This is a genomic window from Halomonas alkalisoli, assembly GCF_021412585.1.
Lineage (GTDB): Bacteria > Pseudomonadota > Gammaproteobacteria > Pseudomonadales > Halomonadaceae > Halomonas > Halomonas alkalisoli.
The window spans coordinates 172,009-286,516 of sequence record NZ_JAKCMI010000044.1; the positions used below are offsets into that span (position 1 = coordinate 172,009).

Consider the following 114,508-nt stretch of genomic DNA (forward strand, 5'->3'; position numbering starts at 1 on the left):
CCCGCGAGCCCAGCCGCATGGCGCTGCCGGCGCCGAAGGGCGAGATGGTGCTGGAAGGTGTGGCCGCGGCCCCGCCCGGCCTGCGTACGCCGACCCTGAGAGGGATCCAGTTCGCGGTGCCGGCGGGCGTCCACGTTGGCATCATCGGCCCCAGTGCGGCGGGCAAGTCGACTCTGGCCCGCGTGGTGCTCGGTGTCTGGCCGACCCTAGCCGGAACCGTGCGGCTAGATGGTGCGGACATTGAACACTGGAGCCGCGAGGCGCTGGGTCCCCACGTGGGCTACCTGCCCCAGGACATCGAGCTGTTCGACGGCAGCCTGGCCGAGAACATCGCTCGCTTCGGCGCGGTGGACCCAGAGCTGGTGGTGGCCGCAGCCCGCAAGGCCGGCGTTCACGAGATGGTCCTGGCGCTGCCCGAGGGCTACGACACCGTGATTTCGGTCGGTGGGGGAGCACTCTCCGGCGGCCAGCGCCAGCGCATCGCCCTGGCTCGGGCGCTCTACGGCAACCCGGTGATGGTGGTTCTCGATGAACCTAATGCAAGCCTCGACGACTTGGGCGAGCGGGCCCTGGCAGCTGCAATTCAGCGCCTGAAGGTCGAGGGGGTAACGCTGTTTGTGATCAGCCATCGCGTCAGCCTGCTGCGCGGCATGGACCGCCTGCTGGTGCTGCGCGAGGGGCAGATCCACCTCTATGGGCCCACCGAGCAGGTGATGGAGCGCATGCAGGGCAAGCCGGCGCCCCAGGCGCGGGTCGCGCGTGCCGGACGAGCGGCGGTGGTCGGGGCGGCCGGTGGCCGGGGCGGGAACGAGAGGGGCGGCACCGATTCGCCCGGGGAAGAAGCCTCATGAGCGAGCAGGACAAGCGCAGCGTCCCTGCCGAACACCGCGGCGGCGTGCTGGGGCGCGCAGAGATCGACGTCACTCCCGCTACCCTGGAGGGCGAGTACAGCGAGAAGGTGCCGGTCAGCGACAGTGGCTACCGCCGCCTGGGCATGCTGGTGCTGGGGCTCGGCCTGGGCGGCTTCCTCCTCTGGGCCATGACGGCCTCCCTGGCGGTAGCGGTGGTAGCCCCGGGGCACGTGGCGGTGGAGTCCTTTCGGCGCACCGTCCAACACCTGGAGGGTGGCATCGTGCGCGAGATCCTGGTGGCCGATGGCGACCGGATCGAGGCGGGCCAGCCGCTGGTGGTGATCGACGACATCCAGGCCCGCGGCGAGCTTCAGATCGTGCGTGCCCAGTACCTGGTCGGCCGCGCTACCGAGCTGCGCCTGCTGGCGGAACAGCACGGCGCCGAGCGGCTGGAACTGCCCGAGGAGCTCACCGCCAGCGACCTGCCGCGTGTGCAGGAGGTGCTGGCAGTGCAGCAGGCGTTGTTCGCCGCCCGGGGTCACTCCCACCGCGCGACCCTGGAGGCGCTGGACGAGCAGGCCGAGCAGCTGCGTCGACAGATCGAGGGGCTGCAGGAGGTGGTGCGGATCAATGAGCTCCATGCGGCTTCGCTACGCGCCGAGGAGCGCGACCTGCGCGGGCTCTTCGAGAAGGGCATGGTCAACAACCAGCGCCTGCGAGAGGTGGAGCGTGACCGGCTGGAACTCGAGAGCAGTATCGCCAGCCGCCGGTCGGATATCGCGAGGCTCGCCTCCCAAGTGAGCGAGAACCGCATGCAGCGCGAGATTCGTGATCAGGAGTTCCACAAGGAGGTGGGCGAGAAGCTCCGGGAAGCCCAGGCCCGGGTGACCGAGGCCGAGGAGCGCATTACGACCCTGCTGGATAAGGTGAGCCGCAGTACCGTTATCGCGCCAGTAGCCGGCACCGTGGTGGAGCGACGCGTACACTCCATCGGGGACGTAGTGCGCTCTGGTGACCCGCTGCTCGACATCGTGCCGGGAAACGACCGTTTCGTGGTGGAGGCCCGGGTGCCGGACCGCGACGTCAACCAGCTCTACCCGGGCCAACCAGCCGAGATCCGTTTCTCTGCCTTCAACCAGCGTCTGACCAGCGTGATCCCCGCTGAGGTGATCTTCGTCAACGCCGACAGCCAAGTGGATGAGGTCACCGGTGCCCGTTTCTACCGGGTCCGGCTGCGGGTCACCGAGGCGGGCGTTGAGCAGATGGGCGAGTCGATGCAACTGCTCTCCGGCATGCCTGCCGAAGTGATGATCCGCACCGGCGAGCGCACCTTTGCCAGCTATATCGCCAAGCCCATCACCGACATGCTGGCCCGGGCCATCCGCGAGGAGTGACTCGGGCCAGCGTGTCGGTGGCCACCCTCAGGCAATCAGCCAGTCGTCGGTGAGCTGGAAGTCGTTGTACCAGATCTCGCGGGCTTCCTGGTTCCGCGCGAAGACGAAGAACATGCCGTCGGTCGCCTCCCCCACGGAATGCGTCGGCATCTGCGGGTCGCTCATGTTCTCTCCGTCACGGGTGCTGGTGATGAACAGGGTGCCCGGGTCGCCGGGGTCGAAGGAGAGCGCGTCCGCGCTGGAGGCCTTGAAGTAGATGTCTCCATAGGGGCGGTTGGTATTTTCCTGGTAGAAGACAAACAGCGTCTGGTTGTCCTCGTCATAGGCCAGGGTCGGGCGGCTCCCGCTGTGGGTCGCGGCATGCACCAGCACGGGCTCCTCCCAATTGCCCGGCATCCCCTTGATCGCCCAGAGAGCGTCCTTGTCGTCCTTCATGGTCATGATGATAGAGCTCCCATCCCATAGCGCTGCGAGATGGTTGTCCAGCACCACCGCGTCGGTGATCGTATCGATCGTCCAGCCGCTGCCGTAGCCGGCGGGCGATGAGGGCGTTGGCTGGTAGGCGAATTTCCAGAGCCCTGTCGCGTCATCGCCATAGACCAGGCCGACGTGGTCGATGCCTTCCAACTGAAATGCCACGAAGTCGACCTTGTTGTCCCCGTTACTGCCTGCGGTGGTCGAGGGACCAGCGTCGACGAGGGTCGTGGCCCAGTTTTCGAGGCTGCTGGAGGTGGGGTAGGCCAGCTTGAGTCCTTTATCGCCGCCAGCGGCCGAAGGACCGATCATGGCGACTACCGGATTACCGTTCTGGTCCAGGCCCAGCGACATCTCGGTGTTGCGCTGCCATTCGGCGCCGGTCAGCTTGCCGCCGGATCCGGCCAGTCGCACCTCGATCTCGATCTCGAACGTGCCGGTCTGGGCGCTGTAGCCGAGCTGGTAAAGCCGCGGACTCGTTTCCGAGGGCCCGAAGTTGAGCACGTAGAGGGTGTCGGTGGCATCGTCCCAGGCGATGTCTGCCCGCCGCCCGCTTGTCAGCATGGTCGGGCTCGACTTGACCCAACCCCCCATGGTGCCGGGGTCCGGTAGAGAGCCATCGAAGCGGTAGACATGCCAGCCGGTCTGTTCCGGTAGCACGGCCCACCATTCGCCGTTGTGGAAGAAGCTCTTGGTGGCGTTGGTGTGCTCGAAGTTGCGCCGGTCGCTGGTGTTGAAGGCTGTTGCGATGTAAGAGGTCTCAAGCGGCAGTGGCGGCGGGCCGTCGCCCTCCGTAACGGCGATGCTTACCGTCGCTGGGTCGCTCAGCAGCAGGCCGTCGTAGGCTCGATAGGTGAAGCTGTCGTTGCCGATAAAGCCGACATCGGGCGTGTAGGTGATGGTGCCGTCGGCGTTGATCGAGACGCTGCCGTTACTCGGCAAGGTAACGGCGCCCACCGTCAGTGGGTCGTCGTCCGGGTCGCTATCGTTGTCGAGTACCGCGATCTGTACCGCCAGTCCCTGGGTGGTCGAAGCGCTGTCGTCATTGGCCACCGGCGCGTTGTTCACGGGACCGCCATCCGCGGTGGTGTACTCGACGATCAGGGTCGGCGGAGTCGAGCCCTCCGCCGAATGGAAGTCCCATCCGTCGGGGCCGAGGGGCAGGAATGCCCAGCCGTGATTTGCCTGGCCGTCGGCCCAGGCCTGCAGGCTGGTCGTGACGTCGAGCTGGGTGGTGCCGGCCGGGATGAAGCCGGTGTTGAGGTCGCTTGGTATCATCGCCTCGATTCCATCGGCTTGAATGCCGTTCTCGAGACTGTTCCAGGTGGCACTGTCGCTCCAGGGCATCAGCATGCGGTGGAGGGTGGCGCCGTCCCCCTTGCTGGTAGTCTGAACGACCAGGGTGGCGGACAGGATGGTGGCGCCCAATGGGATCTGTCCGCTGGTGCTGCCGAAGATATCGTCGAAGCGCAGCAGCGCCTGCACCTCGCCCCCCTTGTCGACGCTATCGACCACCAACCTGGTCGACGATGCTCGACTGGTGCCTGGCTGCGCTTGGTGCAGGTAGGTGTCCACTACGCCGAGATAGCCGGCGCTGCCGTGCTGGAACTGAATAGTCGTGCTGGCTGGCGGCGGCTCTTCTGCTTGATTCACGGTGATCAGGACCGTGGCGGGGTCACTCAGCAGGTCGCCGTCCGAGGCTCGATAGGTGAAGCTGTCGCTGCCGAAGAAGCCCGCGTCGGGGGTGTAGGTGATGGTGCCATCGGTGTTGATCGAGACGCTGCCATTCGACGGCTGAGTGACGGTGCCCACCGTCAGCGGGTCGCCGTCCGGGTCGCTGTCGTTGGCCAGCACCGCGATCTGCACGGCTTGACCCTGAGTAGTCGAGGCGGTGTCGTCATTGGCCACCGGCGGGCTGTTGGTCGGCTCCGCCTGGTTGACGGTAACCAGGACCGTGGCAGGGGCGCTCAGCAAGTCGCCGTCCGAGGCCTGATAGGTGAAGCTGTCGCTGCCGAAGAAGCCCTCGTCGGGAGTGTAGGTGATGGTGCCGTCGGCATTGATTGAGACGCTGCCGTTTGACGGCTGGGTGACGGCGCCCACCGTCAGAGGGTCGCCGTCCGGGTCGCTGTCGTTGTCTAGCACCGCGATCTGTACGGCCTTCCCCTCCAAGGTCGAGACGGTATCGTCGTTGGCGACCGGCGGGTTGTTGATCGGGGCCACCGGTGTATGGCTGTACTCGACTATCAGCCTGGGAGGCGTGTTGCCTTCGGCCGAGTCGAAACTCCAGCCATCGGGGCCGAGCGGCAGGAAGGCCCAGCCGAGGTTGGCCTGGCCATCGGCCCAGGCCTGCAGGCTAGTGGTCACGTCGAGCCGGGTGGTGCCGGTGGTGACGAAGCCTGTCTCGAGGTCTGGCTGCGCCAGGGCTTCGACGCCATCGGCCTGGATGCCGTTCTGCAGGCTGTCCCAGGTATCGCCGTCGCTCCAGGGCCGGAGCATGCGATGCAGGGTGGCACCGTCTCCCGAGGTGGTCGTCCGCAGTTCCAGGGTTGCGGATAGGATGGTGGCGCCCTGCGGGATCTGCCCGGTGGCGTCACCGAAGATGTCGTCGAATCGGACGAGGACCTGCATCTCGCCCCGGCGCTCCTCGCTGTCCACGGTCAGCGTCTTCTGGCTGCTCCGGTTGGCACGGGGTTGTCCCTCGTAGAGGAAGGTGTCCACGACGCCCGCATAGCCGTTCTGGCCCTGCTGGAACTGGCTCGTCGCGGTGATCGGCTCCTCCCCGGCCGCCGTGCTGGAACTCATGGCCAGGAATATCGATGAGTCCTCGGCATCCTCCTCCAGGGCCTGGAAGCTGACGATCTCGCCATCGTCGAGCAGTGCCTGGTCCTGCGTCTGCTCCGGAGAGGCTGTGGTCTCTTCCGCCTTTGCTTCAGGTTCGGTCGTCGAATCCGTGGCCGTCTCTTCCTCCGGCAGTGCCGTCGCCGTCACCTCCGGGGTGTCGTCGAGATGGGCGTCGTCAATGTCTGTGTCAGGGGCACCGTCAGGCTGGCGCTCTTCGTCGCTCTCGCGGGTCTCTTCCATGGGCTCATCGGTCTGAGTGTCCGCCGGAATGTTCGGAGGCGTCTCGTCCTCCGGGGCGACCTCGGCCTCCGCTGCTGTCGGTGTCTGGTCGGTGCTGCCCGTTGGCGTTATCTCGTCGGCCTCTGGCACCCCTTCATTATCAGGATCTGGCGGCGCCTGGGCCTGGCCGCGCCTTTCCTCGTTGTCGCCCGCCCGCCCGCGGGGAAGCGGGCGGCTGGACTCGAAGCGGGTCTCGAGCAGGTCGGTATCGAGATCGTCCGACTGGGGTGAGGTGGACATGGCAGCCCCCTGTAACGGTGCGGTTGAGTTGCTTCCTTACTGGCAGGCGTTAGCCGGGACGCTGTCCCGCGTTGCTTTATGTAATGTTAGGTCTCGGGTCGGGGGGCACCATCCCAAGATTTGATGGATCTCCAGCTCAAAATTTCCATGCGCTTCCGCTCAGGGAATGCCCTGAGGGAACGAGTGTCGTGGATGGAAAAGTTACTGCGAGCGGGGTGAGGAGTGACTAAGTATCAGGGACTGGTTGACGCTTCAAGAGGGGACAAACAAGACAGGGCTGCCATTCGACAGCCCTTCCTTCCGTGCCTGAGTTCAAGCAGCTTGGCTACTAGGCAATATCCAGATGGTCCGTGACTTGTGTGTCATCACTGGTAAATGGTACGTGATGGATTTCAATGGCGGTGTAGCCCAAGGTCTCATTTGCATAGGCAAAGATGTCAGATGCGGAAGCAAGCTTCATGTCCTCGTATTTTCCGCCCAGCAAGGTGGCGGACCACGAGTCATCTTTCAGTCGAATGACGAGATCGTCTTTCCCGTCATCGTTGACGTCGATGAATTCGAAGACAAAGAATTCCTTTAGATGGTTTTCCGATAGCTCTTCCATCTCGTTCTGATAGGTGATGACAAATTTTAGTTTGTCGCCTTCGTCTAGTGTTATTGAGGGGCTGCTGGGGCTTCCGGTGCTTTTTTCGTCATAGGTAAAGTCCATGATGGTGTCATGGCCATCGTTGCTAGAAAGAGATATCACCGTTTCTGCGGAGCCTTCCTGCTCGAAGTGCTCGGTATTGAGATCGGAGTAGTAGCGTTCCTGGGTCTTCTTGCCGGTCGAGACGTCGATCCCGGTGGAGGCCAGGAAGACGGACTCGATCAGGGCATCCATCGCATCCTGGTAGGACTCGAGGCCTTCGCCCAGGGTGACGGCAGGGTAGCTGCCCTCGGCATTCTGCTTGAAGCTGACGTCGAAGCTGTAATCGCCTGAGGTGTCGAAATCTTCACCAAGCAGGGCGGGAATCAGCCAGCCCTCGACCACGTACTCTACCCAGGCCTTGTAGTATTGAACGAACTCGTTCTGGGATAGTGCGCCGTCGAGCTGGCTGGCATTATCGATCAGGTCCTCTGATGCCAGCCAGGCAGCGAAGGGGTCCGGTCCCATAGGAACTGTGTCGCCGGGAACAACATCTTCGGAGAGAGTGAAGTTGAAGACAAAGGTGTCGTCTCCTTTTCCGCCGGTCAGTATGTCGTCTCCACCTCCCCCAATGATGATGTCGTCCTTATTTCCACCTGTGAGAGAGTTGTCTAAATCATTGCCAACTATGGTATATGATTGGCCCTGGCTCTGCGCAGTGTAATCCTGTTCGTTTTCACCAAGAATCTTAGTGTTTTGAGTGCTCATAATATTACCCTCGCTTGCCTGCTGTTTCCTTGGAGAAACGGGCAGCACCTGTCGGTGCGCGGTTACCCGTTCGCCGCCTTGTATGTTCTTCTCTTTCTCAAGGCGCCTTCCTCAGGCAACCCGGCTGTCTCGGTACGAGGGCGAGACCCGTGGCTTTCCGTCCCTGCATCGCTACAGGTTTGGCGGTACTGATGGCGCTAAGCGCAGCGTCTGTGAGAAGTAAGCTCCCTGCGGGCGACCGGCTTAACTGCATTCTTGGTGAAAAGTAATTTTTTGCAACATGTTTGTTAGTTTTGTTGCGCTACGAAGCGCCATGAGCATGAGGTGTGTCGAAAAATCTCATTATTTTCATAGAGATTTCGATACCATTTAGTAATCAGCGTGCCGACCTTATTGAAACGGCGCGTAACCTAGATGGGCTTCTTCGATGCGCCTGGGCGCCTATCTAGCTGGCAGTGCTGTTTCTCCTCGGCCCCTAGCTGGAGCTATTCACCATGACGGTCGGCGTGTTGCTGCTCCGGACGCTCCAGAATGGGGATTTGTGTGCACTATTATTGTGCATGCAGCACCGCTTCGGTGGCGATTCGACACTGCCAGCACGCCTGCCATCGGGCAGGGGCGGGCCGCGCTGGCCTCCAGGCTGGATTGGCACGGCTCATGCAAAGGATTTTCCATGCACAGGGTTTTCCAATCCCGATCGCGCTGGAGCCACCATGACGATGAAGCCGCTTCTTCTGGACCCCGCCCTGCAGCCGCGCCTGGTCTTCACCGACCTCGACGGCTCCTTGCTCGACCATGACAGCTATCAGTGGCAGCAGGCCAAGCCCTGGCTGAAGCGGCTCAAGACCCTGGGGGTGCCGGTCATACCGGTTAGCTGTCGTACCCGCGCAGAGCTGCTGCCACTGCGCGAACGGATGGGGCTCGGCGATACGCCCTTCATTGCCGAGAATGGCAGTGTGGTCGGCTTGCCCCCGGCCTGGCGGCATGCCCATCTGGAGCGTGATGCCTGTGAATCGGAGGGTGTCGCCATGCGCAACCTGGGGCTGGATATCGCCTTCATTCGCAAGCGTCTCAGCGTGTGGCGGGAACGGCTTGGCGTCGCATTCAAGACCATGGGCGAGATGACCCTCGAGGAGGTCATGGCGCTGACCGGGCTGGAGGCGGACGAGGCGCGGTTGGCTCGGATGCGCCAGGGTAGCGAACCCCTGGTATGGCAGAGTGATGCCTCGTCGCTGGCCTCCTTTCGCGAGGCGCTGCGGGGCGATGGCCTGAACCTGGTCCAGGGGCGACGCTTCTGGCACGTTACCGGCGGCCTCGACAAGGGTGGGGCCGTGACCTGGCTGGTGGATCGCTTCAAGTCACTGCGGGGGTGTGAGCCGCTGACCCTGGGGCTTGGCGATGGCCCCAACGACCAGTCGTTGCTGGAAGCGGTGGATCAGGCGGTAGTGATTCGAGGCGGCGGGGTATCGACCTTGGCCCCGCGTCAGTCGACGCTTTATCGCAGCCAGGCGGCAGGAACCCAGGGCTGGGTCGAAGGTATCGCCTACTGGTGGGGAGGGCAGGACCCCCGCATGATGCCCAAGGGGGCAGTGAGCTCCTGAGGGACCCTGAATCTCTGGGGCATGGGTTTCTGATCCAACCGCTCGATTCTGCCTGCGCTTGTCCGGCGTGAACCACGCCAGGGGCACCGCCTTCCGGTATGCTGAGGGCAGAAGTCCCTAGACGCGCAAGGATCGAGATGCCATGTCGACATTGACCTTTCTGGGAGCAGTCGGGGAAGTCACCGGCTCTCGCTACCTTCTCGAAGTGGATGGTGACCCGCGTTCTCATAAGCTGTTGTTGGAGTGTGGCCTCCACCAGGGCGGGCCAGATGCCGATGAGGTCAATGCCAGGCCGTTCGGGAAACTGGCGCGGGAACTCGAAGGGGTGGTGATCTCCCATGGCCACCTGGATCATGCGGGTCTGCTGCCCAAGCTGGTGCGCGAAGGCTATAGCGGGCCCATTCACTGCACCCGTGGCACCCGTGACCTGCTGGAGATCATGCTGCAGGACGCCGCTTTCGTCATGGCCAAGGACCTGGAGTGGGAGAACAAGTGGCGAAAGCGCCAAGAGAAACCACTGGTCGAACCGCTTTACGACCTGGACGACGTGGAGCGCACCCTGGCGCTTTGCGAAACATACCGCTACGGTCAGCCGGTCAAATTGCCCGGCGGCACCACCCTGGTATTCCGTGATGCCGGCCATATCCTCGGTTCGGCGATCGTCGAGCTGACCATCCCTTCCGGCGGACAGCAGAAGCGGCTGGTGTTCTCGGGCGATCTGGGTAACCCCAGCTCGGTGCTGATGCGCGACCCCGACAAGGTCTATGAGGCCGATGTGGTGCTGATGGAGAGCACCTACGGTGACCGTGACCACCGCCCTCTGGACGAGACCCTGGAGGAGTTTGCCCAGGTGCTGGAGAAGGCCCACGAGGCGCGAGGCAACGTGCTGATTCCCGCCTTCGCCGTGGGGCGTACCCAGGAGATCCTCTACCATCTCAGCGTGCTCTACCACGAGGGGCGGCTGCGCCAGCAGATGGTGTTCCTCGACAGTCCCATGGCGATCAAGGTCACCGAGCTCTACCACCGGGCACGCAAGAGCCTGGATGCAGAGGACCTCAAGGTACTCAATATCGCCGCCAGCGGTGTCACCAGCCAGTACCTGCCGATTTTGCGCATGACCCGTACCGTGGAGGAATCCATGGCGATCAATCGCATTCATGGCGGTGCGATCATCATCGCCGGTGCCGGCATGTGCACCGGCGGGCGCATCATCCACCACTTCCGCTATAACCTGGAGAAGAGCAACACACGGCTGGTGATTGTCGGTTTCCAGGCCGCCGGTACCCTGGGTCGCCAGATCGTCGACGGGGCCGAGCGGGTGCGGGTGCTGGGCCAGGACCTGGCGGTCAAGGCGAAGGTGCACACCATCGGCGGCTTCTCGGCCCACGCCGGCCAGACCGACATGATCGGCTGGGCCGGCGCCTTCCGAAACGCTCCCCGCTTCTATCTGGTCCACGGCGAGCCCGGCACCCAGGCGGTCTTCAAGACCGCCTTGGCCGAGAGCGGCATCGAGGCCGAAATTCCCGCCTACGGCGACAAGATAGAGCTCTAGGAGCCTGTCGGTTTCCTCAACAGGGTCGCCCAGTAGCGGCCCTTTTCTATTTTGCGCATGGCTCGCTTCCTTCCTGCCCCCTCCGTTCGTCGCTATGCGATGAGGCACCAAGCCGCTTGGCGCCGCGAACTCAGCAGTCATCGACATGAATATCTTGATGAAGATCAATATGCGACCGGATGTCACGTGTCAGGTCTCTGGTTTTACGCTAGGCTTTGTCCGGTACTACAAGTTATTAGCTTAGTTCTATATGTTATTTAAGTTGTTGGAACCACGCGAAGAGGTGAGTGAATGAGCATCAAGACGACCCTGATCCTGGCTGCCGCGGCCACCGCCATCGGCCTTTCCGGTACCGCCCTGGCCGACAGCCACGGTGCTGACGACCATGCGCAACAGGACGATAAGGCCCTGGTGATTGTGACCAGCGGTTCGCTGCAGACCCAGGGCATGGCGATGATCCTCGCCAACGCCATGCAGCAGCAGGGAACTGCGCTTCAGATTCTGCTCTGCGACGCCGCCGGCGACCTGGGTTTGGAGGGTTATAACAGCGAGGGCATCAACACGCCGCCGGGCCATCCCATGGAGCAGGTCACACCGGAAGCTATTATGCAGATGATGATGCGCGAGGGTGCCAGGGTGGACGTCTGCGCCATCTACCTGCCCAACAGCGACCATGGCGAAGACGACTTGCGCGAAGGCGTCGGCGTCGCCGCTCCCGGCCCCATGGCCGAGATGATGCGCGATCCGAACATTCCCGTTTACAGTTTCTGAAGGCCTGTGCCAGCGCTGCCGAGCCGCTGATGGCCTGGAAGGCAGCGCAAGCCCATGAAGGAGAGTCACCATGGATATGAAAAGCAACATCGGCAGCGCCGACAAGATCGCGCGCATCGTCATCGGTGCGCTGCTGATTGGCCTGGCGCTCACCGGGATCATCGGTGCCTGGGGTTGGATCGGCGTGCTACCGCTGGCCACCGGGCTGTTCAACTTCTGTCCGGCCTACCGGCTCTTGGGTATCAATACCTGCAAGCTGAGGAAGTAAGCCCAGGATTTCAGAGTCATAGGCCCATCGCCACGGCGATGGGCCTCGCTCGTAGGAGGCGCTATCGATGTTGGCAGCTGAGATGCAGGTTGTAAATATCTAAAGATTATATCATTAGAACAAAAAGTGCATTACACTCTTCCTATCCTGAAGGCAACGACACTCATTGGAGGTAGTACCCCATGTCCACGCCGATCGTGACCCACTTTTTCGACGAGCCCACCAACACCTTCAGCTACGTGGTGCAGGATCCCGACAGCAAGTCCTGTGCGATCCTCGACTCGGTGCTCGATTTCGATTACGCCGCGGGGCGCACCGATGTTCGCTCCGCCGACCAGATCATCGCCTTCGTGCGCGACAACGGTCTCGAGGTCGAGTGGATCCTCGAGACCCACGTCCACGCCGATCATCTCTCCGCCGCGCCCTACCTGCACGAGAAACTCGGTGGTGAGACCGGTATCGGCGCCAAGATCACCGTGGTACAGGATGTCTTCGGCAAGGCGTTCAACGCCGGCACCGAGTTTGCCCGTGATGGCAGCCAGTTCGATCACCTCTTCGAGGAGGGCGACACCTTCTCTATCGGCAGCCTGGAAGGGCGCGTACTACACACGCCGGGCCATACACCGGCCTGCCTGACCTACGTGATCGGCGATGCCGCCTTCGTCGGCGACACCCTGTTCATGCCCGACTATGGTACCGCTCGCTGTGACTTCCCCGGCGGCGATGCCCGCACCCTCTACCGTTCCATCCAGAAAGTGCTGGCTTTGCCGGGGGAGACCCGCCTCTTCCTGTGCCACGACTACAAGGCGCCGGAACGCGAGGAGTACCAGCATGAAACCAGCGTGGCCGAGCAGCGCGCACGCAACGTGCATGTCCACGAAGGCATCAGCGAAGAGGAGTTCGTCAGGATGCGTACCGAGCGTGACGCCACCCTCGACATGCCGAAGCTGATCATTCCCTCGGTGCAGATCAACATGCGTGCCGGTCATATGCCGCCGCCCGAGGAGAATGGCCAGGTCTATCTCAAGGTGCCGGTCAACAGGTTCTGAGGCCTGCCACGTGAACCCCAAGCGCTACCTTCCGATCCTGCAGTGGCTGCCTGGCTATGGCCGCGCCACCCTGGGTAGCGACCTGCTGGCGGCGGTGATCGTCACCGTCATGCTGATACCGCAGTCGCTGGCCTATGCCATGTTGGCCGGGCTACCGCCGGAGGTGGGGCTTTACGCCAGCATCGCGCCGTTGGTGGTCTATGCCATCTTCGGCACCAGCCGCACGCTGGCAGTTGGGCCGGTAGCGGTAGTGTCACTGATGACAGCAGCAGCGGTGGGGCAGGTCGCTCCCCAGGGAACGCCGGAATATCTCGGTGCAGCCCTGGTACTGGCGCTGATGTCGGGGCTGATCCTTACCCTGATGGGCCTAGCGAGGCTCGGCTTTCTGGCCAACTTTCTCAGCCACCCGGTGATTTCGGGGTTCATCACCGCCTCCGGATTGATCATTGCCGCCAGTCAGCTCAAGCATGTGCTGGGCGTTGAGGCGAACGGACATAACCTGCTCGATCTGCTGAGCAGCCTGGTCGTCAGCCTGGACGGTGTGAATGCGCCGACCCTGGTAATTGGGCTTTCCGTGCTGCTCTTCCTGTATGCCGCCAGGCGCTGGCTCAAGCCAGCCCTGTGGCGGGTGGGCGTACCTGCACGGCCAGCGGACATGCTGACCAAGGCCGCCCCGATCCTTGCCGTGGCTGTGACGACCCTCGCCACCTGGGGGCTGGGGCTGAATGCCCTGGGAGTCGCCGTGGTGGGAGAGGTGCCGGCTGGCTTGCCGCCGCTGACACTGCCGGGCTTTGACAGCAGCCTGTGGAGCCAGCTGTTCGTGGCCGCCCTGCTGATCAGCGTCATCGGTTTCGTGGAATCGGTGTCGGTGGGCCAGACACTTGCCGCCAAGCGGCGGCAGCGTATCGACCCGAACCAGGAATTGGTAGGCCTCGGTACATCGAATATCGCCGCTTCCTTTACCGGTGGCATGCCGGTCACCGGCGGCTTCGCCCGCTCGGTAGTGAACTTCGATGCCGGCGCTCAGACGCCTGCAGCAGGCGCCTTTACGGCATTGGGCATAGCCGGGGCAGCGCTGTTGCTGACGCCGCTGATCGCCTACCTGCCCATTGCCACCCTGGCGGCCACCATCATCGTGGCGGTGTTGTCGCTGGTGGATCTTTCCGCCATCAGAAGTACCTGGGCGTACTCCCGCTGCGATGCCATGGCCATGTTCGTCACCATCGGCGTGACGCTTGGCGTTGGTGTGGAGTCCGGCATTCTGGCCGGCGTGGGGTTCTCGCTGGCCCTGCATCTCTATTATACCAGCCGCCCACATAGCGCCGTAGTAGGCCGTGTTCCAGGCACCGAGCATTTTCGCAATGTGGAGCGGCATCAAGTGGAAACTGACCCGCAGTTGGCCATCCTGAGGGTCGATGAGAGTCTCTATTTCGCCAATTCGCGCTACCTCGAGGATACGGTCATGGAGCTCGCGGCGCGCCAGCCGGGGCTGCGCCACATCGTGCTCGCCTGCCAAGCGGTGAATGTCATCGACGCCTCGGCCCTGGAAAGCCTGGAGGTGATCAATGCTCGCTTGCGCGATGCCCAGGTCAAACTGCACCTGGCGGAGGTCAAGGGGCCGGTCATGGACCGGCTGGAACATACCCAGTTCTGTCGCGAGATGACCGGTCAGGTATTCCTCAGCACCTTTGATGCCTGGCGCTCGTTATGTGGTGAAACACATGCCCTTGGGCGCCCTTGCGGTGTTGCCGATCCGGTGCCCGTGGGCACAACAGCTGTTGAAGATCGACCGACATAGTAGGAGGAAAACATGGACTGGATTGCGAGCCTGCAAGGGCTGGTAGGTGGAGTAATGATTGGCCTCTCGGCCGTATGGCTGATGGCAACGCTTGGCCGCATCGCCGGCATCAGCGGCATCGTCGGCGGCCTGGTGACGATACTGCCCAGGGGAGACAGCGCCTGGCGCCTGGCCTTCGTATTGGGCCTGGTCAGCGGTCCGCTGCTGCTCATGCTGCTGGGCGGTGGCCTGGGCAACGTGGCCGGCGCACCTGGCGAAGTGGTCGGCCAGCCCGCCGGTGGGGTGGGGCTGATGCTGGTCGCAGGGCTCCTGGTCGGCGTGGGCACCGGTCTGGGCAGCGGCTGCACCAGCGGGCACGGCGTGTGCGGGCTGGCGCGTCTGTCGCCGCGTTCGCTGGTGGCCACGCTGACCTTCCTGGCATGTGCCATCGTTACCGTCTATATCGTGCGACACGTGATCGGAGGTGGCGCATGAAGACGCTCATGGGCTATATCGCCGGGCTGTTGTTCGGCCTGGGCCTGGCGCTCGCCGGCATGACCGACCCGGCGCGCGTGCTCGGTTTCCTCGACCTATTCGGCGCCTGGGACCCGACGCTGATGTTCGTGCTCGGCGGCGCCGTGGTGACCACCTTCATTGGCTACCGGATCGTTTTCCGCCAAGAGACGCCGTTGATTGGCGAGACCTTCCAGCTGCCCACCCGCCAGGACCTCGATGCCCGGCTGATTGGGGGTGCCGCCCTGTTCGGTATCGGCTGGGGGCTTTCCGGATACTGTCCCGGGCCCGCCATCGCCTCCATTGCCGGGCTGACGGCGCCGCTGTTTGCCATGCTTGTCGCCATGGTGGCGGGCTGGTTCCTGGCCAGGGCGATACCAGCTCGCAGCTGACGGGTGATGCCGACCACTACGGCGCTTCGCCGCCCATCATCTCGATCAGGCGCGCTTCCTCGGGCATGCCGTCCACGCGCTGCAGGCGACCGTCATGCCGGTAGACCGTGGACGGTGTGGCGTAGAGCCCCAGCTCGTCGAAAAGCTGGTTGTTGCGATAGACCTGGTCCTCGATATCGCGGGGCTGGGCTGAGGGTGTAATGTCGCCGCCGTCGCTATGGTCATGCAGGGCGGCTTCGGGATCCTCGGCGCCCAACAGGGCGGCCGCCTTGGCCGGGCTGTCCTGGCGCAGGATGCCCACCATGATATGGCGCAGCTGGACCTCTCCGGCATCGACCCAGGGGCGTGCCTGCTCCCAGAACTGGCGGCAGTAGGGACAGTTGGGGTCGGTAAAGGTATAGAGCACCCGGGGAGCGTCGACGTTGCCGTCCTGGATCCAATGGCTCTCCTCCAACTGCTGCCATACCTCGCCCTCCTGGGGCGCTCGCACCAGTTCGTCCAGGGGCGCCTCGGAGAGGTCGTTGCCCTCGGCATCGATCATGGTGCCCACGATGGCATGGTTGCCATCGGCGGTCAGAAAGACGGTCATCTCACGGCCCTGGTGACTGGCCGCATAGCCGGTGAGGCCGGCCGGGGCTTCGAATTCGCCATGAATCTCGAGCCCTTGCTCTGTCAGGGCCTGCAGTGGAGCCGGTAGGGCACCGGCCATGGCGGTGGGTATCGCTATCAGTGCCGCCAGGCTGACGGAGAACAGGGCATTGGGGAGTCGCATTTCAGGGTTCTCACTGACAGGTATGGGTGTCGTATTGACGCAGTCTGGCGCCGTGGCAGGATGCGTCATAGTATGCTGCTCTGCTGATTTTTACCGCCTGGCGCCACATTACTACAAGGAGTCTCGCCATGATTCTACTTCGTTCTCTGCTGGCCGCTGTCGGCTTGGCACTGGTCACGTCGCCGGCGCTTGCCGACGCGGTGAGCATTGACCAGGCCCAGGTGCGGGCCGTGCCGCCGGGCTCGGAAACATCGGCAGCTTTCATGACGCTGCACAACTCCGGCGATGAGGATATCGCCCTGGTCGGCGCCAGCTCGCCGGCTGCCGAGGTGGTGGAGCTGCACGACCATACGGACGTCGATGGGGTAATGCAGATGCGCCAGGTCGACCATGTCCCCGTGCCGGCCGGAGGCAGTGCAGCCCTGGCCCCCGGCGGTCTGCACATGATGTTGATCAAGCTTACCTCACCCCTTGTCGAAGGGGAGCCGGTCGAGCTGACGCTTACCTTTGACAACGGCGAGAGCCAGGTGGTCGAGGCGCCGGTCAGCCGCATCAACCTGGACGCCGAGGATCATGGGCATGATCACGGCCACGGCCACAAGCATTGATCGGGCGTGCTCGCTCTTCCGCTTCCCCGCATTTGGTGTCGAAGCTGGGCGGCCAGCGGGCCAGAGGTTACAATGCCGCACTCATGAACCATGAGCGGCCTGCCATTGGCCGCCCCGCTTCGCGTTCGGATCGATACCATGCATTGCCCTTTTTGTGGCGCCAATGATACCCGTGTAACCGACTCCCGCCTGGTAGCCGAGGGCGACCAGGTGCGCCGTCGCCGCCAGTGCACTGCCTGCGGCGAGCGCTTTACCACCTACGAAACCGCCGAGCTGGTGATGCCCAGGGTGGTCAAGGCCGATGGTTCACGCGAAACCTTCGACGAGCAGAAGCTGCGTGCGGGCATGCTGCGGGCACTGGAGAAGCGTCCGGTCAGCGCCGAGTCCATCGAGGCCGCCGTGGAGCGAATTCGACAGCGGCTGCGCGCCAGTGGCGAACGCGAGATCCAGGCCCGGGATATCGGCGAGGCGGTGATGCAGGCGCTCAAGCGTCTCGATCAGGTTGCCTTTATTCGCTTTGCTTCCGTCTATCGTCGCTTTCAGGATGTCGACGAGTTTCGTGCCGAGATCGACCGCCTGTCGCGAGAACCCGGCTTCCCGCCGGGAACCGCCGACGACAGCGAGCGCTGAAATTCACTTTCCCCCTTCTTCCAGGGAGTGATATGGCCAAGCCGACCGCCGCCGCCTGGATGGCTCGGGCGCTTCAACTGGCCCGCCGCGGCCTCTACACCACCGACCCCAACCCCCGCGTGGGCTGTGTCCTGGTCAAGGGTAGTCGCCTGGTGGGGGAGGGCTGGCACGAGCGCGCCGGTGAGCCCCACGCGGAAGTCCATGCCCTGGACATGGCCGGGGATTCTGCGCGAGGCTCGACCGCCTATGTGACTCTTGAGCCCTGTTCCCACCAGGGGCGTACCGGCCCCTGTGCCGTGGCATTGATCGAGGCCGGGGTGAAGCGGGTGGTGGTGGCCATGGGCGACCCCAATCCGGAGGTGGCCGGCCGCGGCATTGCCATGCTGCGCGAAGCGGGAGTCGAGGTAGAGGTCGGGCTGCTGGAGGAGGAGGCCAGGGCGCTCAACCCCGGCTTCCTGTCGCGCATGACACGAAACCGGCCCTTCGTGCGACTTAAGATGGCCATGAGCCTGGATGGGCGCACGGCGATGGAATCGGGTGAATCGCAGTGGATTACCGGCCCCCATGCCCGTACTGAAGTCCAGCGGCTGCGCGCTCGCTCCAGCGCGGTGCTGACCGGCGTCGATTCGGTCATCTTCGACAATTCACGCCTGACCGTGCGAGCGAGCCAGCTGGGCCTGGACGATGGCGATGCCATTGCCCGGCGCCAGCCACTGCGGGTCGTGGTCGATACCCAGTTGCGCCTGCCCCAGGCCGCGGCCTGCCTGCGCGAGCCCGGCCGCACCCTGGTGGCGACGGTGATGGGCCACGACGCCGAGCGTCGCGCCCGATTGGAGGCCGCCGGCGCCGAGATACTGGTGCTGCCGGCGGATCAGAATGGCCGGGTCGATCTTGTCGCCCTGCTGCGTTACCTGGCCGAGCAGGAGCTGGTCAACGAGGCGCTGCTGGAAACCGGCGCCACCCTGGCCGGTGCGATGCTCGATGCCGGCCTGGTCGACGAAATGCAGCTGTTCGTGGCACCGACCCTGCTGGGTGGCGAGGCGCGGCCGCTGTTCGCCTTGCCGGGACTGACCCGCATGGCCCAGCAGCGCCCGCTGGATATCCTCGATATCCGCGCCATCGGTCGCGACTGGCGTATCACCGCGCGACCCAGGCGGCTTCAGGACTGAGTTCATCAGGGCGCCGGGAACAACTCGGGGAGGAGGTCTTTTTCCAGGGATGGAAAAAGTAGCGTCCAGGGAAGGATTCACAGCGCCTCCTCACCGAGTTTTGTTCCCGGGACAGCCCGCTCGCTACAGGAATTAGCGCCGAACCAAGGGTGCTCACTACTGGCGCCCGACGCCGAGCCAAGGTACCCTGACGCCCATTCGAGGCGGGGCATAGAACTTTAGTAACGCGCATTAGTCACGTACTTTGGCAACGTCCCAGGTGCAGTGCTGCAACGCCTTTTAGCTGAATCAATCGGAGATTCCATGGTGCAATCTTCCCGCGGGGGCCTCGCTTCCATCGAAGACCTGATCGAGGACATTCGTCAGGGCAAGATGGTGATCCTCATGGATGATGAGGATCGTGAGAACGAGGGCGACATCATCATGGCCGCCGAGAAGGTCGGGGCCGAGCACATCAATTTCATGGCACGCCATGCTCGGGGCCTGATCTGCATGCCGATGACGCGCGAGCGTTGCGAGCGGCTCAAGCTGCCGCTGATGGTGAGCGACAACGGTTCCGGCTTTGGCACCAAGTTCACCCTATCCATCGAGGCTGCCGAGGGGGTGACAACGGGTATTTCGGCCGCCGACCGGGCGCGCACCGTGCAGGCGGCAGCGGCACGGAATGCCCGGGCCGAGGACATCGTTCAGCCCGGCCACATCTTTCCGCTGATGGCCGAGCCCGGCGGCGTGCTGCGGCGTGCCGGACATACCGAGGCGGCCTGCGATCTGGCGGCCCTGGCCGGTTGCGACCCCAGCGGTGTGATCTGCGAAGTCATGAATGATGATGGCAGTATGGCCCGTCGTCCGGAGCTCGAGCGGTTCGCCGCCGAGCACGGTTTGAAGATGGGCACCATCGCCGATCTGATCCACTATCGCATTCATAATGAGCAGACGGTGGAGCCGGTGGAGTCGACGCCGGTCAATACGGCCGTGGGCGAGCTGACGCTGCATGTCTTTCGCGATCGTATTCAGGGCGCGCATCATGTGGCGCTGGTCAAGGGCACCCCCACCCCCGAGACCCTGACCACGGTGCGGGTACACCTGGCCGATACCATGCGGGATCTGCTGGGCCTGCAGAAGGGCGAAGGCAAGAACTGGACCACGCACAGTGCGCTAGAGGAAGTGGCCCGCGTCGACCAGGGTGTCTTCGTTCTTCTGGACGATGGCCGCCCGCACCAGGACTTCCGTGACCAGTTCGAGGTGTTCCTGGAGCGTCGCCGCCTGCCTCGCACCAGCGACTCGGACGGCGCCGGCAACTACCTTACCATTGGCACGGGCTCTCAGATCCTGCGCCATCTCGGGGTGGGGCGGATGCGGCTACTCAGTTCGCCGTGGAAGTTCTCTGCTCTGTCCGGCTTCGATCTCGAAGTGGTCGAACTGATTGCGCCGGGCGACAGCGAGGCCGCCGCCGAGACCTGAGGAGGCCGCCGCCTGGCCCCATGATGAAAGCCGGCGCACCCCGGGGTGTGCCCAGCCGATTCAGCAGGATCCAAACCGATTTCAGCAGGACTATTTTCAGGAATTAGCGATGCATACCTTGTCTCAGTTGGAAGGCAACTTCGTCGATGTCGACGGCCGCTACGTGATCGTGGTGGGGCGTTTCAATCATCATGTGGTCGACAGCCTGGTGGAAGGTGCCGTGGATATCCTGATGCGCCATGGCGTGGATGCCGATCATATCGATATCGTCCATGTGCCCGGTGCCTGGGAGCTGCCGCTGGCGGTCAAGCGGGCCCTGCAGGTAGCCAAGCCGGATGCAGTGATCGCGCTGGGTGCGGTGATTCGTGGCGGCACACCGCACTTCGAATATGTGGCAGGGGGCTGCAATTCGGCACTCGGCAGCCTGCAGCTCGAGTTCGACACCCCCATTTCCAACGGTGTACTGACCGTCAACTCCATTGAGCAGGCCATCGAGCGCTCCGGTACCAAGGCGGGCAACAAGGGTGCCGAGGCGGCCATGGCGGCCATGGAGATGGTGTCCCTGCTGCGCGGCTTCGGTGATGTCGGAGAGAGTCATGAGTGAGCCACGTTCCAAGCGCCCCCCTTCGTCGGGCCAGCAGGCGAGGCGTGCTGCCCGCGAGCTGGCCATCCAGGGGCTCTATCAGTGGCACATGACCGGCAAGTCCATCTCGGCGGTGGAGTCGGAATTTCGTAGCCAGCTGCCCGACGAGGACATGGAGGACCATGAAAACTGGGCCAAGGTCATGGAAATCGCCGACCTGGCACTCTTTCATGACCTGCTGCACAACGTGGCTCGCTATCGCGGCGACCTGGATGCCGCCATCGGGCCGCTGCTCGACCGGCGTATCGAGGAGCTGGACCCCATCGAATTGACCATCCTGCGGCTTGGTGCCTACGAGCTGTCGCATCGGCTGGATGTCCCCTACCGGGCGGTGATCAACGAGGGGGTCGAACTGGCCAAGTCCTTCGGCGCCACCGACGGCCACAAGTACGTCAACGGCATCCTCGACAAGCTGGCCTCGCGGTTGCGTAGCGCCGAGGTCAGCGCGCGTCGCCGCTGAAGGTACCAAGGTGACCAGTGAATTCGAGCTGATCGCCCGTCACTTCACGCCTGCCGTCCCGGGCTCACGGGCCGGTGTGGCGCTTGGCGTGGGGGATGACTGTGCGCTGCTGATACCGCACCCTGGTTCGCGGCTGGCTGTCAGTGTCGATACGTCCGTCGCGGCGGTGCATTTTCCCGCTGCTGCCCCGGCCGAGGCGATCGGCCACCGGGCGCTGGCGGTCAGCCTCAGTGACCTGGCGGCCATGGGTGCCGAGTCTCGCTGGTGTCTGATGGCATTGGCCATGGCCGACGTCGATGACGCCTGGCTGGCCGACTTCGCCCGTGGATTTCTTGGCCTTTGTGCTTCGACCGGTACCACCCTGGTTGGCGGTGACGTGACCCGGGGGGAGCTGTCGATCGGGGTGACGGTCATGGGCGAGGTGCCCGAAGGGCAGGCCCTGACACGTGGCGGCTCAAGGCCCGGCGACCTTCTTGCCGTGACCGGTGCGCTGGGGGGAGGCGCCGGTGGCCTGGCGCTATGGCAGCAAGGTGAGCGGGATCCGGAGCACCCCCTGCTGGTGCGCTATCTTCGTCCCCAGCCTCGCCTCGACGCGGGCCAGGCGCTGCGTGGCCTGGCCAGTGCGTCGATCGATATTTCCGATGGACTGCTGGCCGACCTGGGCCATGTGCTGGCCGCTTCCGGAGTGGGCGCGAGGATCGATGTCGATGCGCTGCCCCTGGCCGAAGGGCTGCTCGAGGCCCTGGGCCCTGACCGAGCCCGGCAGGCCGCCCTGGGTGGTGGCGATGACTATGAGCTGTTGGTCAGCCTGCCTGCCGATGCCATGGAGGAGGCTGCAAGGCGCCTGGCCGGACTGGGGCTGGCGCTGACCCCGATCGGGGCGGTCACGGCTGAGCCAGGCCTGACCGGGGTGGCCGAAACGGCCCTGCATGGCTGGCAGCACTTCGGGGCGGATGCCAAGGGAGGGGCATCATGAATCGCGCCCCCTCGAGCGTCTGGCGGCGCCCCGTCCATTTCTTTGCCTTCGGTCTCGGCAGCGGTGCCGTGCCCTGGGCGCCGGGTACCTTCGGTACCCTGGCGGCCATCCCGTTCTACTGGCTGATGTCCGAGTTGCCGCTGAACTGGTACCTGATTCTGGTGGCGGTTTCCTTCGTGGCGGGCGTCTGGCTATGCGACAGGACCTCGCGCGATCTCGGCGTTCACGACCACTCCGGCATCGTCTGGGACGAGTTCGTCGGCTACTGGATCACCATGGCAGCGGTACCCTTCTCATGGGAGGCGGCGCTGTGGGGGTTCATCCTGTTTCGCATCTTCGACGTCTTCAAGCCATGGCCGATTCGCTGGGCGGACCGGCGTGTCGCAGGAGGGTTCGGCATCATGATCGATGATGTGCTGGCCGGAATCTACGCCTGGAGTACGATGCACCTCTGGCTCTGGTTACACTGAGTTACCAGAGGTGCGATAGTTGATGTGATAGTTGGTGCGATCGTCAAGGAAACGACAAGGAGGCGGGGCTATGCGCAAGGAACGTCTCATCGTTCCGCTGCTGGTACTGTTGCTGCTGGCCTGGCTGGCCGGGCAGGGCCTTTCCAGCCACTTCTTCGAACGGGAATTGGCACGAACGCTCACTGATCTCGAGGCGCGAGGTGAGCTGGTCGTGGAGCGCTCGGAGGTGGAGCAGGGCGTATGGTCCTCGACCGGGCGCATTTACCTGTCGCCGTTGCTTGGGGATGTATGGCAGCTGGAGCTGACGTATCGAGCTCGGCATGGGGTGCTCAATACGCACCTGAACGGCGAGGCGATGCTGCGCCATGGCCCGGAGCACGCACAGCTGTTCGGTGACCTGCTGGCCTCGTCGCCTCCGCTCTGGCAGGCCAGCTATCACACCCTGACCGGTACCCTGGAAGGAGGGCTTCGGCTCTCGCCCCTGCGGGTCACCCAGCAGGATCGCGAACTGGTGTTCGATGGCGGCCGGCTTCATTTCAGCGGCCAGCAGGGCGACTGGCGCCTTCGCGCGCATCTCGACCCCTGGCGGTTGACCGATGGAATCGCCAGCCTGTCCGTCGGTTCCTCCACGCTCAACAGCCACTATGCCTATACCGAGGATGCCCATGCCTTTACCCAGGAGGATCGGCTGCAGGTCGAGTCGATGGCCTGGCGCCAGCCGCAGCTGAGCCTGGATGCCAGCAATCTTCGGGTCACCAATCGAATGGCCCTGGATGAGCGAGAGCTGAGGATGCAGCTCGATATCGACCTGGGCGAAGTGCAGACGGCGGACCAGGTGCTGCTCACCGGGGAGCTGGCAGTCGAGCTGTCGCGCCTGAATGCCGACGCCCTTCGAGCCAGCATGTTCCGGCTTCGTGAGCTGGCGGCCAGCGGGCACCATGAACTCGATCGCCATGAGCTGCTGGCACAGCTCGAGCCACACATGATTCAGGTGCTCCAGGATTCGCCGCGCCTCGACCTGATCAACCTCCAGTTGGATAGCCCCATGATGGGGCTGTCGGCCCGGGTCGATGGCTCGCTGTTCTTCGACGGCCGCCGTCTCGACGAGCTGAGGCTGGTCGACATCGACGACCCCGCCATGCAGGGGCGTTGGCGCCGTCGTCTCGACGGCGATTTCACCTGGTACGACCTGCCTACCGTGGCGGCCCTGTGGCTCGGCCTGCCATTGGACACCCGTACCCTGGAAGTCGACGTGGGGCGGGGACAGGTGCGCGTCAACAGCCGCCCCTTGCCTCAGCTGTGGCGCTGAACCAGTTCGGCCCATTGCGCCTACCCGCTTCGCGGCCCTGTCTATCTTTGCTCCCGACGCGATTTCACGCCACCTTGAACACGACACCTTGACCCCCGTCACCTGGAAATAGTGGGTAGATGACTTGAAGTTGCCCGATTGCGCCCGCATTCCTCAGGTCAGACTCCGGCTCCCAGCTTCAGGATGAGGTTTCGATGAGCGATTACGATCAGGATGAGCAGAATTGGCAGCAATCGATGCGCGATAACGCGGAAGACGAGTGGACGGGCTCCGACGGTGAAGCGGAGGACTCCCTGAACAATGCCGTGGTGCCAGCAAGCGAATACCTGCCCGAACGTATCTACCTGCTGCCGATTCACAACCGGCCCTTCTTCCCCGCTCAGGTGCAGCCGCTGGTGATCAACCGCGAGCGCTGGGAGGATACGATGCGCCGGGTCGGCAATACGCCCCACCATACCCTGGGGGTTGCCTTCGTCGGCGATACTGGCATCGACGACCTGAGCCATGAGTCGTTTCCCGAATATGGCACGGCGGTCAAGGTTCACAAGTTGCAGGGAGAGGACCAGCAGCTCCAGTTCATCGCCCAGGGCCTCCGGCGCTTTCATATCCAGCGCTGGCTATCGAAGAAACCGCCCTACCTGGTCGAGGTGAGCTACCCGCGGGAGCCGGTCGACTCCGACGAGGACGAGACCCGCGCCTATGCCATGGCGATCATCAACGGCATCAAGGAGCTGCTGCCGATCAACCCGCTCTATGGCGAGGAGCTCAAGCACTACCTCAACCGCTTCAGTCCCCACGAGCCGGGTCCGCTGACCGATTTCGCCGCGGCGATCACCTCGGCACGGGGAAGCGAGCTACAGAAGGTGCTTGAAACCCTGCCGGTACAGGCGCGCATGGAGAAGGTGCTGCCGCTGCTGCGCAAGGAGATCGACGTTGCCCAGCTGCAGACGGAGATCAGCGAGCAGGTCAACGCCCAGATGCAGGAGCGGCAGCGGGAGTTCTTCCTGCGCGAACAGCTCAAGGTCATCCAGCGTGAGCTGGGCATCTCCAAGGACGATCGCGAGAACGACGTCGATACCTTCCGCGACCGCCTCGAGAGCCTGGTGGTGCCGCCCAAGGTACTGACCCGCATCGAGGAGGAACTCGACAAGCTCTCGGTGCTGGAGACCGGCTCGCCGGAATACGGCACCACGCGCAACTATCTCGACTGGCTGACATCGATGCCCTGGGGGGTGCGCAGCGCCGACCAGATGGACCTCGCTCACGCCCGCGGGGTACTGGATCGCGATCATGACGGCCTCAAGGACGTCAAGGAACGCATCATCGAGTTTCTCGCCGAGGGTACCTTCAAGGGCGATGTGGGCGGCTCGATCCTGCTGTTGGTGGGCCCCCCGGGGGTTGGCAAGACCTCGGTCGGGCGTTCCATCGCCGAGGCCCTGGGGCGCCAGTTCTACCGCTTCTCGGTGGGCGGCATGCGCGACGAAGCCGAGATCAAGGGCCACCGGCGCACCTACATCGGCGCCATGCCGGGCAAGCTGGTGCAGGCGCTCAAGGAGGTGGAGGTCGAAAACCCGGTGATCATGCTCGACGAGATCGACAAGATGGGGCAGTCCTTCCAGGGCGACCCGGCGTCGGCGCTGCTCGAGGTGCTCGATCCCGAACAGAACATCGATTTCCTGGACCACTACCTGGACGTCCGGCTCGATCTCTCCAAGGTGCTCTTCGTCTGTACCGCCAATACCCTGGATTCGATTCCGGCGCCGCTGCTCGACCGCATGGAACAGATTCGTCTGTCGGGCTACATCGCCGAGGAGAAGGTGGCCATCGCCAGGAACCACCTCTGGCCCAAGCTGCTCAAACGCGACCGGATTCCGAAGAAACGTATTAACTTGACGGATGCGGCGCTGAAGCAGGTGATCGAGGGATATGCCAGGGAGGCCGGGGTGCGCCAGCTGGAGAAACAGCTGCACAGCATCGTGCGCAAAGCCGCGGTCAGGCTGCTGGAGGGCGACCAGCCGTCAGTGAAGGTGTCGGTCAAGAACCTGGAGGAGTATCTTGGCGCGCCGCTGTTCCGCCAGGAACAGGTGCTCAAGGGGGAGGGCGTGGTCACCGGCCTGGCCTGGACCTCCATGGGCGGGGCGACCCTGCCGATCGAGGCTGGCAAGGTGCACTCCCTGACCCGGGGCTTCAAGCTCACCGGCAAGCTGGGTGAAGTGATGCAGGAGTCGGCCAATATCGCCTACAGCTATGCCCTGGGACACCTGGCCGAATATGGGGCCGATGCGGACTTCTTCGACTCCGCCTTCGTCCACCTGCACGTACCCGAGGGCGCCACGCCCAAGGATGGCCCCTCCGCGGGGGTGACCATGACCACGGCGCTGCTCTCGCTCGCCCGGCATCAGTCCATCGACCGGCCGCTGGCGATGACCGGCGAGCTGACTCTGACCGGACAGGTACTGCCGGTGGGCGGCATTCGCGAGAAAATCATTGCGGCGCGTCGCAGCAAGATCTTCGAGATCATCCTGCCCGAGGCCAACCGCCGCGACTATGTCGAACTGCCCGACTACCTCAAGGAGGGGGTGACGGTGCACTTCGCCAGGCGCTACCAGGATGTGGCCAAGGTGGCTTTCGGCTAGCCTCTCGTTGGCGAACCCAGGGAAACGCTGGCGCCGCCATCGACGATCAGGGTGTCGCCGGTGATGAAGGTGTTGGCCGGCGAGGCGAGGAAGGCAGCGACGTTCGCGACTTCCTCGGCCTCGGCAACGCGGCCGAGCGGGGTGCTGGCCTGCCACAGGCGGCGGGATTCCGAGTCGGCGCTCTGCATGCCGGTGGCGACGGGGCCCGGCGCCACCGCGTTGACCAGTATGCCGTGGGGGCCCAGTTCCACCGCCAGTGCCCGGGTCAGCGCCAGGATCGCACCCTTGCTCATGGCATAGGCGGAGCGCTCGGCGGTGGTGCGCAGGCCATGGGCAGAGGCGACGTTGACGATGCGTCCACCCCCGCTGGCAATCATCAGCCGGGTGGCCGCCTGGAGTGCCCGGAAGGCACCGGTGACGTTGACCGCCATCATCGTGTCCAGGTCCTCGCGCGAGACCTCGACGAAGCGGCCGCGGCGAATCACGCCTGCCGCGTTGATGCAGGCGTCGAGCCCCTGGCCATGCCGCTCGATCCCCGCAAAGGCCTGGGCGATACTGTCGGGGTCGGCCAGGTCGCAGGCCACGAATGATGCGCTGTCGCCCCAGGCTGCCAGGGTGCTCGCGACTCTCTCCCGGCGCTCATCCAGATCGAGCAGGAAGACATGCTCCCCGGCCTCGAGCATTGCCTCACAGATGGCAGCGCCGATTCCTCCGGCCGCACCGATAACCGCCACAATACGCATAGTCTTTCCTTCGATGGCCATATTCGGGTGGTCAAGGCTGAAAAAATCGGCATTATAGACCTTTGCTGGACGTTCTTTGATAACAACCGACATCGCGCAGCGATGCTGGACACTTCTTAGGGAGATACGCATGCGCCAGTTTATGCCTACTTTCACTCGCAGCCTGCTGGCCTCGGCGACCGCCGTCATGATGGGCGCCGCAGCCTTCTCCGCTCAGGCGGAAACCCGAGTGACCTATAAATCCGCGTCAGCCGGCACCGCCTACTACCAGATGGGCGTGGAGCTCTCGGAGGCGATCCGCAAGGGTACCGACGGCGATATCCAGCTCACGCTGGAAGAGAGCCAGGGCTCGGTTCAGAACGTGATGGAAGTGATGGCCCGCCAGGGCAACTACGTCTTCACCACGCCGCCCGGCCTGGTGGAAAGCGCCATGGCCGGTGAAGGGCCCTTCGCCGAGCGACAGAGCCCCCGTTTCCAGGAGATTCGCGGCCTGTTCCCGATTCCGGCGATCACCATGCACTTCGTTGCGGCCGGTGGCGAGGGCGTCATCGGGCTCGAGGACCTGGAAGACAAGCATATCCTGATCGGTCGCGGCACCTTCGGCGCCCGGGAGGCCGAGCGCTATCTCGAGCTGTTCGACATGATGAACAAGGTGCGCGTGGCCAGCGCCGAGATCGGCAGCGGCCCCGATGCACTGAAGAACGGCCAGATTGATGCCTTCGTGACGGCGAGCTCCTTTCCCACTCCCAACGTGATCGAGACCGCCGCGAGCATGCCGATCAGCCTGGTCAGTCTGACCGACGAGCAGATCGAGCAGACCGGCGCGGCACGCCAGACCATTCCGGCCGGCACCTATTCCGGCGTGGATCAGGACGTCGAGACCACCTCGCTGCCCGTCATTGCCTATACCACCACCGGCATGGACGACGACACCGCCTACACCCTGACCAAGACCTTCTGGGAGCGTCGGGATGCCATGGCGGAAGAGACGGCCTGGTGGGGCAGTATCACCCACGACATGGTCGGTAACATCGCCGGGTCGCTTCACCCGGGCGCGGTGCGCTACTACGATGAAGTTGGTATCGAGGTTCCCGACGAACTGCGCTAGGCTCTGTCCGAAAACTGGCTGCACTTGGCCATACGGCGTTAAAAATCGGCTCAAAGTACTCATTTACACCCCGTAAACTCCGTCTTTTCGCCGATTTTTGCCTTGTCTGGCCTTCGTTCGCCGACTTTTCAGACAATGCCTAACTCCCTGTTGGGGCCAGTGCTCCTGGCCTGGCCCTGATCGAAAGGCACCCTCTCTATGTCGACATTCTCCTCTTCTCCGGCGGCCGGCAAGGCCGTCGGGAGTATAGGGTCGCGGGTTCACCCGGCCTGGGTATTGCTGGGCGGTATCACGGTGGTCTTTCACCTGGGCCTGATCTTCTACGGTCTCACCCCGGCACTCGTCAGCCGGCCGATGCACATGGCGCTGGCGCTGCCGTGGGTCCTCATCTTCGCCGCTCGCACGCCGTTCGAGCGCTGGAGCGGCTGGGTGCTAACCCTGCTGGGTATCGCCGCCTGCGGCTATATCGCCTTCAACGAGGAGGCGCTGTCGCAGCAGTACGGCTTTATCGATACCCACCTGCAGATGGTCATCGGCGTCTTTCTCATCGGGCTGGCGCTGGAGGCCGCCCGCCGCGCAATCGGCTGGCCGCTGCCCCTGGTGGCGGTGGCGGCGCTGCTCTATGCGATATTCGGTACCCATATTCCCGGCCAGTTCGGCCATCCGGGGCTGCCGATGCAGAGCTTGATTGGCACCCTGACCATCGCCGAGGGCGGGCTCTGGGGTTCGCTTACCGGGGTCAGCGTCGGGGTGGTGGCGGTCTTCGTCATCTTCGGTGCGGTGCTCAATGCCGGTGAGGCGGGGCAGGGCTTCATGAACATGGCCAGCGCCTTCGCCGGTCGGCTGACCGGCGGAGCGGCCAAGGTGTCGGTGATCTCCTCTGCCCTGATGGGCTCGATCTCCGGCTCCGCCTCGGCCAACGTCGCCTCCACCGGGGCGATCACCATTCCCACCATGGTGCGCCTGGGGTATCCGCGCGCCCTGGCCGGTGGCGTGGAGGCGGTGGCCTCGTCGGGGGGGCAGATCATGCCACCACTGATGGGGGCCGGAGCCTTCGTCATGGTCGAACTCACCGGCACGCCCTATACCCAGATCATGGCCGCGGCGATGCTGCCGGCGATTCTCTATTTCGCCACCGTCTGGGTGGGCATCAACGCCTACGCCACGCGCCATGACCTGCGCCCCATGGCCGAAAGCGACAGGCCCAGCGGCAAGGAGGTGCTGATCACCTCGCTGTTCTTCGCCGTGCCCTTCGTCATCCTGCTCGAACGCATCTTTCTCGGCGGCTATACGCCTCAGTATGCGGCGAGCCTGGCCATCTTCGCCGGCATGCTGCTGCTGTTCTTCGACGTGACGCTCAGCTTCTCGCTGCGTGGCTTCGCCTCGCGGATGGCCGATGCCATGGTCACCGCGGGGCGTCAGGTCGCGATTATCGGCTCGATCATCATCTGTGCCTCGCTGGTCATCGGGGTGCTCTCCATGACCGGGCTGGGGGTGAAGATCACCTCCGGCATTCTCTCCCTTTCCAACGAGATGCTGTGGCCGGCGCTGCTGCTCACCGCGCTCGCCTGCCTGGTGCTGGGGATGGAGGTGCCGACCACGGCCGCCTACGTGATCTGCGTTTCGGTGGCCGGGCCGGCGCTGACCGCCCTGGGGCTCGAGCCGCTGCTGGCGCACCTGTTCGTATTCTGGTTCGCGCTGCTCTCGACCATCACGCCGCCGGTCTGCGGCGGGGTCTTCATCGCCGCCGGCATGGTGGGGGAGAACTGGCTAAAGGTAGCAATGAAGGCCATGGCGCTGGGCATCGGGCTCTATATCATCCCCCTGGCCATGGTCGCCAACCCGGACATCATCCGCCTCGCCTTCGACCCCGTCGCGGCGGTATTCGACGCGGTGAAGATCGCCATCGGCCTGGGTGGGATCTCCTACGGCGTCATTGCCCGCCGCGCCCTCTGGCTGCGGGTGCTGCTGGTCGTGGTGGGGGCGCTGGTGATCTTTGCGGTGTAGGTAACACCCCGGCATGGCAGGAAAAGTCAGCTGTTGGAGCGCTCGGTTCGGCGCTCCGAGTTTCCATTGCGACTGGCGCCGAAAGGCGCCCTGGCGGTTCGCGCCGGTGAAAAAAACTGCTGTTGGAGCGCTGCTCTGCATCGTGACTGGCGCCGACAGGCGCCTTGGCGGAGGCGGCAAGGCCAGTGGTTATCGCCAGCATTGGCAACACCGCGGTCGCGAGCTAAAGCTACCTCCTACAGGGCGGTAGTCGCCGACCTTGTAGGAGCGCTGGTCCCCATCGCGACTGGCGCCGATAGGCGCCTCGGCGGAGGCCGCAACGTCAGTAGGTATTGCCGGCATTGGCGACACCGCCGGGAGGCCTTCGGCCTCCAGCCGTGAGCTAAAGCTACTCCTACAATGAGTGGCACCGTTGGTGAAGAAGATCGCTGTTGGAGCGCTGGTCCCCATCGCGACTGGCGCCGATAGGCGCCCTGGCGGAGGCTACTAACGCCAGTGGTTATCGAAGAGGACGGAGGAGAAGAGAGATGATCTTTGCCACGCTGGGCCCTGAGGGCAATAACCACGTACTGGTACTGCGCCGCTATCTCGAGGCGCGTGGTCCCGCCGATGCCGAGGTGAGGCTGTTCGATGATTTTCCGGCGGCGTTCGCCGCTCTGGCGGCGGGGGAGGTGGACCGGGTGTTGCAGTGCACGGCGCACTTCAGCCACGCCGATTGCGTCGGCCGCTACATGCATCGCGTCTTTCCGGTGGACGTCTTCGTCGCCGGCAGTCATCCCCTGGCGCTGCTGGCACGGCGCGATATTGCCGAGCCTCGCCGGGTGGCACGCCAGCCGGCCACCCGCTACTACACCGACCTCTCGTCCTTTGATGAAGAGATCGATGCGCCCACCACCGTGGCGGTGGCCGAGGGGCTGGTGGAAGGGCGTTTCGAGGCGGGCATCTGTGCCCGGCAGGCACTGGAAGAACATCCGGACCAGTTGCGCTTGATCGAGGAGTTGGGCCCGGCGCTGGACGTCTGGGTACTCTATGGCACCCAGCCGCTTCCCGAGGGCAGCTCGCTGTCAGTCTAGCCGCCACGCCCCGTGCATGACAGAATCTGGGCTGACCTGAACACCGAGACCGTCAACCGCCGCCATGGCGACCCGAGACGGCACGAACGATATGGCGCACCTAGCGCTTAAAGAGGACACCATGCCCGAATACCGCTCCCGTACCACCACCGCCGGTCGCAACATGGCCGGCGCCCGCGCCCTGTGGCGTGCCACCGGCATGAAGGACGAGGATTTCCACAAGCCGATCATCGCCGTGGCCAACTCCTTCACCCAGTTCGTGCCGGGGCACGTGCATCTGAAGGACATGGGCCAGCTGGTGGCCCGGGAGATCGAGAAGGCAGGTGGCGTCGCCAAGGAGTTCAATACCATCGCGGTGGACGACGGCATCGCCATGGGCCACGACGGCATGCTCTATTCGCTGCCGAGCCGCGACATCATCGCCGACAGCGTCGAGTACATGGTCAACGCCCACTGCGCCGACGCCCTGGTGTGCATCTCCAACTGCGACAAGATCACTCCCGGCATGCTGATGGCCGCCATGCGCCTCAATATTCCGGTGATCTTCGTTTCCGGCGGCCCCATGGAGGCGGGCAAGACCAAGCTGCTCGACCACGGCATCGACCTGATCGATGCGATGATCTATGCCGCCGACGACAGCTACAGCGACGAGGATATCGCCGAGATCGAGCGTAGCGCCTGTCCCACCTGCGGCAGCTGCTCCGGCATGTTCACCGCCAACTCCATGAACTGCCTGATGGAAGCGCTGGGCCTGGCGCTGCCTGGCAACGGTACGGTGCTGGCGACCCACAGCGATCGGCGTCGCCTGTTCGAGGAGGCGGGGCACCGCATCGTCGACCTGGCCAAGCGCTACTACGAGGGCAACGAGGCGCACCTGTTGCCCCGGGCCATCGGCTCCAAGGCGGCCTTCAGGAATGCCATGACCCTGGATATCGCCATGGGCGGTTCTACCAACACCATCCTGCACCTGCTGGCCGCTGCCCAGGAGGGCGAGATCGATTTCACCATGGCCGACATCGACCGGCTGTCGCGGGAGGTGCCGCAGCTGTGCAAGCTGGCACCCAACACCCAGCAGTACCATATCGAGGACTGCCATCGCGCCGGTGGCATCATGGCGATCCTCGGTGAGCTGGAGCGTGCCGGGGTGCTCGACACCCGGGTGCCCACCGTCTACGGCGATACCCTCAGGGACGCCTTGGATGAGTGGGACATCATGCGCTCGCCGAGCCCCGAGGTGGTCGAATTCTACAAGGCAGGCCCCGGTGGCATCCCCACCCAGACGGCCTTCTCCCAGAGCGCCCGTTGGCCGAGCCTGGATGGCGATCGCGCCACCGGCTGTATCCGCGACCTTGAGCACGCCTTTTCCCGGGAGGGCGGCCTGGCCGTGCTGTTCGGCAATATCGCCGTGGATGGCTGCGTGGTGAAGACCGCCGGCGTCGACGACTCCATTCTGGTGTTCGAGGGGCCGGCCCATGTGGTCGAGTCCCAGGACCAGGCGGTGGAGCATGTCCTCGAGGGCAAGGTGAAAGCGGGCGAGGTGGTGGTGATTCGCTACGAAGGGCCCAAAGGCGGTCCCGGTATGCAGGAGATGCTCTATCCGACCTCCTACCTGAAGTCCAAGGGGCTGGGCAAGGCGTGTGCGTTGCTCACCGACGGCCGCTTCTCCGGCGGTACCTCGGGGCTCTCCATCGGCCATGCCTCTCCCGAAGCCGCGGCGGGCGGTGCCATCGGCCTGGTGCGTTCCGGCGACATCATTCGCATCGATATTCCCAATCGCTCGATCGACGTCAAGCTTAGCGACACCGAACTCGCAGCGCGGCGTGAAGCGGAAGAGGCGCGCGGCAAGGATGCCTGGAAGCCGAGCATCCAGCGCACCCGCAAGGTCTCGGCGGCGCTCAAGGCGTACGCGCTGCTGGCCACGTCTGCCGATAAGGGTGCGGTGCGCGACCTCGCCAAGCTCGATTGATCCTCGACCGTTCCGTACGCCGGGTCCTTTCCCGGCGTACCGATGCCCTCAAGCGAGATGTTCATGATGAAGCAGACCTACGGTGTTGGCCTGGTCGGTTTCGGCACCGCCGGCCGTGTCTTTCATGCACCGCTGATACAAGCCGCCCCCGGGCTGGAGCTGTTGGCTGTGGTCAGCAGTGCGCCGGAGCGGGTGCGTGAAACCCTGCCCGAGGTGGATGTACTGCCCAAGGCGGCGGCGCTCTTTGCACGGAGCGATATCGACATAGTGGTGATTGCCACCCCCAACGATACCCACTACCCGCTGGGTAAGGCGGCGCTGGTGGCCGGCAAGCATCTGGTCATCGACAAGCCCTTCACCGTATCGGTGCCGGAGGCGCGGCTGCTGAAGGTCGAGGCCGAGAAGCAAGAGCGGATGATCAGCGTCTTCCACAATCGCCGCTGGGATAGCGACTTCCTCACCCTCCAGGCGCTGCTGGCGTCGGGCCGCCTGGGTCGTCCGGTGTCCCTGGAGCTACGTTTCGACCGCTACCGGCCTCTGGTCGCCCATCGCTGGCGCGAGCAGCAGAAGCCCGGCAGCGGTATCTGGTTCGATCTCGGCGCTCATCTGCTCGATCAGGCCAACGTGCTGTTCGGCATGCCGCGAGCCATTCTGCTGGACCTGAAGGCTGCAAGGGATGGAGCCGAGGTGGACGACGACTTCCTGGCCCTGCTCGACTACGGCGACCTGCGGGTGACGCTGAAGGCCAGCTCGCTGGTGGCCGAGTCGACGCCGCAGCTGGCGCTGCATGGCACTCAGGGTAGCTTCGTCAAGTATGGCCGCGACCCACAGGAGAACTGGCTGCGTGCGGGTCAGGCGCCGACGCCCTTCTGGGGTATCGACGAGCGCCCCGGCCGCCTGACCCTGAACGAGGGGGAGGGTGACGCGGTTTCGCTGGTGGGCCAGGAGCATCCCGGAATGCCCGGCAACTACCCGGCCTACTATGCCGCCGTTGCCGATGCCCTCGCCGAGCGGCTGCCGCCGCCGGTAACGGTGGATCAGGCGCTGGACGTCATGTACCTGTTGGAGGCGGGGATGGATAGCCACCGCCAGGAGCGCTGGATACGCCTCAAGGAGGGCAACGGTATCCCGCGCTATCTGAACGGATAAACCGAAGGGATAAGGCGAATAATGGATAGGTTGGATGAATTGGGTGAATCGATAGCGCGAACGGATAAGGCGCCGGCCACCAGCGCAGCGTCACCAGGAGAGTGAGGTGTCTTCCCGGCGGCGCTGGCGCAGGGTGTCGCGGGCGATGAAAAGCGCCGCGATGGCCCGCGCCTCATGGAAATCCTCGCGCAACAGCAGGGCCGGAAGCTCCTCCAGGGCATGGGTCTCGACCACCAGCTGTTCCGGTTCGTCACCGGGCAGTCGTTTCGGGTAGAGGTCGGTGGCCAGCATCACCTGCATGCGGTGGCGCATATAGTTGGGGGCCAGCGACAGTTCAACCAGCGGCTCGATGCGTTGGGCGCCGAAACCGCACTCCTCCATCAGCTCGCGGTTGGCGGCGGTGACGAGATCCTCTCCCGGATCGACGAGTCCCTTGGGCAGGGTGAGCACATAGTCCTCGAAGCCCGCCGCATACTCGCGGATCAACAGCACATGCTCCGGGTCGGGCATGGCGATGATCATGACCGCGCCGTGATCGCTGCCGGTCAGCCGTTCGAAGGTGCGCTCGGCGCCGTTGGCAAAACGAAGTTCCAGCGACTCGATGTGAAACAGACGACTTCTGGCCACCGATTGGCGTGACAGGACCTGGGGTTTCTGCAGATAGTATGTCTCGGACATGAGAGCTCCGTTGCGAACAGGCGAGCCGACGGCGATCTGAACTTGCTGGCCAGGCATGCGCCGAAGGGGTCGATTGAGTACAATATCACGCCTTTCACCGTACTGACGCCACCGGGAGTCGCCATGATCGACTGGCGCGCCATCGATACCGTTCTGCTGGATATGGACGGCACCTTGCTCGACCTCCATTTCGACAGCCATTTCTGGCTGGAGCATCTGCCCAGGCGCTATGTGGAGCTGCACCGGCTGGATGACGCGACCCAGGAAGTCCTGCGGGCGCGAATCATTCGTGAAAAGGGCACGCTCAACTGGTATAGCCTGGCCTACTGGAGTCGCGAGCTGGGGGTGGACATCGTCGCGCTCAAGCGCGAGATCCAGCACCTCATCGGCCTGCGCAGCGATGCCCTGGATTTCCTCGAGTGGCTCAAGCAGGCCCACCCCCGCGTCGTGTTGGCGACCAATGCCGACCGCGAGAGCCTGGAACTGAAGCTGCCGATCACCGGTCTCGAGAACTACCTGGACGCCATCGTCTCCTCGGCGGACCTGGGCGTGCCCAAGGAAGCCCAGGCATTCTGGTCCGCGCTGCAGGAGGTCGAGCCCTTCGATCCCGCCCGCACCCTGTTCATCGACGACAATCCGGAGGTGCTGGAGAGCGCACGGGAGTATGGCATTCGCCACCTGCTGGGGATCAAGCAGCCCGACAGCACCCGGCCGGAAAAGGAGCTGGAGGAGTTTATCGCCCTGGATCGCTTCGCCGCCATCCTGCCGGAGACGCTGCCGCCGGAAGTCCGTGCTGACAAGTCGCAGGGAGGAGAGAATGGATAGGGAGGAGAAAAATGGATAGTGTCCGCCTCGACAAATGGCTCTGGGCCGCGCGCTTCTTCAAGACCCGTGCCCTGGCCAAGAAGGCCATCGAAGGTGGCAAGGTCCACTACAACGGTGCCCGGGCCAAGACCAGCAAGAGCGTCGAGGTCGGGGCGCTGGTTCGCGTGCCCCAGGGGTGGGACTACTGGGAAGTGGAGGTCGTGGCGCTTTCCGACCAGCGACGTGGCGCCCCCGAGGCGCGTGAGCTCTACCGCGAGACGCCCGAGAGTGAAGCACGACGCCTGCGCGAAGCCGAGGGCCGGCGCCTCACCAACCAGGCCATGCAGCATCCTCTGCGTCGACCCGACAAGAAGCAGCGCCGGGACATCCATCGCTTTCAGCGTCAGCATGACGAATAAACGAGCCCCTTTACGAGACCGTACGCCATGAGCGACCAGATTCAGCGTTTTCTCTTCGAGCGCACCAATGTGCGTGGCGAGATCGTCACCCTTGAGCGCGCCTATGGCGATGTGCTCGACCGCCACGGCTACCCGCCTGCGATCAATCGGCTGCTGGGGGAGCTGCTCTCGGCCGTTGCCCTGCTCACCGATACCGTCAAGCTCGACGGTATCCTCAGTATCGAGGTGCGTGGCCAGGGAGCGCTGTCGCTGCTGATGGCCGAGTCCAACCCCGGCGGCGAGCTGCGCGCCATTGCGCGCCTGGCCGAGGGCACCGACCTGCCCGATGACAGCCAGGGCTTTCGCGACCTGGTTGGCGACGGCCATATCGTGATCACCCTGGACCCGAAGGATGGCAATCGTTACCAGGGTATCGTGGCATTGGAGTACGACAGTCTGGCCGAGTGCCTGGAAGCCTATTTCTCCCAGTCCGAACAGCTGCCCACCTTCCTGCGGCTGACGTCGGACGGAACGCGTACCGGCGGGTTGCTGCTGCAGCGTCTGCCCGACGACTCGATGAACCAGGATGACGATGCCTGGGAGCGAAGCGTGCATCTGGCCAGGACCCTGCGCAGCGACGAGCTTCTGGAGCTCGACCAGCGTGAGGTGCTGTATCGCCTCTACCATGAAGAGACGGTGCGCGTCTTCGAACCCAAGCCGTTGCGCTTCGGCTGTACCTGCTCCCGCGCGCGTATTGGCGAGGCGCTGCTGAGTCTCGGGGATAAGGAGCTGCGCGAGGTATTGGCCGAGCAGGGCGAGATCGAGACTCAGTGTCACTTCTGCCATACCCACTACCGCTTCGGCGAAGCTGAGGTGGAAGCGCTGTTGGCTGCGTCGGATGGGGATGCGCGCACGCTGCACTGAAGCCCTTCACAGAAGCTCTTCACAGAAAGGCTGCACAGAAGACTGCACCGAGATGTCCGTTGTCGTGTCTTCTGTCTGCCTGCAGTCGACTACAAGAAAGCCTTGTGGCCATGCTGCATAGCACAAATGCGATGTGGTTCAACCTGCTGCGATATGGCATTGATGTAGTAGTAAAACTACAAGAACTTCGGTCAACGGCAGCGTTTCCCGGCGGCTTCATTTTTGCCATAATAGCGCCCGCCTTAAGGTCGATCGGCTCGATACAAGACGGGATACATCCGCACGGACGATCGGAAACCTCATTGCAGAGGGCGTTATGGACGCCTGGCCCACGAGAGAGAACCGGCCGCAAGGCCCAGGAAATGACATGACCACATCCCAAGCCGCTCCTCAAGCACACGTCAATCTCAGCAGCGCCGAACTCATCGAACGGTCAGTGGCGCGTGGTGAAGGCCGACTGGCTGCCAACGGTGCCCTGGTGGTGAACACCGGCGAGCGCACCGGCCGCTCCCCCAAGGACCGCTTCATCGTCGATGAGCCTTCGACCAACTCCCAGATCGACTGGGGCAGCGTCAACCGCCCCTTCCCGGTCGAGCAGTTCGATGCTCTCTGGGAGCGCGTCGAGGCGTACCTGAGCAGTGGCGAGCGCTTCGTGTCCGAGTTGCATGTGGGCAGTGATCCGACCCATTACCTGCCGGTGCGCGTGACCACCGAAACGGCCTGGCACAATCTCTTCGGTCGCACCATGTTCGTGCGTTCGGAGGTCTACAACCCGTCCATCAAGGACGAGTGGACCATCCTCAACGCGCCATATTTCGAGTGCGACCCGAGCCGTGACGGCACCAACTCCGATGGCTGCGTGATTCTCAACTTCGCCCAGAAGAAGGTGCTGATCGCCGGCATGCGCTATGCCGGAGAGATGAAGAAGGCGATGTTCTCGGTTCAGAACTTCCTGCTGCCGGCCTCCGATGTACTGCCCATGCACTGCTCGGCCAACGTCGGCGAGGATGGCGAGACCACCCTGTTCTTCGGCCTTTCGGGTACCGGCAAGACCACGCTCTCGGCGGACCCGGCACGCTACCTGATCGGCGACGACGAGCATGGCTGGGGCCCGGGCACGGTGTTCAACATCGAGGGCGGCTGCTACGCCAAGTGCATCGACCTCTCCGAGAAGAACGAGCCGGTCATCTGGGATGCCATCAAGTTCGGCACCGTGCTGGAGAACGTCGTGCTCGACGATCGGCGCGAGCCCGACTACACCGACGACAGCCTGACCCAGAACTCCCGCGCCGCCTATCCGCTGGAGCATGTGGACAAGCGCGTACCGGAAAATCGCGCGGGCGAGCCTAACGCCATCATCTTCCTGACCTGCGACATGTCAGGCGTTCTGCCCCCGGTGTCGGTGCTCTCCAAGGAAGCCGCGGCCTATCACTTCCTCTCCGGCTATACCGCCAAGGTTGGCTCCACCGAGATGGGCTCCTCCGCCGGTCTCGAGGCTACCTTCTCCACCTGCTTCGGCGCCCCCTTCTTCCCGCGCCCGGCGCGTGTATACGCCGACCTGCTGATCAAGCGCGTCGAGGCCAAGGATGCCCAGGTCTATCTGGTCAACACCGGCTGGACCGGCGGTGCCTATGGCGAAGGCGGTTCGCGTTTCTCCATTCCCACCACCCGTGCCATCATCAGTGCGATCCAGTCCGGCGTGCTGCGCGAGATCGAGACCAAGCGCATCGAAGGGCTCAACCTGGACGTGCCGGTAGCGGTGCCGGGCGTCGACTCGCGTCTGCTCGATCCGCGCGAGACCTGGGAAGACTCGTCCGCCTATGATCGTAACCTGCGCGACCTGGCAGCCAAGTTCGTCGACAACTTCAAGAAGTTCGACGGCGTCAGCGAAGCCATCGTCAAGGCCGGACCCAGCCTGACCTGAGGCGAACCCGCCGAGGTTCCAGCGGTCTGAACGGGGAAGGACAATCGTCCTTCCCCGTTTCGTTGTGCGTCCCGCCTGATGGTCAGGGTCATGCAGCCAGGGCCTGCAGGAACGAGCGACATCAACGAGGAGTGCTGTCATGAAACGACGTCATTTTCTGGGTCTGGTCGGTGCCACCGGTGCGGTGGGGCTGCTGCCGGGAGCCGCCTGGGGCTTTCCCCGCCTGAATCTCGAGCCCGCGCCGGGGCTCGAGCGGCTCGAGCTCTCCGACGAGGAGTGGCGCGAGCGGCTCACTGCGGAGCAGTACGACATCCTGCGCGACCACGGCACCGAGCCACCCTGGTCGAGCCCGCTGGACGACGAATGGCGCGAGGGAGAGTATCACTGCGCCGGCTGTGATCTGCTGCTGTTCACCAGCGCCATGAAATACGACTCCGGCACCGGCTGGCCGAGCTTCTTCGAGCATGTCGAGGGCCACCTGCTGACCCAGCTCGACTTCAGCATGATCTGGCCGCGGACCGAATATCACTGCGCCCGCTGCCACGGTCACCAGGGCCATGTCTTCAGCGACGGACCCGAGCCCACCGGCCTGCGCTGGTGCAACAACGGCCTGGCGTTGACGTTTATCCCCGCTACAGCCTGAACCCCTCGATGATGTACTGGGCAAGGCCCTCCACCACCGGTGAGGCGGTATCCGGTGCTCGCAGCAGCACGATGGAGGCGTCGGGCAGGGGAGGAAAGCCGTCCGCCTCGTCGAGGATGCGCAAGTTCGGCGTAACCAGGCTCTTCATCCACGCCGACACGGCAAGACCCGCCCCGACGACCGCCTGAAGCGTGGCCAGGCTGGGGCTGCTGTAGGCGATGCGATAGGAGAGGCCGGCCCGGGTCAGGGCATTGCAGGCGTGACGTCGGCAGAAGCAGGGCTCTTCGAACAGCGCCAGTGGCAGGGGTGACTGCCGGTGCGTCGCATGCGACTCGGCCACCACCCACACCGTTTCATCCTGCAGCAGGATCTCGCCGATCTCGTGCCCCACCTCGCGGGTCACGATACTCAGGTCGAGCTGGCCCTTCTGGCGATTGATCAGCTCGGAGGAAGGGGCGCACTGCACTTCGACATCCACCAGTGGCCAGGTATGGGAGAAGGACTTCAGGATACCCGGCAGGAAGCGCATCACGTAGTCGTCGGGCACGCCGAGCCTCACCTTCCCGACCATATCCGGCTGGCGCAGCATGGTGAGCGCTTCGCCATGCAGGTCGAGAATGCGTCGCGCATAGCCGAGCAGGGTGGCTCCCTCGCTGGTCAGCAGCATCTGGCGGCCCTGCCGTTCGAACAGCTGGCGCTGGATCACGTCCTCCTCCAGCCGCTTGATCTGCATGCTCACGGCGGATTGCGTTCGGTTTACCGCCTGGGCGGCGCGGGTGAAGCCACCGTGGTCGACGATGGCGACAAAGGTGCGCAGCAATTCATGATCGATGGTCTGGAGCATACGGATTACTCATCGGTGGCTGATCGCGGTTAACGCTATCATCGCTTTCTTATCAATATGGTTGATGCTATGCATAAGAAGTATTCGTTGGATTGATTTTAGCCGCTCCTCGACACTTCCTCCACACCCGGGCTTCACATACCAGGAGGAAGTCGTCATGACCAAGGAGTCGACCTGCCCTGCGCCTCTCCCAGGCAGCGCCTGCGACCACCGTCCGGTCGAGCATGCCCTCGCCACGACGCGGCAACGGCTGCGGTTTATCGTACGGCTGTGGCACTGGGCGCGCCGCATGGACCGGCTCGCCCAGCTTCGTCGTGAGCGCATACAGCTGCTCGAGCTCAGCGATCATCAACTTCGCGACATCGGCCTGACCCGAGATCAGGCTCTGCGTGAAGGACGCCGTCGCTATTGGGACGATATCGGCTGGTGGCGCTGACGTTGGCTGCGGCGAGCGCGTGGCGTTTATGGTAACTTGGCGCGATCTTTTGCTGTTGCTACATCAAGGATGTCATGGACGCCACGACCCGAATCATTTCACGCCTCGCCGAAGAGCTCGCCGTTCGACCGCAGCAGGTATCGGCCACGGTTGAGCTGCTCGACGGCGGAGCCACCGTGCCCTTCATCTCGCGCTATCGCAAGGAGGTCACCGGTGGCCTCGATGACACCCAACTGCGCCAGCTCGACGAGCGCCTGCGTTATCTGCGCGAACTCGAGGAGCGCCGCGACACCGTGCTCGCCGCCATCGAGGAACAGGGCAAGCTGACCGATGGCCTGGCGGCGCAGATCCAGGCGGCCGACACCAAGCAGCGCCTGGAAGACCTCTACCTGCCATACAAGAAGAAGCGCCGGACCAAGGCGCAGATCGCCCGTGAGGCCGGGCTCGAGCCGCTGGCCGATGCCCTGTTCGCCGATCCGACCCTGGATCCGGAGACCGAAGCCGGCCGCTATCTGCGTCCTGCCGAGGGCGATATTCCCGCCGTGGAGGATGCCAAGGCGGCACTGGATGGGGCCAGGCAGATCCTGATGGAGCGCTTCGCCGAGGACCCCGAACTTGTCGGGCTACTGCGCGAGCGCCTGTGGAACGAGGGCGAGCTCAGCGCCAGGGTACTGGACGGCAAGGAGCGCGAGGGCGCGAAGTTTTCCGACTACTTCGAACATGACGAGAAGCTGGCCAAGGTGCCGTCGCATCGGGCGCTGGCGATGTTCCGCGGCCGTAACGAAGGGGTGCTGACCCTGGCGATTCGCCTGCCCGGTGAAGACGAGGCGCCGATTCACCCGGCCCAGGTCGCTATCGCCCGCCACTTCAAGATCCGCGACGAGGGCCGTGCCGCCGACAAGTGGCTCGCCGACGTGGTTCGCTGGACCTGGCGGGTCAAGCTCTATACCCACCTGGAGACCGAACTGATGGGGCGGCTGCGCGAGAGCGCCGAGCTCGCCGCCATCGGTGTCTTTGCCGCCAACCTCAAGGACCTGCTGCTGGCCGCGCCGGCCGGGCAGAAGGCGACGCTTGCCATCGACCCCGGCCTGCGCACCGGCTGCAAGGTGGCCGTGGTGGACGCCACGGGCCAGTTCCTCGAGCACGCCACCATCTATCCCCATGCCCCCCGCAACGCCTGGGACGCCTCCCTGGCCGAGCTGGCCAGGCTGGTGGAACGCCACGATGTGGCGCTGATCGCGGTGGGCAACGGCACCGCCAGTCGCGAGACCGACCGGCTCGCCGCCGACCTGCTCAAGCTGTGTGCGTCACGCCAAGGACCGGGCAAGCGTACGCTGGCCAAGGTGATGGTCAGCGAGGCCGGTGCCTCGGTCTACTCCGCCTCGGAGTACGCGTCCCGGGAGCTGCCCGACCTCGACGTCACCATCCGCGGCGCGGTCTCCATCGCCCGGCGCCTGCAGGACCCCCTGGCCGAGCTGGTCAAGATCGAGCCCAAGGCGATCGGCGTGGGGCAATACCAGCACGATGTCTCCCAGCTTCAGCTCTCCCGCAGCCTGGAAACCGTGATCGAGGACTGCGTGAATGCCGTCGGGGTGGATCTCAACACGGCATCGAGTGCGCTGCTGTCCCGCGTGGCCGGCCTCAACCCGGCCCTGGCCGAGAATATCGTCGCCCGACGCAACGCCGAGGGCGCCTTCGTCAGCCGCAGGCAGCTCCTCGACGTGAGCCGCCTGGGCCCCAAGACCTTCGAGCAGTGCGCGGGCTTCCTGCGCATCATGAACGGCGACAATCCGCTCGATGCCAGTGCGGTCCACCCCGAGGCCTACCCGCTGGTGGAGCGCATCGCCAAGCGCAGCGGTCGGGAGCTGTCCAGCCTGATCGGCGACAGCGCCACCCTCAAGGCGGTCAAGCCCGCCGAATTCGCCGACGAGCGTTTCGGCGTGCCTACCATCAGCGATATCCTCAAGGAGCTCGACAAGCCGGGCCGTGATCCGCGGCCGGAGTTCAAGGCCGCCGAGTTCCGCGAAGGGGTGGAAACGCTCAAGGACCTGGAGCCGAGCATGATCCTGGAGGGTACCGTGACCAACGTGACCCACTTCGGCGCCTTCGTCGATATCGGCGTGCATCAGGACGGGCTGGTGCACATCTCGGCCCTGTCGGACAAGTTCGTCGATGACCCGCGCACCGTGGTCAAGGCCGGGGATATCGTCAAGGTCAAGGTGATGAGCGTGGACCTCGAGCGTGCCCGCATCGCCCTTACCATGCGCCTGGACGACCAGCCGGGCGAGGAGGCCGGCGGCAAGCCGCGGCGCGGCGGTGGTGACGAACGCCGGGGCCAGGGCAAGCCGGCGCGCAGGAATGGCGGCGCCGGGCAGCAGAGCCAGCCGGCCAGCCCGGTGGGCGCCCTGGGTGCTGCGCTGCTCAAGGCAAAGAAGGGCAAGTCTTGAACCCTGCACCCCTGACGCCATACTCTCATCTACAGCTGTCAGCCCATTGTCGGCCGCTCTCGGCGGCCGGTACGCTTCGACCGGGGAACCTGCATCAGGCTTCCGAGACATGGGGTCAATGCCTTGTCTGATTCATATACTGCCACCGTTTCACACCTTTCCGCTCTCGCCGCACAGGGGCGCTTCGGCCGCCTGCTGCGGGGCATCGAGAAGGAGGGGCTGCGTGTCGATGCCCAGGGGCGAATCGCCGACACACCGCACCCCCGGGCGCTGGGCTCCAAGTTGACCCACCCCTATATCACCACCGACTACTCCGAAGCGCTGCTGGAGTACATTACCCCGGTGTACTGCCGCCCGGGCGATGCCATGGCCTTCCTGGCCGACCTGCATCGCTTCAGCTATCGCCGCCTGGGCGATGAGCTGATCTGGCCGGCCAGCATGCCGTCGCGCCTCGATGGCAACGACAGCGTGACCATCGCCGATTACGGCAGCTCCAATGTGGGCACCATGAAGCACGTCTACCGCAAGGGGCTGGACGTGCGCTATGGCCGGATCATGCAGGCTATCGCCGGCATTCATTACAATGTGTCGTTGCCCAACGAGCTGTGGGAGGTGCTGCGGGAGCGGGATGGCGCAGCCGACATCCCCATGAACGACTATCGTTCCAGCCGCTATTTCGGCCTGATTCGCAATTTCCGTCGTCACAGCTGGCTGCTGCTCTACCTGTTCGGTGCCTCGCCGGCACTGGATCGCAGCTTCCTCCCCGACGGCAGGATTCCCGACAAGCTGCAGGCACATGGTCGCGACACCCTGATCTCGCCCCATGCCACCAGCCTGCGCATGTCGGACCTGGGCTACCAGAACAAGGTGCAGGCGCAGCTGAAGATCTGCTTCAACTCGCTGTCCAACTATGTCGGCACCCTGCGCCACGCCATTTCCACGCCCTGGCCCGCCTATGCGGCCATGGGCGTAGAGGAAAACGGCAACTGGCAACAGCTCAATGCCAATATCCTGCAGATCGAGAACGAGTACTACAGCGACATCCGCCCCAAGCGGGTGACCCGCCAGAACGAGACCCCCAGCCAGGCCCTGGAGGCTCGCGGCGTGGAGTACATCGAGGTGCGCTGTCTCGATCTCGACCCTTCGCTTGCCCTGGGCATCGACGAGCCCCGCCTGCGTTTCCTCGACACCTTCCTGATGTGGTGCCTGCTCTCCGAGAGTCCCTGGATTCCCGACGAGGAGTGCGACCGTCTCGACGACAACCGCCAGCGTGTGGTGGAGCGTGGGCGCGACCCCGAGCTGCGCCTGGAGCACGGTGGCCAGCTTCGCTCGGTGGCCGACTGGGGCGGGGAGATCTGCGCGGAGATGGAGCAGGTGGCCGAGCTGCTCGACCAGCTCGAGGAGGGCTCGCCGCACCGCGACGCCCTGGCAGCACAGCTGCCGAGCCTCTCCGACCCCTCGCTGACGCCCTCCGGCAAGCTGTTGAGCCGGCTCGAGGAGAGCGGCGAGGAGTTCATCGATCATGTTCTCGCCATGGCCCAGGAGCAGGCCGCACAGCTACGGGCCGAGCCCATGGACCCGGCCCGCGAGGCGCTGTTCGATCAGCTGGTGGAGACTTCCCATCAACAGCAGGGCGAGATCGAAGCCGCCGATGTCGATGACTTCGATGCGTTTCTCAGCCGCTACTTCGATAGTGCCCGTGAGCCGCGCGCCGCCGTGGCGGAAAGCCGGGGAGAAACCTCATGACCGCGACGCTGCAACGCCTGAGCGTGCGCCACTGGAGCCTGGCCGGCCTGGCCTTCTGCACCCTGATGATGCTGGTGGCGCTGGGGCTCGAGCATATCGCCGGCCTGGAGCCCTGTCCGCTCTGTATCTTCCAGCGTGTGGCGGTGCTGGCGGCGGCGGCGGTATTCCTCGTTGCTGCCATTCACAACCCGCGTGGGCGGGTGGGCGCCGTCGTCTATAGCGGGCTGTCGCTGGCCGCGGTGATCGGCGGCATCGCGGTGGCCTGGCGCCATCTCTGGCTGCAGTCGCTGCCGCCGGACCAGGTGCCGAGTTGCGGCCCCGGACTCGACTACATGATGGATGTCCTGCCGCTGCGCGATGTGATGGCGATGGTGTTCTCGGGCTCCGGCGAATGCGCCGAGATCGACTTCCTGCTCATGGGTATCTCGCTGCCCGGCTGGACCCTGATCGGTTTCCTGGTGCTGGCGCTGGCCCCATTGGGCATGGTGCTGTCGGCCTTCCGGGAGCGGCACGCCGCCCTGGCATGAAGCAGATCCACCAATAACAATGATGATCACAGGAGCCGTACATGCTCTATCGGGAGTTTTCCACCCAGGAGGAGATCGACCGCGAGTATGACCCCTCGCGGGGCCGTGACCCGCTGGCGATGCCGACGCTGCTGGAAGCGTGGCGCGAGAGAAGCGAGGCCTCCCGTGCGCGCTACCGAGTGACACAGGACGTGGCCTTCGGCCCGACCCTTGCCGAGTGCATGGATATCTTCCATGCCCATGGCAATTTTCAGGCGGACAGCCCCCCACCGGTGCACCTCTTCATTCACGGTGGCTACTGGCGCTCGCTGAGCCACAAGGAGTTCGGCTTTATCGTCGACGGCCTGGTGGAGGCCGGCATCACCGTGGCGGTGGTCAACTATGCGCTCTGTCCCGCCGTGCCGTTCAGCGAACTGGTGCGCCAGAGCCGGGCGGCGGTGGCCTGGATGTATCGTCACGGCGAATCGCTGGGCGTCGACCCCCACCGGCTGAGCGTTTCCGGCCACTCCGCCGGCGGTCATCTCTGCGCCATGCTGCTGGCCACCGACTGGGAGGGTGACTACGGCCTGCCCAACGACCTGATCCGTGGCGTGCTGGCGATCAGCGGTCTCTATGACCTGCGCCCCTTCCCCTGGTCATGGCTGCAGCCCAAGCTCCAGCTCACCGGACGCGACGTCGCCGACTATAGCCCGCTGTTCCAGCCCTGCCGGGTGCCGGCCAGGGTCTCCCTGGTGGCTGGTGGCAAGGAGTCCGGCGAGTTCGAGCGGCAGATGCTGGCCCATGCCGAGCATCTGCGTGGCCAGGGCATCGAAGTGAGTGCCGATGCTCTGGGAGCCGACGACCACTTCTCCATTCTCGATCACTACCGCCCCGGTGGGCGCTTCGTCGAGTGGATCCGCGGCTGTCATCACTGATTTTCGGGCAGCACCGCGGTCGCTTCGATCTCGACCCTGGCGCGGTCCTCGATCAGGTCGGCGACCTGAACCATGGTCATGGCGGGGAAGTGCTTGCCCATGACTTCACGGTAGGCCGCACCCACCTCCTTGAGCCTGGCCAGGTACTCCCGCTTGTCGGTAACGTACCAGGTGAGACGTACCACATGCTGCGGGCCGGCTCCCGCCTCCTGCAGTACGCTGACGATATTGGCCAATGCCTGGTGGATCTGGTCAACGAAGTCGTCGCTCTCGAAGACCTGGTCGCCGTTCCATCCGATCTGGCCACCGACGAAGATGGTGCGGCCGGTCGCCACGATGCCGTTGGCATAGCCCACGGCGGCCTTCCAGTTCGTCGGGTGTAGCTGCTGGTGTACGGGGGCATCATTCATCGGATAATCCTTCTGGGCAGTCGATGACAAAGTGGCGACGCATGGCGTCTGGCCAGGGCAGGGGGCGGCCACTGTCCAGGTCGACGAGGACCAGGGTGGAGTCGCAGGTGAGTCGTGGCTGGTCGCCGCAGCGGGCCGTCATGCGCAGTGCCAGGCTGGTGCGGCCGACACGGCGCACGGTCAGCTCGAAGCGGAGGGTCTCGCCCAGCCGGCTGGGGGCGTGGAAGTCCGTGGCGAGGCTGGCGGTGGGCACGCCGGTACGGGATGTGACGTGGAGTTCGTTGAAGTCGTGTCCGACCACCTCGGCGAACCAGTCCTCGACCACGGAATTGAGCAATTCGAAATAGCGCGGGTAGAAGACGATACCCGCCGGATCGCAGTGCTGGAAACGCACCTTGCGCAGGGTGGTGAATGGCATCGGCTCGTCTCCTCAGACACCCAGGTAGCGGTCGCGGGTAGCATCATCCAGGGCATCTGGCTGGCCGCTCCAGGCGGTGCGGCCCTTCTCGAGGATGACGCATTGGTCGGCCAGCGGCAGCAGCTCGGAGAGCGACTTGTCGACGATCACCGTCGACTGTCCCTCCTGCTTCAGCCGTCGTATGGCCGACCAGATCTCCTTGCGTATCACCGGGGCGAGCCCCTCGGTGGCTTCGTCCAGCACCAGCAGTCGCGGGTTGGTCATCAGGGCCCGGCCAATGGCCAGCATCTGCTGCTCGCCGCCCGAGAGAGTGTTGGCCATCTGATAGCGCCGCTCGGAAAGCCGGGGAAAGAGTGCTTCGACACGCTCGAGGCTCCAGTGGCCCGAACGCGCCGTTACCACCAGGTTCTCGCGTACCGAGAGGTTGGGGAAGCAGCGTCTCCCCTCGGGTACCAGGCCCAGCCCGGCCTGGGCGATGCGGTAGGCAGGCAGTCGGCGCAGATCCCGGGACTCGAACTCGATGCTGCCGCTGCGGGCCGGGGTCAGGCCGAAGATGGAACGGATGGTGGTGGTCTTGCCCATGCCATTGCGGCCCATCAGGGCGACCAGTTCGCCGGCCTTGACGGCGAAATTGACGCCGAACAGGGCCTGGGAGGGGCCGTAGTAGGTGTGGATATCGGTGACGGTAAGCATCTCAGTCTCCCAGGTAGGCTTCGCGCACGTCGGGGTTGCGGCGGATCTCGGCGCTGTTGCCCTGGGCGATCACGCTGCCGGCGACCAGTACCGAAATACGGTCGGCGAGCCGGAACACCGCGTCCATGTCGTGCTCGATCAGCAGGATCGGTACCTCCTGCTTGAGCGCCTCCAGGAGGTTTGTCAGATGCGCGGTGCCTTCCGGCCCCAGGCCGGCCATGGGCTCGTCGAGCAGCAGGGCGCGGGGCTTGAGCGCCAGGGCACAGGCGACTTCCACCTGGCGGCGCTCGCCGTGGGAGAGTTCGGAGACCGGCGTGTCGGCGCGATGGCCGAGCTGCATGCGCTCCAGGGCCTCCCGTGCCGGTGCCAGCAGGCTTTCGTCCCGGTGCACCGGTTTCCAGAAGCGGAAGCTGTGGCCCTGCAGCGCCTGGACCGCGATCATCACGTTGCGCAGCACCGACAGAGGTTCGGCCAGGGACGAGACCTGGAAGCTGCGGCCCAGGCCCAGGCGAGCCCGCTGGGCGACGCTCAGCGCGGTGATCTCCTGGCCCGCCAGATGGACGCTGCCGGCATCGGGTTTCAGGTTGCCGGCAATCTGGCCGATCAGGGTCGACTTGCCGGCGCCGTTGGGGCCGATCAGCGCGTGGATCTCGCCCCGGTTCAGCTCCAGGGAGACGTCCCGGGTGGCCTGCAGTGCCCCGAAGCGCTTCTGCAGATGGTTGAGTGTCAGCACCACGTCAGACATGTCGCTCCCTCCCGGCCAGCCAGCCCATCACGCCGTGCTTGGCAAACAGCACGACCAGCAGCAGGACCAGGCCGAGGAACAGCTTCCAGTACTCGGTCATGCCGCCCAGCAGGGTCTCCATCATCACGAACAGGATGGCGCCGGCCAGCGGACCATAGAGTCGGCCCACGCCGCCGAGTATCACGATCACCATCAGTTCGCCGGACATGTGCCAGCTCAACATGGTCGGGCTGATGAAGCCGTTGAGATCGGCATAGAGCGCGCCGGCAAGGCCGGTGATCATCGCCGATATGACGAAGGCCACCAGGCGAATGGGGTAGGGAGAGATGCCCGCGGTGGCCAGGCGGGTGTCGTTGAGGCGCGCCATGGTCAGGGCGGCACCGAAGCGCGACTTCATCATCCGCGAGGTGATCGCCATGGCCAGCAGCAGGCCGGAGAAGGCGATCAGGAAGAAGGTCCACGGCTGGCCGGTATCGACCAGGGGCAGGGTATTGCGGACATAGATCGGCAGGCCGTCCTCGCCGCCGTAGGTGGGCCAGGAGTTGGCGAAGTAGTACATCATCTGGGCGAAGGCGAGGGTGATCATGATGAAGTAGACCCCCGTGGTGCGCAACGAGATCGCCCCGATGGCCAGTGCCAGCAGGCCACACAGCAGGGCCGCGGCCAGCCAGATCACCAGCATGCTGTCGCTGCCCGGGATCGCCATGGGCCAGCTCATCACCGGGCTGAAGTCGAAGGCGTGGTAGGCGCTGATGCCGGCGATGTAGCCCCCCAGGCCGAAGTAGGCGGCGTGGCCGAAGCTCACCATGCCACCGTAGCCGATGGCCAGGTTCAGCCCCACGGCGGCCATGGCGATCAAGGTGATCCGCGAGGCCAGGTTGACGTAGTAGATGTGGCCCAGCAGGTGGGCCGCCAGCGGTGCCAGGAACAGCAGGGCCAGCAGCCCTATCTGTACCAGCCCCTTGCGGTCGAACCACTCGCTCGACAGTGCCGGCAGGCCGGGCAGGGCAGTGGTTTCACTCTTGAGTTTATCCATGGGCGGCAAACAACCCCTTCGGCTTGAACGCGAGAATGAGGGCCATGAGGATGTAGACCAGCATGGCGGCCACGGCGGAGCCTACCCCAGCGGCTTCGGCCGGGCTCATGAAGTTGCGGAAGAAGCCCGGCAGGAAGACGCGCCCCATGGTATCCACCACCCCGACCAGGATGGCGCCGAACAGGGCGCCCTTGATCGAGCCGATGCCACCGATGACGATCACCACGAAGGCCAGTATCAGCACCGGCTCGCCCATCCCCACCTGGACCGACTGCAAGGCGCCGACCATGGCGCCGGCCAGGCCGGCCAGCGCCGCACCCATGGCGAAGATCAGGGTGTAGAGCCGCGCGATATTGACGCCCAGCGCGCCGATCATCTCGCGGTCGCTCTCGCCGGCGCGGATACGCATCCCCAGGCGAGTGCGTGAAATCAACAGGTAGAGCCCGATGGCCACCAGTACCCCCACGGCGATGATCACCAGCCGGTAGAGCGGGTAGCGGGCGCCCCCTGGCAGGGTGACGAAGCCGGTCAGCATCTCCGGCGGGCTGAGCCACAGCGGCGATGAGCCGAACAGCCAGCGGGTGCCCTCGGAGAAGACCAGGATCAGCGCGAAGGTGGCCAATACCTGGTCGAGGTGGGGGCGGTGATAGAGGCGGCGAATGACCAGCAGCTCCACGAGCGCGCCGACGGCGGCGGCGGCCACTATCCCGGCACTGAGTCCCACCAGGAAGGAGCCGGTGGCAGCGGTGACCGATGCCGTGGCATAGGCACCGACCATGTAGAAGGAGCCGTGGGCCAGGTTGATCAGGCCCATGACGCCGAACACCAGGGTCAGGCCGCTGGCCATGAGAAACAGCATGGTACCCAGCTGAAGGCCGTTGAGCAGCTGCTCGAGAAACAGGGTGGCGGTCACGTCATGCATCCCGTGTCAGAAGGTGACGGAAAGCCGGGCCGCGTGGGCCCGGCGCCTGTGGCTTACATCTGGCAGTCGACGGCGTAGACGTCCTGGATATCTTCGATGGCCAGGCCGACGAGGCGGTTGGTGGGCTGGCCATTCTCGCCCTCGACCACTTCGCGCACGTAGATGTCCTGGATCGGGTGGTGGTTGTCGCCGAAGCGGAACTTGCCGCGCACCGAGTCGAAGTCTGCTTCACGCAGGGCCTCGCGGAAGGCATCCTGGTCGCTCGGGTGCGCCTTCTCGAGTGCGCTGAGGATCAGGTTGGCGCTGTCGAAGCCCTGGGAGGCGTAGAGCGTCGGGGTGCGCTCATAGGCTTCGCGGAAGCTGTCGACGAAGGCGCGGTTGGCATCGTTGTCCAGGTCATAGGCCCACTGCGACGTGTTCATGGTGCCGATGGCGGCGCTGCCCACGGCCTGGATGATGATCTCGTCGAAAGAGAAGGCGGCACCGAACAGCGGCAGCTCGACGCCGGAGTTCTCGTACTGCTTCATGAACGAGATACCCATCCCGCCGGGCAGGAAGAAGAACAGGCTGTCGGCGTCGCTGGCGCGGATCTGGGCGATTTCGGCGGCGTAGTCGTTCTGGCCCATCTGGGTGTAGATCTCGTCGACCACCTCGCCCTCGTAGCGGTGCTTGAAGCCGGCCAGGGCATCGGTGCCGGCGGGGTAGTTGGGCGCCAGCAGGATCGGCCGCTCGAAGCCCTCTTCCCTCATGTAGGCGCCCATGGCCTCGTGCAGGTTGTCGTTCTGCCAGGCGACGTTGAAGTAGTTCTCGTGGCACTGGCGCCCGGCCAGGGCCGAGGGGCCCGCATTGGGCGAGATGTAGAAGGTGCCCTGGCGCACGGCGGCGGGTACCACCGCCATGGCCAGGTTGGACCAGATGATGCCGGTCAGGATGTCGACGTTGTCGCGCTGCATGAACTCGTCGGAGAGGCTTCTGGCCAGGTCGGGGCGGTTGGCATCGTCCTGGATCAGGACCTCGATGTCATCGCGACCCGACTGCTCGATGGCGAGCATGAAGCCGTCACGGACATCGACGCCCAGGTGGGAGCCGCCGCCGGACAGGGTGGTGATCATGCCGATCTTGACGTCATCGGCCTGGGCCGCCGTCAGGGCGGAGGTCATCAGCAGGCCGAGGCCGAGGCTGGCAATTGTCTTCATGGGGATCATTCCTCTATGCGTCATTGCTTGTTGTTGGTTCACTGCGCTCTGATTCGCTGCGTCCTTCGTTGCTCATTGTCGTCGAGGCGCGGGCTAGCCGTCACTCGGGTAGTGCTCCTGGCGTAGTCGGAAGCGCTGTATCTTGCCGGTGGCCGTCTTGGGCAGTTCCTCGACGAAACGGATCGAACGGGGGTACTTGTAGGGTGCAATGGTCTGCTTGACGAAATCCTGCAGGCGTTGCACGCAAGTCTCGTCCGGCTCGATCTCGGGAGACAGTACCACGAAGGCCTCGACGATCTGCCCACGCTCCCCATTCGGTGCGCCGATCACGGCACACTCCTGCACGCTGTCGTGGGCCAGCAGCGCCGCCTCGACTTCGGGGCCGGCGATGTTGTAGCCGGCGGAGACGATCATGTCGTCGTTACGGGCCGCGAAGTGGAAATAACCCGCCTCGTCCTGATAGAAGGCATCGCCGGTGATGTTCCAGCCGTCCCGGACATAGCCTTGCTGACGGCTATCGGCCAGGTAGCGGCAGCCGGTGGGGCCGCGTACCGCCAGCCGGCCCACCTCGCCCCGGGGCACTTCGTTCATGTCGATATCCACCACACGGGCTTCGTAACCCGTCACCGGCTTGCCGGTGCAGCCGGGGCGGTGATCGTCCAGGCGATTGGAAATGAAGATATGCAGCAGTTCCGTGGCGCCGATGCCGTCGAGGATCGGCGTGCCGGTCTTGTCGATCCAGTCGTGGTAGATCGGCGGTGGCAGGGTCTCGCCGGCCGACACCGCCATCCGCAGGCTCGCCAGTTCACGTCCGCTCTCCGGCGAGGCGAGCATGGTGCGGTAGGCGGTGGGCGCGGTGAACACCACCGTGGCGCGATGCTCGCGGATGATATCGAGCATGTTGGGTGGCGAGGCGCGTTCCAGCAGTACCGCCGTGGCGCCGAAGCGCAGCGGAAAGATCGCCAGGCCGCCCAGGCCGAAGGTGAAGGCCAGCGGTGGCGAGCCGACGAAGACGTCGTCCGGCGTCACCTGCAGCACTTCCCTGGCGTAGCCGTCGGCGATGATCAGCAGGTCGCGATGAAAGTGCATGGTGGCCTTGGGCTTGCCGGTGGTGCCGGAGGTGAAGCCGAGCAGCGCCACGTCGTCGGCGGCGGTGGCCACCGCCCGGAAGTCGGTGGGCTTGTCCAGCGCCAGGTGGTCGAGTTCGGCGTCGTGATTGGCGGTGCCGTCGAAGGCGACGACACGCTGGAGAAAGGCGCTGTCCGCCGCACACTGTTCCAGTTCGTCCAGCAGGCGACTGTCGCACAGGGCCAGCGACACCTGGGCCTTGTCGACGATCTGGCTCAGCTCGCCGGCACGCAGCATCGGCATGGTATTGACCACCACGGCGCCGGCCTTGGTGGCGGCCAGCCAGCAGGCCACCATGGCCGGGTTGTTGGCCGAGCGGATCAGCACCCGGTTGCCCGGGCGCAGGCCGAGCTCCTCCACCAGGGCATGGGCCAGGCGATTGGTCCACTCGGCCAGCTCGCGGTAGGTGCGCTGTCGGCCGTTGCCGATCAGGGCGACACGGTCGCCGTGCCCCTGCGCGACCAGTCGATCACAGAGCTCCACCCCCGCATTGAGGCGGTCGGGGTAGTCGAAGCCGTCGAGCAACAGTGCCGGATACTGTTCCGCCGGCGGAAGATTGTCCCGGGCGAAGGTATCGGCGTGGGCCGATGGTGTCAGCATGACCATTCTCCGTACATCGTGTTGTTATTGTTCGGCGCCGGCCAATGGCGTCGACAGGGGATACGGTATCTGGCAATTCGTCGTCGTTGTTATCGTGTTTTCCGGGTGCCCTCGGCGGCGGAATGATCGGCTAGGGCACAGCGCGCGATGATGACCTTCTGGACGTCCGAGGCGCCCTCGTAGATGCGCAGGGCGCGTATCTCGCGGTAGAGGCTCTCGACGATATGCCCCTTGCGCACACCGTCGCCGCCATGCAGCTGGACCGCCTTGTCGATCACTGCCTGGGCGCGGTCGGTGGCGTAGAGCTTGGCCATGGCGGCCTCGCGGGTGACCCGCTCGGCGCCCATGTCCTTGGTCCAGGCGGCGCGATAGACCAGCAGTGCCGCCGCATCCACGTCCAGCGCCATCTCGGCCAGGTGCCCCTGCACCATCTGCAGGTCGGCCAGGCTGGCGCCGAACAGTTCGCGGTTTCCGGCGCGGTCGAGCGACTCATCCAGCGCGCGGCGGGCGAAGCCCAGGGCGGCGGCGCCCACCGTGGAGCGGAACACGTCGAGTACCGCCATGGCGATGCGAAAGCCCTGGCCGGGCTGGCCGATCATGGCGCTCGCCGGCAGTTTCATATCATTGAAGCCGAGCCGTGCCAGCGGGTGTGGCGAGATCGTCTCCAGCCGCTCGCGAACCTCGAGGCCCGGCGTGTCTGCCGGCACCAGGAAGCAGGAGAGCCCCTTGGCGCCCGGGCCTTCGCCGGTGCGGGCGAACAGGGTGTAGAGATCGGCGATGCCGCCGTTGGAGATCCAGGTCTTCTCGCCGTTGATGCGGTAGCCGTCGCCGTCACGCTCGGCGGTGGTGTCGAGCTGGGCCACGTCGGAGCCGGAGCGCGGTTCGGTCAGGGCGAAGGCGGCCAGCGCCTCGCCGCGGCGGGTTCTCTGCAGCCACTCCTTCTGCTCTGCGCTGCCGAACAGGCTGATCGACCCGGTGCCGAGCCCCTGCATGGCGAAGGCGAAGTCGGCCAGGCCGTCGTGGCGGGCCAGGGTCTCGCGAATCAGGCAGAGGCTGCGCACGTCGATGGCGTCGCCGGCGGTGCCCTCGAGAAAGCCGGCCTGGCCGAGGTCGCGCACCAGTTGGATGCAGGTAGCGTCGACGTGGGCGTGGTCCCGGGGCAGCTCGCGGCTGCACCAGGCTTCCAGGCGCTCGGCCAGGTCGCGGTGGCGCGGTTCGAAGAAGGGCCAGTGAAGAAAGCTCGTGTCGCTCATCAATCCCCCTCGAAGACCGGCTTCTGTTTGGCGGCGAAGGCGCGATAGGCCCGCTCGAAGTCGCGGGTCTGCATGCAGATCGCCTGGGCCTGGGCCTCGGATTCGATGGCCTGGTCGAGGCTCATCGACCACTCCTGGTTGAGCTGGGTCTTGGTGATGCCGTGGGCGAAGGTCGGCCCCTGGGCCAGGCGGGTGGCGTAGGCGATGGCTTCGGCCTCCAGTGCCTCAGGCTCCACCAGGCGATTGTAGAAGCCCCATTGATGGCCCTCCTCGGCGCTCATGCTGCGCCCGCTGTAGAGCAGGTCGGCGGCGCGCCCCTGGCCGATGATGCGCGGCAGCATGGCGCAGGCGCCCATGTCGCAGCCGGCCAGGCCCACCCGGGTGAAGAGAAAGGCGGTACTGGCCCGGGGCGTGGCGAAGCGGATGTCCGAGGCCATGGCAATGATCGCCCCGGCACCGACGCAGATGCCATCGACGGCGGCGATGACCGGCTTGGTACAGTGGATCATCGCCTTGACCAGGTCACCGGTCATGCGGGTGAAGGCCAGCAGCTCCTTCATGTCGCTATCGACCAGCGGGGCGATGATCTCGTGCACATCGCCGCCGGAGCAGAAATTGTCGCCGTTGGCGGCGAATACCACCGCCTTGACGTCCTCGGCATAGACCAGGTCGCGGAAGGTGTCGCGCAGCTCGGCGTAGCTGTCGAAGGTGAGCGGATTCTTGCGCTCGGGGCGGTTCAGGCGAATGACGGCGACCTCGCCCTCCATGCGCCAGAGGAAGTGTTGCGGCGTCAGGTCCGCCAGTTTCATTGTCTTTCTCCCGTATCGGCCGGCAAGCCGTGCAGCAGCTCGCCGATATGGTGGGCGTCGTCTTCGGTGACGCCGTCGAGCAGGGCGTTGACCCAGCCTTCATGGGCCCTGGCCATCTCGGTGAAGGTGGCGCGTCCGGCCGCGGTGAGCCGCACCAGGGTGGCGCGGCGGTCGCCCTCGATGGCGATGCGCTCGACGGCGCCGTCGTCGACGAGACGCTCGACGATGCCGGTGACGTTGCCGTTGGAGACCCGCAGCCGCTTCGACAGCTCGTTCATCTTCAGCCCGTCCGAGTCGCGGAAGAGCGCTGCCATGACGTCGAAACGGGGCAGGGTGGAGTCGAACTCAACGCGCAGCTTTTCACGCAGCTCCGCCTCGATCTGGCGGGTCACCCGCAGCATGCGTAGCCATAGCCGCAGGCGCTCCTTGCTCAGGGACTCCTTGTTCAGGGACTCCTTGCCAAGGGAGTCTCCGGCAGGCGTTGCCGGCTCGAGTGGCTGGCATTCGGTGCTCATGCCTCACCTCCCGAGATCGAGATCGCCTGACCGGTAATGGCGCCGCTATGGGGGCCACACAGCCATAGCGCCGTGGCCGTGACCTCGGCAGGCTGGATCAGCCGCCCCGTGGGATTGGTCGATTGAAAGTGGACGCGGGCCTGCTCGGGGCTCTGGCCGGTCTTGTCGACCACGTTGGCAATGCTGGCTTCCAGTAGCGGGGTATCGGTGAAGCCGGGGCACAGCGCATTGACGGTGATGTCTCGGCTCGCGGTTTCCCGGGCCAGGGCGCGTACCAGGCCCACCACGCCGTGCTTGGCGGCGCAGTAGGGCGCCACATAGGCGTAGCCCTTGAGCCCGGCGGTGGAGGCCACGGCGATCAGGCGCCCACCATCGTTGAGGTGGCGCAGTCCCTCGCGCAGGGTCAGGAAGACCCCGGTGAGATTGACCTCGAGCATGTGCTGCCACTGCGCCAGCGAGGTGCGCGAAAGCGGCGCGCTGTCGGCGGCGCCGGCGTTGGCGATGACGATATCGACCTCGCCCAGTCGCTCGAAGAGCGCGATCATGTCGGCTTCGCTGGTCACGTCGGCCACGGCAGTGGAGATGTTCGGGTGCCCTTCGGCCACGGCCTCCAGGGCAGGGCCCCGCCGTCCGGTGATGGTCACCGCGGCGCCGGCCTCGGCGAAGGCCAGCGCCATGTCGGCGCCGATGCCGCTGCCGCCGCCGGTGACGACCACGCGCTTGCCCTGCATTTCGCTCTCGTTCATGTCATCGCTCATGTCCAGCCCTCGCCGCGCTCGGCCAGGCGTTGCAGCTGATCGCGGCCGGGGCCATAGGGTTGCGGCCAGTCGCACTGGCTGTCGCCAAGGCCCGCCGCGGCGTGCAGGGTCCAGTAGGGGTCGGCCAGGTGTGGCCGGGCCAGGCAGACCAGGTCGGCGCGGCCCGCCATCAGGATCGAGTTGACGTGGTCGGCCTGGTAGATATTGCCCACCGCCATGGTGGCGATGCCGGTCTCGTTGCGGATGCGATCCGAGAAGGGCGTCTGGAACATGCGGCCGTAGACCGGCCGGGCCCGGGTCGAGGTCTGGCCGGCGGAGACGTCGACGATGTCCACCTCGGCGGCTTGCAGCAGGCGGGCGATCGCCACCGCCTCGTCAGGGGTCACACCCTCGTCGCCGACCCAGTCGTTGGCCGAGATGCGCACCGACAGCGGCTTGTGGGCCGGCCACGCCTGGCGCACCGCGCGGATCACCTCCAGCGGGTAGCGCATGCGGTTTTCCAGCGGGCCGCCGTATGCGTCCTCGCGACGGTTGGTCAGCGGCGTGATGAACGACGACAGCAGGTAGCCGTGGGCGGCGTGCACCTCGAGCATGTCGAAGCCGGCGCGCTCGGCCATCTTCGCTGCGGCGACGAACTCGTCGCGTACGCGGTCCATGTCGGCGCGGTCCATGGCCTTGGGTACCTGGTTGCGATCCGACCAGGGCACGGCGGAGGCCGCCAGGATCGGCCAGTTGCCCTCGGGCAGCGGCGCGTCCATCTCCTGCCAGCCGAGCTGGGTGGAACCCTTGGGGCCGGAGTGGCCGATCTGGGCGCACAGCTTCGCCGGCGTCTCGGTATGGACGAAGTCGCACAGCCGCTTCCAGGCGACCTCGTGCTCGGGGGCGTAGAAGCCGGTACAGCCCGGGGTGATGCGCCCCTCGGGCGAGACGCAGGTCATCTCGGTGTAGACCAGGCCGGCGCCGCCCTTGGCACGCTCGGCGTAGTGCACGAAGTGCCAGTCGGTGGGCCGTCCCTCCACCGCCTTGTACTGGGCCATGGGGGAGACCACGATGCGGTTGGCGAGGCGCATGTCGCGCAGCGTGAAGGGGGCGAACATGGGCGCGCGGTCGCTTTCCGGGTTGCCCGCCTGCGCCTGGAACCAGCGCTCGGCGCTCTCGAGCCAGGCCGGGTCGCGCAGGCGCAGGTTCTCGTGGCTGATGCGCTGGGAGCGGGTCAGCAACGAGTAGTTGAACTGCACCGGATCCAGGTCCAGGTAGCGCTCCACCTGCTCGAACCACTCGGTGGAGTTGCGCGCCGCCGACTGCAGGCGCAGCACCTCGGTGCGCCGCTCCGCCTCGTAGCGGGCGAAGGCGGCGGCCATGTCGGGTTCGCTGTGCAGGTACTCCGCCAGGGCGATGGCACTCTCCAGCGCCAGCTTGGTGCCGGAACCGATGGAGAAATGCGCGGTGGCCGCGGCATCGCCCATCAGCACCACGTTGTCGACGCTCCAGCGCTCGCAGAGCACCCGGGGGAAGTTGATCCAGGCCGAGCCGCGAATGTGGTGGGCGTTGGTCATCAGTGCGTGGCCGCCCAGATGGCGGGCGAAGATCCGCTCGCAGACGGCGATGGACTCCTGCTGGCTCATCTCGCCGAAGCCGAAGGCCTGCCAGGTGGCTTCGCTGCACTCGACGATGAAGGTCGCGGTATCGGCGTCGAACTGGTAAGCATGGGCCCACACCCAGCCGTGCTCGGTCTTCTCGAAGATGAAGGTGAAGGCGTCATTGAAGGTCTGGTGGGTGCCCAGCCAGACGAACTTGCAGGCGCGCACGTCGATGTCGGGCTTGAAGTGTTCGGCGTAGCGCTGGCGGGTGCGCGAATTGAGACCGTCGGCGGCCAGCACCAGGTCGAACTCGCGGCTCAGCTCATCGATGCGCTCCTCGGGAATGTCGCTTTCGAAGCGCAGCTCCACGCCAAGCTCCCGGGCGCGCTGCTGCAGCAATACCAGCAGCTTGTGACGGCCGATGCCACAGAAGCCGTGGCCGGTGGAGACCGTCTTGACGCCGTCGTGGATCACGGCGATGTCATCCCAGTAGGCGAAATGACCGCGGATCCGTTCGGCGCTCACGGTATCGTTGCGCGCCAGGTTGTCCAGGGTCTCGTCGGAGAGCACGACGCCCCAGCCGAAGGTGTCGTCGGGGCGGTTTCGCTCGATCACCACGATCTCGTGAGAGGCGTCGTGCAGTTTCATGCTGATGGCGAAGTAGAGGCCGGCGGGGCCCCCGCCGAGACAGGCGATTCTCATGGGGTGTGGTCTTCCGCTGGTTGTCGTTGTTTGTCTTGAGGCTAGGACGTCCAGGGAAATAGTTCAAGTATGAAATTTCAAGTTTGAAGCATCGTGCTTGAATCATGTCTTGCCGGATTCTGGCCGACCCAGGATTGACAGCGAGCGTGGCACGGGTGAGTCTGTCCTTTCGGGTCGAAATGGCCTCGGCTTCACAAGGGAAGGAGGCGGACATGCTGGAAGATTGCAAGAGTGCTCGGGAGCGCTGGGGTGGCGTACACCAGCTGATCGATCGCTGGCTCGACGAGCGGCGCGAGCTTCTGGTGAGCTTCATCGAGCTCAAGGAGGCCTGCGATACCGAGCTCGAGGCCGTGAGCAAGGCACAGATCGATCGCTTCAGCGAGCTGCTGATGGACTACATCAGTGCCGGCCACTTCGAGATCTATCCGCAGCTGCGCGAGGAAGCGCTGGCCTTCGAGGATCAGGATGCATTGGGGATCGCCGCACAGCTGCTCGAACGGCTGGAAATGTCCACCGAGCTAGTCCTCGCCTTCGATGCCGACTACTCCACGCCGGTGCGCTGCCAGCATTTCCTGCCCAGGCTGCCCGCCTGGCTCGATCGCTTGGCCAAGGGGTTGACCGAACGCTTCGCCCTGGAAGACCAGCTGATTGCACGCTTGCATGCCGCCCATACGCCGCAGGCCGCCTCACAGGCCGAATAGCGCTGAGAATAAGGCCCTGAAAGAGGCGGCACCGAAAGATAGGCAGAATACCTGCAGAAACGCCCTGGGCCGGTTGGCCGCCCAGGGCGTTTTTTATGGTTGGCCGCCATGGGGGCGGGATCAGTCGACTTGAGTGGCGGGCGTTTTCCTGACGCGTTTGCCCTGGCCGAGTACCAGCATGCAGGGGGTGAGCAGCAGCGTCAGCCCGGTGGCGAATATCAGGCCGCCGGCGATGGCGCTGGAGAGCTGGGTCCACCACTGGGTCGAAGGTGCGCCGAATCCCAGGCTGGGGGCGAACAGGTTGACATTGATTCCCAGCACCATGGGCATCAGCCCGAGTACCGTGGTGATGGCGGTGAGCAACACCGGTCGCAGGCGCAGGCCACCCGCTTCCAGGGCCGCTTCGACGGGGCCAAGGCCCTCCCGGCGCAGCTGATTGTAGGTGTCGATCAGCACGATATTGTTGTTCACCACGATGCCCGCCAGGGCGATGATCCCCATTCCCACCATGACGATGCCGAAGGGCTGGCCGTTGATCAGCAGGCCCATCAGCACACCGGCCGTCGAGAACACGATGGCCGACAGGACCAGCACAGCCTGGTAGAGGCTGTTGAACTGGGTCACGAGAATCAGTGCCATCAGGCCGATCGCCACCAGGAAGGCGGTGATCAGGAAGCGGCTGGCCTCCTCCTGCTCCTCCTGCTCGCCGGCCACGTTGACCTGGACGCCGTCGGGGAGCGCGGAGGGGTCTACCGACTCCATCAGTGCCCGCAGCCGCTCGTCGGGCTGATAGCCGTCCGCCACGTCCGCTTCCAGGGTAACCGCCCTGCGTCCATCGATGCGGTGCAGGGTGCCCACCTTGGGGGCGGGCTCCAGGCTGGCGAAGTGCGAGACGGGTATCTGGCCGCGCAGGGTATTCAGCGTCAGTCGGTCGAGCTGGTCCAGGGTGCGTGATGCCTGTGGCAGGCGAACGCGAATATCGACTTCATCGGGGGCATGGGCCGGCCGGTAGCTGGCGACCTGCAGGCCGGTGGTGATGAGCTGGACGGCGCTGCCGATGGCCGCCACGTCGGTGCCCAGCCGTGCGGCGGCCTCGCGGTCGACGTTCAGGCGCCACTCGATGCCGGGCAGGCTGCGATTGTCCTCGACGTCGCGAAAGCCACCCAGGCGTTCCATGGCATTGCGGATGTGGGCCACGGCGGCATCGCTGTCGGCGGGCTCCTCGGCGCTGATCTCGAGCACGATGGGCTTGCCGGCGCCGGGGCCCTCCTGCTGCTGGCGAAACTCCAGGACTATGCCGGGCAGGTCCCCGGTGCGCTCGGCCATTTCGTCCATGATCAAGCGGGCGGGCCGGCGCTGCTGCCAGTCGATCAGTTGGAACTGCACCACGCCGATCACGTCGTTGCCGATCTGCTCGTCGGGGACGCCGTAGGAGCGGGCATAGAGCGCCTGCACCTCGCTCATGCCGGCCAGGCGAGCCTCCACGCGACGCACGATGGCATCCTTCTCGATGGTGGAAAAATCGCCCCGGGAGCGCACGACCACCTGGGCGCTGTCGGGTTCGACGGCAGGGAAGAATTCCACGCCGTGATTGAAGCGGCCGTAGCCGGTGAAGATCAGCGCCATCAGCAGCAGTGCGACGACCAGAGTCAGGCCGGGCCAGGCCAGCAGGCGGGCCAGCACGGCACGGTAGAGGCGCCCGCCGGCGGTGATCAGTTCGTCGCCATGGATGGGCCGGGCCGTGCGGGCGCTCAACAGGCCCCCCAGGGTCGGCAGGAAGATGAGCGCCATGGCGAGAGAGGCGAGCAGGCAGAGGATCACCGTGGCCGGCAGGTACTTCATGAACTCACCCACCACGCCGGGCCAGAACAGCAGCGGTATGAAGACGGCAAGGGTGGTGGCGGTGGCGGCAATTACCGGCCAGCTCATGCGCGAGGCGGCGTTGACCCAGGCGTCGTGGGGAAGCTGACCCTCGCGCAGGTTGCGGTCGGCCAGCTCGCTGACCACGATGGCGCCGTCTACCAGCATGCCGGCGACCAGGATCAGGGCGAACAGCACCACGATGTTGAGGGTGTAGCCGATCGCCCAGATCAGCAGGATGCCGGTGAGGAAGGCGCCGGGAATGGTCAGCCCCACCATCAGCGCCGAGCGCAGCCCCATGGCGGCCAGTATCACGACCAGCACCAGGACCACGGCGGTCAAGACGTTGTTGAGCAGCTCCGAAAGCATCTGCTCGACGGTATCGGACTGGTCCATGATGGTGGTGATGCTGAGCTCATCGGGCAGCAGCGGTGCGGCGTCAGCCAGTACCTGGCGGACGCTGGCGATGGTGGCGATCAGGTTGGCCCCGGCGCGCTTGGAGATTTCCAGCACCAGGGCGGGCTCGTCGTCGATACGGGCGAACCCGTCGGGATCCTTGAAGGAGGGATGGATCCAGGCGACATCGGCGAAGGTCACGACCCGGTCGCCGTCGACCTTGACCGGCATCCCCATGACGTCCTCCAGCGATGCGATCACCCCCGGCACCTTGATCGGGGCGCGACCGGCGCCGGTGTCCAGGCTGCCTGCGGCCACCAGGCGGTTGTTGCGGCTGATCAGGCTGAAGAGGTCATCGAAGTCGACGCCGTAGCTATCGAGCACCAGGGGGTCGAGCACGATCTCCAGCATCTCCTCGCGCTCGCCGCCGATATCCACCTCGAGAACCTCGGGGATGCCCTCCATGGCATCCTGCAGGCGACGGGCGATGGCGAGGCGCTGGGCTTCTTCCAGGGGGCCGGACATGCCCAGGGTCAGTACCGGGAAGAGCCCCACGTTGACCTCGAAGACCCGGGGTTCATCGGCCTCCTCGGGGAGTTCGGCGCTGGCGATATCGACCTTCTCGCGGACGTCGGCCAGCGCCTGGCGTGGGTCGAAGCCGGCATCGAACTCCAGGGTCACGGCGGCGTGGCCTTCGCTGGACTGGGCGGTCATCTTGCTGACCCCCTCGATGGTGCGCAGCTCCTGCTCCATGGGACGAACCAGCAGCCGCTCACCGTCCTCCGGGCTGACGCCCTCAAGCGAGAGCGAGACGTAGATGATGGGAATCGCGATGTCCGGATTGGCTTCCTTGGGCACTACCTGCCAGGCGGCGAAACCGGCCAGCAGCAGCGAGGCCAGTATCAGCAGGGTGGTGCGCGACCGCTCCAGCGCGGCTTCGATCAGGGTACGCATGGTCAGGGCGTCTCCCGTGCCGCCTCGTCCTGCTCGAGAGCCACCGCCGTGACACCTTCACCCTCCGCGACGAATCCGCCCCCGAGGGTGATCAGGCGCACCGTCTCGGGCAGGCCGGTGACGCGCACCTCCCGGGTGTCGGTCTCCACCAGGCTGACACGGGAGATCACGACCCTGTCGTCATCATCCAGGTGCTTTACGCGCAGCCGACCCTCCTCGTCCAGCTCCAGCAGAGCGGGGGAGAAGCGGTGCACGTCGCGCTCTGGGAGGGTGATGGTCAGGCTGGCGCTGGCGCCGGCGACCCGACGGCGCTCCGGATTGTCGAGGGTTGCCTCGATGTAGTAGGAACGGGTGGCATCGTCGGCTCGGCTGGCCACATGGGCCAGTTCGCCGGGGAGCGTGGTGCCATCCAGCAGCCGCACCTCCACGGGCAGGCCGGGTTCGAGGGTCAGGGCGTCCCGCTGGGAGACCCAGGCGCTGGCGGTGAGCCGGCGGTCGTCGATCAGCCGGCCGTAGGCCTCGCCGACCTGCAGTACGTCGCCAAGCTCCACGTCCAGGCGGTCGAGAATGCCATCAAAGGGGGCGACGGGGCGCGTTTCATCCAGGGTATGGCGCAGTTCGGCGACATCGGCGGCGGCCATGCTGACGCTGCTCTGCAGGCGCAGGTACTCGGGCCGGGAGATCAGTTCGCGCCGACGCAGGTCCTCGGCACCGCTCAATTCGGCACGGGCAAGGGTGAGCTGGTCTTCGGCCCTGGCCAGCTGTGCCTCCAGGGCATCGGTCGACAGGACCAGCAGGGGCTCGCCCGCTTCCACCCTGCTTCCCAGGGAGATCGGCAGTTCCGAGACCCGCCCGGCCTGGCGGCTGCGGAGTTCCACCTCCCGGGCGGCTACCAGCTGGCCCTGGGCGACCAGGCGCGGTGCATGGGGTGCGGCCTGGCTGAGCCGGTACTCGACGCGGGTCGGTGCCGCTTCCCGAGCCGGATCGGCCGGTGGCGCCGACGTCTGGAAGCGCTGCATGTCGCCGAATGCCAACCATAGCAAGAGCACCAGCAGCAGGGCGGCGGCCAGCAGGTAGGAAAGCGGAGGACGTCTGGGCATGCGACCTTCCATGGTTTGACGTGACCGGCGAGCGCGGGCCGGTGCGGCCAGGTACAGGGGGCGATGAATCGCTCAATCTACTGCAAGAACCGGGCTTTGGGCCAATTTCATTCAATCTGTTTCGTTATAGAGTCGGGAGATATCCCTTAAGGTGCCTATTTTTCGCAATCATTCATCGAAATGAAAGCCTTCCGCAGCGAAACGGTTGGCTATCATGTACGAGACGGCCAGCCGATCGCCTAGCCGGAGGTCGGATTGAGTTTTGTGCACTGCAGGCATAACATTCACCGCGTTCCGAATCCGAGCCAGGGTGGCTGTCATGTCGCCCGGCTCATCCTCACGGCGACCAATCCGAAGGAGCAATGATGAAAGATCCCGTACGTATTGCCATTACCGGCGGTGCTGGCCAGATCAGCTACTCCCTTATCTTCCGTATCGCGGCTGGCGACATGCTGGGCCCGGATCAGCCCGTCATTCTCCAGTTGCTCGAGATCACGCCGGCCATGGATGCCCTGAACGGCGTGGTCATGGAAGTGAACGATTGTGCCTTCCCGCTGGTGCAGGACATCGTCGCCACCGACGATCCCAATGTCGCATTCAAGGATGCCGACTTCGCTCTGCTGGTCGGTGCTCGCCCGCGCGGCCCCGGCATGGAGCGCAAGGATCTGCTCGAAGCCAACGCCGCTATCTTCTCCGTGCAGGGCAAGGCGCTGAACGACAACGCCAGCCGCGACGTCCGCGTCCTGGTGGTGGGCAACCCCGCCAACACCAACGCCCTGATCGCCTCCTGCAACGCGCCGGACCTCAGCCCGCGTCAGTTTACCGCCATGACGCGCCTGGACCACAACCGGGCCCTGACCCAGCTGGCCCAGAAGACCGGCAAGCGCGTCACCGATGTCGAGAACATGATCATCTGGGGCAACCACAGCGCAACCCAGTACCCGGACCTGGCCCACTGCAAGGTGGACGGCAAGGCCGCTTTCGACCTGGTCGAGCGCGACTGGTACGAGAACACCTTTATCCCCGACGTGCAGCAGCGCGGCGCGGCGATCATCAAGGCGCGCGGTGCCTCTTCCGCCGCTTCTGCCGCCTCCTCCGCCATCGACCACATGCGCGACTGGGCGCTGGGCACCGATGGCGTGGTGAGCATGGCGATTCCTTCCGATGGCAGCTACGGCATCGAGAAGGGCATCATCTACTCCTACCCGGTGCGCTGCCAGAACGGCGACTACGAGATCGTCCAGGGTCTCGAGGTCGACGACTTCAGCCGGGGCCGCATGAAGGCCACCGAAGACGAGCTGCGTGAAGAGCGCGCCGCCGTCGAGCACCTGCTGGGCTGATCGCTTAGATCGCCGCACGACAACGCCCCGACGAGACGCCTCGTCGGGGCGTTTTTTATTGGTGTCGTGACAGGAAAAACAGCTGTTGGAGCGCTCGGTTCGGCGCTCCGACTCCGCATCGCGACTGGTGCCGGCAGGCGCCTCGGCGGAGGCCGCAACGTCAGTGGCTATCGCCGGCGCAGGGTGGCACCGCCGGGAGGCCTTCGGCCTCCAGTCGTGAGCTGAAGCTTCCTCCAACAGCGGTGTAGCACCGTCGGTGGAAAGAGTCGCTGTTGGAGCGCTGGTCCCCATCGCGACTGGCGCCGGTAGGCGCCCCGGTGAAGGCCACCGTCAATGCGAGCGAACGTCAATCCCGCAGGCTGATGATCCGCCAGCCTTTCTGCTCGGCCACTTCACGCAGGGTGTCGTCCGGGTCGACGGCAACCGGGTGGTCGACAAGCTCCAGTAGCGGCAGGTCGTTGTGAGAGTCGCTGTAGAACCAGGAGCCGTCCAGGGTCAGGTCCTTGTCGGCCAGCCACTCCTCCAGTCGTTTCACCTTGCCTTCTCTATAGCTGGGCGTGCCGCTCACCTTGCCGGTATAACGGCCGTCGACCACTTCCGGTTCCACGGCGATCAGATGGTCGATGCCCAGGCGTTCGGCAATAGGGCCGGTGATGAAGCGGTTGGTGGCGGTGACGATCAGCAGGGTGTCGCCCCGGGTGCGATGCCGGGCGACCAGCTCCTCGCCCTTGGCCAGGATGTGGGGTTCGATCTTGCTGGCCATGAACTGCTGGTGCCAGGCGGCCAGCTGTTCGGGGGTATTGTCGACCAGGGGTTGCAGTGCCACGGCGAGAAACGCATGGATATCCAGCGTGCCGGCATCGTAGTCGGCCATGAAGCGGTCATTGGCTTCCCGGTAGGCCTGTGGGTCCACGGCGCCCTGTTCCAGCAGGAACTCGCCCCAGGCGTGGTCGCTGTCGATGGACAGCAGGGTGTTGTCCAGGTCGAAGATGGCCAGACTCACGGCTTACCTCTTTCGATTGTTGAATGCATGGCTGAATGAAACGCAGCGTCAGATAACGGCTGCATTTTGTAAAAGTCCGGGATTATGTCAGACATCGGACGCCGGTGCTAAGCCACGGGCGGCGCTGCTTTCCTCTTCCTGTGTGCCGGTCGCGGCAGGGGCTGCCACTTTGTTGTATTGATGCACTTCACGGCATTGTGGAAGAATGGCTGTCAATGATGAATTCACAAGGTGACGTCCGTGATCGACGCTGACGGCTTTCGCCCCAACGTTGGCATCATCATCGCCAACGGCCAAGGGCAGCTGCTTTGGGCGCGTCGGGTGGGACAGAATGCGTGGCAGTTTCCCCAGGGAGGCATCAAGTCAACCGAAACACCGCAACAGGCCCTCTATCGCGAGCTGGAAGAGGAAATCGGCCTGACTGCCGATGACGTCGAATTGCTTGCCTGTACCCGGGGATGGTTGCGCTATCGCCTGCCGCGACGCATGGTTCGCATGCATTCCAGGCCGGTCTGTATCGGCCAGAAGCAGAAATGGTTCCTGCTGCGGATACGCTGCCAGGAAAATCGTATTTGCATGGATCGCTCGGAGAAGCCCGAATTCGATGGCTGGCGCTGGGTCAGTTACTGGTATCCGCTGGGCCAGGTAGTACCCTTCAAGCGTGAGGTCTACCGTCGCGCCTTGAGAGAGTTGTCGCCTCGGGCTCAGCGGTTGGCGCTGGAGGGGCGCTGATGCACAGACGGCGGCATGGCCGGGATGGGCCAGATCGCTTCGATGGTGTCGATGGCACTTTTTCGCATCGATTTCCTCAGCTAGGCGGGAGATGAGAACAATGGAAAGCAAGACGCCGATGCTCGAGGTTCTGCGACGGGTCATCCAGGAGGTGAACGGGGCGCGCAATCTGGATGCAGCCCTGGCCACCATGGTGCGTCGTATCCGCAAGGCCATGCACACCGATGTGTGCTCCTTCTACCTCTTCGACCCCGAGATCGAGGAGCTGGTGTTGATGGAGACCATCGGTCTCCACAGCCGCGCCGTGGGGCGGGTCAGTCTGCGTGTCGGGGAAGGCCTGGTAGGGCTGGTGGCGGAGCGGGAGGAGCCGCTCAATCTCGAGGATGCGCCGGCTCACCCCCGCTTCCGCTACTTCGAAGCGACCGGCGAGGAGCGCTATTCGAGTTTCCTCGGGGTGCCGATCATCCATCAGCGCCGCATGCTGGGCGTACTGGTGGTACAGCAGAGCGAAAAGCGCCGCTATGACGAGGAAGACGAAGCCTTCCTCATTACCATGGGGGCGCAGCTGGCCGGCGTGCTGGCCCATGCCCTGGCCACCGGCAGCCTGACCCGGCCGAGCCTGCCGGGCGGGCAGGCGCTGTTCACCGGGGTTGCCGCATCGCCAGGCATGGCTATCGGCGAGATCGTGGTCATCGCCCCGCCGGCGGACCTGAACAGCGTGCCGGATCTGGTGCCGACCGACGTCGAGCACGAGATAAGCCGCCTTCGCGTGGCCATCGGCCGCGTCCGCGAAGAGATCAAGGCCGCCGGGGAGCGCCTGGCCAACCGGATTTCCGCCCAGGAGCTGGCGCTGTTCGAGGTCTATCAGCAGATGCTCAGCGAGGCGGCGCTCTCCCAGGAGGTCGAGAAGCGCATCCGCGAGGGGCAGTGGGCACCGGGGGCGTTGGCCGATGTGGTGCGCCGCCATGTGCAGTATCTCGAGCGGGTCGACGACGACTATCTCAGGGAGCGCGCCGCCGATGTGCGCGACCTGGGGCGCCGTGTGCTGGCCCACCTCCAGGAAGAGACTCCTCAGGTCCCCGATGTCTTTCCCGAAAGCACCATCCTGGTGGGCGACGAAATCAGCGTCGCCACCCTGGGCGAGGTGCCGCGGGAACGTCTCGCCGGGCTGGTTTCCGTGCGCGGCTCCAGTACCTCCCACGTGGCCATCATCGCCCGGGCCATGGGCATTCCCACCGTGCTCGGCATGGTCGACCTGCCCTTGCCGCGGCTCTCCGGCGCCAGGGTAGTGCTGGACGGTCACCGGGGGCGGCTCTTCGTGCGCCCGTCGGAAGAACTGGAGGGTCGCTACCGCAGCCTGATCGCCGAGGAAGAGGCGCTGACCGAGGTGCTGGAGCATGAGCAGGACCTGCCCAGCGAAACCCCCGACGGCCATGTCATGCCGCTGATGGTCAATACCGGGCTGGCCATCGATATGGCCGTATCGCTGAAGAAGCGGATCAGCGGTGTCGGCCTGTATCGCACCGAAGTGCCGTTCATGATTGCCGAGCGCTTTCCCGGCGAGCAGGAGCAGGCTCGGCTCTACCGCGACCAGTTGGAAAGCTTCTCGCCTCTGCCGGTGGTCATGCGCACCCTGGACATCGGCGGCGACAAGGACCTGCCCTACTTCCCCATCGAGGAGGCCAACCCCTTCCTCGGCTGGCGCGGCATTCGGGTCACGCTGGATCACCCGGAAGTCCTGATGGTGCAGCTGCGTGCGATGCTGCGTGCCTCCTGCGGCCTGGATAACCTGCAGGTACTGCTGCCGATGGTGACCAATGTCGACGAGGTCGACGACGCCCTGAAGCTGCTGGACCGGGCCATTCGCGAGCTGGGCGAGGAGGGTGTGGTGGCGAAGCGTCCGCTGGTCGGCGTCATGCTGGAAGTGCCGGCGACGCTCTACCAGCTCGATGCCCTGGCCGAGCGAGCCGATTTCTTCTCGGTGGGAAGCAACGACCTGACCCAATACCTGCTGGCAGTGGATCGCAACAACCCCAGGGTTGCCGATCTCTACGATGCCTGCCATCCGGCGGTGCTCTCGGCCATGTCCCGGCTGGCGGAGGAGTCGGCCAGGCTGAAAAAGCCAATTTCGGTGTGCGGCGAGCTGGCCGGTGATCCGGCGGGTGCACTGCTGTTGATGGGGATGGGGTTCGATGCGCTGTCCATGAATGCGCCAAGCCTGCCCCGCGTACGCGCCGCCATTCGCCGGGTTTCACTGACAGCGGCACAGGCCCTGGTGCAGGAGACCCTGGCCCTGAACACGCCCGGAGCGGTGCGTAGCCATCTCTTTTCTCGGCTCAGCGAATGGCAGCTGGCTCACCTGCTGCCGCCACGGGACTGAAAGCGCCACATGTGCCTGATTGCCTTTGACTATCGTCCGGACAGCCGCTTTCCGCTGCGGCTGGTTGCCAACCGCGACGAGTTCCATCAGCGTCCTTCGGCCCCCCTGGGGCCCTGGCAGGAGACCCCCGATATCATCGGCGGTCGCGACCTGGAGGCTGGCGGGAGCTGGCTGGCGGTTCATCGACGCGGTCGCTTCGCCGCCGTCACCAACGTGCGTGATCCCGAGCTCAAGGTTACCGCCGACGCCCCCAGCCGTGGCCAGCTGGTCCGCGAGGCGCTGGAGTGCGCCGATCTTGCCGACTGGCTGAGGAAACTCGCCGACGGCGATGGCTGGCGCTATGCCGGCTTCAATCTGTTGGCCGGCGAGGTGGGCCGGCTCTGGCACCTGCACCGGGGGCGTGATCGCCTTGTGCTCGACGTCGTCACACCCGGCGTCCATGGGCTCTCCAACGCAGGGTTGAACACCGCCTGGCCGAAGCTGATCAAGGCACGCCAAGGGGTGGTCGAGGCGCTACGCCGCGGTCACTGGCCCGACGACGCCCTGGCAGCTCTGGCCGATGCGGGTCGGGCCGAGGACGACCAGCTGCCCGATACCGGCATCAGCCTGGAGCTCGAGCGTATGCTCTCGGCCCCCTTCATCATTGGTGAGCAGTACGGTACCCGTGCCATGAGCTGGCTGGAGTGGGATGCCGAGCGCGCCGCCATTCGTATGGGAGAGCGCCGCTTCGGTCCCGGCGGCATCCTTCAGGGAGAGAGCGAGGAGAACGTGGTGCTTGCCCGCTAGTGGCCTGGTTGTTCTGTGAGAACGGTCGTTCTGTGCCGTCATGACAGCTGTACCCGAGGGGCGTACACTTTAGTAATCGACGTGTTATCACAGGGATAAGAATGCCCCCCGCTATTCACAAGGATCGCCTCTGGTCGCATCTTGTCTGGCCGCTGCTCTGGCCACTGCTGCTGGCTCAGTTGCTGTTGGTGCTGCTCTGCCTGGCGGTTGGACTCTTTCTCTGGCTGGCCACGCCCGACCCCACCTCCTGGGCGGCATCCGGCTGGCTGCTGTTGACCCTGTTGGTCGGCACCACGCTGACCACGGCGGCCTTCCTGCTGCAGCTGCGTCACCGGCTGCGGGAGTGTGACGCGCAGATGGAAGACGGGCTGAAACGTGTAGAGCGGCTGCTGCTCGAGGCCGATCAGATATTGCCCAGCTGGCTTGCCCCCCCGGTGTTGTCCGTGTCCGAGCAGGACTCTCCTGCCACGCGCCTGGAAAAGCTTCAGGCAAGCGTGGCCCAGCTGCATGCTCGTCTGTGCCAGGCGCCTGATCTGGCTGGCCTGCTGCTCTCCGTGCCGCGTCCGGCACTGCTGCTCTATCAAGGGCGTATCGTTGGCGCCAACCTGGCCATGGAGCGGCTGCTGGGGGAGCGCGCCGAGGCGCTTGAGGGGCAGGGCTCCGAAACCCGGTTGCGCAGAATGCCGGAGCGTGACGGCAAAGCCGCTGAAATGCAGGTGCTCGATGCGCAGCAGAGTTGGCGTCAGCTGGAGGTGGAGCACTTCGAAGCCCAGGATTACCAGCTGCTGCTGTTCGATGACCCCCACGACAGGCTGCCCCAGTTGGGGGGGCTGGTTGCCGCTCGTGAGCGTGCCCGGGAGGAATCCCGGCTCAAGTCGCGCTACCTGACGCTGTTGCAGCGTGAACTGGAGCCGCTGCTGACCGACCTGGCAGAGGGAATGAAAAGCGCAGACGGTCACCTTGCGCCAGGCCATCTCGACGAACTGCGCGAGCGCATGGCCGAAGTCACGCTGCTGGTGAGGAGCCTTGCCGGTGAGGGCGTGGACGAGGAAGCCCCCGATGGCTTGCTCGTCTCTGGCCCGGCTTTGCCGCTGCGTGTCCTGATCGTCGACGACGGGCCGGTCAACCGCATGCTGGCGAGCCAGGTACTGGAAGGGCAGGGCTTTGAGGTCGACTGCGTGGCCAGCGGCCAGGAAGCGTTGAAGCACCAAGATGGCCAGGCCTACGATCTGGTGCTGATGGATATCTTCATGCCGGACATGGATGGCCTGGAGGCGGCTCGGCGCTGGCGTGAGCTGGAGGCCGGTGACCCCGAGGGCTCCCGCAGTGTGCTGGTCGCCCTTACCGCCAATGCCAGCGAAGAGGACCGCCGCCGCTTCCGCGAGGCGGGCATGGACGACTATCTGGCCAAGCCCTATGGGCCCCGGGCCCTGATCGACCTGCTGCGCTATTGGCGTCCCGATGCCTTCGGGGAGGCCGCTAACCCCTGATGCTTCCGGTCAGGCTGCGGAGATATGACTTGGCTGCGTTCCATCGCCCTGCTGAAAGAGACAGGGCTTCTTCTTTGAGGTAACGGTTGTGAACTACCCCGATATCGATCCGGTCGCTATTTCGCTGGGTCCCTTTCAGGTCCACTGGTATGGCCTGATGTATGTGATCGGCTTCGTCGGTGCCTGGTGGCTGGGCCGCCTGCGCGCCGAGCGCGTCGGGCTGACCCGCGACGACGTGGGCGACCTGCTGTTCTACGCTGCCATCGGCGTGGTCGCCGGTGGCCGCCTGGGCTATGCGCTCTTCTACGGCATGGGCCAATGGCTGGCCGATCCGCTCTGGGTGTTTCGGATCTGGGACGGGGGCATGAGCTTTCACGGTGGCCTGATCGGGGTGCTGCTGGCGGCACTCTGGTTCGCCAGGAAGAAGCGGATGGCATTCTTCACCCTCACCGACTTCTTTGCCCCCATGGTGCCCATTGGCCTGGGGGCAGGGCGGATCGGCAACTTCATCAACCGAGAGCTGCCGGGGCGGGTCACCGAGCTGCCCTGGGGCATGCCGTTTCCCGGCATGGGGCCGGAGCCGCGACACCCCACGGCGCTCTACGAGGCCTTCCTCGAGGGCCTGGTCCTCTTCGTGGTGCTATGGTGGGTGTCGGCGCGTCCCCGCCGTCGCGGCCTGGTTTCCGGTCTCTTCCTGCTGCTCTACGGCATCTTCCGTTTCCTGGTTGAGTTCTTCCGCCTGCCGGATGCCCATATCGGCTATCTCGCCTTCGACTGGTTCACCCTGGGCATGCTGCTGACGCTGCCGATGATCGCCTTCGGCATCGTGCTGATCGCCTGGTCGCGCCGCCAGCCGGTGGACGAGGTGTCACGAAGTGATACTCGGCCGGAATAGGACGCGAGCCGGAGAGAAAGGTAGACTCTCGGCCTATCGACTATTCCATGCAAAAACCCCATGCAGAGTTCGCCAACGATGCCTGACGACATGACCCAGCCTGCGTTCGAGCAGACTCCACACGAGCAGCCCCCGCTCGAGCAACCCTATCTGGACCTAATGCGGCTGGTGCTTGAACAGGGCGTGGAGCGGGACGACCGCACCGGCGTGGGTACCCGCTCGGTCTTCGGCCACCAGATGCGCTTCGACCTGTCGCGGGGCTTTCCCCTGGTGACCACCAAGAAGCTGCATCTGCGCTCCATCATCCACGAGCTGCTGTGGTTCCTGCGCGGCGACACTAACATCGCCTACCTGCGGCAGAACGGGGTGCGTATCTGGGACGAGTGGGCCGACGAGAACGGCGATCTGGGGCCGGTCTATGGCTATCAATGGCGCAGCTGGCCCGACCCGCGAGGCGGCCATGTGGACCAGATCGTCACGCTGCTCGACCAGATTCGCACCAACCCGGGGTCCCGGCGGCTGATCGTGTCGGCCTGGAACCCGGCACTGGTCGACGAGATGGCGCTGCCGCCGTGCCACTGCCTGTTCCAGTTCCATGTGGCCAACGGGCGCCTCTCCTGCCAGCTCTATCAGCGCAGTGCGGATATCTTCCTGGGGGTGCCCTTCAATATTGCCAGCTACGCGCTGCTGACACAGATGATCGCCCGGGTCACGGGCCTGGAGCCTGGTGACTTCGTCCACACCCTGGGCGACGCCCATCTCTATCGCAATCATCTGGAACAGGCCGAACTGCAGCTCTCGCGCACACCGCGCCCGGCTCCGCGGCTGGTGCTGGCGCCGGGCGTCGACGAGCTGTTCAACTTCCGTTTCGAGCACATCGCCATCGAAGGCTACGACCCCCATCCCCATATCAAGGCCGAGGTGGCGGTATGAACGACGAGACACTGGTGCCGGTGGCGATGATCGCCGCGCTTTCCCGTAACCGGGTGATCGGCGTGGAGAATCAGCTGCCCTGGTATCTGCCGGAGGACCTCAGGTTCTTCAAGCGCATGACCCAGGCCAAGCCTCTGGTCATGGGGCGCAAGACCTTCGAGTCGATCGGGCGACCCCTGCCGGGGCGGCTCAATATCGTGGTGACCCGCGACAGCACCTTCCAGCACGATGGGGTGCGTGTCTGCCATGACCTGGCGTCGGCTCTGGCGCTGGCCGACCAGCAGGCGACCATCGATGGCTGCGAGGAGATCATGGTGATGGGTGGCGGCGAGATCTACGCCCAGGCGCTGCCCTTTGCCAGCCGGCTCTATCTCACAGAGGTGGATGTCGAGGTCGAGGGCGACGCCCGTTTTCCCGAACTGGACAGCCAGCAGTGGGAGGAGGTGCAGCGGGTGCCCGGTCAGCCGGCCGATGGCCAGCCCGACTACAGTTTCGTGGAGTACCGCCGCCGCTGACGAGGGTCGCCAGCCGGCGACATTTGTCAGCGCCCGGCTTCTGGCACAAACTTGCTGGAGGCCTTGCCATTAGCCTCTGCTGTCTACCAGAGACATTCTCTAGAGAGTTGCCCGTAGCCTGTGGCTTGTAGAGAGTTCCCTGTAGATTGCCTGTCAGAGCTTGCCTGGAGGATACCGGTTTGATCGATGAGCGTTCACTCCGCCTGCTGAATGACCTGGAAGTCTGCGCCGACACCGTCCTCGGCGAGCTGCACGGCTCTCGCGAGCGAATCCGCGAGCTGCAGGACCGGGTGGCCGAGCTCGAGGCGGCACGCCGGGAGCTGGAAGCGGCTCGCCTGGAACTTGAAGAGGAGAATCGAGAGCTCGACGAGCAGAATCGCGAGCTGGAGGAGGACAACGCCCGGCTGCGCGAACGGCTGCGCAAGGGTGAGCCTGCTCCCACGTTTCCGGGAGCGTCGCGTCGCGCCCAGGGGCTCGCCGCGCTGATCGGGCACCGGCCACGCGACGCCAACCCAGCCGAGCAGGGCGGCCCGGTGTCTCAGGGTGAGACTGAGGCACCGGGCGAGCCGGCTGTGCCGCAGGGCGGTGACCGGCAATGGCAAGGCGGGCCAGGGCTGGGGGAGCAAGAAAAGCGAGCAGAACAGAAAGAAGCACAGAAAGAAGCACAGAAAGAAGCAGAGAGAGCGGTAGAGCAGGGCGTGCGGGACGAGGAGAAGCCGCGCAAGAACGTATCGGCCGAGCGCCAGGCCCAGCTGCCCATCGAACAGGCGCCCTCCGCCGAGGCGCTGCTGGCCGAGTGGTACCGCCGCTACCCCGATACCTTCTTCAAGGGCCACACCCGACCGTTGAAAGTGGGCATCCACCAGGATCTGGCCGCCCGGGAGCCCTGGCCCGAGAAGCTGGTGCGTCGCGCCCTGGCCGGCTACGTCAATCTGCCGCGTTATCTGAAGGCGGTGCGCGAAGGCGCACAGCGTATCGACCTGGCCGGCCAGCCGGATGGCAGCGTCGATGCCCAGGCCGCCGAACACGCCCATCGCAAACTCGAACGGCTCCAGGCCGAACGGCGGCAGCGCGGGCAGGCCGCGGGGCCCAGCCGGCAGCGTGGCGAGAAGGTCGCCAAAGGCAGTCGAGGCAGCAGCAAGGGCGGCAGTGCCAGGGGCGAGGCCCCCGACGCCCGCTCGACGCCACGGGAGCCGCCGTCGCCTGCTCCTTCCACTCCAGCCTCTTCCGCTCCGGCCTCCAGGGCTGATCCGGAAGCGCGCATGGAGGCCAAGCTCTCGGCCCTGCTGGCCAAGCACAACAGCCAGGGCCAGGGGCGCTAGGAAGGTCGCAACAGAAGGTCGCCACGGAAATAGTGTTGATGCTCTGCCCTTGCCAGTCTTGTATCAGCGGGGCATCATGTGCGGGCTCATCGCTGCCAGGCAACTGTTTCGACAGGCCTGCGGCTGCGGCCCACGAGCGGGAAGCTCGCGGACTGCAATTTCAGGAGAAGGTTCCGAAGTGAAGGTAGGTCGCGAAGGAAAACAGTGTTTTTTCTTATTGCGTTCCCTCATTTCCCGGTATAGAGTTCTACCTGCGAGCATTGGACTATAACAAGGCTTCGCTGCGGTCATGCCCGGCCCTGGCCACTTCCTGAGAAGGAACCGAGCCAAGTGCGGCGGGACCCATGCCCGGCAAGCTACCTGCACGTGTCATTCGGATCCGTGCAGTAACGATCGAAACAGTAAGCTAGTGAAAGGAACTATCGCGATGAAAAAAACACTGTTAGCGACTGCCATTGCCGGCGCCCTGGGCGTCTCTGCTGCCGCTCAGGCGGCTACCGTTTATGACCAGGACGGCACCCGTCTGGACCTCTACGGCCGTATTGCCCTGGGTATCCAGGGTGGTGGTGAAGAGACCACTACCGACGACGAAGGGGTTGTCCGCAAGGCCAACGGCACCGAATTTGTCGACGTCTTCTCCCGCTTCGGCCTGCGCGGCAGCCAGCAGATCAGCTCCGACCTGACTGCCTTCGGTAACTTCGAGCTGCGCCCGCAGCTGGACGAAGTCAACCGCAATGCCCAGCAGGTGCGCAACAGCTTCCTGGGTCTGCGCAGCGCCAGCTTGGGTACCATCCAGGCCGGTAATTTCGACAGCTTCTACAAGGACACCGTTGGTGCGCCTTTCGATATCTACCTGAACAAGGGTTACGAGTTCACCGGCGGTAGCCACCGGGCACGCGGCGACTCCGTCGGCTATATCTCGCCGAACCTGGAAGGCTTCCAGGTCTACCTGATGGGCAAGCACCACACCGGTAACGGTAACGAGGCCGGCTCCGAGGGCAGCAACTCCTCCAAGATCAACACCGCTGGTGGTGCGGTCTATGAAGTCGACGCCCTGCGCCTGGCCCTGGGCTACGCCCAGGACCGCGAGAGCGTTGGTGGCACCGGCGAGAACATCTACGGCGGTACTGCTAGCTTCGAGTTCATGCCCGGCTTCTCCGGCCGCATTGGCTATGAGTACCAGGCTGAGGTCAACGACAAGATTGGCGTGGGCATGAGCTATGCCATCAATGAGTGGGCCTTCAACCTGGACTACTACCACATCAGCCTGCAGGGCGATGCGAAGGATGAGGCTAACGCGGAAGATCGCGACACCAGCCGCGACTCCTGGGCCGCTGGCGCCTACTACAAGATCTCCAGCAACTTCGACGTCTTCGCCGAGGTGCACGAGAGCGATCAGCAGTCCATCACCCTGTTCGACGATGGTACTGGCGACGATCTGCGCTCCACCCGCGACAGCGTCTACTGGCTGACCGGCGTTCGCTACCACTTCTAATCGCCCTGTCTAACGACAAGCGAGTACAGAAGATACGTCGATTCACTCGACGACAGAACCGGCCCTTCGGGGCCGGTTTTTTTGTAGGCTCACATTGTCGAAATCGTGGTTGCGGTTGATTCAGGTCAAGGAAGGGGGCACTGTGGTCCAGTGGCTGCTGCCGGTGCAGGACAGCGCGGGCGGGCTAGGTCAGAATCTCGGTTACAGATGCAACCAAGGAGTGCCCATGACGCTCGAGTCCTCTCGGCGCCAGCCGGCCAAGGCAACACGCTGCGAGCGCTGCACCCTGCATGCGCGCTGCCTTCCCCTGGGCCTCGAACTCGACGCGCTGGAATCCTTCGAGGCCATCATCCAGCATCCGCGACCGCTGAAGCGGGGCGAGGTGCTGGTGCGCCAGGGGGGCACGTTCGAGAGCCTGTTCGTGGTGCGCTCGGGCAGCCTCAAGCAGTCGGTGGCCCAGGAGGGGCAGCGCGACCAGGTGACCCATTTCTACCTGCCAGGCGAGGTGGTGGGGCTGGATGGCATCGGCGAGGATAACTGCTACGGCAGCGTGGTGGCCATGGAGTCGACCTTCGTCTGCGAGCTGCCCTTCCACCGGCTGGAGGATCTCGCCGAGCAGCTGCCGGAGCTTCGCGGCCAGCTCTATCGCTGCATGAGCCGTGAACTGCGCAACGACCAGCGCATGATGTGCCTGCTCTCGGGTCGCACCGCCGACCAGCGCCTGGCCAGCTTCATGCTGGGGCTCTCCGAACGCTTCCGCTTGCGGGGTTTCTCACCCTATCGCTTCCACCTCTCCATGTCCCGCTCCGATATCGGCAGCTATCTGGGGCTGGCACTGGAGACCGTGAGCCGTGTGCTGGCCCGTTTCCAGCAGCAGTCCCTGGCCACGGTGGCGGGGCGTGAGCTGACCATTCACGACATGGAGGCGTTGGTGGCACTGGCGGAAGAGGGGGTGGGCCGCCACTCGGGGGGCTGACGGGTATTCCCGCTTTTGCTTATGGGCCCAGGATGCCATGATGGCACCACGCTCGTTGAAAAATCGGTGGTTCGCCCTTGATCGGATGGCTGTTGTCGACCCTGCGTTCGCGCCTGCTGCTCGGTGTCAGCCTGGGCTGGCTGGCGCTGGTCGGTGCTCTGTTGGCCTATAGCCATCTCAGTGGTGGCGCGCTGGCCCAGCGCGAGAACCTCACGCATCTGGAGTACGAGGCACAGCTGATTGCCAAGCAGCTTGATCGCTCCATCCATGTGCGGAAACAGGCCCTCGCTCGCCTTCGCCCCTCCCTGGCATTGGACGACGACCTCTTCACCCAGCTGCAGCGCCAGGAAGGGCTGCTGGCGCTCTTCGACCGGCTGATGGTGTTCGATGCACAGGGTGAGCCGGTGGCCGCCTGGCCCCCCTTCGAACATGGCGGCCCCAATATCGCCGCCCGCGAGTATTTCCATCATGTCCGCGGATTTCGCCGTCCCCATGTCAGCGAGCCCTACGTGGGGGGCGAGACCGGCATCCCCCAGGTGATGGTGATAGAGCCGCTGCTCGATGAAGAGGGGCGCTTCCTGGGGATTCTCGGCGGCAATGCCAGCCTTCACGATGGTACCTCCTTCGTCAACCTGCGCTCTCAGCGGATCGGCGAAGAGGGCCACGTGGTGCTTGCCACCGCACAGGGGCAGATCATCAGCCATCCCGACCCTGGCTATCTGATGCAGGCGGTTCCCGCTGCCGACCGGCTGCCGCTGCTGGATCGGGCCCTCTATGGGTGGGAGGGCAGCGGCATGGGCGAACAGCTGGATGGCCAGCCCGCGCTGATGGCCTTCCGCCAGGTCTGGTCGGCCGATTGGGTCGTCGGGGTCTTCCTGCCCGTCAGCCAGGCACAGGCACCGATACAGCGCTATGCCACCGAGTTGCGCTGGGTGGGCCTGGCCACGGTGGCGCTGATGCTGCCGCTGCTCTGGTGGCTGCTCGGCCTGGGGCTGGCCCCGCTGCATCGGCTGGAACGCCAGATAGAGCGGGTAGGGCGTGGCGACGCCAGGCGGCTCAGGCTTCACACCACCATGCGTGAACTGCATCAGGTCGCCGATGCCTTCAACCGCCTTGAGGACCAGCGGCGCGATGCGCTCGCCTCGCGTGAGGCGCGCGAGGCCTTCCTGCAGGCGGTACTTGCCTCGTCCCCGGTGGGCATGTTCCTTGCCGACATGAAGGGGCGGATCAACTACGTGAATCCCGCGCTCGAAGCCATCTCCGGCTTCAACGTCGCGGCTTCCCGCACCTCCGAGTGGGTGCGCCGAGTACATCCCGACGACCGGCCGGCCTTTATCGAGCAGTGGCGTGCCACGCTGGAGAAGGGTGATGATCACCACCTTCAGTATCGCTTCCAGCGTGACGACGAACAGCTCTGGGTGGAAGCCCAGGTGAGCCGGGTGGAGCTGGGTGACACGGCGCTGGGCTTCGTCGGCATGATTCAGGACATCACCGAGCGTCATGAGCGGGAGACTCGCCAGCTCTGGGAGGCGGAGCACGACCCGCTGACCGGCTGTCTCAATCGGCGTGGCTTCGAGAACCGCCTGGAAGAGGCCTGCACCCTGCAGCGTCGCGACAGCGATCAGATCCTGTCGCTGATCATGATGGACCTGGATCACTTCAAGCCGGTCAACGATACCGCGGGTCATGCGGCCGGCGATGAGCTGCTGCGTCGGATCGGCCGGCTGCTTCAGGAGACGGTGCGCCAGCAGGATGCCGTGGCCAGGCTCGGCGGCGACGAGTTTGCCCTGCTGCTGCCGGCCTGCCCGATTGAGCGGGCCAGCGACATAGCCGAGCGGATCCGACAGGGCATCGAGGCGCTTGAATTCCAGGCGGACGGGCACGTTTTCCGCGTCACGGCGAGCATCGGCGTGTCGAGCCTGGATGAGGAGGATCGGGACGGCGGGCCCCTGGTCAAGCGTGCCGACCGGGCCAGCTACCGCGCCAAGCACAAGGGGCGCAATCGGGTGGTGGTGCAGGCAGGGCTGTCGCAGGTCGCCGAGGCTGGCCGGGATTAAACCTTTTCCGCTGCCTGCCGATATCTGATGCTGACACGCTTGCAGTGTGGACGGGTCGTCTCGCATTCGGCGGGTTCTGAGGAGTGCACGCCCCCTATGTCTCACAAGACGCTGGATATCGCCAGGGATACCACGCTCTACATGGTGGCCGCCGTACTCATCCTGATGGGTGCAACAGGGCTGTTGACCTACTGGCTGGGAATCGTCTACCCGCTGCGTAGCGTACTGCTGCCCGACAATGCGCTGGCCGTGCTGATGGTTGGCCTCGGCCTGTTGGCGCTCCTGTTGCGTTGGTCCGTGATGCATCGCATTGCCGGTCTCATCCTGCTTCTGCATGTGACCTACCTGCTTGGGCACAACATCCTGGCGGGGGGAAGGGAAGTGGGGGTGTCCTGGCTGACCGGCGACGTGCGGATGGGCTCCCTGGCGTCAGCGGTGCTGATGCTGGTGGCGCTCTGTCTGCTGCTCGGGGTGGGCCAGCGCCGGTCGCGTTGGCTGTGGAGCGGCGTAGGCGCGCTGCTGCTCTGCATCAGCCTCCTGGCCCTGCTCAGGCTCTTCCTGCCGGGTGGCGAGGCGGCATGGACGCTCAACAATGCCTCTTCGCCCCTGCTGGGCACGATTCTCTCCCTGTTCCTGGGCGTGGCGATGCTGCTGATGGCGCTGGGTGTCGACCGACCACAGCCGCGAATGGGGCGGCTGGCGCTTGCGGCCGGGCTCTTCGGAGTCCTGCTGAGCTGTACGGCCTGGCATCTGCTGAACTGGCAGTATCAGGAGGACAAGCAGCTTCACGCCAGCCATCTGCTGGACAACCTGCAGTTCAACGCCGAACAGGTGATGGCCGCGCAGCTGCTGTTGGCCCAGCGAATGGCCGAGCGCCTTGATGCCCCTGAGGGTGGGGGCGATGCGGCGATACGTGATGGCCACGTCGAGCACTATTTCCGCGACTCACCCGGCATGCAGGCGATCGGGCTGCTGGATCAGTCAGGATGGACTTGGGAGCAGTCACGCAGCGAGGCCGCCGGTCGATGGCTGGAGGAGCAACTGGCCGACTCCCAGGTCGAGGCGTGGTTGCAGCAGAACTTCCCTCAGCCGAGGCTGATGCTGGCCGACCCGGGGCAGAGCCATATCGCGCTGATGGTGACTCAGCTGCCTACGGCTGACCGGCAATTGGTAGGCAGCCTGGATCTTGTCATGTTGCTTAAGGAAGAGCTTCGCGTCCAGTTGGGGACCTACATGGTTCGTGTGTTGCGCGGGGACGCCCCCCTGCTCGACATGCGGGCGCCGGGCCGCACGGCGGGCGAATTGAGCTACCCGCTTGTTGCGCGGCGCCATATCGGCTTGCCGGGAGGGGTCAAGCTGACTCTCGAAGTCGTTCCCGATTCCGTCAATGACATGCTCATGGCCGGGTTGATACCCGGCGGGGTGGCGTTCTCCGGTCTGCTGCTGAGCTATCTCATGTCGTTCAGCCTGGGGCTGGCCTATCAGCGACATCAGGACCGACGTACGCTATGGGAGAGCGAACAGCGCTACCGCTCGCTCTTCGCCTATAACCCCGATGCGGTCTTCTCCATCGACCCCCGGGGTACCTTCGTCACCGCAAATTCCACCTGTGCTGCTCTAACGGGCTTGCCCGTGGATCAGATCATCGGCTCGCACTTTTCGCAGCTCATTCTCCCCGGCGAGATCGAGCGCATTCAGTACAATTTCGATGAAGCCCTTAAGGGAAACGCGCAGCGTTACGAGGTCGCCATCGTCAACGATACCGGTGAGCCGCGCCTGCTATACGTGACCAATCTTCCGATCCTGGTGGATGGGGTTGTCCAAGGCGTGTTCGGCATCGCCAAGGATGTCACGGAGCAGCACAGGAACGAGACTCGCCTGCGGGTGCTGGAGCGTAGTGTGGAAGCCAGCATCAACGGCATCGTGATCACCGACGCCACTCGGGAAGATTGCCCCATCACCTATGTCAATGACGCCTTCCAGGCCTTGACGGGGTATCGGGAGGAGGAGCTGCTCGGCCGTAACTGCCGTTTTCTGCAGGGAGCGGAGACGGACCTCGAGACGGTATCACTATTGCGCAGCCGGCTGGCCGAGCAACGCGACTGCCATGTCACGCTACGCAATTATCGCAAGGATGGCAGCACCTTCTGGAATGCGCTCTATGTAGCCCCGGTTCCCGATGGCGAAGGTCGCGTGACCCACTTCGTCGGCGTGCTGAATGACGTGTCGGAACGCCAGGCCTATGAAGATCGTCTTGCCCATAGTGCCAGTCACGATGCCTTGACCGGCCTGGCCAATCGATCGCTGCTGGAGGATCGGCTGATCCACTATTTTGCCTTGTCCCAACGACAGGATCGCACCATGGCCGTGCTGTTCGTGGACCTGGACGACTTCAAGCCGATCAACGACAGCCTGGGCCATGCCATCGGCGACAAGGTGCTGGTCGAAGTGGCCTGCCGATTGGATAGCGCCATGCGCCCTGGCGATACCCTGGGGCGCCTGGGGGGAGACGAGTTCGTGGCGCTGTTGCCTGACGCTACCCAGGAAGAGCAGGCAGAAATGGCCAAGCGTCTGCTGCAGCTCGTTGCTCGCCCCTATCGCATCGACCATCACGAACTCCATCTGTCGGCCAGCATTGGTATTGCCATCAGCAACGACACCATCGACCAGCCCATGGAGCTGATCCAGCAGGCCGATATGGCCATGTACAGGGCGAAGCAGCAGGGGCGTAACGCCTATCAGTGGTTCACACGTGAAATCACCACCCGTGTCAACGAGCGACTGGTGATGCGTAATGAACTCCAGGATGCTATCGACTCGCAGCGGCTCGAGCTCTACTACCAGCCCCTATACGACCAGGTGGGTGACATCGTTACCGTGGAGGCCCTGCTGCGCTGGAAACATCCTGCAAGAGGCTTCGTGCCGCCCAGCGAGTTCATCCCCCTGGCCGAGGAGACCGGCCAGATCATGCCGATCAGCCGCTGGGTGCTGGAACGGGCGTGTCTCGATATGGGGTTGCTTGATGCGCGAGGGTTCGGTGGTTTCAAGGTGGCGGTCAACCTCTCGCCCATGCAGTTTCACCGTGCCGGCTTCCTGGATACACTCAGGGACACTCTTGCCAGCACCCGGCTCCCGGCCGGTCGACTGGAGCTGGAACTCACCGAAGGGGTGTTGCTGAACGACGCGGAGGAGGCCGTCGAGATTCTTCACGCCCTGCGCAGGATGGGTATCGACGTCTCCATCGATGATTTCGGCACCGGCTTCTCCAGCTTGAACTACCTCAAGCATCTTCCCATCAGCAAGGTGAAGATCGATCGCAGCTTTATCAGGGAAGTGACCCATAGCGTCGACGATGCATCCATCGTGCAGGCCATCATCTCCATGGCCCAGCACCTGGGACTGACCGTGGTGGCCGAAGGCATCGAGACCGAGAAGCAACACAGCCTGTTGAAGGGCTACGGCTGTGAAATCTTTCAGGGTTTCCTGCTAGCGCGGCCCATGCCGCTGGAACAGCTCGAGGTTCTGTTGAGAGCCAGCAAGCAAGCGCAGCAGATTGCTCCGTATCGCGGCTGAGTGCAGGTTGCCCCGACCTTGACCCGATAACCGGGAACAGTAGAATCGAGGCCTCGCTATTCGGCGCCGGGACGACCCGGTGTACGACCTGTCATACCGGGGACGACCCCATCCCACCATGGGAGCTAGACTCATGGCGTGGTTTTTTCTCGTCGTTGCCGGTCTTCTCGAAGTTGCCTGGGCCCTGGGACTCAAGGCCTCGGAGGGTTTCACCCGACCGTTACCCAGCGTATTGACCGTGATTGCCATGGTCGCCAGCTTTTACCTGCTTGCCCAGGCCATGAAAGTGCTGCCGGTGGGCACCGCCTATGCCATCTGGGTGGGCATTGGCGCCGTGGGCACCGTGCTGCTTGGCATTCTCCTCTATGGCGACAGCGCTTCGCCGCTGCGCCTGCTCAGCCTTGTTCTGATCCTTGCCGGGCTGGTGGGGCTGAAGCTGGCTGGTTAGGAGAAGGCCTTCCTTACGGCTCACAGACCGTGCGGTTGCGCCCGTGCTCCTTGGCCTGATAGAGCAGTTCGTCGGTTCTATGCACGCACTCATCCAGGTTGTCGGAGTCGATAAGTGAGCAAATACCGATGCTGGCGGTGATGTGCAGTGGAGATGAGGTGTCGTCGAGCATTGGCGTGGTGGCCAGGAGCTTGTGAAGCCGTTCGGCGGCATGCTGTGCTTCCGCTACGCTGGCTCTCGGCAGCATGATCACGAACTCCTCACCGCCCCAGCGACCAATGATATCGGCCTGCCGAAATACCTCCCGGCACAGCTCGGTGAAGCGCACGATGACTTCATCCCCGGCCTGGTGGCCCAGGGTGTCGTTGACCGTCTTGAAGTGATCCAGGTCGATCAGCATCAGGGCGGCCGGGGGAGCCCCGCGCTGCATAAGCGCCAACTCCTGATTGAGGCGCTGTTCGAAGGCCCGACGGTTGAGCAGGCCGGTGAGCGGGTCGGTGGCGGCATGCTTGGCCAGTTCGTGACGTGTTGCCTTCAGCTCGCGTATCAGCTCGGCCTGTTCGCGGTGGGCGTGCATCAGTTCCATATGCGCCATCACCTGGTTGGCGAGGGCCTGGAGCGCGAAGCGCTGGCGTTCGGTCAGCTCACGGGGCCGATAGTCGAGCACGCACAGCGTCCCGAGGGGATAGCCATCACGGCTCTCCAGAAGCGCTCCGGCATAGAAGCGCAGGTGAGGCTCTCCGGCCACCAGTGGGTTATTGGCGAAACGTGGGTCCCGGGTCGTGTCGGGTACGATGAAGAGGCCCGGCTGCAGGATGGCATGCGCACAGATCGAGACATCCAGCGGGGTCTCGCGCACCCCGAGCCCCTTTTCCGACTTGAACCACTGCCGGTTGCGGTCGATGAAGTTGATGACAGCGATGGGAGCCTCGCAGATCAGCGAAGCCACCTCGACGATATCACCAAACGCCGACTCCTCGGGCGTGTCGAGGATCTGGTAGTCTGCCAGCGCCTGTAAGCGCTGGTTTTCATATTCGGCTGAGCAGAAGTCGGTGTTGTCAGGCATGAGCGGGAAGTTGTTCCGGTAAAGCGATCAAGTTGTTGAAGACCTGCTGGGCCTGGAGTAGAGGAAACTTATCGTTCATCGGCCATCCATATTGGCAAAGTCCAGTCGCCCTGTCGTACTAGTAGAATGGGCGGTGGAAACAACCATCATGGCCCTCTTCCCTCCCCGTCACAACTGGCGCCATCTCATGCGGGAGGGCCTGGGGCATGATGGGCTTGCAGTACGACCCGTTGCCGGCTGGCGCAGGTGCCCATGTTTCGGGAATCGCTTGCAGGGCGTGGGGGTATGTGGGGGCAAAGGGGGGTGATATTGGTCAGCCGGCACAGCGCCTGCTGGCTTGTGCCCTCGCCCCAGCCGCCAGGTTGACAGATAGGGCGGGATGATCACCCCAGGGCTTTTGAGGTTGGAACAATCGCTTATATCGACGCTCATAATTGCTAGGAAAGATTAATAGTGACGTGCATCCACTGGATCATTTCAAATCGTAATAAGATTCAAATACGGCATGTTTCGATCGGGTTTCAGGCAGTACATAGACGATGCCATTCGAGTGCTTGAATGCGGGGCTTACCACGGTTGTATAGAAAGTTTTTGGTACATTGATGCAGCCATAAGTAATGCGTTTATCGTGTGCATAGGGTGTCGCCAGTCGCTCCGCGCGCCGCTCCCTGGGGGTGCCGGCCACGACAGGGTGTAGGGAGATGGCGGTTTCATAATCCACCCAGAGTATCTCGCCGCCCTTGAGGTTGCGTCCCAACGATGCCACAAAACGGCCTGCCGGTGTCGTGCGCTCATCCGGACGAATGTTCGCCAGGGCTCGCTCGCCAATGCCCGGCACCGAATCATCACCTACCGCCATACCCAGCAAGGCGGATGCCTCCCCACTGAGTTGGCCTGTCGCATCAAACATAAAAACCCGGGCCTCACGCTTGTCGACGATCATGAACGGCATGCCGAGATTATCTTCCGAGTGAGTGACCCAACTGACAATGGCCCTCACTTCCTCGGATGCGTGCTCGTGAATGAATCGGTGCCCTGAGTCTAACTGGTCATAGGCATTCGCTAGAGCCACTAGAGGCGTGGCAAAGGCAAGTATCAACCACCACAAACAGAGTGTTTTCATGCGTCTCATGGACATGCCTCCTGCGGCGATTGTCCAACGTTGACCTCACGCAGAACTGCTACCCGCGCTCTGGCATCGCTGGTAGCAGCTAGCTCTCCTCATGCGTCAGGTTTAGAAGCGGTCCTGCCTGGGTGCATACACTGGCGGTACATAAGTATCCCTGGGCGGCGTCACGAAACCGCTTTCCGGCAGCGGCTCTACCCGCTCAAGCTGCGATGTCGGCATATTGACGGCGGCGGTAGCGAAGGTCAGTTCCAGCCCTTCGCTGTGATACACGAGGGCGTCGAGAAACGTCCTATCCTTCTCTTCCACTGAAGAGGTGTCTGGCCTTCTGGCCTCTCCTGCCAACTCTTTCGCCAGGAGATATACCGATTCCGGCGGGAGGGTTGCCAGTTCGGGAGCGAGGAGATCCGATGGATCTGTGGGTTTCGGGTCGGTTGAGCGGGGATCCGTCGGAGTAGGGTCGCTGGGGTCGGCAGAAGTGGCACTAACAAACAGCGCGCCGTCGACATAGGTAATGGCGTAATTGCTGGTACTGAAAGTGCCTCCAGTGGCATCAGTGGGCGTGATCGCATAAGGGCTGCCATCCACACTGGCGGTGGCCACCGCGCCGTCGCTGGTCAGGCTGACGCTATCCACCGTTTCCGCATTCACCAGCCCCTCCGAGGTGAAGGCCTGAGGCGACAGGGGGAAGGTTTCGCCGAAGACCTTGGAGCCGTCATTGGCCGTGATGGTCAGCGGTGCTGGCGTGATATCCGCCCGGGTAAAGTAGGTTCCTTCAGCAGTGCCGAAGGGGGCAAAAAGATCATAGAACCCAGAGTCATCGGTAAAGGAGTTGGCTTGATAAGTAATCGGCTTCTCGTCGCCCACATCCTTGGTATCGAACAGGGCATTGCTTGTCGTGCCTAGCTCAGCGCCTGACTGTACACCGTTTATATCTGGCTCGAGGCCGCTGACGGTCGCGTTGCGCAAGCCGTCATACACCTTGTCGTCGCCCAGCCCGAATACCCAGGCCTTGGCATCCAACACTGCGCTAGCCCCGGTTAACGTAAGATCGTAGGCGTCGATTTCGGCTTGGGTGGTGGTATAACTAACAGGATTGAAACGTACGCCCAAGGTGCCTTCAGTGACAGTGATGCAGGGGGGGGCAGCGCAGTTAAAGTCCACTGTGCCACCATTGATATCACCCGGTCCCGTACCGTCATTGTCGGCAATCAGTATGGCATCGCCGCGCGTGACAGTAGTGGCCGCCGACATGTTGACATTCTGACCAGCTATCGCAGTAAAATCACCGTCTGTGAATGTGAGGGCGGCATCGACGTTTACATCGCGTTCAGCGTTGGCGATCAGGCTGCCCCATGTGCCGGTAATCGCCTCGTTGATGTTGATGTCACGATCGGCATTAAGCGTCAACGTCGTCGGCGACGTTGATAAGGCGGTCCACTCGATGGCGGCATTCACATTGATATCGCCTGAACCGGTGCCGCTGGCCCCGCTATTTTCCGTAGTCACGGTGATGTTACTGGTGACCAGGTTGCCATTTAGCTGATCGACATTGATATTGGCCTCGTTGACCCCGGAATCCGGTGCGAAGACGTTGTCGGTTTCGGTGGCGCCTGAGGTGGCCGCATCGGAGATGGTGATTTCCGCCGGGTCGAGCAACCACATGCCAAAGGCCCCGTTGGGCGCGCGGGTATCGATCCTGATACCCGAGACGTCCAACCAGCCACCGGAGGTTTCGATCAGGCCGCCGTTGCCAGACTCGGCACCGCCGCGGGCGGTAATGCTTCCGTAGGCACGGGTTGAGTCATCGGCCCATACCACCACCGTGCCGCCGTCGCCGGAGGTAATCGCGTCGGCGTTGATCGTGCTGCCCGCGCTCATGTAGGCCGCCTTGGCGTTCTGCACCGAGGGGTCCTTGCCCTGGTAGCCACCGCCGATCAATACGCTGCCGCCGCCGGCATCGCCGGACGCATCAATTACCGCATCATAGAGGCCGACGTGGCGGGCGCTCGCAATGACGCTACCCCCGGTTTCGCCGGCATCGGTGCCGGACACATCCAGGCTGCCGCCAATATTCACGGTGCCGCTCTGCATGTCACCCATCAGCATGATGGTGCCATTGCGGTTATCGATGCTCTGGGCGCGGATCACCCCGGTGTTGTTGACTGCGGACTGGAACAGCTCGCCTGCCGATTGAGCTGTCATCAGGACCTTGCCGCCATCGGCTTGAATCATCCCACCGTTCTGCGCCAGCGCATCCAGCGCGCCCTGGCTGACGGCCACATTCAGCAAGCCATCGCCAGCTACGTCGAGGGTAATGGCGTCGCCCGCGGCCAGTGCCACAGTGCCGAGATTGGCCTGAAGCGTGCCCTGGTTGCTGACGTTGGCACCAAGCAGGGCGATATAGCCGCCGTCGGCATTGATCGTGCCCTGGTTGACGATGCTGCCGTCGCCCGTCCCGGCGAAGCTGTAGTGGCCGGCCATAAAGTCGCTGTCGCTGAGGCTCAGGGTGGAGGCCACCAGGCCGCCGACGTTGACCGAGGCGCTCTGCCCGAACAGCACGCCGTTCGGATTGATCAGGAATACATTACCGTTGGCGTTGAGGCTGCCCAGAATGCTCGAGGGATCGGAACCCAACACCCGGTTGAGCACCGTTGCACTGCTGTTGGGTTGGGCAAAGTTTACCGTCTCTCCCGAGGCAATATCGAACGCCTGCCAGTTGATGGCGGCATTCTGACTGCCTTGGGTGATAGTCATCTCAGTGGCACCGCCACTGATACTGGCACTACCGGCTGACACCTCGCCTCCTACCGGCAAGGCCCAGGCATTGCTGCCGGTAGCCAGGAGCATGGCGGCAGCAAGAGTCCTCAGTGGGAATCGGACTCCGCTTGTTGCAATGCTGCTGCTACCGCTGGCGGTTTTCCGCCCGCCACTGTTGGCAAGCTCGGATACCGCAATAAAGCTGTCGATACTATGGTTCCAGATGGATTTATAGAACTTGTTCATGATGTTCTTCCAAGTAAGTTTGACGTCTTGTTGAATAATCGAGTAGCAATGTATCAAAAATTGTAATCAAAAATACTTGACCAGCTGTACCCAGAATTGACCGTCCGAATCCGGTGCTGAAGTCGCTTCTTCACTGCCGAGTTTATGGGCGTAATATGATTTTATTGAGAAGTTGTTGTAATCGACCCAGTTGATACCCACACCGGCTCCGCTCAGGGTGCGACTATTGTCAGCGTCATCCCAGGGGTCCTTGTGCACAGTGACAGTCCCTGCATCGACAAATCCGAGGAGATGCACTTGGCCGGGTAACTGTTCGGAAAGGCCCGCCAGAAGGAGTCGGGCTTCAAGGGTTGCCAGATACCCCTCATCGGCAAAGGCTTCGCCCTGGGGGTAGGCGCGCACAGCATTCATGCCGCCTAGTGACATCTTCTCCGAGCTATCGAGATTGCCGGAGGCGAACTGGGCGCTCACAGATCCATACAGAGAGAGGATGTCGGTGAGTTGCTGCGCACGCATGACACTTAAGCTCACCTTGTCGAAATGGCCGTGGGTTCTCGCTGTAACGGCATCCGCATCGCGAATGGCGGGCGTTTTGATATCGATTTCGCCGGTATGCAGAGTGACAAAAGCGGCAGTCAGGCCGCCCGCACCCAATTCATCGCGGTGGTCACCGTAGAGGCTCGCCATTACCACATCGGCATTTTTTTCGCTGACTATGGGAATGAAATCGAATCGGTCCTCGAAGGTCTTGTGGTCGTAGCCGATCTGCGCGTAGAGATTGGTCTGGCGTGAGCGGATCAACGGATAACGGCCAAACAGGCTGGTAACCCTTGCTTCGCCTGTGACACCCAGGGGACTGAATTCTTGCCCCAATTTATACTCCAGGTGGCTGTAGGCAGCGCCTGCGGTGGCCCTGCCCAGCTGCATCTGGTAGGCGGCGCGAGCATAATCGAGGCCGTCGAAACTGCTCAGCAAGCGAAGGCTGGCCACATCTCCCCGTCCTGCCAGGTTGTTGACATGAATCGTTCCGCCCAGACGATACTCGCCGGTGTAGTAGTTTCCCGCGTTATCGGCATCGATGCTGCCTGTCACTCGCTGTCCGGGGGTAACATCGACGATCAGGTCGGCCGCACCCACCGACTCACCCGGCACCAGGGTCGACTGGACGTTGACACCGGGGATGTCCGACATCAGCAGAAGCCGGCTCTCGAGAGGGGCGCGGTTAATCACCTCACCAGTATCGACGCCACTTAGAAGACCATGGGCTAGTCCATCCGAGAGATTGCTCTGGTTGCGCAGGGTGACATCACCGTAACGGCCTTCCACCACGGCGATCGTCACCGCACCATCCTCGATGGCCTGTGCAGGCAGGTAGGCTTGCGCGACAAAATAGCCGTTCTGGTGATAAAAATCGGTGATCCGAGAGGCTATTGCCTGTAATTCACCCAGGCTGAGCTGAGCCCCTGGCCTGAAGCCGGTGACGGAGAGCAGCTCCTCGGCGGAATAAAGGCTGTGCCCGCTCAGGCGCAGTGAATTGACCTCGATCTTCGCCGCGCTGTCGGCATCCATCACCGGTACCTGTGGCGGTTGCACGTCAATTTCCGGTGCCGTTCTTTCCACGGCCGGCGAAGGCGGAATCTGTTGAAGCTGGCCGCCGGCACTGGGTAGGGCGGCGCTGGGAACTTGTGCGTTGGCAATGCCTGAGCTTAATACTAATAGTGCAAAGGGAATGATGTTTTTCTTCACCATGTTCACCGTGGTGTTTTTCGTACATTAGGTTATAGCCTGTAGAGGGCAGGCTCTTATTTTATTGTAAGATTTTATGATTGCTTCAGGTTTGCGCACTAATTTTCGGGCATCTAAGTGCCGGTAAATAATTTATATTTTCTTGAAATATTTATCTTGTTGCCAAAACTGTAAGTAAGGAAAAGAGTGAAAGGTGTAATCTTAAGAAAAATTAAAAAGTTGGTACTGGTTAAAAAACGATCGCACCTCAGGAATCGAACTGTACTCCTCTTTATCTAGGAAATCCTATTTATCATGACAAAAATGTAATTATTTTTAACGATGTTTTTGATGCCATGCACCTGGCCTTCTTCATGCCTCCACCACCTAATTCATCGGAGGGCCTGAGGGAAGAAGAGGGCGAGTGCTTTTCTCTTGTAAAATCATGTCGCTTTGACAAGAGCGCGACTCAAGAGGAGCGCTCGCCAATGGGTGAAATCCTGCCGCAGGCGGAGCTTGGTCGCTCGACAGCGGGGGGCGGCAGGGCTGCCAGCATTCAATGCATCGTAATCAGCCTGTAGCTTGCCAACGGTGGGATCGGATGTGGGGCTAAAGGCTAACTGGCAGTGAGTTCGCTTCGCGGTCGGGGTGTAAGTCATTGAAATGACTGGCGCCCCCACCAGGATTCGAACCTGGGACCTTCCCCTTAGGAGCGTCAAGGCGAGTGGTTTTTTACATTCTTTAGCCTGTTCATTCCTTACCTGAAATATGAAGTAAAACAATTCGCTATGTGATTACTGTGTCCCTTTGTGTCCGATGCTTTCCTACGGTATACTGTACAAATCTAGGGGACAGTCTAGGGGACAATAATGGCAGAGCGGAAGCCCATCACTACACCCGCCGAGGTCGCATCTTTCTCTCTGCCGGAGGGCCGCAACAAAGCACGGCGCCCGGTCAAGTCGAAGCATGGGGCTGGTCTGGCGCTTGAGGTTCGTGCCGGTCGTGATTCGAAGCTGTGGATATACAGGTTCAACATTGCTGGTCGCCAGTTCGAGACCATGCTCGGCACCTTCCCACCCATGACCTTGAAGCAGGCGCGAGAGAAGCATGGTCAGTCCGTCGCGCTGGTGAGGGACGGCATCGACCCGCGCAAGCATCGCGCCGCTGAGGTCGCTAGGAATCAGGCCGCATGGACGATGCAAGAAGCCTTCGGCCACTGGCTAGAGTTCTACGCCGCGTCGCCGGTCAAGGGAGGCAACCCACCCACACCACGCACCGTGGCAAAGCAGCGTGGTCGCTGGAATCTGCACTTGAAGAAGCCGTTGGGCGGTGCCTACGTCCGCGACCTTACCCGCCGCCGGCTTATCGAAGTGCTGGAGGGCATCGCATCATCTGCAAGGGAAGAGGCCCGGCAGTGCCTCACTTTACTTCGGCAGCTGCTGGACTACTGCGAGGATCGTGAGCAGATCGACGATAATCCGGCAGCTGGTTTGAAGCCTGCCAAGGTGAAGGCGCGGCCCGGTAAGCCGAGAGAGCGGCACCTCGAATTGCCAGAGCTGCGCGACCTGTGGATGGCTATTGATGATAACCGTACGGCAGAGGGATTGGCCGCTACAGCGATGCTGTCCCTGTCCGTGGCAAACGCTATCAAGCTACTGATACTCACCGGCACCCGCCGAGGCGAGGTTGCTGGTATGCGCTGGTCTGAGGTGAAGCGCGATACATGGATGATCCCTGGCGAGCGAACCAAGAACGCCAAGCCGCACAAAGTTTATCTTGCGCCGCTGGCACTGGAGTTACTGCGCGAGCAGCGCCAGCTATCCAGCGGCGACTATGTGTTTGAATCGACCCGCGATGCCGGCAAGCCTATCCACTACGACACAATCACAACCGCCGTCGCTCGGCTTCAAGGTCGCGCCCGCAAGGATCACGACGAGACCGCGCCGCTATATCACCACGAGCACTTCACAACGCACGACCTGCGCCGCACCTGTGCAACGCTTTGGACGAAAACATTTATGGCTGACCCGCTGCTAGTGGATGCGATGCTTTCACACTCGCCGCCTAGACTGCTGGGAACATACAACAGGGACCGGCGCTGGGATATGCAAGTTGATATCTGGAAACGCTGGGGCGCGACCGTTAACGACATGGTCGCCAATGATCCGGGCGCTAATGTCGTTTCTCTGCGTGGAGGTGTGGCGTAATGAAGCATGAAGCGCTCAAGTACTTAGAGGAGCATGAGCTGGCGAAAGCCGCTATGAAGGCAACAGGCCGTTCTTTCAGTGAGCTAGTGTCTGGAATCAAGGTCGAACCGAATGAGGCGTTATCCCCTGAAAGCTGGATGATGTCCTGGCCCGGCGACCTGATACCGCCAGAGAAGCTGACAGACGTTCACCCGCTGGCCGTGCTGTTTTGGTTCTACACGGATGAATCATGGGATCACCCGGCCCAGCGGGAGCTAGCAGCCAACTACCTGACAAAGCAGGAATTGGCACTTACTTACTCTGATGGTGTTGCTGTGAAGCGTGGGCGGGCCGAAGGGGGGAGGAACACCGGAAAGAGACGCAAAGAAGATGCGGACAGGCTTCGTGCTGATATTGTTAAAAAATGGCATGCGCTTTCGACTATGCCCGAGCAAAATAGGTCAAGTGCTATCGCTGCTCGTCTTGGCATCACTCCTAAGCATGTCAGGGACGTGCTCAGAAAAGCGAACCTGAGGTAAGCGTCGATATTATCACAACCGCGAACCTTGGCAGTGTCCTATAACTGCCGAGGTTCACCAATGAACACCCAAGCCGATTCCTTAAATACATCGCAATACCTTAATAGCCCAAGCGACAACCGTGCCACTAAAGCACCGCCCGCAAGGCGTGCCCCGTCCACCTTCCTGAAAGACCTTGAAGCCTGTGAACGCTACGGCGTTGCCCGTTCAACGTGGTGGCGCTGGCTATCCGAAGGCGTCATTCCTCCCCCCATCAAAATTGGCCCCCGCGCTACTCGCTGGCGCTTGTCTGACCTTGAACGCTGGGAACAGCAGCGTGAGGAGGCCGCCCAATGAACACGCGCCTTATCCGCCTGGCAGAGAAACTTTCCCAAGGTCCGATTACTCGGGAGCAAGCCGACCGCATCGCGCCCGCTAGCAATGGCCCGCACTATATCGGGGCTTTGCGCCGCCGCCTAGATATTGAACTCGATTGTGAGCGAGTCCCGTATATCACCGTGGATGGTCAGTCCACATGGTATGGACGGTATGTCCCGACACAGGAAGAGCGTCAGAAACTGAGGGAGTTCGTTATCGAGCAGCAGGGAGGCGCTAATGATGCTTGAACAAAAGAAAAGCCCCGCATCGGCTGGCACCGTCTGCGAGGCTCAAGATATGTCGTCTGATACCAATGATAGCAGCACTATGGCCACGCTGACCATCATCAACTCAATCAATCCTAAGCACCTGGCAAAACGTTATCGGCTTGATGATGACGGTGGTCTAGAGAAGTCGTCAGGCGGTGAGTTGATTACTGGTAATGCCGAGGTTGTTGCCGTATCTAGCTTAACGGAGTTTGCGGCGCTGCTGGTGTCGCTTTCACCGAATCAGGCACTCACTTATGGCGCACCTGAGCGCGATACCGTCAAGATCGTAACCAAAAGCCAATGGCTCAAGATGGGGCGCCCTGATGGCGCCGTGCCAAGGTCAAAGGAGGCGTTCTCATGGCCGGCTGGCGCTGGCGTCATGATGGCCGACTATGACCCTGGTGCAGTTGGTGAAGTGCTCGACCGCGATACGCTGCTGGTCAATCTGCGTGAGGCGGTGCCGGCACTGGCTGACTACGCCGCCCTGTGGTGGCCATCGTCATCGAGTCATATCACCCGCACTGATACCGGCGACGACCTGACCGGACTTCGTGGGCAGCGTCTGTACTGGCATGTAGCGGATGCAAGCGACATACCCCGCGCCGGTAAGGCCCTGGAAACTTATCTTTGGGCCGCAGGCTTTGGCTGGATCGAAGTTGGCGCCGCTGGCCAGCTACTCAAACGAACCTTGATTGATAGCAGCGTCTGGCAGCCTAACCGGCTCGACTTCGCGGCTGGTGCGGCCTGTACGGCTCCACTTGAACAGCGCCGAGGCGATCCGGCGCTATTCGATGGCGTGGCCATCATGGATACCCGAGCGGCGATTCCAGACCCTAGTCCGGCGACAGTCGCGGCTGCTGAGAAAGCGATTCTTGAGGCCAAGCAAGAAGCCGCACCCGAAGCTAACGCCATGCGGGAGGTCTATGTCGAGGATCGTGCTATCGAGATGGCTGGCGCTGGTGCTGATGATGATGCACTAGAGCTATGCCGCGCTGTGGTTGCCCGCGCATTGGATCACTCGACCTTGGCCGGTGACTTCCCGTTGACGGTGGTGCTTGATGGTAATGCGCAGCACGCTGTCACCGTTGGCCATGTGCTCGACAACCCCGAGCGGTATCACGGCTGCCTGACGCTCGACCCTATCGAGCCCGACTATGAAGGATCGAAGGTTGTCGGCAAGCTGTACCTGATGGGATCGCGCCCACGCCTGTACTCATTCGCGCATGGTGGTCGCACCTTCCAGCTAACCCGACCCCCGGCCCGCGTTGAGCTGGTTAAGGGCCGCACCGTGGATGCTGTCGAGCAAGTGCTGACGCTGATGCGCAAGGCGCCCGATGTGTTCGATTTTGGCGGCCCGTTGGTGACTGTGAGCAGCGGGCAGGTTCATCCCGTTGATGAGCATGCCCTAAAACACTGGCTAGGCGGTACAACTCAATTTTGGCGGCTGCATCGCACCCCGAAGGGGCAAATGGTCGACGTGCTGGAAGATCCGCCGACTGCGATTGCAAAGCAACTGTTATCGCTTGGGCAGCGTCGTCAACTGAAGCGCCTGGAAGGCGTCATCACAGCGCCTACACTCCGACCCGATGGCTCGATCCTGAATCAACCGGGCTTTGACGAGCTGACCGGGCTGCTGCTGGAGGCGGACAGCGATGACCTATACCCGGTGCCTAGCAAGCCAACGGCTGATGACGTCGAGCAGGCGCTAGAACGGCTGATGCGCCCGTTCGCAGACTTCCCGCTTGTCGGTGCTGTGGATCGTGGCGTTTTGCTGGCAGCACTGCTGACAGCGGCTGTGCGTCCGGTGCTGGATACTGCGCCGGCTTTTGGCTTCGATGCCCCCGTTCAGGGTAGCGGCAAGACGCTGTTGGCCAAGTGCATTGCGGTACTCTCGCTGGGCGAAGTTCCGACCGTATGGCCGCATACCCACGCACGCGATGACGAGGAAATCCGCAAGCGCATCATGACAATTCTGATGACAGGCACCCGCGCTGTTATCTGGGATAACGTCATCGGCGTGTTTGATAGCGCCGCGCTGGCCGGCTGCCTGACGTCGAGCCACTACTCTGACCGGATACTAGGTAGGACTGGTGCCGCCAATGTCCCGAGCAAAGCCATGTGGCTGCTGACGGGCAACAACCTGACCCTTGCCGGCGACCTGCCGCGCCGAGTGCTCAAGTGCCGAATCGATCCTGAGATGGATAGGCCGTTCGCTCGACAGTTCGACCTCGACCCCGAGGCGTATTGCAAACGGCATCGTCAGCAGATGATAGCGGATGCCTTGACTATCATTCGCGCCTGGCTGCTGTCAGGTGCGGCGCCTGCCCCGGGCAGCATGGCCAGCTTCGAGGGCTGGGATTCGATGGTGAGGCAGCCTGTCGCCTGGATTAGTCGAGAGTTCGACGAGTATGCCGACCCGATGGAGGCAGTAGACGCCGCCCAGGCCGCCGACCCTGAGCAGGAACAGCTAGATGCTTTATTGTCATCGCTGGCCGATGTATTCGGCTCCGAGCCATTCGCCAGTAAAGACGTCAGGCGCGTGCTCGACCGCTGTGCGGATGCTAGCCGCCCTGGTATTGAGCCTCTGCCCGGTGACGAGCAACAGGCGCTTGCCGATACGATGGAGGAGTTCCGGGCAGGGCGGCTGCTAACCGCTAGAAGCATCGCCAAGGTTCTGCAATTCCGGGCCGACCGCGTGTGCAATGGCCGACGATTACGCAAACGGCAGGGACGAGCAAAGCAAACCGTTTGGGTAGTTGAGAATATTTAGCAACAAGGGGCCGAAAGGCCCCTTTTCTTGTGCTAAGTGGTGGCTTTGGTGGCTTTGGTGGCTTTGTTTCCCGGCGTCATGAGCTACTGATAGAAGTCTATGTCGATAGTATTTGGGGGGAAATTGAAGCCACCACAGCCACCACAACCACCATTTGAGAACGACAAGGGAACCCCTTCCCCTGGAGCCTGTAAACCACGCCCGGTCAAACTTGAAGATGCTTGCATCCCTGCTCTCATGCCTATATCATAGATATAACATCGACGATACAAGGTGGTCCCATGCAATACGATTCTAACGATCTTACCCGCCGCGCCATGGCCGCACACTTTCGCGCTGGTAATCGCGACCAGCCGGGTAACGATAGCGACGTGATGGAGATCGAGGGTCGCGTCTATGTGGTCCTGCGCAACGTCAATGGCATCCTTAACGTGTACCGCCTGACCAGTCAGGGCAAATTGCGGGTGCTGCGTCGCTGGCCGCCGGAGATGAAATCATGAGCATCGAAAAACTCACCCCGGAATGGGGGGAGGCGTTCCTGGCCGATACGCTTGCGGGAGATACTGAAGCCGCTTTAAACCTGTGCGTGGCTATGGGCAACCAGCAGCGAGGGGAGGCAGCCGTAGCTTTATGGGAAATGGGCATACCGGCTCCCGCTTACCGCGCCTTTCTTCAGCTCGCATGGGAGCATGATTACCAGCACGTCATAGAAGCTGCGTTCTTGCGCCCTGTCGAAGTTTCCGAGCTGTTCGACTACGCAGACTTCGACACCAGCGCATTACCTGAACGCCTAACCGTTTGGCGAGGCACAGCAGGCATTGACTATGAAGCCGCCGCCGCTGGCCTCTCATGGACCACTAACCGCCGCATGGCGTGCTGGTTCGCCATGCGCTACGCCGACAGGCTGGGAAGCCCGCTAGTGCTGCGCAGAGAGGTCCGCCGCGAAGACGTGGCCATGTACTCCAATGAGCGGGTGGAAGGTGAAGTAGTGCTGTTAGATGAGCCTGACGAGTTGCCGGAAGTAGACGGCACCATCGAGGAGTGGCGACAGTTATTCAAGGAGGAGGAGGGTGCATGAGCAAGCTGGCGGAAAGGAACGGGTAGGCGGAGGCAACGCCAGAGAGAGGACAGAGCATCCGCCATACCGATTGGCTATTCAATGGGTTACAGGGTGAAAATCAATACACCCACCATGCGACCTACCATAGAGATGCAAAGCGACCGTCTGCACCACCTGATACCCACGCTGACAACACGCTATTTGTCCCAAGGGGCTGGCGATAAATTGAACTCAATTTTCAAGTCTTCTCGATAATCAATCAGGGCAGCGGCATCAAAGCTATGCCCCCTTACAAAAGCCCGCGCATTGCCCAGATACTCACCATCTTCCGAATAGATTCGCAATCTTATGCGAGCTGATTCACAAGTTGTCACGCCCGATATAATCATACCCCCGCCGAACCCTGGCTCTCCTACCGGCACCCAATCCTCTACCTCGCAATCATCGACGGCATGTGCATTGACTCCGAGTGCTGCCGTCAAGAGTGCCCCCGCTATCGCCACTGTATTTTTCATGCTGTTCCTCTGCGTTTGCTTATATTCGACTTGCTGACCCTACCTGAGCGTAGGGGCTGAATCCATGCTGCGTTCGCAGCAAATTCAAGATTATTCCTATTATCGTGATTTTTTGGTGATAGGCACCTGCTACTGCCTGTTGTCATCCTGATAGAATTTAACTATAATGGTTGTAGTTAAACGAGGATTCTGGCTATGACCGAACGACTATCCGACGGCAAATGGAAACCAGGCGTTTCTGGTAATCCAGCAGGCCGTCCGAAATCGGCAACCACTGAGTTACGCCGTCAGCTTTCCGAGCATGGCCCCGCCTTGGCTGCAAAGGCCGTCGAGTTGGCCCTAGCTGGAGATTCGACCGCGCTGCGTATCTGCCTTGACCGCATATCGCCCACGCTCAAAGCACAGCCCGCGCCTATCAGCGTGAGCCTTGAAGGGGCCGAGGGTTTGGCAGGCGTGAGCCGCCGCCTGGTGGATGCTGCCGCGTCTGGTGAGATCCCCGCCGATGTTGCGAGCCAGCTTGTCGGCGCCTTGGGTCAAGTGGCTCGTATCACCGAGATTGACGAGCTAGAACGCCGACTGGCGAAGCTGGAGGAAGCTGCTAATGGCTGACCAAACCCCCGCCCAGGTAAAGCGCCTTGTTAAGCGCCTTCGCAAGATGGCCGAGCAAGATGAAGTTACCGCAATTGCCGCCTTGCTCGATATTGCCCGCTACAACCGACCGGCTAACGGACATGAGTACCTGCCGACCGAGGTTGAACAGCATGGCCTTGTGTGGCGCCTTGCCCGCATGGCAGAGGCGGGCGACGAGTTAGCCATAACCGCTATTGCGAGCCTTCGCCGCAAGGAAGGCCTCTCATGATTGTGAGGCAGCTAGTTACAACGCTTGGGTTTGAGGTGAACCAAGGTCAGTTGAACAAAGCTGACCAAGCCGTCGCCACACTGACCAAAGGTCTTACGGCGGTTGTCGGCCTGGCCACCGCCGCAACAGGCGCCCTGTTCGGGCTGGCTCGCAGCACTCAATCTGCCGGGGATGAGATCGCCAAAACTGCCCGCCTCATTGGCACAACAACCGACGAGCTGCAATCGCTCCGTTTCGTGGCAGGGCAGGCAGGCGTTGAAACTGGCACCCTGGACAACGCGCTTCAATTCCTCAACAAGAACCTGGCAGGCACCGGTAAGACGGCATCCGATGTTCTCCCCCAACTCGCTAATGAGTTCGCCTCATTAACCAACGAGGCCGACAAAGCCGCGCTTGCCCAGGAGTATTTCGGACGCAGTGGCGCCCGTATGGTGCTGCTGCTTGAGCAGGGCGCTGAAGGCATTGCAGAGGCTCAGGAGCGTTTCGAGTTACTGGGCGGTGCCATGTCAGTAAAAGGCACGGCGAACGCCGAGATAATGGGCGATGCCCTGGACGACCTGCAAACTATTGTGCGTGGTCTGAGCTATTGGGTGGGCGAACGGCTAATGCCTATCGTCATTGAAATAGCGCATGGCATCCGTGATTGGTACATCGAAAACCGCGAGATTATCCGGCAGAACATCGCCGCCTTTGTCGATAAATTGGTGTCGAGCCTTCGGGTGTTCTGGTCAACCGTTCGTCGCGTTATCGGCATCGTAAACCAAGTTGCTCAGTCGATGGGTGGTTGGGAAAGCACCATGAGGCTTGTGGTGTCTCTGCTGGGCGCCATGGTCGCTACCCGTGTTATCCGTGGCGTGTGGGCGCTGGCTGCCGCTATAACAGCCGCTGGCGGTGCCATGAAGTTCTTGGGACTCATGATGCTGAGAATCCCGCATCTGGCCATCATGGCCGCTCTAGCCCTCGTCCTTGAGGATCTGTGGGGCTGGACCCAGGGCCATGAGTCCGTCGCTGAATATATTCTCGGCACGTGGGAGCAGTTCGCTGCCGATTGGAGAGAGCTTGTCGGCAACTTGTTTGAGGGCCGCTGGCTGGAAGCGCTCGGCAATATGGATCGCGCTACAGACGAGTTTGCCGCCAAGATTCGCGGTTATCTGGAAACACTGTTGCTCCCCGAATGGCTAGCTAGGTTCATGAACGATGGCGGCGCTGCCGGGGCGCTTGGTCGGCTTCGTGAGGGTGCCGAAGGTGCCGCACAGCTTGAGCAGTTCCCGAACACCGACGACCTTAGCGGAGTTGCTGGCCAGCAGATCCTTGAGGGGGCAGGGGGCGCCAGCGTCGATAACCGCCAAGTAAACGTCACCGCGCCTATCACAATTGACATTACGTCTGGCACCCCCGAGGAGCAGGCGCAGCGTATTGAGTCCGTCGTTTATCGCTCGTTGGATCGGGCCATCAATGACGCTGCACTTAATCTTGAGACGAGGTAAATCAATGGCACAACTGCGCAAGCTGGACCGGGCATGTAACCCGCACCAATTTACCCAGCGTGGCGGCACCATGCCGGGCAATTCCCCCAAGCATCGCCGTAAGGCGGAACAGCAACAGCGAGGCAATACCAATGAACGCTAAATCAATCGCCTTCGATCTTGAAGCGAAATGGGGCCACCTTGGCCGAAAGAATCTGGAGGCACTGGCCGCCGATGTACTGCGACTGGCTAGTACCCGAGGTGATAGCGCCGATGACGAAATGGAAATCCAGCGTCAGGCTCAGCAGCGGCTGCATGAACAGTCCCAGCGGCTCGAAAAGCACCGCGAACGCCAGCGGGGGCAGATGGACGAGGCCGCCGCAGCTATTCAAAATCAGTGGAAACGAGGTAAGCAATAATGACCAAGCGTAAGATTCTTTCCGCCGCCCACCGTCTAGAGCTGCTGGACGATGATATGTCCGTCTTGGTGGATTATATCGAGGCGCGGCAGGACGACCACGACGCGGCTGTGACTGCTGGCAACGATGATGAGGCCGACCGTTTGGCCGAGGACCTGGAGAGGGCCGAAGAGAAGCGCCGCGCCCTTGAGATGCGCCGCACTCCGTTGGAGCAAGCCGCCGAAGCCGAAGCCGCCCAGGCGCGTGAAGCCGAGGGCAAGCAACTGTCCCGCGAGGCTAACCAACGCCGCGCCGCCCTGGTGGCCGCCCTGGAGACTGCGCATCAAAAGGCCGCCGAGCTGGAAGCCGCACTAGCCGCCGTGGGCGACCAAGATGTTATTCGCTGGGCCACCAACGCCCGGCAGGCTAACGAGCACGGCGTTAGCGTCGAGCGTGGAAGCCTGACAGGAGGTCGAGAGCTAGCGGCGAAGCTGCACACTGCCGGACGCCGCGCCACCTGGATCGCCGATTCGATGAATAGCCGAGTACTGGGGCTGTGGTGAGCCTACGGAATCGCGTTAACGCCCTGGAGAGCCGCGCTGGTCGCGGCCTTCGTCGTGAGGTGGTCGAGGCATTGGAGCGTTGTCTGGCGGCTGCTGTGGCCGCTGGCGACCACCATCGGGCCGCTGTGGTGCGTGCTGTCCTGGCATCACCGCATGGAGTGGCCGCCTCTAAAGCGGTGTTAACCCGATGACTCGCATTGAACAACGCCTGGCCGCGCTAGAGGCGGTACTGGCCGCCCATACCCCCCACGGAGAGGCGAATCCCCAGCGCATCCACCGCGCCATGCTCGACCGTGGTCATGACGTACCGCCGCCTCGACCTGCCCAGGATGCCCGCGAATGGCTGGACTCCGTGCCGTTCGCTGTTATTGGAGATCTGCTGAGGAGCTACCGCCCATGACCACTACCCGCCGCCGTATCGAGTCCCTGGAGCGTCGGAAACCTCAGCGGGGCCTAGTGCTCAGCTTTGCCGGCATGTATGACCAGAACGCGCCTGGAGCCTGGCAGCGACCGACGAACCAGACGTTTGAGCAGGCATACCGGAACCACACGAAGGGCGAGCTATGAACCACATTGAAAAGCGTCTTGCCACCCTGGAGGCCCGCAAGCCTATCGACCCAGGCCCTGACCGTATCGAGCTGGTGGGCATGGATGGCACCGGCCCGCGTGTCGTCATGGAACGCCAAGCGAATGGCGAATGGCGCCATGAGGTAGCTAACGAGGGAGTGCAAGCCCCATGAAACCCCAAATCAGGTACAAATCTAGAGCTATGAAATGCCACAAATCAAAGCATCAAACCTCGACCTTGGCTCAGCCGCGTGGATCATCGCCGGAATATTCGGCTCTTGGCTGTTTCTCGGCTGGCTGGACACTCGTCATGATAACCGCATATCTGAGCGGATTGCTCCCTTAGAGCAGCGTATCGAGTCGCTGGGGGTCCGGGCGAAGAGTATGGGGCTGTAGAGTGCCGACCAAGGAAGGCGGCACTTTGAGATAGTTGGAGGGGTAATGCTTACCAATCTAGGGGACGGGCTAGGGGATAAATGACATTGCGGCCGATGCTGACGATACCTGTATCATCTTAACCCATTGAAATGATTGGCGCCCCCACCAGGATTCGAACCTGGGACCTTCCCCTTAGGAGGGGGACGCTCTATCCAGCTGAGCTATGGGGGCGCAACGGCTGCGCATTATAAGGGCTTGGGGCGGGAAGATAAACCGTAACGGCCGAGGGTCTTGCTGGCGTAACACTGTCACCCCCCGTCACAGCGCTGCCCACCGCCTTCGCTTGGGCGGTATAGTAGTGCTTTTTCATTCCTATGCGTTCTTTGCATGTTCCAGGAAGCCCACAGGATCAAGCGTCTCCTTCCCGTTCTGATTCTGGCCATTGGCGTGGCGGGCTTCCTGGTGCTGCGTCTCACGCGTCCGGAGCCGGTAGAGGCGGTGGCGCAGGAGCGCAGCTGGCGGGTCGAGTCGGTGGTGGTGGCCTATGGCGAGCATGTGCCGGTGCTGCCACTGTTCGGCGAGGTGGTATCGCAGGACCGGGTCAGCCTGGTGGCCCCCATGCCGGCGCGGGTCGCCGAGCGGCCAGGGCAGGAGAGACAGGGTGTGGCGGCAGGCACACTGCTCGTTGCACTGGATGAAGCCGATACGCTGCCGCCCTTGCGTCAGGCCGAGGCGGAGGTGGCGGATATCGAGGCGCAGGTCGCCAATGAGCGGATCCGCCACGATAACGACCGTGAAGCCCTGGCGCGGGAGCGCGATATCGTCGCCAACGCACAGCGTCAGATGGAGCGCACCCGCTCGCTGGTCGAGCGCAACCTCGCCTCCCCATCGGACCTGGACAACGCCAGCGACCTGACGGTGGCCACCCGCGAGGGAGCCATTGCCGAGCACCAGGCACGGTTGCAAAGCCTGCAGGCGCGGTTGGCACGGGCCCAAGCCGTGGAGCAGACGGCACGACGGGATGCGGATCGCAGTTGGGTGGTGGCACCCTTCGATGGTGTCGTTACCGGTATTCGGGTCGCGCTTGGCAGTGCCACTATTGTAACGCTGGAATACCGGCAGAGAGGATGCTGCCCCTGGCCCTCGCCGACTGTCAGTGGCCATCGGCTCAGCTGAATAGTCATATCTTTATTACCCAATGGAAGGTGGGCATATACCGTCATAAGCTGCCTGACGCTGACGAACTTGACGTTCCCTTGTTAAGTGAAGTGGCGCTATCCGCGGCGTCTTCCCCGTACTGGGGGAGGCGTACACCGGGATATGGCATGGAGATGACGAAGATGATGATAGAGCGTGGCAGGCGAATTCTTCGTAGCCCGGCTACCTTGTCTCGAGCGGCACTCAAGGGGGTTCCGCAGGTGATGCCCGGTGTGATGATCTGCATCACCATTGCGCTGGCGACCACCTTTATTGCCGATTATTACGGTGGCCCTACCCTGCTGTACGCGTTGCTGTTTGGCATGGCGCTCCACTTTCTTTCTGAAGAAGGGCGTTGCGTGGCCGGGATCGAATTCACCGCGCGAGTCATTCTGCGTGTTGGCGTCGCACTGCTCGGGGTGAGAATCACCCTTGAGCAGGTGGTTTCTCTGGGGGGCGGGCCAATTGTCATGGCGATGGTAGGGGTGGTCTTGACCATCCTGATGGGGGCCCTCCTGGCCAGGCTGCTCGGCCTGCATCGAGACTTGGGCTTGTTGACGGGTGGGGCTGTGGCTATCTGTGGGGCGTCTGCGGCACTGGCCCTGTCCGCCGTCATGCCCCGTGAGGCTAACAGTGAGCGCAATACCATTCTCACGGTTGTCGGTGTCACCACACTGTCAACGGCGGCGATGGTGCTCTATCCATTGATCGTCGGTGTCCTCGGCCTCACGGACCAGCAGGCCGGGGTGTTTCTGGGGGCAACGATCCACGATGTGGCTCAGGTCGTCGGCGCGGGATACATGATCTCGGAAGGTGCCGGCGATGTAGCGACATTCGTCAAGCTGATGCGTGTGGCGATGCTGGTGCCGGTCGTGATGTGTTTCATGTTTCTGTTTCGCCAGGCGCAAGCCAGCGAACGCAAGGGTGGGCTGCCCAGGTTGCCCGGCTTTCTGGTGGCCTTCGTGATGCTGGTGATCCTCAACAGCATGGGGGCGATACCTGAGAGCCTTGCCGATGGTATGACAGATCTTTCCCGCTGGTGCCTGGTGACGGCCATTGCCGCGCTGGGGATCAAGACGTCTTTCCAGAAGCTGGCCGTGGTGGGGTGGAGGCCGGTGATTCTGATGGTAGCCGAAACCGTCTTTCTGCTCGTTCTGGTGCTGGCGTTCATTCTGGCTGGTGGAGTCAGCCTTTAGCGCCTGCACTCGCCGACTGTTCGAACCTGGGGTTTCACGCCCAGGGCATCGTATTGTCCTGCGCTATTTTTCGCTGCTTCATTCTCCCGTGTTCTTACCCACACAGTCGAGCGCCGGCGGTGAGGTACCGCCGGCGACCGGGGAGAGACTCCTGCCCGTCCGTCACGGACGAGGCATTGCGTGCCGTCAGGAGATATCGAAATGCCCCTGGGGGGCGAACTCGGCGACGCCACCTCCGGGCAGGCGGAACTTGACCGGGATGACGCCCGGGGCGCTGACCACTTCCAGGCCATGCTGTTCCACCATCTTCAAGAAGGCGTCCACGTCCTCCACCTCGAAGCCGAAGTGGTGGATGCCGGGCCCCGTGCCGCTGGCGCTCCCTTCTCGGGACGCCTGCTCGTCATCGTACTTGAGCAGGGCAATATCGATGTTGCCGTCGGTCATGTGACGGGAATAGTGATCCCGGTTATGGCCCTGCCTGACATCCCGCAGGCCAAAAACCTTTTCATAGAATTCGCCCGCGGCGTCCAGATCATCCACTTTGATTGCAAGGTGAGCAATGCGCATGGCGTTTCCTCCTGATTATTAAATTTGTTCAGGCAATGCCGCGCCTAAGCCCGTTGATTGCCGATGGGGTGACCGGGCATGGGAGAGGTCTCCCCGATGCTACGTCACAATTGGTATATTATATAAATTATAGTAATTTGTCTAACGATCACGGTCATTCCTAAAGGAGGTGTCATGTCGTCTGCGATGGTGGAAGCAGTGCGGAAGCGTCTGGTCAGCGGCTGTCGGGTGCTGGCCGGGCATGATCAAGGCGATCTGATATGGGGGCATCTGTCGGTTCGCATGCCCGGCGAGCCGGACAAGCTGTTCATCAAGCCGGCGGGGCTGGGGCTTGAAGAGATCGATGACGAGCACCTGATTGTGGCTGACCTGGATGGCAACCGACTGACCGGCCGCTGGCCGATGCATGCCGAGGTCTTCATTCATACCGAGATTTTCCGCCGGCGTGCCGATGTCCAGGCGGTCGTGCACACACATCCCTGCCATGCCGTGGCCTTCAGTGCCCTGGGGGTCCCGCTGCAGCCGGTGGGTCATGAAGGGGCGCTGTTCATCGATGGGTTGCCTGTGTTCAGTCAGACCTCCGACCTGATCGTCAATGCCGAGTTGGGGCGGGCTTTGGCGAGCACGCTGGGCGCGGAGCGGGCGGCGCTGATGCGCAACCATGGCATTGTCACGGCGGGACAGAGCATCGGCGAGGCGGTGATGACGGCGTTGCTGCTCGAGAAGGCCTGCCGTGTGCAGCTGCTGGCGATGTCGGCTGGAGGGGGGCTGGTCCTTCCGACTGCTGCCGACGCCCGGGCCAAGCGCGACAGGCTATACCGTCCAGCGACCTTCGAGACGGCCTTCGATTATTGCGAGCGTCTTGTCGCCGCAAGGGCGAGCACAGGCTGCTCTTGCGGTGGCAATGAGCCTTAGCGCTTCCCCGCTCGCTGGGCGGGATCCGTCGCCGAGCGTCGGGTTGTTCGGGCGGCTGCGGTGCGTGTTCGTCCTTTAGTCGTAGGCTGGTCATTCGCTCCCGACGGCCCCTTGCGTCAGCGAAGTGGTGTTGCTACCTTTGTCTTGTAAATTATATAAAATATGAATTTGGGAAGAGCAATGCCCGCAGGTGCTGGCCGCAGCGCCTAGAGGCTCCCCGTCAGATGAGGAGGACGACAATGCGAAAAACAACAATGCTTCTATCGACACTAGTGGCACTGCCCCTGGCCATGCCAGTGGTGGCCGACACTCAGTGGCCCACGCAGGACGTGACATTGGTCACCCACTCCAGCTCCGGCGGGGGCGGGGATGTGATGCTGCGCAACATGGGACGTACCCTGGAGCAGAAGTTTGGCATCAATACCGTGGTGGATAACCGTGTCGGTGGCTCGGGGGCTGTGGCCATGTCCTGGATGGCCAACCAAGCCCCCAACGATGGATATACCATCCTGTCCGTCACGCCCACTCAGTTGATTACACCACTGCGAGCCCCAGGTATTCCCACCTATCAGGATCTGACGCCCATTGCGCGCTTGCTGACGGATCCCACTACCCTGTATGTACACGAGAACAGCCAGTTTGAGACCATCGAAGAACTTCTCGAGCATGCACGGGAAAATCCGCGCAGCCTGAGTATCGGCATCGGTAGTGCGGGGTCGCTGGATCAGCTGGTACTGCAGAATTTTGCCAGGGAGACCGACATTGATGTGCGCACCATCCCTCATGAGGGGGGCGGCGATGCGGTCGTAGCCCTGCTGGGCGAGCATGTCGATGCCGTGATCGGTGAGCCCGGCCAGGCCCTGACCCATCTTGACTCCGGCACCTTACGCATGCTGGCCGTCTTCCAGGAAGAGCGTCTTGAGACCTATCCAGAGGTGCCCACCTTGCAGGAGCTGGGCTACGAAGTGATTTCCAACAAGTTCCGCGGTGTCTTTGGTCCGCCGGATATGGACCCGGAGCTGGTCGAGGCGATCGGCAACACACTGCGCGATATCGTCGATGACGAGCCCTGGAAGACCTACTGGAGCGAGGGCAGCATGACACCTTCGTATCTAGGCCACGAAGAATTTACCGAGTTCCTGCACGTGGCCAATGAAGAGATCCGCGAGTTCGTTGAGGGTCTGCAGTAGGCTTCGGCGGTACTTGTTCAATCATTGACACTCCTCGCTAGCTGGTTGAGCAGGCATGGCCGATAGTGAGTCGGTCATGCCTGCCGCCGCTCTCAACTCGGCATTTCGATAAGGGTACGCCTGATGAATCGTACCAATGTGCTTTCCGGGATCGTCTGCTTTGCCATCGGCGCCTTCGTCTTCTGGCTGTCGGCTGACGTGCCCTCCTTCACGGCAACCGATGAGCTGGGTGGTCGCTTTTTTCCTCGCCTGATCTCGGTCCTGTTCATGCTCGCAAGCCTGGGGTTGATCATCACGGGCTGGATGAATATCGAGATTCAGGGGGGCCAGGTCGGTGGTGGCAAGGGGAAGTCGGTACCCAGGGATGAGGACGAACGAGTCCCGGATGATGAACCCAGCGACGCGCTGACCATCGGCGGAATGCGCCCCGGGACCCTGAGGCTGTTCGGCTTTATCGCCGTCATGGCTGTCTACACGATGATTCTTCCGCTGATCGGCTACATCCCCGCTTCACTGGTGGTCTTTGCGGCCTTGATCATGATCGCCGGAGAATACCGGCCTCTACGGGTTATGCTTGGCACTATTGGTATCACCGCGGTGCTTTATCTGCTTTTTGCCGTTATCTTCGGAATGAATGTGCCAACGGCTTCGCTTTTCTAGCGACCTACTCTCTAGTCGTAACTTTCAGTTTACGGTTAAAAAACAACCAGGCTCTAGAGGAAACCACTATGATAGAGGTTGCCGCAATTGGCGAGGCTTTACTCAATGTTTTGTCGCCATATACTCTATTTTTTCTTGTCCTTGGTGTATTCATAGGCATCATTGCCGGAATACTGCCAGGCATCAATGGGGCTATCGGGATCAGCCTTATCCTGCCATTCACTTTTGGCATGCCCCCCGCAACGGCTCTTATCATGATGCTCGGGCTCTGGGGCGGGCAAAACTTTGGTGGCGGGGTGACGGCGGCGCTTGTGCATGCGCCGGGGGCAGCTTCGGGAGCAGCAACACTCTTCGACGGCTATCCGATGGCGCAGAAGGGGCAGGCCGGCAAGGCCCTGGGCATCATCTGTATCTCTTCCGCGATCGGGTGGTTTCTCAGCACCATTTTGTTGGCGGTGATCGCCCTGCCGCTAGCCGCTTTTGCCTTGCGCTTCAGCGCCCCCGAGTATTTTGCGGTAGGCGTCTTCGGCCTGAGTATGGTGGCCAGCATGGCGACAAAGAACATTTTCAAGGGGGCTATTGCTACCTTGATGGGGTTGTTGATCGTGACCATCGGCACCGATCCCTTCAGCGGCCTGCCGCGTTTCACCTTCGGTCGCTTCGAACTCATGGATGGCATCAATTTTCTGATTGTGATGATCGGGGTTTTCGCCATCGCAGAAGTGCTGGTACAGGCACAGAAGCCCAATGTCCAGGCGAAAGTGCAGGCTTTCTCGCGTGAACTGCCAACCTGGAAGGAAGTTCGAGCTCTACTGCCGACGATTTTCCGTTCCTCGGGTATCGGCATGCTGGTCGGCACGGCGCCGGGGGCAGGGGGGTCGATCGCAGCCTTCATCGCGTACAACGAGGCCAAGCGTTTCTCGAAGCATCCCGAGGAATTCGGGCACGGCTCCCAGGAGGGCGTGGCGGCACCCGAGGCCGCCAACAATGCCACCGAAGGTGGGGCCATGGTGCCCCTGCTGGCCCTGGGGGTGCCGGGATCGGGGGCTGCCGCCGTCATTCTGGCCTCGATGATCCTCTATGGCCTGCGTCCTGGCCCGCAGATTTTCACCGAACAGCCGGTGCTGGTGTATAGCCTGTTCTTCGGCCTGGCCATCGGTGCCGTGGTATTGTTGGTGCTCGGGCTGCTGCTGACGCCCTACCTGGCGCTGGTCATGCGCATTCCCAAGCCCTATCTGATTACCGGGGTGACGGGGATTGCCTTCATGGCCGCCATGGCGATCACCGGGCTGCTGTTCGATGTGAGGCTGGTGCTGTTCTTCGGTGTCCTCGGCTACATCATGCGCAAGCTGGATTTCCCGCCGGCGCCGATGATTCTGGCCCTCGTACTGGGCTTCATGATCGAGACCTCGCTGCGCCGGGCGCTCATCATGTCGGATGGTGACTGGACGGTATTCTTCACGCGGCCTATTTCGGCGGTAATTCTCTGTGTGGCCTTGTTGTCCTTCTTCTACCCGATGATTCGCGAGGTCGTGAGCCGGCAACGGGCTAAGCGTCGTCAGGCTTGATAGATGAAGCACTTTTTACTCGGGTGCGGTGGCGATAGCTCATGCATGTGATGCTTGTGTCATGAGCCCACCAACCCCTGGGGCCCGCCGGGAGTCATATAGCGGCTTCTTTCGTGCCTGGGGCATCGGCCTGGTGGGCGGTGGGTTGGCAAGCTGGGCCGGGATACCGCTGGCCTGGATGCTGGGGCCGCTGTTTGCCGCCATGCTGATATCCCTAGCCGGGATTTCGCTGTCGATGCCCAGCCCCTTGCGCATTGGTTCTCGCGGCATGGTCGGCATGCTGTTGGGCTCGGCGGTGACGCCCGAGACCTTTGAGCGCGTGAGCCAATGGCCTTTCAGCCTGATGCTGATGGTGTTGGGACTGCTGTTGATGTCCGTGTTGACCGCGAGTTACTACCGGTGCATTGGCGGCTTCGATCGGCTCTCGGCGGTGTCGGCCTCGTTGCCGGGGGCGATTAGCAATATTCCGGCAATAGCCATACGCATGGGGGCAAACGGGCCCAAGGTCGTTCTCTCGCACCTGGCAAGAGTCACGTTGGTGATTATGGTCGTGCCGCCGCTGTATATGGCGTGGCAGGGCCTCGACGCTGGCCTGGAGCGCGGCAATCCCACATCGTGGAACTTGCTGGGGGAGCATCTGTGGATCCTGCCGGCGGCCCTCCCGGCCGGGTTTCTGGCTCGCCGGCTGAGCCTGCCGGTTCCCGAGATGATCGGTCCGATGATCGCGGCGTCGATACTGTCGCTGATGGGGTATCGCCTCGCGTTGCCTGAGTGGCTGCTCGCCGGGACCTTCCTGGTGCTCGGCACCACGATCGGAGCGCGCTTCTACCGCATGCCCTTGTCACTGCTGGTGGGCACCGGTCGCCATGCGCTGCTGGCGACCCTCGTCACTTTGGCCACGGCAGTGGCAGTGGCGGTCGTCATGCATACTGTGCTGGGCGTTCCCCTGGCGGTGGCGCTGCTCGCGGTGATTCCCGGCGGGCTTGCTGAGATGGCCTTGCTGGCAGCGGCCTTGGGTGTCGATCCCGTCTTCGTGACGTTCCATCAGATCGCTCGCAGCATCCTGCTGAACGCGCTGGCGCCCTTCGTGTTGCGGCTGTTTGGGGGGCGCTCGGGGTAGCTAGCCCATTTCGTTGCGGTAGTGGATGGTATCGGTCATGCCGACCATGGTGCGCCATTCCACCGGTTCGCCGCCCAGGCTGTAGGCTACGCGCTCGACTTCCAGTACCGCAATGCCCGGCTCGATGGACAGGAAGCGGGCCTCTTCCGCGGTGGCCGCCCGTGCCCGGACTTGTTCCACGACCTTGGTGATTAGCAGGTTGTATTCCTGTTCCAGAATCAGGTAAATGGAGCCCGGCGAGTGCTGCTGTAGGATTCGCCAGGCCTCGGGGCACAGATCGTCGGACAGGAAGATTCGCTCGAGCAGGACGGGGCGGGCATCCAGATGACGCAGGCGCAGGGTTTCGGTGCCCGTCGACCCGGGAGCGATATGCAGGCCGTGGGCGATACGTTCATCGGCCTCGGCTTGGCGTGTCTCCAGGTAGGTCGCCTCGTTACCCGCCACCTTACCCCCGGTGTTGCGGTAGAGTTGGTGGAAGCGGAAGGGCTGGTAATCGCCGTTATGCGAGGTGACGAAAGTGCCTTTGCCGGCCTGTCGCGTCACCAGGCCTTCACTCGCCATTTCCTCGATGGCTTTACGTACCGTGCCTTGGCTGAGATGGTATTCTTCGGCAAGGCGCATTTCGCTGGGCAGGCACTGGCCCGGTTTCCATTCACCCTTGAGCACCCGATAGACAAGGTGTTGCTTGACCTGCTGATACAAGGGCTTAGAGCTGGGTCTGGTCTCATTCATGCCGGTAGGCGGTTCCTGGTGAGGAGCGGTCGTCGCCCGCTTGCGAGGCATGACGACGTCTGGGGGTGGCGTGGCCTGGGAGTCATGACGTGATTTTTCCATGGGGCGCATGCCTCTCGGTTGCCAGTTGAAAGCGAAATCTCCCTCCGTTTCATTGTATCATTTATATTATAGGATTTTGAGCGTCATGCCCATTGCATGGGGCCATCGGGCAGGAGTGGCTGTTCTCGACAAGCAACGACCGATTCGCTGAGGGTGCGCGTTGCTCTCTCCAAGGTGTTGCCATGATCTCCTTGTTATCTTTTCGCTAGGATTGCTATGTCGCTTCCCGTCACTTTTCGCCAGATTCAGGTGTTTGCCGCCGTGGCTCGCAACGGTACCGTCATTGCCGCGGCGCAGCAGTTGCATCTGTCACAATCCGCCACCAGCCAGGCACTGTCGGACCTGGAGCGACAGCTTGGCGTTGCCCTTTTCGAGCGCCTGGGGCGTCGCCTATGCCTCAACGATATCGGCCGCCACCTGCTGCCACAGGCAGAACGCCTGCTGGATGGAATGGAAGTCTTCGTGAGGTCGGCGCAGGAGCCGGAAGGGAGGTTGAGTGGCACCCTGAATGTATCGGCCAGCGCGACCATCGGTACCTACATGCTGCCTGCGCTGGCGGGACGTTTCAACGAGCGGCATCCTGGGGCCGACCTGAGATTGAATCTGCGCAATACCGGCGAAGTGGTAATGGATCTGCTCAGGCTGAATGCCGACCTGGGATTGATCGAGGGGCAATGCCATGAGCCACGACTGGCCAGCGAGGCCTGGTGCCAGGACAGGATGGTGATCATTTGTTCCCCGCAGCATCCGCTGGCCCGGGTTGGCCGCCTCGAGAGGCATGATTTGATCGACGTGAGCTGGATCATGCGTGAGAAGGGCTCGGGGACCCGTGAGGTATTCGAGATCGCCCTGGGCGCACATGTCGACCGCTTGGCGATTCGCATGGAGCTCGGTCAGCACGAGGCCATCAAGCAGGCGGTGCGAGCGGGGTTGGGCCTGGGATGCTTGTCGTGGCTGAGCGTGGCTGGGGAGATCGAGCGCGGTGAACTGATCGCCCTGAGTAGCGACTTGTGCCTGACACGACGCTTTTCCCTGGTGTGGCATCCGGAGCGTTATCGAAGCCCGCTGTGGCAGGCCTTCAAGGTGTTCCTCGTCGAGCAATCCGACCAGTACCCGAATGGCTAGCTGGCGGGCGGCGTTGCCGGTTATCCCAGCAGGTCCATGACCGGGCGCCATAGCAGGGATATGCCGCCGACCATGATGATGCCCTCCATGATGGTGGTATGCAGCTTGACCGAGGTGTGGCTCACCACCCATCGCCCCAGGTAATTGCCGGGAATGGTGCAGAGCCCGAGCAGAAGGCCGGCCAGGAGCATGCTGGGCGTCAGCAGGGCATGATTGCTGAAGGCGATGGCCTTGGTGGTGTTGACCGCGGTGGAAATGGCGGCATCGGTGGCCAGGAAGGCTTGCCCCTTGATCCCGGCACCCAGCAGCATGGGGACCAGGAACATGCCCATGCCGGTGGTGGTGCCCGAGCCGATACCGAACAGGCCTGTGCCGATGGCAAGGCCCCTAGGGCTGAGCTGCATCTTGCGCCTTGCGCAATAGCGCCCCAGGGGGACGGCTATCAGCAGGAACAGGCCGAGCATGATCGAGACCGCTTCGCTGCTTAGGCGCACGTATACGAAGGTGCCGATCAGCACCCCGGGAATGGCGGTCATCAGGGCCAGCCCGGTCAAGCGGACATCGATGAGCTTGCGGTACAGCCAGAAGCGGTGGGCATTGGCCAGCAGCATCGCCACACTCATGATGGGGATGACGGCCTTGACGCCGATGATCGGCGCCAGTACCGGAGGCAGGATCAGTCCGCCGCCGAACCCCGTCATGCCA

Annotated in this window: 103 protein-coding genes, 1 tRNA gene and 1 riboswitch (2 of these 105 running past the window's edge); of the genes, 72 read left to right on the forward strand and 32 right to left on the reverse strand. The window is 63.4% G+C overall.

Features of this window, described 5'->3' with window-relative positions; translation table 11 throughout:
- A protein-coding gene (locus LY622_RS20830; protein WP_234292645.1) for a type I secretion system permease/ATPase crosses the window boundary here: on the forward strand, positions 1–851 show its end. The gene continues 943 nt to the left of window position 1, outside the view; only the last 851 of its 1,794 coding nucleotides appear in the window; the start codon falls outside the window, past its left edge; it ends in the stop codon at positions 849–851.
- A complete protein-coding gene (locus LY622_RS20835; RefSeq protein WP_234292646.1) occupies positions 848–2,245 on the forward strand; it encodes an HlyD family type I secretion periplasmic adaptor subunit in 1,398 nt (465 codons plus the stop codon). Before LY622_RS20830 ends, LY622_RS20835 begins: the two co-directional genes overlap by 4 nt.
- A 27-nt stretch (positions 2,246–2,272) precedes the next feature.
- Here LY622_RS20835 and LY622_RS20840 read toward each other — a convergent pair whose 3' ends face one another.
- Positions 2,273–6,079 (reverse strand): Ig-like domain-containing protein, encoded by a 3,807-nt coding sequence (locus tag LY622_RS20840; RefSeq protein WP_234292647.1) that lies wholly within the window; start codon positions 6,077–6,079, stop codon positions 2,273–2,275.
- Between the two features lie 328 nt (positions 6,080–6,407).
- Positions 6,408–7,472: a calcium-binding protein gene (locus LY622_RS20845; RefSeq protein ID WP_234292648.1), complete on the reverse strand. Its 1,065-nt coding sequence runs from the start codon at positions 7,470–7,472 to the stop codon at positions 6,408–6,410.
- A 111-nt stretch (positions 7,473–7,583) separates the two neighbouring features.
- Positions 7,584–7,666: riboswitch (cyclic di-GMP riboswitch) on the reverse strand.
- A gap of 525 nt (positions 7,667–8,191) precedes the next feature.
- On the opposite strand from LY622_RS20845, the gene LY622_RS20850 reads away from it, so the two are divergent.
- The 8 genes from LY622_RS20850 (at position 8,192) to LY622_RS20885 (ending at position 15,395) form a co-directional block, all read left to right on the forward strand.
- Positions 8,192–9,073 carry an HAD-IIB family hydrolase gene (locus LY622_RS20850; RefSeq protein WP_234292649.1) on the forward strand — a complete coding sequence of 294 codons (882 nt, stop codon included), beginning with the start codon at positions 8,192–8,194 and terminating at the stop codon, positions 9,071–9,073.
- A 142-nt stretch (positions 9,074–9,215) separates the two neighbouring features.
- Positions 9,216–10,625, forward strand: a complete 1,410-nt coding sequence (locus LY622_RS20855; RefSeq protein WP_234292650.1) for an MBL fold metallo-hydrolase RNA specificity domain-containing protein — start codon at positions 9,216–9,218, stop codon at positions 10,623–10,625.
- Between the two features lie 291 nt (positions 10,626–10,916).
- Positions 10,917–11,396, forward strand: coding sequence for a DsrE family protein (locus tag LY622_RS20860; RefSeq protein WP_234292651.1), 480 nt, complete (start codon positions 10,917–10,919; stop codon positions 11,394–11,396).
- A gap of 76 nt (positions 11,397–11,472) precedes the next feature.
- Entirely contained in the window at positions 11,473–11,664 is a 192-nt protein-coding gene (locus LY622_RS20865) for a YgaP family membrane protein (RefSeq protein WP_234292770.1), read from the forward strand.
- Between the two features lie 182 nt (positions 11,665–11,846).
- Complete coding sequence (locus tag LY622_RS20870) at positions 11,847–12,713, forward strand: MBL fold metallo-hydrolase (protein ID WP_234292652.1); 867 nt, start codon at positions 11,847–11,849, stop codon at positions 12,711–12,713.
- 10 nt (positions 12,714–12,723) lie between these two features.
- Entirely contained in the window at positions 12,724–14,511 is a 1,788-nt protein-coding gene (locus tag LY622_RS20875) for a SulP family inorganic anion transporter (protein ID WP_234292653.1), read from the forward strand.
- Between the two features lie 12 nt (positions 14,512–14,523).
- Positions 14,524–14,985 carry a YeeE/YedE family protein gene (locus LY622_RS20880; protein ID WP_234292654.1) on the forward strand — a complete coding sequence of 154 codons (462 nt, stop codon included), beginning with the start codon at positions 14,524–14,526 and terminating at the stop codon, positions 14,983–14,985.
- The gene (locus LY622_RS20885; protein WP_234292655.1) at positions 14,982–15,395 is read left to right on the forward strand and encodes a DUF6691 family protein; all 414 of its coding nucleotides are present in this window, start codon (positions 14,982–14,984) and stop codon (positions 15,393–15,395) included. The genes LY622_RS20880 and LY622_RS20885 overlap by 4 nt, the downstream gene beginning before the upstream one ends.
- A 16-nt stretch (positions 15,396–15,411) precedes the next feature.
- On the opposite strand, the gene dsbG is transcribed toward LY622_RS20885, so the two are convergent.
- Positions 15,412–16,167 carry a thiol:disulfide interchange protein DsbG gene (gene dsbG / locus LY622_RS20890; RefSeq protein ID WP_234292656.1) on the reverse strand — a complete coding sequence of 252 codons (756 nt, stop codon included), beginning with the start codon at positions 16,165–16,167 and terminating at the stop codon, positions 15,412–15,414.
- Positions 16,168–16,295: 128 nt separating this feature from the next.
- Here dsbG and LY622_RS20895 point away from each other — a divergent pair, with 128 nt between their 5' ends.
- The 10 genes from LY622_RS20895 (at position 16,296) to lon (ending at position 26,529) form a co-directional block, all read left to right on the forward strand.
- The gene (locus tag LY622_RS20895; RefSeq protein WP_234292657.1) at positions 16,296–16,775 is read left to right on the forward strand and encodes a copper chaperone PCu(A)C; all 480 of its coding nucleotides are present in this window, start codon (positions 16,296–16,298) and stop codon (positions 16,773–16,775) included.
- 138 nt (positions 16,776–16,913) lie between these two features.
- Positions 16,914–17,405, forward strand: a complete 492-nt coding sequence (gene nrdR / locus LY622_RS20900; RefSeq protein WP_234280984.1) for a transcriptional regulator NrdR — start codon at positions 16,914–16,916, stop codon at positions 17,403–17,405.
- 32 nt (positions 17,406–17,437) lie between these two features.
- Positions 17,438–18,574 (forward strand): bifunctional diaminohydroxyphosphoribosylaminopyrimidine deaminase/5-amino-6-(5-phosphoribosylamino)uracil reductase RibD, encoded by a 1,137-nt coding sequence (gene ribD / locus LY622_RS20905; protein WP_234292658.1) that lies wholly within the window; start codon positions 17,438–17,440, stop codon positions 18,572–18,574.
- 303 nt (positions 18,575–18,877) lie between these two features.
- Entirely contained in the window at positions 18,878–20,035 is a 1,158-nt protein-coding gene (gene ribBA / locus LY622_RS20910) for a bifunctional 3,4-dihydroxy-2-butanone-4-phosphate synthase/GTP cyclohydrolase II (protein ID WP_234292659.1), read from the forward strand.
- A gap of 109 nt (positions 20,036–20,144) precedes the next feature.
- Positions 20,145–20,639: a 6,7-dimethyl-8-ribityllumazine synthase gene (gene ribH / locus LY622_RS20915; protein WP_114574759.1), complete on the forward strand. Its 495-nt coding sequence runs from the start codon at positions 20,145–20,147 to the stop codon at positions 20,637–20,639.
- On the forward strand, positions 20,632–21,138 hold the full coding sequence (gene nusB / locus LY622_RS20920) for a transcription antitermination factor NusB (protein ID WP_234292660.1): 507 nt from the start codon (positions 20,632–20,634) through the stop codon (positions 21,136–21,138). Before ribH ends, nusB begins: the two co-directional genes overlap by 8 nt.
- A gap of 10 nt (positions 21,139–21,148) precedes the next feature.
- Complete coding sequence (thiL, locus tag LY622_RS20925; protein ID WP_234292661.1) at positions 21,149–22,114, forward strand: thiamine-phosphate kinase; 966 nt, start codon at positions 21,149–21,151, stop codon at positions 22,112–22,114.
- A complete protein-coding gene (locus LY622_RS20930; protein ID WP_234292662.1) occupies positions 22,111–22,584 on the forward strand; it encodes a phosphatidylglycerophosphatase A family protein in 474 nt (157 codons plus the stop codon). The genes thiL and LY622_RS20930 overlap by 4 nt, the downstream gene beginning before the upstream one ends.
- A gap of 70 nt (positions 22,585–22,654) precedes the next feature.
- Positions 22,655–23,893, forward strand: a complete 1,239-nt coding sequence (locus LY622_RS20935) for a DUF945 family protein (RefSeq protein WP_234292663.1) — start codon at positions 22,655–22,657, stop codon at positions 23,891–23,893.
- Between the two features lie 194 nt (positions 23,894–24,087).
- Positions 24,088–26,529 carry an endopeptidase La gene (lon, locus tag LY622_RS20940; protein ID WP_234292664.1) on the forward strand — a complete coding sequence of 814 codons (2,442 nt, stop codon included), beginning with the start codon at positions 24,088–24,090 and terminating at the stop codon, positions 26,527–26,529.
- On the opposite strand, the gene LY622_RS20945 is transcribed toward lon, so the two are convergent.
- Complete coding sequence (locus LY622_RS20945) at positions 26,526–27,272, reverse strand: SDR family NAD(P)-dependent oxidoreductase (protein WP_234292665.1); 747 nt, start codon at positions 27,270–27,272, stop codon at positions 26,526–26,528. The genes lon and LY622_RS20945 overlap by 4 nt on opposite strands.
- 142 nt (positions 27,273–27,414) lie before the next feature.
- Between LY622_RS20945 and LY622_RS20950 the strand changes: the two genes are divergently transcribed.
- From LY622_RS20950 to LY622_RS20970, 5 genes are all read left to right on the forward strand, one after another.
- Complete coding sequence (locus LY622_RS20950; protein ID WP_439649606.1) at positions 27,415–28,380, forward strand: TAXI family TRAP transporter solute-binding subunit; 966 nt, start codon at positions 27,415–27,417, stop codon at positions 28,378–28,380.
- 198 nt (positions 28,381–28,578) lie between these two features.
- Positions 28,579–30,387 (forward strand): TRAP transporter permease, encoded by a 1,809-nt coding sequence (locus tag LY622_RS20955; protein ID WP_234292667.1) that lies wholly within the window; start codon positions 28,579–28,581, stop codon positions 30,385–30,387.
- Positions 30,388–30,914: 527 nt separating this feature from the next.
- On the forward strand, positions 30,915–31,460 hold the full coding sequence (locus tag LY622_RS20960) for a hypothetical protein (RefSeq protein ID WP_234292668.1): 546 nt from the start codon (positions 30,915–30,917) through the stop codon (positions 31,458–31,460).
- Positions 31,461–31,581: 121 nt separating this feature from the next.
- On the forward strand, positions 31,582–33,426 hold the full coding sequence (gene ilvD / locus LY622_RS20965; RefSeq protein WP_234292669.1) for a dihydroxy-acid dehydratase: 1,845 nt from the start codon (positions 31,582–31,584) through the stop codon (positions 33,424–33,426).
- Positions 33,427–33,492: 66 nt separating this feature from the next.
- Positions 33,493–34,575: an oxidoreductase gene (locus LY622_RS20970; protein ID WP_234292771.1), complete on the forward strand. Its 1,083-nt coding sequence runs from the start codon at positions 33,493–33,495 to the stop codon at positions 34,573–34,575.
- A gap of 90 nt (positions 34,576–34,665) precedes the next feature.
- Here LY622_RS20970 and nudE read toward each other — a convergent pair whose 3' ends face one another.
- Positions 34,666–35,253, reverse strand: a complete 588-nt coding sequence (gene nudE, locus LY622_RS20975; RefSeq protein ID WP_234279071.1) for an ADP compounds hydrolase NudE — start codon at positions 35,251–35,253, stop codon at positions 34,666–34,668.
- Between the two features lie 123 nt (positions 35,254–35,376).
- Between nudE and yrfG the strand changes: the two genes are divergently transcribed.
- The 5 genes from yrfG to msrB all read left to right on the forward strand — a co-directional run bounded on the left by yrfG (position 35,377) and on the right by msrB (position 39,946).
- A complete protein-coding gene (gene yrfG, locus LY622_RS20980) occupies positions 35,377–36,078 on the forward strand; it encodes a GMP/IMP nucleotidase (protein ID WP_234292670.1) in 702 nt (233 codons plus the stop codon).
- Between the two features lie 11 nt (positions 36,079–36,089).
- Positions 36,090–36,476 (forward strand): RNA-binding S4 domain-containing protein, encoded by a 387-nt coding sequence (locus LY622_RS20985; protein ID WP_234292671.1) that lies wholly within the window; start codon positions 36,090–36,092, stop codon positions 36,474–36,476.
- A 27-nt stretch (positions 36,477–36,503) separates the two neighbouring features.
- On the forward strand, positions 36,504–37,379 hold the full coding sequence (gene hslO, locus LY622_RS20990) for an Hsp33 family molecular chaperone HslO (RefSeq protein ID WP_234292672.1): 876 nt from the start codon (positions 36,504–36,506) through the stop codon (positions 37,377–37,379).
- A 367-nt stretch (positions 37,380–37,746) separates the two neighbouring features.
- Positions 37,747–39,303 (forward strand): phosphoenolpyruvate carboxykinase, encoded by a 1,557-nt coding sequence (locus LY622_RS20995; RefSeq protein ID WP_234292673.1) that lies wholly within the window; start codon positions 37,747–37,749, stop codon positions 39,301–39,303.
- 139 nt (positions 39,304–39,442) lie between these two features.
- Positions 39,443–39,946: a peptide-methionine (R)-S-oxide reductase MsrB gene (msrB, locus tag LY622_RS21000; RefSeq protein WP_066445256.1), complete on the forward strand. Its 504-nt coding sequence runs from the start codon at positions 39,443–39,445 to the stop codon at positions 39,944–39,946.
- On the opposite strand, the gene LY622_RS21005 is transcribed toward msrB, so the two are convergent.
- Positions 39,936–40,790, reverse strand: a complete 855-nt coding sequence (locus LY622_RS21005; RefSeq protein ID WP_234292674.1) for a LysR substrate-binding domain-containing protein — start codon at positions 40,788–40,790, stop codon at positions 39,936–39,938. The genes msrB and LY622_RS21005 overlap by 11 nt on opposite strands.
- 157 nt (positions 40,791–40,947) lie before the next feature.
- Here LY622_RS21005 and LY622_RS21010 point away from each other — a divergent pair, with 157 nt between their 5' ends.
- The 5 genes from LY622_RS21010 to LY622_RS21030 all read left to right on the forward strand — a co-directional run bounded on the left by LY622_RS21010 (position 40,948) and on the right by LY622_RS21030 (position 46,860).
- Positions 40,948–41,226 (forward strand): DUF1127 domain-containing protein, encoded by a 279-nt coding sequence (locus LY622_RS21010; RefSeq protein ID WP_234292675.1) that lies wholly within the window; start codon positions 40,948–40,950, stop codon positions 41,224–41,226.
- Positions 41,227–41,300: 74 nt separating this feature from the next.
- A complete protein-coding gene (locus LY622_RS21015) occupies positions 41,301–43,673 on the forward strand; it encodes a Tex family protein (RefSeq protein ID WP_234292676.1) in 2,373 nt (790 codons plus the stop codon).
- Between the two features lie 123 nt (positions 43,674–43,796).
- Positions 43,797–45,419, forward strand: a complete 1,623-nt coding sequence (gene gshA / locus LY622_RS21020; protein ID WP_234292677.1) for a glutamate--cysteine ligase — start codon at positions 43,797–43,799, stop codon at positions 45,417–45,419.
- Positions 45,416–45,946, forward strand: coding sequence for a disulfide bond formation protein B (locus tag LY622_RS21025; RefSeq protein WP_234292678.1), 531 nt, complete (start codon positions 45,416–45,418; stop codon positions 45,944–45,946). Before gshA ends, LY622_RS21025 begins: the two co-directional genes overlap by 4 nt.
- Positions 45,947–45,987: 41 nt before the next feature.
- Entirely contained in the window at positions 45,988–46,860 is an 873-nt protein-coding gene (locus LY622_RS21030; RefSeq protein ID WP_234292679.1) for an alpha/beta hydrolase, read from the forward strand.
- Here LY622_RS21030 and LY622_RS21035 read toward each other — a convergent pair.
- The 13 genes from LY622_RS21035 to LY622_RS21095 all read right to left on the reverse strand — a co-directional run bounded on the left by LY622_RS21035 (position 46,854) and on the right by LY622_RS21095 (position 59,625).
- Positions 46,854–47,270, reverse strand: a complete 417-nt coding sequence (locus tag LY622_RS21035) for a RidA family protein (protein ID WP_234292680.1) — start codon at positions 47,268–47,270, stop codon at positions 46,854–46,856. The genes LY622_RS21030 and LY622_RS21035 overlap by 7 nt on opposite strands.
- The gene (locus LY622_RS21040) at positions 47,263–47,688 is read right to left on the reverse strand and encodes an acyl-CoA thioesterase (RefSeq protein WP_234292681.1); all 426 of its coding nucleotides are present in this window, start codon (positions 47,686–47,688) and stop codon (positions 47,263–47,265) included. The genes LY622_RS21035 and LY622_RS21040 overlap by 8 nt, the downstream gene beginning before the upstream one ends.
- A gap of 12 nt (positions 47,689–47,700) precedes the next feature.
- Positions 47,701–48,381, reverse strand: a complete 681-nt coding sequence (locus LY622_RS21045; protein ID WP_234292682.1) for an ABC transporter ATP-binding protein — start codon at positions 48,379–48,381, stop codon at positions 47,701–47,703.
- Between the two features lies 1 nt (position 48,382).
- Positions 48,383–49,126: an ABC transporter ATP-binding protein gene (locus tag LY622_RS21050; RefSeq protein WP_234292683.1), complete on the reverse strand. Its 744-nt coding sequence runs from the start codon at positions 49,124–49,126 to the stop codon at positions 48,383–48,385.
- Positions 49,119–50,162 (reverse strand): branched-chain amino acid ABC transporter permease, encoded by a 1,044-nt coding sequence (locus tag LY622_RS21055; protein WP_234292684.1) that lies wholly within the window; start codon positions 50,160–50,162, stop codon positions 49,119–49,121. Before LY622_RS21055 ends, LY622_RS21050 begins: the two co-directional genes overlap by 8 nt.
- Entirely contained in the window at positions 50,155–51,084 is a 930-nt protein-coding gene (locus tag LY622_RS21060; protein WP_255762672.1) for a branched-chain amino acid ABC transporter permease, read from the reverse strand. The genes LY622_RS21055 and LY622_RS21060 overlap by 8 nt, the downstream gene beginning before the upstream one ends.
- Before the next feature lie 53 nt (positions 51,085–51,137).
- Entirely contained in the window at positions 51,138–52,280 is a 1,143-nt protein-coding gene (locus LY622_RS21065) for an ABC transporter substrate-binding protein (protein WP_234292685.1), read from the reverse strand.
- A gap of 93 nt (positions 52,281–52,373) precedes the next feature.
- On the reverse strand, positions 52,374–54,008 hold the full coding sequence (locus tag LY622_RS21070; RefSeq protein WP_234292686.1) for a benzoate-CoA ligase family protein: 1,635 nt from the start codon (positions 54,006–54,008) through the stop codon (positions 52,374–52,376).
- An 89-nt stretch (positions 54,009–54,097) separates the two neighbouring features.
- Positions 54,098–55,261 carry an acyl-CoA dehydrogenase family protein gene (locus LY622_RS21075; protein WP_234292687.1) on the reverse strand — a complete coding sequence of 388 codons (1,164 nt, stop codon included), beginning with the start codon at positions 55,259–55,261 and terminating at the stop codon, positions 54,098–54,100.
- Positions 55,261–56,070, reverse strand: coding sequence for an enoyl-CoA hydratase family protein (locus LY622_RS21080; protein WP_234292688.1), 810 nt, complete (start codon positions 56,068–56,070; stop codon positions 55,261–55,263). Before LY622_RS21080 ends, LY622_RS21075 begins: the two co-directional genes overlap by 1 nt.
- Positions 56,067–56,585, reverse strand: coding sequence for a MarR family winged helix-turn-helix transcriptional regulator (locus LY622_RS21085; protein ID WP_234292689.1), 519 nt, complete (start codon positions 56,583–56,585; stop codon positions 56,067–56,069). Before LY622_RS21085 ends, LY622_RS21080 begins: the two co-directional genes overlap by 4 nt.
- Positions 56,582–57,343, reverse strand: a complete 762-nt coding sequence (locus LY622_RS21090) for an SDR family NAD(P)-dependent oxidoreductase (RefSeq protein ID WP_234292690.1) — start codon at positions 57,341–57,343, stop codon at positions 56,582–56,584. The genes LY622_RS21085 and LY622_RS21090 overlap by 4 nt, the downstream gene beginning before the upstream one ends.
- A complete protein-coding gene (locus LY622_RS21095) occupies positions 57,340–59,625 on the reverse strand; it encodes a bifunctional salicylyl-CoA 5-hydroxylase/oxidoreductase (RefSeq protein WP_234292691.1) in 2,286 nt (761 codons plus the stop codon). Before LY622_RS21095 ends, LY622_RS21090 begins: the two co-directional genes overlap by 4 nt.
- Before the next feature lie 212 nt (positions 59,626–59,837).
- Here LY622_RS21095 and rsd point away from each other — a divergent pair, with 212 nt between their 5' ends.
- A complete protein-coding gene (gene rsd / locus LY622_RS21100) occupies positions 59,838–60,326 on the forward strand; it encodes a sigma D regulator (RefSeq protein WP_234292692.1) in 489 nt (162 codons plus the stop codon).
- Positions 60,327–60,446: 120 nt separating this feature from the next.
- On the opposite strand, the gene LY622_RS21105 is transcribed toward rsd, so the two are convergent.
- Both LY622_RS21105 and LY622_RS21110 read right to left on the reverse strand, forming a co-directional pair.
- Positions 60,447–63,536, reverse strand: a complete 3,090-nt coding sequence (locus LY622_RS21105; protein ID WP_234292693.1) for an efflux RND transporter permease subunit — start codon at positions 63,534–63,536, stop codon at positions 60,447–60,449.
- A gap of 2 nt (positions 63,537–63,538) precedes the next feature.
- A complete protein-coding gene (locus tag LY622_RS21110; RefSeq protein ID WP_234292694.1) occupies positions 63,539–64,636 on the reverse strand; it encodes an efflux RND transporter periplasmic adaptor subunit in 1,098 nt (365 codons plus the stop codon).
- Positions 64,637–65,001: 365 nt separating this feature from the next.
- Between LY622_RS21110 and LY622_RS21115 the strand changes: the two genes are divergently transcribed.
- Complete coding sequence (locus tag LY622_RS21115) at positions 65,002–65,976, forward strand: malate dehydrogenase (protein WP_234292695.1); 975 nt, start codon at positions 65,002–65,004, stop codon at positions 65,974–65,976.
- Positions 65,977–66,322: 346 nt separating this feature from the next.
- Here LY622_RS21115 and LY622_RS21120 read toward each other — a convergent pair whose 3' ends face one another.
- Complete coding sequence (locus LY622_RS21120) at positions 66,323–66,979, reverse strand: histidinol-phosphatase (RefSeq protein ID WP_234292696.1); 657 nt, start codon at positions 66,977–66,979, stop codon at positions 66,323–66,325.
- Positions 66,980–67,219: 240 nt separating this feature from the next.
- On the opposite strand from LY622_RS21120, the gene LY622_RS21125 reads away from it, so the two are divergent.
- The 13 genes from LY622_RS21125 to sugE all read left to right on the forward strand — a co-directional run bounded on the left by LY622_RS21125 (position 67,220) and on the right by sugE (position 84,581).
- Positions 67,220–67,711 (forward strand): RNA pyrophosphohydrolase, encoded by a 492-nt coding sequence (locus tag LY622_RS21125; protein WP_234279038.1) that lies wholly within the window; start codon positions 67,220–67,222, stop codon positions 67,709–67,711.
- Between the two features lie 118 nt (positions 67,712–67,829).
- Positions 67,830–70,091 (forward strand): phosphoenolpyruvate--protein phosphotransferase, encoded by a 2,262-nt coding sequence (ptsP, locus tag LY622_RS21130; RefSeq protein WP_234292773.1) that lies wholly within the window; start codon positions 67,830–67,832, stop codon positions 70,089–70,091.
- A gap of 9 nt (positions 70,092–70,100) precedes the next feature.
- Entirely contained in the window at positions 70,101–70,877 is a 777-nt protein-coding gene (locus LY622_RS21135; protein ID WP_234292697.1) for an NRDE family protein, read from the forward strand.
- Positions 70,878–70,978: 101 nt separating this feature from the next.
- Positions 70,979–72,367, forward strand: coding sequence for a response regulator (locus LY622_RS21140; RefSeq protein ID WP_234292698.1), 1,389 nt, complete (start codon positions 70,979–70,981; stop codon positions 72,365–72,367).
- 88 nt (positions 72,368–72,455) lie between these two features.
- Positions 72,456–73,262 carry a prolipoprotein diacylglyceryl transferase gene (gene lgt, locus LY622_RS21145; protein ID WP_234292699.1) on the forward strand — a complete coding sequence of 269 codons (807 nt, stop codon included), beginning with the start codon at positions 72,456–72,458 and terminating at the stop codon, positions 73,260–73,262.
- 90 nt (positions 73,263–73,352) lie between these two features.
- Positions 73,353–74,195, forward strand: a complete 843-nt coding sequence (locus LY622_RS21150) for a thymidylate synthase (protein ID WP_234292700.1) — start codon at positions 73,353–73,355, stop codon at positions 74,193–74,195.
- Entirely contained in the window at positions 74,192–74,710 is a 519-nt protein-coding gene (locus LY622_RS21155; RefSeq protein ID WP_234292701.1) for a dihydrofolate reductase, read from the forward strand. Before LY622_RS21150 ends, LY622_RS21155 begins: the two co-directional genes overlap by 4 nt.
- A gap of 179 nt (positions 74,711–74,889) precedes the next feature.
- A complete protein-coding gene (locus LY622_RS21160) occupies positions 74,890–76,032 on the forward strand; it encodes a ProQ/FINO family protein (protein ID WP_234292702.1) in 1,143 nt (380 codons plus the stop codon).
- A 427-nt stretch (positions 76,033–76,459) separates the two neighbouring features.
- Entirely contained in the window at positions 76,460–77,527 is a 1,068-nt protein-coding gene (locus LY622_RS21165) for a porin (protein WP_234292703.1), read from the forward strand.
- A 226-nt stretch (positions 77,528–77,753) separates the two neighbouring features.
- Positions 77,754–78,503 (forward strand): fumarate/nitrate reduction transcriptional regulator Fnr, encoded by a 750-nt coding sequence (fnr, locus tag LY622_RS21170; protein ID WP_234292704.1) that lies wholly within the window; start codon positions 77,754–77,756, stop codon positions 78,501–78,503.
- 77 nt (positions 78,504–78,580) lie between these two features.
- Positions 78,581–80,560: a sensor domain-containing diguanylate cyclase gene (locus tag LY622_RS21175; protein ID WP_234292705.1), complete on the forward strand. Its 1,980-nt coding sequence runs from the start codon at positions 78,581–78,583 to the stop codon at positions 80,558–80,560.
- 96 nt (positions 80,561–80,656) lie between these two features.
- Entirely contained in the window at positions 80,657–84,133 is a 3,477-nt protein-coding gene (locus LY622_RS21180) for a putative bifunctional diguanylate cyclase/phosphodiesterase (protein ID WP_234292706.1), read from the forward strand.
- A gap of 133 nt (positions 84,134–84,266) precedes the next feature.
- A complete protein-coding gene (sugE, locus tag LY622_RS21185; RefSeq protein ID WP_234292707.1) occupies positions 84,267–84,581 on the forward strand; it encodes a quaternary ammonium compound efflux SMR transporter SugE in 315 nt (104 codons plus the stop codon).
- A gap of 13 nt (positions 84,582–84,594) precedes the next feature.
- Here the strand turns inward: sugE and LY622_RS21190 are convergent, their stop codons facing one another.
- From LY622_RS21190 to LY622_RS21205, 4 genes are all read right to left on the reverse strand, one after another.
- Entirely contained in the window at positions 84,595–85,647 is a 1,053-nt protein-coding gene (locus tag LY622_RS21190) for a GGDEF domain-containing protein (RefSeq protein ID WP_234292708.1), read from the reverse strand.
- A gap of 472 nt (positions 85,648–86,119) precedes the next feature.
- Positions 86,120–86,779 (reverse strand): hypothetical protein, encoded by a 660-nt coding sequence (locus tag LY622_RS21195; RefSeq protein ID WP_234292709.1) that lies wholly within the window; start codon positions 86,777–86,779, stop codon positions 86,120–86,122.
- A 102-nt stretch (positions 86,780–86,881) separates the two neighbouring features.
- A complete protein-coding gene (locus LY622_RS21200; RefSeq protein ID WP_234292710.1) occupies positions 86,882–89,779 on the reverse strand; it encodes a two-partner secretion domain-containing protein in 2,898 nt (965 codons plus the stop codon).
- Positions 89,780–89,845: 66 nt separating this feature from the next.
- The gene (locus LY622_RS21205; protein WP_234292774.1) at positions 89,846–91,528 is read right to left on the reverse strand and encodes a ShlB/FhaC/HecB family hemolysin secretion/activation protein; all 1,683 of its coding nucleotides are present in this window, start codon (positions 91,526–91,528) and stop codon (positions 89,846–89,848) included.
- Positions 91,529–92,373: 845 nt separating this feature from the next.
- On the opposite strand from LY622_RS21205, the gene LY622_RS21210 reads away from it, so the two are divergent.
- From LY622_RS21210 to LY622_RS21240, 7 genes are all read left to right on the forward strand, one after another.
- Positions 92,374–93,711 carry a tyrosine-type recombinase/integrase gene (locus LY622_RS21210; protein WP_234292711.1) on the forward strand — a complete coding sequence of 446 codons (1,338 nt, stop codon included), beginning with the start codon at positions 92,374–92,376 and terminating at the stop codon, positions 93,709–93,711.
- A complete protein-coding gene (locus LY622_RS21215) occupies positions 93,711–94,229 on the forward strand; it encodes a hypothetical protein (RefSeq protein WP_234292712.1) in 519 nt (172 codons plus the stop codon). Before LY622_RS21210 ends, LY622_RS21215 begins: the two co-directional genes overlap by 1 nt.
- A 60-nt stretch (positions 94,230–94,289) precedes the next feature.
- Complete coding sequence (locus LY622_RS21220; RefSeq protein ID WP_234279026.1) at positions 94,290–94,565, forward strand: helix-turn-helix transcriptional regulator; 276 nt, start codon at positions 94,290–94,292, stop codon at positions 94,563–94,565.
- The gene (locus LY622_RS21225) at positions 94,562–94,834 is read left to right on the forward strand and encodes a hypothetical protein (RefSeq protein ID WP_234292713.1); all 273 of its coding nucleotides are present in this window, start codon (positions 94,562–94,564) and stop codon (positions 94,832–94,834) included. Before LY622_RS21220 ends, LY622_RS21225 begins: the two co-directional genes overlap by 4 nt.
- On the forward strand, positions 94,824–97,625 hold the full coding sequence (locus LY622_RS21230; protein WP_234292714.1) for a hypothetical protein: 2,802 nt from the start codon (positions 94,824–94,826) through the stop codon (positions 97,623–97,625). Before LY622_RS21225 ends, LY622_RS21230 begins: the two co-directional genes overlap by 11 nt.
- A gap of 281 nt (positions 97,626–97,906) precedes the next feature.
- Complete coding sequence (locus LY622_RS21235; protein WP_234292715.1) at positions 97,907–98,125, forward strand: hypothetical protein; 219 nt, start codon at positions 97,907–97,909, stop codon at positions 98,123–98,125.
- Positions 98,122–98,703 carry a hypothetical protein gene (locus tag LY622_RS21240; RefSeq protein WP_234279022.1) on the forward strand — a complete coding sequence of 194 codons (582 nt, stop codon included), beginning with the start codon at positions 98,122–98,124 and terminating at the stop codon, positions 98,701–98,703. Before LY622_RS21235 ends, LY622_RS21240 begins: the two co-directional genes overlap by 4 nt.
- A 179-nt stretch (positions 98,704–98,882) precedes the next feature.
- Here the strand turns inward: LY622_RS21240 and LY622_RS21245 are convergent, their stop codons facing one another.
- A complete protein-coding gene (locus LY622_RS21245) occupies positions 98,883–99,200 on the reverse strand; it encodes a hypothetical protein (protein WP_234279021.1) in 318 nt (105 codons plus the stop codon).
- A 195-nt stretch (positions 99,201–99,395) separates the two neighbouring features.
- Here LY622_RS21245 and LY622_RS21250 point away from each other — a divergent pair, with 195 nt between their 5' ends.
- The 4 genes from LY622_RS21250 to LY622_RS21265 are packed head-to-tail and all read left to right on the forward strand — an operon-like array spanning position 99,396 to position 101,688.
- The gene (locus LY622_RS21250; protein WP_234292716.1) at positions 99,396–99,809 is read left to right on the forward strand and encodes a DUF5681 domain-containing protein; all 414 of its coding nucleotides are present in this window, start codon (positions 99,396–99,398) and stop codon (positions 99,807–99,809) included.
- Entirely contained in the window at positions 99,802–100,059 is a 258-nt protein-coding gene (locus LY622_RS21255) for a hypothetical protein (RefSeq protein WP_234292717.1), read from the forward strand. The genes LY622_RS21250 and LY622_RS21255 overlap by 8 nt, the downstream gene beginning before the upstream one ends.
- Positions 100,056–101,546 carry a hypothetical protein gene (locus LY622_RS21260; RefSeq protein ID WP_234292718.1) on the forward strand — a complete coding sequence of 497 codons (1,491 nt, stop codon included), beginning with the start codon at positions 100,056–100,058 and terminating at the stop codon, positions 101,544–101,546. Before LY622_RS21255 ends, LY622_RS21260 begins: the two co-directional genes overlap by 4 nt.
- A gap of 4 nt (positions 101,547–101,550) precedes the next feature.
- On the forward strand, positions 101,551–101,688 hold the full coding sequence (locus LY622_RS21265) for a hypothetical protein (protein ID WP_234279017.1): 138 nt from the start codon (positions 101,551–101,553) through the stop codon (positions 101,686–101,688).
- A 1-nt stretch (position 101,689) separates the two neighbouring features.
- On the opposite strand, the gene LY622_RS21270 is transcribed toward LY622_RS21265, so the two are convergent.
- On the reverse strand, positions 101,690–101,842 hold the full coding sequence (locus tag LY622_RS21270; RefSeq protein WP_234292719.1) for a hypothetical protein: 153 nt from the start codon (positions 101,840–101,842) through the stop codon (positions 101,690–101,692).
- Positions 101,843–101,943: 101 nt separating this feature from the next.
- Between LY622_RS21270 and LY622_RS21275 the strand changes: the two genes are divergently transcribed.
- From LY622_RS21275 to LY622_RS21285, 3 genes are all read left to right on the forward strand, one after another.
- Positions 101,944–102,486 (forward strand): hypothetical protein, encoded by a 543-nt coding sequence (locus tag LY622_RS21275; RefSeq protein ID WP_234292720.1) that lies wholly within the window; start codon positions 101,944–101,946, stop codon positions 102,484–102,486.
- A 187-nt stretch (positions 102,487–102,673) separates the two neighbouring features.
- A complete protein-coding gene (locus LY622_RS21280; protein ID WP_234292721.1) occupies positions 102,674–102,886 on the forward strand; it encodes a hypothetical protein in 213 nt (70 codons plus the stop codon).
- 163 nt (positions 102,887–103,049) lie between these two features.
- Positions 103,050–103,226 (forward strand): hypothetical protein, encoded by a 177-nt coding sequence (locus LY622_RS21285; protein ID WP_234279013.1) that lies wholly within the window; start codon positions 103,050–103,052, stop codon positions 103,224–103,226.
- 359 nt (positions 103,227–103,585) lie between these two features.
- Here LY622_RS21285 and LY622_RS21290 read toward each other — a convergent pair.
- Positions 103,586–103,662 (reverse strand) — tRNA-Arg (locus tag LY622_RS21290).
- Between the two features lie 156 nt (positions 103,663–103,818).
- Between LY622_RS21290 and LY622_RS21295 the strand changes: the two genes are divergently transcribed.
- Complete coding sequence (locus LY622_RS21295) at positions 103,819–104,607, forward strand: HlyD family secretion protein (RefSeq protein WP_234292722.1); 789 nt, start codon at positions 103,819–103,821, stop codon at positions 104,605–104,607.
- A gap of 149 nt (positions 104,608–104,756) precedes the next feature.
- Positions 104,757–105,824, forward strand: a complete 1,068-nt coding sequence (locus LY622_RS21300; RefSeq protein WP_234292723.1) for a YeiH family protein — start codon at positions 104,757–104,759, stop codon at positions 105,822–105,824.
- Between the two features lie 186 nt (positions 105,825–106,010).
- Here LY622_RS21300 and LY622_RS21305 read toward each other — a convergent pair whose 3' ends face one another.
- Positions 106,011–106,391, reverse strand: a complete 381-nt coding sequence (locus LY622_RS21305) for a VOC family protein (RefSeq protein ID WP_234292724.1) — start codon at positions 106,389–106,391, stop codon at positions 106,011–106,013.
- 174 nt (positions 106,392–106,565) lie between these two features.
- Between LY622_RS21305 and LY622_RS21310 the strand changes: the two genes are divergently transcribed.
- From LY622_RS21310 to LY622_RS21330, 5 genes are all read left to right on the forward strand, one after another.
- A complete protein-coding gene (locus LY622_RS21310; protein WP_234292725.1) occupies positions 106,566–107,306 on the forward strand; it encodes a class II aldolase/adducin family protein in 741 nt (246 codons plus the stop codon).
- 239 nt (positions 107,307–107,545) lie between these two features.
- The gene (locus LY622_RS21315) at positions 107,546–108,496 is read left to right on the forward strand and encodes a Bug family tripartite tricarboxylate transporter substrate binding protein (protein WP_234292726.1); all 951 of its coding nucleotides are present in this window, start codon (positions 107,546–107,548) and stop codon (positions 108,494–108,496) included.
- Between the two features lie 123 nt (positions 108,497–108,619).
- Positions 108,620–109,156 carry a tripartite tricarboxylate transporter TctB family protein gene (locus LY622_RS21320; RefSeq protein ID WP_234292727.1) on the forward strand — a complete coding sequence of 179 codons (537 nt, stop codon included), beginning with the start codon at positions 108,620–108,622 and terminating at the stop codon, positions 109,154–109,156.
- A gap of 68 nt (positions 109,157–109,224) precedes the next feature.
- Positions 109,225–110,724, forward strand: coding sequence for a tripartite tricarboxylate transporter permease (locus tag LY622_RS21325; protein WP_234292728.1), 1,500 nt, complete (start codon positions 109,225–109,227; stop codon positions 110,722–110,724).
- A gap of 61 nt (positions 110,725–110,785) precedes the next feature.
- The gene (locus tag LY622_RS21330) at positions 110,786–111,844 is read left to right on the forward strand and encodes an AbrB family transcriptional regulator (RefSeq protein WP_234292729.1); all 1,059 of its coding nucleotides are present in this window, start codon (positions 110,786–110,788) and stop codon (positions 111,842–111,844) included.
- Here the strand turns inward: LY622_RS21330 and LY622_RS21335 are convergent, their stop codons facing one another.
- Positions 111,845–112,576, reverse strand: coding sequence for a GntR family transcriptional regulator (locus tag LY622_RS21335; RefSeq protein ID WP_234292730.1), 732 nt, complete (start codon positions 112,574–112,576; stop codon positions 111,845–111,847).
- A gap of 318 nt (positions 112,577–112,894) precedes the next feature.
- Between LY622_RS21335 and LY622_RS21340 the strand changes: the two genes are divergently transcribed.
- Complete coding sequence (locus tag LY622_RS21340) at positions 112,895–113,803, forward strand: LysR substrate-binding domain-containing protein (RefSeq protein ID WP_234292731.1); 909 nt, start codon at positions 112,895–112,897, stop codon at positions 113,801–113,803.
- Between the two features lie 20 nt (positions 113,804–113,823).
- Here the strand turns inward: LY622_RS21340 and LY622_RS21345 are convergent, their stop codons facing one another.
- Positions 113,824–114,508, reverse strand: partial view of a sulfite exporter TauE/SafE family protein gene (locus LY622_RS21345; protein ID WP_234292732.1) — the 3' portion only. 83 nt of this gene lie beyond the right edge of the window; only the last 685 of its 768 coding nucleotides appear in the window; its start codon lies beyond the right edge, outside the window; the stop codon is at positions 113,824–113,826.

Coding starts and splice junctions, on each gene's coding strand:
- LY622_RS21260 (WP_234292718.1), top strand. CDS start 100,056: ATGATTGTGAGGCAGCTAGTTACAACGCTTGGGTTTGAGGTGAACCAA.
- dsbG (WP_234292656.1), bottom strand. CDS start 16,167: ATGCGACTCCCCAATGCCCTGTTCTCCGTCAGCCTGGCGGCACTGATA.
- LY622_RS21045 (WP_234292682.1), bottom strand. CDS start 48,381: ATGCTTACCGTCACCGATATCCACACCTACTACGGCCCCTCCCAGGCC.
- nrdR (WP_234280984.1), top strand. CDS start 16,914: ATGCATTGCCCTTTTTGTGGCGCCAATGATACCCGTGTAACCGACTCC.
- LY622_RS21040 (WP_234292681.1), bottom strand. CDS start 47,688: ATGCCATTCACCACCCTGCGCAAGGTGCGTTTCCAGCACTGCGATCCG.
- LY622_RS21325 (WP_234292728.1), top strand. CDS start 109,225: ATGATAGAGGTTGCCGCAATTGGCGAGGCTTTACTCAATGTTTTGTCG.
- ribBA (WP_234292659.1), top strand. CDS start 18,878: ATGGTGCAATCTTCCCGCGGGGGCCTCGCTTCCATCGAAGACCTGATC.
- hslO (WP_234292672.1), top strand. CDS start 36,504: ATGAGCGACCAGATTCAGCGTTTTCTCTTCGAGCGCACCAATGTGCGT.
- LY622_RS21235 (WP_234292715.1), top strand. CDS start 97,907: ATGCAATACGATTCTAACGATCTTACCCGCCGCGCCATGGCCGCACAC.
- LY622_RS21205 (WP_234292774.1), bottom strand. CDS start 91,528: ATGGTGAAGAAAAACATCATTCCCTTTGCACTATTAGTATTAAGCTCA.
- LY622_RS21305 (WP_234292724.1), bottom strand. CDS start 106,391: ATGCGCATTGCTCACCTTGCAATCAAAGTGGATGATCTGGACGCCGCG.
- LY622_RS21150 (WP_234292700.1), top strand. CDS start 73,353: ATGACCCAGCCTGCGTTCGAGCAGACTCCACACGAGCAGCCCCCGCTC.
- LY622_RS20895 (WP_234292657.1), top strand. CDS start 16,296: ATGATTCTACTTCGTTCTCTGCTGGCCGCTGTCGGCTTGGCACTGGTC.
- LY622_RS21015 (WP_234292676.1), top strand. CDS start 41,301: ATGGACGCCACGACCCGAATCATTTCACGCCTCGCCGAAGAGCTCGCC.
- LY622_RS21035 (WP_234292680.1), bottom strand. CDS start 47,270: ATGAATGATGCCCCCGTACACCAGCAGCTACACCCGACGAACTGGAAG.
- LY622_RS21180 (WP_234292706.1), top strand. CDS start 80,657: ATGTCTCACAAGACGCTGGATATCGCCAGGGATACCACGCTCTACATG.
- fnr (WP_234292704.1), top strand. CDS start 77,754: ATGACGCTCGAGTCCTCTCGGCGCCAGCCGGCCAAGGCAACACGCTGC.
- LY622_RS21095 (WP_234292691.1), bottom strand. CDS start 59,625: ATGAGAATCGCCTGTCTCGGCGGGGGCCCCGCCGGCCTCTACTTCGCC.
- rsd (WP_234292692.1), top strand. CDS start 59,838: ATGCTGGAAGATTGCAAGAGTGCTCGGGAGCGCTGGGGTGGCGTACAC.
- LY622_RS20870 (WP_234292652.1), top strand. CDS start 11,847: ATGTCCACGCCGATCGTGACCCACTTTTTCGACGAGCCCACCAACACC.
- LY622_RS21190 (WP_234292708.1), bottom strand. CDS start 85,647: ATGCCTGACAACACCGACTTCTGCTCAGCCGAATATGAAAACCAGCGC.
- LY622_RS21220 (WP_234279026.1), top strand. CDS start 94,290: ATGAACACCCAAGCCGATTCCTTAAATACATCGCAATACCTTAATAGC.
- LY622_RS21075 (WP_234292687.1), bottom strand. CDS start 55,261: ATGAGCGACACGAGCTTTCTTCACTGGCCCTTCTTCGAACCGCGCCAC.
- sugE (WP_234292707.1), top strand. CDS start 84,267: ATGGCGTGGTTTTTTCTCGTCGTTGCCGGTCTTCTCGAAGTTGCCTGG.
- LY622_RS21255 (WP_234292717.1), top strand. CDS start 99,802: ATGGCTGACCAAACCCCCGCCCAGGTAAAGCGCCTTGTTAAGCGCCTT.
- LY622_RS20865 (WP_234292770.1), top strand. CDS start 11,473: ATGAAAAGCAACATCGGCAGCGCCGACAAGATCGCGCGCATCGTCATC.
- LY622_RS20960 (WP_234292668.1), top strand. CDS start 30,915: ATGATCTTTGCCACGCTGGGCCCTGAGGGCAATAACCACGTACTGGTA.
- LY622_RS20995 (WP_234292673.1), top strand. CDS start 37,747: ATGACCACATCCCAAGCCGCTCCTCAAGCACACGTCAATCTCAGCAGC.
- LY622_RS20845 (WP_234292648.1), bottom strand. CDS start 7,472: ATGAGCACTCAAAACACTAAGATTCTTGGTGAAAACGAACAGGATTAC.
- LY622_RS21320 (WP_234292727.1), top strand. CDS start 108,620: ATGAATCGTACCAATGTGCTTTCCGGGATCGTCTGCTTTGCCATCGGC.
- LY622_RS20860 (WP_234292651.1), top strand. CDS start 10,917: ATGAGCATCAAGACGACCCTGATCCTGGCTGCCGCGGCCACCGCCATC.
- LY622_RS21165 (WP_234292703.1), top strand. CDS start 76,460: ATGAAAAAAACACTGTTAGCGACTGCCATTGCCGGCGCCCTGGGCGTC.
- LY622_RS21200 (WP_234292710.1), bottom strand. CDS start 89,779: ATGAACAAGTTCTATAAATCCATCTGGAACCATAGTATCGACAGCTTT.
- nudE (WP_234279071.1), bottom strand. CDS start 35,253: ATGTCCGAGACATACTATCTGCAGAAACCCCAGGTCCTGTCACGCCAA.
- LY622_RS21300 (WP_234292723.1), top strand. CDS start 104,757: ATGGAGATGACGAAGATGATGATAGAGCGTGGCAGGCGAATTCTTCGT.
- LY622_RS21070 (WP_234292686.1), bottom strand. CDS start 54,008: ATGCTGACACCATCGGCCCACGCCGATACCTTCGCCCGGGACAATCTT.
- ptsP (WP_234292773.1), top strand. CDS start 67,830: ATGCTCGAGGTTCTGCGACGGGTCATCCAGGAGGTGAACGGGGCGCGC.
- LY622_RS21265 (WP_234279017.1), top strand. CDS start 101,551: ATGGCACAACTGCGCAAGCTGGACCGGGCATGTAACCCGCACCAATTT.
- nusB (WP_234292660.1), top strand. CDS start 20,632: ATGAGTGAGCCACGTTCCAAGCGCCCCCCTTCGTCGGGCCAGCAGGCG.
- LY622_RS21275 (WP_234292720.1), top strand. CDS start 101,944: ATGACCAAGCGTAAGATTCTTTCCGCCGCCCACCGTCTAGAGCTGCTG.
- LY622_RS21315 (WP_234292726.1), top strand. CDS start 107,546: ATGCGAAAAACAACAATGCTTCTATCGACACTAGTGGCACTGCCCCTG.
- LY622_RS21025 (WP_234292678.1), top strand. CDS start 45,416: ATGACCGCGACGCTGCAACGCCTGAGCGTGCGCCACTGGAGCCTGGCC.
- LY622_RS21110 (WP_234292694.1), bottom strand. CDS start 64,636: ATGCCCAGACGTCCTCCGCTTTCCTACCTGCTGGCCGCCGCCCTGCTG.
- LY622_RS21030 (WP_234292679.1), top strand. CDS start 45,988: ATGCTCTATCGGGAGTTTTCCACCCAGGAGGAGATCGACCGCGAGTAT.
- lon (WP_234292664.1), top strand. CDS start 24,088: ATGAGCGATTACGATCAGGATGAGCAGAATTGGCAGCAATCGATGCGC.
- LY622_RS21310 (WP_234292725.1), top strand. CDS start 106,566: ATGTCGTCTGCGATGGTGGAAGCAGTGCGGAAGCGTCTGGTCAGCGGC.
- LY622_RS21005 (WP_234292674.1), bottom strand. CDS start 40,790: ATGCTCCAGACCATCGATCATGAATTGCTGCGCACCTTTGTCGCCATC.
- LY622_RS21285 (WP_234279013.1), top strand. CDS start 103,050: ATGAACCACATTGAAAAGCGTCTTGCCACCCTGGAGGCCCGCAAGCCT.
- LY622_RS21080 (WP_234292688.1), bottom strand. CDS start 56,070: ATGAAACTGGCGGACCTGACGCCGCAACACTTCCTCTGGCGCATGGAG.
- LY622_RS20850 (WP_234292649.1), top strand. CDS start 8,192: ATGAAGCCGCTTCTTCTGGACCCCGCCCTGCAGCCGCGCCTGGTCTTC.
- LY622_RS20985 (WP_234292671.1), top strand. CDS start 36,090: ATGGATAGTGTCCGCCTCGACAAATGGCTCTGGGCCGCGCGCTTCTTC.
- ribH (WP_114574759.1), top strand. CDS start 20,145: ATGCATACCTTGTCTCAGTTGGAAGGCAACTTCGTCGATGTCGACGGC.
- ilvD (WP_234292669.1), top strand. CDS start 31,582: ATGCCCGAATACCGCTCCCGTACCACCACCGCCGGTCGCAACATGGCC.
- msrB (WP_066445256.1), top strand. CDS start 39,443: ATGAAACGACGTCATTTTCTGGGTCTGGTCGGTGCCACCGGTGCGGTG.
- LY622_RS20945 (WP_234292665.1), bottom strand. CDS start 27,272: ATGCGTATTGTGGCGGTTATCGGTGCGGCCGGAGGAATCGGCGCTGCC.
- LY622_RS20930 (WP_234292662.1), top strand. CDS start 22,111: ATGAATCGCGCCCCCTCGAGCGTCTGGCGGCGCCCCGTCCATTTCTTT.
- LY622_RS20855 (WP_234292650.1), top strand. CDS start 9,216: ATGTCGACATTGACCTTTCTGGGAGCAGTCGGGGAAGTCACCGGCTCT.
- LY622_RS20835 (WP_234292646.1), top strand. CDS start 848: ATGAGCGAGCAGGACAAGCGCAGCGTCCCTGCCGAACACCGCGGCGGC.
- LY622_RS21295 (WP_234292722.1), top strand. CDS start 103,819: ATGTTCCAGGAAGCCCACAGGATCAAGCGTCTCCTTCCCGTTCTGATT.
- LY622_RS21135 (WP_234292697.1), top strand. CDS start 70,101: ATGTGCCTGATTGCCTTTGACTATCGTCCGGACAGCCGCTTTCCGCTG.
- LY622_RS20955 (WP_234292667.1), top strand. CDS start 28,579: ATGTCGACATTCTCCTCTTCTCCGGCGGCCGGCAAGGCCGTCGGGAGT.
- yrfG (WP_234292670.1), top strand. CDS start 35,377: ATGATCGACTGGCGCGCCATCGATACCGTTCTGCTGGATATGGACGGC.
- LY622_RS21250 (WP_234292716.1), top strand. CDS start 99,396: ATGACCGAACGACTATCCGACGGCAAATGGAAACCAGGCGTTTCTGGT.
- LY622_RS20880 (WP_234292654.1), top strand. CDS start 14,524: ATGGACTGGATTGCGAGCCTGCAAGGGCTGGTAGGTGGAGTAATGATT.
- LY622_RS21280 (WP_234292721.1), top strand. CDS start 102,674: ATGACTCGCATTGAACAACGCCTGGCCGCGCTAGAGGCGGTACTGGCC.
- LY622_RS21335 (WP_234292730.1), bottom strand. CDS start 112,576: ATGAATGAGACCAGACCCAGCTCTAAGCCCTTGTATCAGCAGGTCAAG.
- LY622_RS21105 (WP_234292693.1), bottom strand. CDS start 63,536: ATGCGTACCCTGATCGAAGCCGCGCTGGAGCGGTCGCGCACCACCCTG.
- LY622_RS21115 (WP_234292695.1), top strand. CDS start 65,002: ATGAAAGATCCCGTACGTATTGCCATTACCGGCGGTGCTGGCCAGATC.
- LY622_RS21085 (WP_234292689.1), bottom strand. CDS start 56,585: ATGAGCACCGAATGCCAGCCACTCGAGCCGGCAACGCCTGCCGGAGAC.
- LY622_RS21225 (WP_234292713.1), top strand. CDS start 94,562: ATGAACACGCGCCTTATCCGCCTGGCAGAGAAACTTTCCCAAGGTCCG.
- LY622_RS21065 (WP_234292685.1), bottom strand. CDS start 52,280: ATGAAGACAATTGCCAGCCTCGGCCTCGGCCTGCTGATGACCTCCGCC.
- LY622_RS21195 (WP_234292709.1), bottom strand. CDS start 86,779: ATGAGACGCATGAAAACACTCTGTTTGTGGTGGTTGATACTTGCCTTT.
- LY622_RS21210 (WP_234292711.1), top strand. CDS start 92,374: ATGGCAGAGCGGAAGCCCATCACTACACCCGCCGAGGTCGCATCTTTC.
- LY622_RS21270 (WP_234292719.1), bottom strand. CDS start 101,842: ATGCAGCCGCTGCTGAGCCTGACGCTGGATTTCCATTTCGTCATCGGC.
- ribD (WP_234292658.1), top strand. CDS start 17,438: ATGGCCAAGCCGACCGCCGCCGCCTGGATGGCTCGGGCGCTTCAACTG.
- LY622_RS21245 (WP_234279021.1), bottom strand. CDS start 99,200: ATGAAAAATACAGTGGCGATAGCGGGGGCACTCTTGACGGCAGCACTC.
- LY622_RS21240 (WP_234279022.1), top strand. CDS start 98,122: ATGAGCATCGAAAAACTCACCCCGGAATGGGGGGAGGCGTTCCTGGCC.
- LY622_RS21060 (WP_255762672.1), bottom strand. CDS start 51,084: ATGCATGACGTGACCGCCACCCTGTTTCTCGAGCAGCTGCTCAACGGC.
- LY622_RS21010 (WP_234292675.1), top strand. CDS start 40,948: ATGACCAAGGAGTCGACCTGCCCTGCGCCTCTCCCAGGCAGCGCCTGC.
- LY622_RS21155 (WP_234292701.1), top strand. CDS start 74,192: ATGAACGACGAGACACTGGTGCCGGTGGCGATGATCGCCGCGCTTTCC.
- LY622_RS20840 (WP_234292647.1), bottom strand. CDS start 6,079: ATGTCCACCTCACCCCAGTCGGACGATCTCGATACCGACCTGCTCGAG.
- LY622_RS20970 (WP_234292771.1), top strand. CDS start 33,493: ATGAAGCAGACCTACGGTGTTGGCCTGGTCGGTTTCGGCACCGCCGGC.
- LY622_RS21050 (WP_234292683.1), bottom strand. CDS start 49,126: ATGTCTGACGTGGTGCTGACACTCAACCATCTGCAGAAGCGCTTCGGG.
- LY622_RS21140 (WP_234292698.1), top strand. CDS start 70,979: ATGCCCCCCGCTATTCACAAGGATCGCCTCTGGTCGCATCTTGTCTGG.
- LY622_RS20935 (WP_234292663.1), top strand. CDS start 22,655: ATGCGCAAGGAACGTCTCATCGTTCCGCTGCTGGTACTGTTGCTGCTG.
- LY622_RS21340 (WP_234292731.1), top strand. CDS start 112,895: ATGTCGCTTCCCGTCACTTTTCGCCAGATTCAGGTGTTTGCCGCCGTG.
- LY622_RS20885 (WP_234292655.1), top strand. CDS start 14,982: ATGAAGACGCTCATGGGCTATATCGCCGGGCTGTTGTTCGGCCTGGGC.
- LY622_RS21090 (WP_234292690.1), bottom strand. CDS start 57,343: ATGAGCGATGACATGAACGAGAGCGAAATGCAGGGCAAGCGCGTGGTC.
- LY622_RS21055 (WP_234292684.1), bottom strand. CDS start 50,162: ATGGATAAACTCAAGAGTGAAACCACTGCCCTGCCCGGCCTGCCGGCA.
- LY622_RS20950 (WP_439649606.1), top strand. CDS start 27,415: ATGCCTACTTTCACTCGCAGCCTGCTGGCCTCGGCGACCGCCGTCATG.
- LY622_RS21330 (WP_234292729.1), top strand. CDS start 110,786: ATGAGCCCACCAACCCCTGGGGCCCGCCGGGAGTCATATAGCGGCTTC.
- LY622_RS21230 (WP_234292714.1), top strand. CDS start 94,824: ATGATGCTTGAACAAAAGAAAAGCCCCGCATCGGCTGGCACCGTCTGC.
- LY622_RS21215 (WP_234292712.1), top strand. CDS start 93,711: ATGAAGCATGAAGCGCTCAAGTACTTAGAGGAGCATGAGCTGGCGAAA.